This is a genomic window from Streptomyces aurantiaciflavus (assembly GCF_049808595.1).
Taxonomy (GTDB): domain Bacteria; phylum Actinomycetota; class Actinomycetes; order Streptomycetales; family Streptomycetaceae; genus Streptomyces.
The window spans coordinates 144,738-258,586 of the sequence record NZ_JBNCAQ010000010.1; the positions used below are offsets into that span (position 1 = coordinate 144,738).

General features: G+C 71.2%; 96 protein-coding genes, 4 tRNA genes and 2 pseudogenes (2 of these 102 cut by a window edge). 50 read left to right on the plus strand and 52 right to left on the minus strand.

What is annotated here, in order from left to right:
- The 3 genes in view from ACPT94_RS14125 to rplI are tightly spaced (at most 45 nt apart) and all read left to right on the plus strand, a layout consistent with a single transcriptional unit that may run on beyond the window.
- Positions 1-354: the 3' portion of a single-stranded DNA-binding protein gene (locus ACPT94_RS14125; protein ID WP_425245953.1), read on the plus strand. 225 nt of this gene lie to the left of the window's left edge; only the last 354 of its 579 coding nucleotides appear in the window; its start codon lies beyond the left edge, outside the window; the stop codon is at positions 352-354.
- Positions 355-399: 45 nt separating this feature from the next.
- Positions 400-636: a 30S ribosomal protein S18 gene (rpsR, locus tag ACPT94_RS14130; RefSeq protein ID WP_003949403.1), complete on the plus strand. Its 237-nt coding sequence runs from the start codon at positions 400-402 to the stop codon at positions 634-636.
- 18 nt (positions 637-654) lie between these two features.
- On the plus strand, positions 655-1,101 hold the full coding sequence (gene rplI / locus ACPT94_RS14135; RefSeq protein WP_171118437.1) for a 50S ribosomal protein L9: 447 nt from the start codon (positions 655-657) through the stop codon (positions 1,099-1,101).
- 148 nt (positions 1,102-1,249) lie between these two features.
- On the opposite strand, the gene ACPT94_RS14140 is transcribed toward rplI, so the two are convergent.
- Positions 1,250-2,596: an MATE family efflux transporter gene (locus ACPT94_RS14140; protein WP_425245954.1), complete on the minus strand. Its 1,347-nt coding sequence runs from the start codon at positions 2,594-2,596 to the stop codon at positions 1,250-1,252.
- A gap of 450 nt (positions 2,597-3,046) precedes the next feature.
- On the opposite strand from ACPT94_RS14140, the gene dnaB reads away from it, so the two are divergent.
- Both dnaB and ACPT94_RS14150 read left to right on the plus strand, forming a co-directional pair.
- Positions 3,047-4,525 carry a replicative DNA helicase gene (gene dnaB, locus ACPT94_RS14145; RefSeq protein ID WP_360347370.1) on the plus strand — a complete coding sequence of 493 codons (1,479 nt, stop codon included), beginning with the start codon at positions 3,047-3,049 and terminating at the stop codon, positions 4,523-4,525.
- A gap of 58 nt (positions 4,526-4,583) precedes the next feature.
- Complete coding sequence (locus ACPT94_RS14150; protein ID WP_360347372.1) at positions 4,584-5,969, plus strand: serine hydrolase domain-containing protein; 1,386 nt, start codon at positions 4,584-4,586, stop codon at positions 5,967-5,969.
- Between the two features lie 79 nt (positions 5,970-6,048).
- Here the strand turns inward: ACPT94_RS14150 and ACPT94_RS14155 are convergent, their stop codons facing one another.
- Positions 6,049-6,501, minus strand: a complete 453-nt coding sequence (locus tag ACPT94_RS14155; RefSeq protein WP_360347374.1) for a GNAT family N-acetyltransferase — start codon at positions 6,499-6,501, stop codon at positions 6,049-6,051.
- A gap of 9 nt (positions 6,502-6,510) precedes the next feature.
- Positions 6,511-6,975, minus strand: coding sequence for a MarR family winged helix-turn-helix transcriptional regulator (locus tag ACPT94_RS14160; RefSeq protein ID WP_425245955.1), 465 nt, complete (start codon positions 6,973-6,975; stop codon positions 6,511-6,513).
- Positions 6,976-7,119: 144 nt separating this feature from the next.
- Between ACPT94_RS14160 and ACPT94_RS14165 the strand changes: the two genes are divergently transcribed.
- Positions 7,120-8,328, plus strand: a complete 1,209-nt coding sequence (locus tag ACPT94_RS14165; protein WP_425245956.1) for an MFS transporter — start codon at positions 7,120-7,122, stop codon at positions 8,326-8,328.
- A 170-nt stretch (positions 8,329-8,498) separates the two neighbouring features.
- On the opposite strand, the gene ACPT94_RS14170 is transcribed toward ACPT94_RS14165, so the two are convergent.
- Positions 8,499-9,365, minus strand: a complete 867-nt coding sequence (locus ACPT94_RS14170; RefSeq protein ID WP_360347380.1) for a GNAT family N-acetyltransferase — start codon at positions 9,363-9,365, stop codon at positions 8,499-8,501.
- 189 nt (positions 9,366-9,554) lie between these two features.
- Between ACPT94_RS14170 and ACPT94_RS14175 the strand changes: the two genes are divergently transcribed.
- Positions 9,555-10,187 (plus strand): HAD family hydrolase, encoded by a 633-nt coding sequence (locus ACPT94_RS14175; RefSeq protein WP_360347382.1) that lies wholly within the window; start codon positions 9,555-9,557, stop codon positions 10,185-10,187.
- Between the two features lie 403 nt (positions 10,188-10,590).
- The gene (locus ACPT94_RS14180; RefSeq protein ID WP_425245957.1) at positions 10,591-12,141 is read left to right on the plus strand and encodes a globin domain-containing protein; all 1,551 of its coding nucleotides are present in this window, start codon (positions 10,591-10,593) and stop codon (positions 12,139-12,141) included.
- A gap of 16 nt (positions 12,142-12,157) precedes the next feature.
- Here ACPT94_RS14180 and ACPT94_RS14185 read toward each other — a convergent pair whose 3' ends face one another.
- The 5 genes from ACPT94_RS14185 to ACPT94_RS14205 form a co-directional block, all read right to left on the minus strand.
- A complete protein-coding gene (locus ACPT94_RS14185) occupies positions 12,158-12,640 on the minus strand; it encodes an NUDIX domain-containing protein (protein WP_360347386.1) in 483 nt (160 codons plus the stop codon).
- Positions 12,641-12,728: 88 nt separating this feature from the next.
- Positions 12,729-13,634: a LysR family transcriptional regulator gene (locus ACPT94_RS14190; RefSeq protein ID WP_360347388.1), complete on the minus strand. Its 906-nt coding sequence runs from the start codon at positions 13,632-13,634 to the stop codon at positions 12,729-12,731.
- Positions 13,635-13,864: 230 nt separating this feature from the next.
- Positions 13,865-15,022, minus strand: coding sequence for a cystathionine gamma-lyase (locus ACPT94_RS14195; protein ID WP_425245958.1), 1,158 nt, complete (start codon positions 15,020-15,022; stop codon positions 13,865-13,867).
- Complete coding sequence (locus tag ACPT94_RS14200; RefSeq protein WP_360347392.1) at positions 15,019-15,510, minus strand: low molecular weight protein-tyrosine-phosphatase; 492 nt, start codon at positions 15,508-15,510, stop codon at positions 15,019-15,021. Before ACPT94_RS14200 ends, ACPT94_RS14195 begins: the two co-directional genes overlap by 4 nt.
- A gap of 7 nt (positions 15,511-15,517) precedes the next feature.
- Positions 15,518-15,895 (minus strand): phage holin family protein, encoded by a 378-nt coding sequence (locus ACPT94_RS14205; RefSeq protein ID WP_360347394.1) that lies wholly within the window; start codon positions 15,893-15,895, stop codon positions 15,518-15,520.
- Between the two features lie 48 nt (positions 15,896-15,943).
- Between ACPT94_RS14205 and ACPT94_RS14210 the strand changes: the two genes are divergently transcribed.
- The 4 genes from ACPT94_RS14210 (at position 15,944) to ACPT94_RS14225 (ending at position 18,259) form a co-directional block, all read left to right on the plus strand.
- Complete coding sequence (locus ACPT94_RS14210) at positions 15,944-16,261, plus strand: cupin domain-containing protein (protein ID WP_360347396.1); 318 nt, start codon at positions 15,944-15,946, stop codon at positions 16,259-16,261.
- 179 nt (positions 16,262-16,440) lie between these two features.
- Positions 16,441-16,653, plus strand: a complete 213-nt coding sequence (locus ACPT94_RS14215; RefSeq protein WP_360347398.1) for a DUF5326 family protein — start codon at positions 16,441-16,443, stop codon at positions 16,651-16,653.
- Between the two features lie 196 nt (positions 16,654-16,849).
- Entirely contained in the window at positions 16,850-17,713 is an 864-nt protein-coding gene (locus ACPT94_RS14220) for an IclR family transcriptional regulator (RefSeq protein WP_360347400.1), read from the plus strand.
- Positions 17,714-17,812: 99 nt separating this feature from the next.
- Positions 17,813-18,259, plus strand: coding sequence for an SsgA family sporulation/cell division regulator (locus ACPT94_RS14225; protein WP_189931634.1), 447 nt, complete (start codon positions 17,813-17,815; stop codon positions 18,257-18,259).
- A gap of 290 nt (positions 18,260-18,549) precedes the next feature.
- Here the strand turns inward: ACPT94_RS14225 and ACPT94_RS14230 are convergent, their stop codons facing one another.
- A complete protein-coding gene (locus ACPT94_RS14230; RefSeq protein ID WP_425245959.1) occupies positions 18,550-20,298 on the minus strand; it encodes a YibE/F family protein in 1,749 nt (582 codons plus the stop codon).
- A 254-nt stretch (positions 20,299-20,552) separates the two neighbouring features.
- On the opposite strand from ACPT94_RS14230, the gene thiC reads away from it, so the two are divergent.
- From thiC to ACPT94_RS14245, 3 genes are all read left to right on the plus strand, one after another.
- Complete coding sequence (thiC, locus tag ACPT94_RS14235; RefSeq protein WP_425245960.1) at positions 20,553-22,349, plus strand: phosphomethylpyrimidine synthase ThiC; 1,797 nt, start codon at positions 20,553-20,555, stop codon at positions 22,347-22,349.
- Between the two features lie 80 nt (positions 22,350-22,429).
- Positions 22,430-23,860, plus strand: coding sequence for a VWA domain-containing protein (locus ACPT94_RS14240; RefSeq protein ID WP_360348020.1), 1,431 nt, complete (start codon positions 22,430-22,432; stop codon positions 23,858-23,860).
- 60 nt (positions 23,861-23,920) lie between these two features.
- Entirely contained in the window at positions 23,921-25,255 is a 1,335-nt protein-coding gene (locus tag ACPT94_RS14245; RefSeq protein ID WP_425245961.1) for a DUF4241 domain-containing protein, read from the plus strand.
- 124 nt (positions 25,256-25,379) lie between these two features.
- On the opposite strand, the gene ACPT94_RS14250 is transcribed toward ACPT94_RS14245, so the two are convergent.
- The 3 genes from ACPT94_RS14250 to ACPT94_RS14260 form a co-directional block, all read right to left on the minus strand.
- A complete protein-coding gene (locus ACPT94_RS14250) occupies positions 25,380-26,270 on the minus strand; it encodes a hypothetical protein (RefSeq protein ID WP_360348026.1) in 891 nt (296 codons plus the stop codon).
- A gap of 192 nt (positions 26,271-26,462) precedes the next feature.
- The gene (locus ACPT94_RS14255; protein ID WP_360348029.1) at positions 26,463-27,545 is read right to left on the minus strand and encodes a metallophosphoesterase; all 1,083 of its coding nucleotides are present in this window, start codon (positions 27,543-27,545) and stop codon (positions 26,463-26,465) included.
- Positions 27,546-28,067: 522 nt separating this feature from the next.
- Positions 28,068-29,180, minus strand: coding sequence for a LacI family DNA-binding transcriptional regulator (locus ACPT94_RS14260; protein ID WP_425245962.1), 1,113 nt, complete (start codon positions 29,178-29,180; stop codon positions 28,068-28,070).
- A 441-nt stretch (positions 29,181-29,621) separates the two neighbouring features.
- Here ACPT94_RS14260 and hisC point away from each other — a divergent pair, with 441 nt between their 5' ends.
- The 5 genes from hisC (at position 29,622) to ACPT94_RS14285 (ending at position 38,200) form a co-directional block, all read left to right on the plus strand.
- A complete protein-coding gene (hisC, locus tag ACPT94_RS14265; protein WP_360348035.1) occupies positions 29,622-30,701 on the plus strand; it encodes a histidinol-phosphate transaminase in 1,080 nt (359 codons plus the stop codon).
- A 211-nt stretch (positions 30,702-30,912) separates the two neighbouring features.
- Entirely contained in the window at positions 30,913-32,421 is a 1,509-nt protein-coding gene (locus tag ACPT94_RS14270; RefSeq protein ID WP_425245963.1) for a cytochrome ubiquinol oxidase subunit I, read from the plus strand.
- A gap of 20 nt (positions 32,422-32,441) precedes the next feature.
- Positions 32,442-33,446, plus strand: a complete 1,005-nt coding sequence (gene cydB / locus ACPT94_RS14275) for a cytochrome d ubiquinol oxidase subunit II (protein WP_360348041.1) — start codon at positions 32,442-32,444, stop codon at positions 33,444-33,446.
- Between the two features lie 59 nt (positions 33,447-33,505).
- Positions 33,506-36,994, plus strand: coding sequence for a thiol reductant ABC exporter subunit CydD (cydD, locus tag ACPT94_RS14280; RefSeq protein WP_425245964.1), 3,489 nt, complete (start codon positions 33,506-33,508; stop codon positions 36,992-36,994).
- Between the two features lie 141 nt (positions 36,995-37,135).
- Positions 37,136-38,200 carry a M23 family metallopeptidase gene (locus ACPT94_RS14285; RefSeq protein WP_360348047.1) on the plus strand — a complete coding sequence of 355 codons (1,065 nt, stop codon included), beginning with the start codon at positions 37,136-37,138 and terminating at the stop codon, positions 38,198-38,200.
- Here ACPT94_RS14285 and ACPT94_RS14290 read toward each other — a convergent pair.
- The 5 genes from ACPT94_RS14290 to ACPT94_RS14310 all read right to left on the minus strand — a co-directional run bounded on the left by ACPT94_RS14290 (position 38,197) and on the right by ACPT94_RS14310 (position 43,168).
- A complete protein-coding gene (locus tag ACPT94_RS14290; protein ID WP_360348050.1) occupies positions 38,197-39,093 on the minus strand; it encodes a Cof-type HAD-IIB family hydrolase in 897 nt (298 codons plus the stop codon). The two genes, ACPT94_RS14285 and ACPT94_RS14290, sit on opposite strands and share 4 nt — an antisense overlap.
- Before the next feature lie 160 nt (positions 39,094-39,253).
- Positions 39,254-40,156, minus strand: coding sequence for an LLM class flavin-dependent oxidoreductase (locus ACPT94_RS14295; RefSeq protein WP_425245965.1), 903 nt, complete (start codon positions 40,154-40,156; stop codon positions 39,254-39,256).
- 41 nt (positions 40,157-40,197) lie between these two features.
- Positions 40,198-40,641, minus strand: a complete 444-nt coding sequence (locus tag ACPT94_RS14300; protein ID WP_425245966.1) for a hypothetical protein — start codon at positions 40,639-40,641, stop codon at positions 40,198-40,200.
- 32 nt (positions 40,642-40,673) lie between these two features.
- Complete coding sequence (locus tag ACPT94_RS14305; RefSeq protein ID WP_425245967.1) at positions 40,674-41,222, minus strand: RNA 2'-phosphotransferase; 549 nt, start codon at positions 41,220-41,222, stop codon at positions 40,674-40,676.
- A 173-nt stretch (positions 41,223-41,395) separates the two neighbouring features.
- Positions 41,396-43,168: an SDR family oxidoreductase gene (locus ACPT94_RS14310; RefSeq protein WP_425245968.1), complete on the minus strand. Its 1,773-nt coding sequence runs from the start codon at positions 43,166-43,168 to the stop codon at positions 41,396-41,398.
- 449 nt (positions 43,169-43,617) lie between these two features.
- Here ACPT94_RS14310 and ACPT94_RS14315 point away from each other — a divergent pair, with 449 nt between their 5' ends.
- The 6 genes from ACPT94_RS14315 to ACPT94_RS14340 all read left to right on the plus strand — a co-directional run bounded on the left by ACPT94_RS14315 (position 43,618) and on the right by ACPT94_RS14340 (position 47,990).
- The gene (locus ACPT94_RS14315; protein WP_360348175.1) at positions 43,618-44,583 is read left to right on the plus strand and encodes an ABC transporter ATP-binding protein; all 966 of its coding nucleotides are present in this window, start codon (positions 43,618-43,620) and stop codon (positions 44,581-44,583) included.
- Positions 44,573-45,481 (plus strand): ABC transporter permease, encoded by a 909-nt coding sequence (locus tag ACPT94_RS14320; RefSeq protein WP_360348065.1) that lies wholly within the window; start codon positions 44,573-44,575, stop codon positions 45,479-45,481. Before ACPT94_RS14315 ends, ACPT94_RS14320 begins: the two co-directional genes overlap by 11 nt.
- Entirely contained in the window at positions 45,478-46,389 is a 912-nt protein-coding gene (locus tag ACPT94_RS14325; RefSeq protein ID WP_360348068.1) for an ABC transporter ATP-binding protein, read from the plus strand. The genes ACPT94_RS14320 and ACPT94_RS14325 overlap by 4 nt, the downstream gene beginning before the upstream one ends.
- A gap of 10 nt (positions 46,390-46,399) precedes the next feature.
- Complete coding sequence (locus ACPT94_RS14330; protein ID WP_360348071.1) at positions 46,400-47,119, plus strand: ABC transporter permease subunit; 720 nt, start codon at positions 46,400-46,402, stop codon at positions 47,117-47,119.
- A 240-nt stretch (positions 47,120-47,359) separates the two neighbouring features.
- Positions 47,360-47,539 (plus strand): SGM_3592 family protein, encoded by a 180-nt coding sequence (locus tag ACPT94_RS14335; RefSeq protein WP_360348178.1) that lies wholly within the window; start codon positions 47,360-47,362, stop codon positions 47,537-47,539.
- Positions 47,540-47,884: 345 nt separating this feature from the next.
- Positions 47,885-47,990, plus strand: a tRNA-OTHER gene (locus ACPT94_RS14340).
- Positions 47,991-48,305: 315 nt separating this feature from the next.
- Here the strand turns inward: ACPT94_RS14340 and ACPT94_RS14345 are convergent.
- The 9 genes from ACPT94_RS14345 to ACPT94_RS14385 all read right to left on the minus strand — a co-directional run bounded on the left by ACPT94_RS14345 (position 48,306) and on the right by ACPT94_RS14385 (position 58,190).
- Positions 48,306-49,124, minus strand: coding sequence for an HAD family hydrolase (locus tag ACPT94_RS14345; protein WP_360348074.1), 819 nt, complete (start codon positions 49,122-49,124; stop codon positions 48,306-48,308).
- On the minus strand, positions 49,121-50,398 hold the full coding sequence (gene serS / locus ACPT94_RS14350; RefSeq protein WP_360348077.1) for a serine--tRNA ligase: 1,278 nt from the start codon (positions 50,396-50,398) through the stop codon (positions 49,121-49,123). Before serS ends, ACPT94_RS14345 begins: the two co-directional genes overlap by 4 nt.
- 566 nt (positions 50,399-50,964) lie before the next feature.
- A complete protein-coding gene (pheA, locus tag ACPT94_RS14355) occupies positions 50,965-51,897 on the minus strand; it encodes a prephenate dehydratase (RefSeq protein WP_360348080.1) in 933 nt (310 codons plus the stop codon).
- A 95-nt stretch (positions 51,898-51,992) separates the two neighbouring features.
- Positions 51,993-53,276, minus strand: a complete 1,284-nt coding sequence (gene efeB / locus ACPT94_RS14360) for an iron uptake transporter deferrochelatase/peroxidase subunit (protein WP_425245969.1) — start codon at positions 53,274-53,276, stop codon at positions 51,993-51,995.
- Between the two features lie 8 nt (positions 53,277-53,284).
- A complete protein-coding gene (locus ACPT94_RS14365) occupies positions 53,285-55,264 on the minus strand; it encodes a copper resistance CopC/CopD family protein (RefSeq protein ID WP_425245970.1) in 1,980 nt (659 codons plus the stop codon).
- 13 nt (positions 55,265-55,277) lie between these two features.
- Positions 55,278-55,727 (minus strand): copper chaperone PCu(A)C, encoded by a 450-nt coding sequence (locus ACPT94_RS14370; protein ID WP_360348089.1) that lies wholly within the window; start codon positions 55,725-55,727, stop codon positions 55,278-55,280.
- Complete coding sequence (locus ACPT94_RS14375; RefSeq protein WP_360348092.1) at positions 55,724-56,374, minus strand: SCO family protein; 651 nt, start codon at positions 56,372-56,374, stop codon at positions 55,724-55,726. The genes ACPT94_RS14370 and ACPT94_RS14375 overlap by 4 nt, the downstream gene beginning before the upstream one ends.
- A gap of 81 nt (positions 56,375-56,455) precedes the next feature.
- Complete coding sequence (locus ACPT94_RS14380) at positions 56,456-57,202, minus strand: YcnI family copper-binding membrane protein (RefSeq protein WP_360348181.1); 747 nt, start codon at positions 57,200-57,202, stop codon at positions 56,456-56,458.
- A 139-nt stretch (positions 57,203-57,341) separates the two neighbouring features.
- Positions 57,342-58,190, minus strand: coding sequence for a hypothetical protein (locus ACPT94_RS14385; protein WP_425245971.1), 849 nt, complete (start codon positions 58,188-58,190; stop codon positions 57,342-57,344).
- Positions 58,191-58,432: 242 nt separating this feature from the next.
- Here ACPT94_RS14385 and ACPT94_RS14390 point away from each other — a divergent pair, with 242 nt between their 5' ends.
- On the plus strand, positions 58,433-58,885 hold the full coding sequence (locus tag ACPT94_RS14390; RefSeq protein WP_425245972.1) for an ATP-binding protein: 453 nt from the start codon (positions 58,433-58,435) through the stop codon (positions 58,883-58,885).
- A 43-nt stretch (positions 58,886-58,928) separates the two neighbouring features.
- Here the strand turns inward: ACPT94_RS14390 and ACPT94_RS14395 are convergent, their stop codons facing one another.
- Entirely contained in the window at positions 58,929-59,249 is a 321-nt protein-coding gene (locus ACPT94_RS14395; RefSeq protein ID WP_425245973.1) for a hypothetical protein, read from the minus strand.
- Between the two features lie 272 nt (positions 59,250-59,521).
- Here ACPT94_RS14395 and ACPT94_RS14400 point away from each other — a divergent pair, with 272 nt between their 5' ends.
- Positions 59,522-60,829, plus strand: coding sequence for a chloride channel protein (locus ACPT94_RS14400; RefSeq protein ID WP_360348103.1), 1,308 nt, complete (start codon positions 59,522-59,524; stop codon positions 60,827-60,829).
- Here the strand turns inward: ACPT94_RS14400 and ACPT94_RS14405 are convergent.
- From ACPT94_RS14405 to ACPT94_RS14415, 3 genes are all read right to left on the minus strand, one after another.
- Positions 60,777-62,600, minus strand: a complete 1,824-nt coding sequence (locus ACPT94_RS14405; RefSeq protein ID WP_425245974.1) for a glycoside hydrolase family 15 protein — start codon at positions 62,598-62,600, stop codon at positions 60,777-60,779. The genes ACPT94_RS14400 and ACPT94_RS14405 overlap by 53 nt on opposite strands.
- Positions 62,601-63,092: 492 nt before the next feature.
- Entirely contained in the window at positions 63,093-64,430 is a 1,338-nt protein-coding gene (locus ACPT94_RS14410; RefSeq protein ID WP_425245975.1) for a hypothetical protein, read from the minus strand.
- 205 nt (positions 64,431-64,635) lie between these two features.
- A complete protein-coding gene (locus tag ACPT94_RS14415) occupies positions 64,636-65,004 on the minus strand; it encodes a hypothetical protein (protein ID WP_360348112.1) in 369 nt (122 codons plus the stop codon).
- Positions 65,005-65,305: 301 nt separating this feature from the next.
- On the opposite strand from ACPT94_RS14415, the gene ACPT94_RS14420 reads away from it, so the two are divergent.
- Together ACPT94_RS14420 and ACPT94_RS14425 are read left to right on the plus strand one after the other, a co-directional pair.
- The gene (locus ACPT94_RS14420; RefSeq protein WP_425245976.1) at positions 65,306-65,491 is read left to right on the plus strand and encodes a hypothetical protein; all 186 of its coding nucleotides are present in this window, start codon (positions 65,306-65,308) and stop codon (positions 65,489-65,491) included.
- Between the two features lie 9 nt (positions 65,492-65,500).
- Positions 65,501-66,337 (plus strand): triphosphoribosyl-dephospho-CoA synthase, encoded by an 837-nt coding sequence (locus tag ACPT94_RS14425; RefSeq protein WP_360348118.1) that lies wholly within the window; start codon positions 65,501-65,503, stop codon positions 66,335-66,337.
- 365 nt (positions 66,338-66,702) lie between these two features.
- Here ACPT94_RS14425 and ACPT94_RS14430 read toward each other — a convergent pair whose 3' ends face one another.
- From ACPT94_RS14430 to ACPT94_RS14445, 4 genes are all read right to left on the minus strand, one after another.
- Positions 66,703-67,917, minus strand: a complete 1,215-nt coding sequence (locus ACPT94_RS14430) for an MFS transporter (protein ID WP_425245977.1) — start codon at positions 67,915-67,917, stop codon at positions 66,703-66,705.
- A 67-nt stretch (positions 67,918-67,984) separates the two neighbouring features.
- The gene (gene pdxR / locus ACPT94_RS14435; RefSeq protein ID WP_360348121.1) at positions 67,985-69,352 is read right to left on the minus strand and encodes a MocR-like pyridoxine biosynthesis transcription factor PdxR; all 1,368 of its coding nucleotides are present in this window, start codon (positions 69,350-69,352) and stop codon (positions 67,985-67,987) included.
- A gap of 104 nt (positions 69,353-69,456) precedes the next feature.
- A complete protein-coding gene (locus tag ACPT94_RS14440; RefSeq protein ID WP_360348124.1) occupies positions 69,457-70,947 on the minus strand; it encodes an aminopeptidase P family protein in 1,491 nt (496 codons plus the stop codon).
- Between the two features lie 94 nt (positions 70,948-71,041).
- Complete coding sequence (locus ACPT94_RS14445) at positions 71,042-72,547, minus strand: PP2C family protein-serine/threonine phosphatase (RefSeq protein WP_360348184.1); 1,506 nt, start codon at positions 72,545-72,547, stop codon at positions 71,042-71,044.
- 513 nt (positions 72,548-73,060) lie between these two features.
- Between ACPT94_RS14445 and ACPT94_RS14450 the strand changes: the two genes are divergently transcribed.
- Both ACPT94_RS14450 and ACPT94_RS14455 read left to right on the plus strand, forming a co-directional pair.
- Positions 73,061-73,726, plus strand: coding sequence for a bifunctional DNA primase/polymerase (locus tag ACPT94_RS14450; protein WP_425245978.1), 666 nt, complete (start codon positions 73,061-73,063; stop codon positions 73,724-73,726).
- Between the two features lie 55 nt (positions 73,727-73,781).
- The gene (locus tag ACPT94_RS14455; RefSeq protein WP_360348130.1) at positions 73,782-74,390 is read left to right on the plus strand and encodes a hypothetical protein; all 609 of its coding nucleotides are present in this window, start codon (positions 73,782-73,784) and stop codon (positions 74,388-74,390) included.
- 277 nt (positions 74,391-74,667) lie between these two features.
- On the opposite strand, the gene ACPT94_RS14460 is transcribed toward ACPT94_RS14455, so the two are convergent.
- From ACPT94_RS14460 to ACPT94_RS14470, 3 genes are all read right to left on the minus strand, one after another.
- On the minus strand, positions 74,668-75,633 hold the full coding sequence (locus ACPT94_RS14460; protein ID WP_360348133.1) for a DUF5926 family protein: 966 nt from the start codon (positions 75,631-75,633) through the stop codon (positions 74,668-74,670).
- Positions 75,634-75,864: 231 nt separating this feature from the next.
- Positions 75,865-76,416, minus strand: a complete 552-nt coding sequence (locus tag ACPT94_RS14465) for an ATP-binding protein (protein WP_360348136.1) — start codon at positions 76,414-76,416, stop codon at positions 75,865-75,867.
- 328 nt (positions 76,417-76,744) lie between these two features.
- Entirely contained in the window at positions 76,745-77,629 is an 885-nt protein-coding gene (locus ACPT94_RS14470) for a glycerophosphodiester phosphodiesterase (protein ID WP_425245979.1), read from the minus strand.
- Positions 77,630-77,931: 302 nt separating this feature from the next.
- Here ACPT94_RS14470 and ACPT94_RS14475 point away from each other — a divergent pair, with 302 nt between their 5' ends.
- Both ACPT94_RS14475 and ACPT94_RS14480 read left to right on the plus strand, forming a co-directional pair.
- Positions 77,932-79,452: a S1C family serine protease gene (locus ACPT94_RS14475; RefSeq protein ID WP_425245980.1), complete on the plus strand. Its 1,521-nt coding sequence runs from the start codon at positions 77,932-77,934 to the stop codon at positions 79,450-79,452.
- A gap of 125 nt (positions 79,453-79,577) precedes the next feature.
- Positions 79,578-79,664 (plus strand) — tRNA-Ser (locus ACPT94_RS14480).
- A gap of 148 nt (positions 79,665-79,812) precedes the next feature.
- On the opposite strand, the gene ACPT94_RS14485 is transcribed toward ACPT94_RS14480, so the two are convergent.
- From ACPT94_RS14485 to ACPT94_RS14495, 3 genes are all read right to left on the minus strand, one after another.
- The gene (locus ACPT94_RS14485) at positions 79,813-80,151 is read right to left on the minus strand and encodes a YciI family protein (protein ID WP_425245981.1); all 339 of its coding nucleotides are present in this window, start codon (positions 80,149-80,151) and stop codon (positions 79,813-79,815) included.
- A 260-nt stretch (positions 80,152-80,411) separates the two neighbouring features.
- A complete protein-coding gene (locus tag ACPT94_RS14490; RefSeq protein ID WP_425245982.1) occupies positions 80,412-81,290 on the minus strand; it encodes a bifunctional DNA primase/polymerase in 879 nt (292 codons plus the stop codon).
- A gap of 389 nt (positions 81,291-81,679) precedes the next feature.
- Positions 81,680-82,057: a hypothetical protein gene (locus ACPT94_RS14495; RefSeq protein ID WP_425245983.1), complete on the minus strand. Its 378-nt coding sequence runs from the start codon at positions 82,055-82,057 to the stop codon at positions 81,680-81,682.
- 189 nt (positions 82,058-82,246) lie between these two features.
- Here ACPT94_RS14495 and ACPT94_RS14500 point away from each other — a divergent pair, with 189 nt between their 5' ends.
- The 5 genes from ACPT94_RS14500 (at position 82,247) to ACPT94_RS14520 (ending at position 87,312) form a co-directional block, all read left to right on the plus strand.
- Entirely contained in the window at positions 82,247-83,194 is a 948-nt protein-coding gene (locus ACPT94_RS14500) for a bifunctional MaoC family dehydratase N-terminal/OB-fold nucleic acid binding domain-containing protein (protein ID WP_425245984.1), read from the plus strand.
- Complete coding sequence (locus ACPT94_RS14505) at positions 83,191-83,610, plus strand: MaoC/PaaZ C-terminal domain-containing protein (RefSeq protein WP_360348157.1); 420 nt, start codon at positions 83,191-83,193, stop codon at positions 83,608-83,610. Before ACPT94_RS14500 ends, ACPT94_RS14505 begins: the two co-directional genes overlap by 4 nt.
- Positions 83,607-84,773, plus strand: a complete 1,167-nt coding sequence (locus ACPT94_RS14510) for a lipid-transfer protein (protein WP_425245985.1) — start codon at positions 83,607-83,609, stop codon at positions 84,771-84,773. Before ACPT94_RS14505 ends, ACPT94_RS14510 begins: the two co-directional genes overlap by 4 nt.
- 191 nt (positions 84,774-84,964) lie before the next feature.
- The gene (locus ACPT94_RS14515; RefSeq protein WP_360348163.1) at positions 84,965-85,513 is read left to right on the plus strand and encodes a SigE family RNA polymerase sigma factor; all 549 of its coding nucleotides are present in this window, start codon (positions 84,965-84,967) and stop codon (positions 85,511-85,513) included.
- Positions 85,514-85,656: 143 nt separating this feature from the next.
- Positions 85,657-87,312: a long-chain fatty acid--CoA ligase gene (locus tag ACPT94_RS14520; RefSeq protein WP_425245986.1), complete on the plus strand. Its 1,656-nt coding sequence runs from the start codon at positions 85,657-85,659 to the stop codon at positions 87,310-87,312.
- Positions 87,313-87,469: 157 nt separating this feature from the next.
- Here the strand turns inward: ACPT94_RS14520 and ACPT94_RS14525 are convergent, their stop codons facing one another.
- Positions 87,470-88,672 (minus strand): MFS transporter, encoded by a 1,203-nt coding sequence (locus tag ACPT94_RS14525; protein ID WP_425245987.1) that lies wholly within the window; start codon positions 88,670-88,672, stop codon positions 87,470-87,472.
- 131 nt (positions 88,673-88,803) lie between these two features.
- Here ACPT94_RS14525 and ACPT94_RS14530 point away from each other — a divergent pair, with 131 nt between their 5' ends.
- Entirely contained in the window at positions 88,804-89,502 is a 699-nt protein-coding gene (locus ACPT94_RS14530; protein ID WP_360348172.1) for a TetR/AcrR family transcriptional regulator, read from the plus strand.
- Between the two features lie 33 nt (positions 89,503-89,535).
- Here ACPT94_RS14530 and ACPT94_RS14535 read toward each other — a convergent pair whose 3' ends face one another.
- Entirely contained in the window at positions 89,536-94,425 is a 4,890-nt protein-coding gene (locus ACPT94_RS14535; protein ID WP_425245988.1) for a hybrid sensor histidine kinase/response regulator, read from the minus strand.
- 253 nt (positions 94,426-94,678) lie between these two features.
- Positions 94,679-95,024 (minus strand): annotated as a pseudogene (locus ACPT94_RS14540) (SSI family serine proteinase inhibitor); the annotation flags it as partial.
- 185 nt (positions 95,025-95,209) lie between these two features.
- Here ACPT94_RS14540 and ACPT94_RS14545 point away from each other — a divergent pair.
- Both ACPT94_RS14545 and ACPT94_RS14550 read left to right on the plus strand, forming a co-directional pair.
- A tRNA-Ser gene (locus ACPT94_RS14545) sits at positions 95,210-95,300 on the plus strand.
- Between the two features lie 220 nt (positions 95,301-95,520).
- Positions 95,521-95,593: transfer RNA gene (locus tag ACPT94_RS14550), tRNA-Arg, on the plus strand.
- A gap of 339 nt (positions 95,594-95,932) precedes the next feature.
- On the opposite strand, the gene ACPT94_RS14555 is transcribed toward ACPT94_RS14550, so the two are convergent.
- The 4 genes from ACPT94_RS14555 to ACPT94_RS14570 form a co-directional block, all read right to left on the minus strand.
- Positions 95,933-97,261 carry a phosphatase PAP2 family protein gene (locus ACPT94_RS14555; RefSeq protein WP_360343079.1) on the minus strand — a complete coding sequence of 443 codons (1,329 nt, stop codon included), beginning with the start codon at positions 97,259-97,261 and terminating at the stop codon, positions 95,933-95,935.
- 381 nt (positions 97,262-97,642) lie between these two features.
- Positions 97,643-98,365 (minus strand): DinB family protein, encoded by a 723-nt coding sequence (locus ACPT94_RS14560; RefSeq protein ID WP_425245989.1) that lies wholly within the window; start codon positions 98,363-98,365, stop codon positions 97,643-97,645.
- A 213-nt stretch (positions 98,366-98,578) separates the two neighbouring features.
- Positions 98,579-99,109 (minus strand): hypothetical protein, encoded by a 531-nt coding sequence (locus ACPT94_RS14565; RefSeq protein ID WP_360343073.1) that lies wholly within the window; start codon positions 99,107-99,109, stop codon positions 98,579-98,581.
- Positions 99,110-99,149: 40 nt separating this feature from the next.
- Positions 99,150-99,641, minus strand: a complete 492-nt coding sequence (locus ACPT94_RS14570; RefSeq protein WP_425245990.1) for a MarR family winged helix-turn-helix transcriptional regulator — start codon at positions 99,639-99,641, stop codon at positions 99,150-99,152.
- A gap of 115 nt (positions 99,642-99,756) precedes the next feature.
- Between ACPT94_RS14570 and ACPT94_RS14575 the strand changes: the two genes are divergently transcribed.
- The 8 genes from ACPT94_RS14575 (at position 99,757) to ACPT94_RS14610 (ending at position 109,836) form a co-directional block, all read left to right on the plus strand.
- A complete protein-coding gene (locus tag ACPT94_RS14575; RefSeq protein WP_360343067.1) occupies positions 99,757-100,176 on the plus strand; it encodes an HGxxPAAW family protein in 420 nt (139 codons plus the stop codon).
- A complete protein-coding gene (locus tag ACPT94_RS14580; protein WP_425245991.1) occupies positions 100,097-100,984 on the plus strand; it encodes a DUF2797 domain-containing protein in 888 nt (295 codons plus the stop codon). The genes ACPT94_RS14575 and ACPT94_RS14580 overlap by 80 nt, the downstream gene beginning before the upstream one ends.
- Positions 100,985-101,196: 212 nt before the next feature.
- Positions 101,197-101,937, plus strand: coding sequence for a response regulator transcription factor (locus tag ACPT94_RS14585; protein WP_048582309.1), 741 nt, complete (start codon positions 101,197-101,199; stop codon positions 101,935-101,937).
- Positions 101,934-103,532, plus strand: coding sequence for a sensor histidine kinase (locus tag ACPT94_RS14590; protein ID WP_425245992.1), 1,599 nt, complete (start codon positions 101,934-101,936; stop codon positions 103,530-103,532). Before ACPT94_RS14585 ends, ACPT94_RS14590 begins: the two co-directional genes overlap by 4 nt.
- A 14-nt stretch (positions 103,533-103,546) precedes the next feature.
- The gene (locus ACPT94_RS14595) at positions 103,547-105,046 is read left to right on the plus strand and encodes a bifunctional glycosyltransferase family 2/GtrA family protein (RefSeq protein ID WP_360343057.1); all 1,500 of its coding nucleotides are present in this window, start codon (positions 103,547-103,549) and stop codon (positions 105,044-105,046) included.
- A complete protein-coding gene (locus ACPT94_RS14600) occupies positions 105,043-107,286 on the plus strand; it encodes an ArnT family glycosyltransferase (RefSeq protein ID WP_360343054.1) in 2,244 nt (747 codons plus the stop codon). Before ACPT94_RS14595 ends, ACPT94_RS14600 begins: the two co-directional genes overlap by 4 nt.
- A gap of 189 nt (positions 107,287-107,475) precedes the next feature.
- Positions 107,476-108,996 carry an MFS transporter gene (locus tag ACPT94_RS14605; protein WP_425245993.1) on the plus strand — a complete coding sequence of 507 codons (1,521 nt, stop codon included), beginning with the start codon at positions 107,476-107,478 and terminating at the stop codon, positions 108,994-108,996.
- Between the two features lie 81 nt (positions 108,997-109,077).
- The gene (locus tag ACPT94_RS14610; RefSeq protein ID WP_425245994.1) at positions 109,078-109,836 is read left to right on the plus strand and encodes a TetR/AcrR family transcriptional regulator; all 759 of its coding nucleotides are present in this window, start codon (positions 109,078-109,080) and stop codon (positions 109,834-109,836) included.
- A 139-nt stretch (positions 109,837-109,975) separates the two neighbouring features.
- On the opposite strand, the pseudogene ACPT94_RS14615 reads toward ACPT94_RS14610, so the two are convergent.
- The 4 genes and pseudogenes from ACPT94_RS14615 to ACPT94_RS14630 form a co-directional block, all read right to left on the minus strand.
- Positions 109,976-110,089 (minus strand): annotated as a pseudogene (locus ACPT94_RS14615) (PPOX class F420-dependent oxidoreductase); the annotation flags it as partial.
- An 81-nt stretch (positions 110,090-110,170) separates the two neighbouring features.
- A complete protein-coding gene (locus tag ACPT94_RS14620) occupies positions 110,171-110,641 on the minus strand; it encodes a PPOX class F420-dependent oxidoreductase (protein ID WP_360343045.1) in 471 nt (156 codons plus the stop codon).
- Between the two features lie 50 nt (positions 110,642-110,691).
- Complete coding sequence (locus tag ACPT94_RS14625; protein ID WP_360343042.1) at positions 110,692-111,513, minus strand: YceI family protein; 822 nt, start codon at positions 111,511-111,513, stop codon at positions 110,692-110,694.
- A 71-nt stretch (positions 111,514-111,584) separates the two neighbouring features.
- Positions 111,585-113,849, minus strand: the 3' portion of a protein-coding gene (locus ACPT94_RS14630; protein WP_489686582.1) for an MFS transporter. It continues 225 nt past the right edge of the window; only the last 2,265 of its 2,490 coding nucleotides appear in the window; its start codon lies off the right edge, out of view — the gene reads right to left on this strand; it ends in the stop codon at positions 111,585-111,587.

The window sequence follows — 113,849 nt, forward strand, 5'->3', positions numbered from 1 at the left end:
CGCGTCATCGTGCAGGGCCGGCTGAAGCAGCGGTCCTACGAGGACCGTGAGGGTGTCAAGCGCACGGTCTTCGAGCTGGACGTCGAGGAAGTCGGCCCCAGCCTGCGCAACGCCACGGCGAAGGTCACCAAGACCTCCGGCCGCGGTGGCCAGGGCGGTTACAGCGGTGGCGGCCAGGGTGGCGGCGGCTGGGGCGGCGGCTCCGGCGGCGGTCAGCAGGGCGGCGGCGCTCCTGCCGACGACCCGTGGGCGACCGGCGCTCCCGCCGGTGGCAACCAGGGCGGCGGCGGCTGGGGCGGCGGCTCCGGCGGCTCCGGCGGCGGTGGCGGCTACTCGGACGAGCCCCCCTTCTAAGGGCGGGTTCGTACCCCAACTTCTTGATCACACAGGAGAAACACCATGGCGAAGCCGCCTGTGCGCAAGCCGAAGAAGAAGGTCTGCGCTTTCTGCAAGGACAAGGTCACGTACGTGGACTACAAGGACACGAACATGCTGCGGAAGTTCATTTCCGACCGCGGCAAGATCCGTGCCCGCCGCGTGACCGGCAACTGCACGCAGCACCAGCGTGACGTCGCCACGGCCGTCAAGAACAGCCGTGAGATGGCGCTGCTGCCCTACACCTCCACCGCGCGATAAGGGAAGGGTGACCGACACATGAAGATCATCCTCACCCACGAGGTCTCCGGCCTCGGTGCCGCGGGCGACGTCGTCGACGTCAAGGACGGTTACGCTCGCAACTACCTGATCCCGCGGAAGTTCGCGATCCGCTGGACCAAGGGTGGCGAGAAGGACGTCGAGCAGATCCGTCGCGCTCGCAAGATCCACGAGATCCAGACCATCGAGCAGGCCAACCAGGTCAAGGCCCAGCTCGAGGGTGTGAAGGTCCGTCTGGCCGTCCGCTCCGGCGACGCCGGTCGTCTCTTCGGTTCCGTCACCCCGGCCGACATCGCCTCCGCGATCAAGGCTGCCGGTGGCCCCGAGGTCGACAAGCGTCGCATCGAGCTCGGTGCGCCGATCAAGACCCTGGGCGCTCACGAGACGTCCGTGCGTCTGCACCCCGAGGTTGCCGCCAAGGTCAACATCGAGGTCGTCGCGGCCTGATCGCTGCGCTCGGCTTGAAGAGCTGAGAAGGGGCCGCACCTTCAGGGGTGCGGCCCCTTGCGCATGCTCGGGCCGACTTCAGATGAGGCTGTCTGTAGGTGTCGCCGCACCGTTGTTTCACGGGAAACGTCGGTTTCACGTGAAACGGTCAGCGGCTGGCACCGGTGACCACCCACCGGCCGGAGCGGGCACGCAGCCAGAGAGTCAGCATCCGCACCAGCATCATCAGCGTCATCGCCGCCCAGAGCGCGGTGAGTCCACCGCCGAAAGTCGGCACCAACAGGGCCACCGGAGCGAAGACGACTAGGGTGAGCACCATGGCCCACGCGAGGTAGGGGCCGTCGCCCGCGCCCATCAGTACGCCGTCCAGGACGAAGACGATGCCGCAGATCGGCTGGGAGAGCGCCACCACCAAAAGGGCGGGCAGCGCTGCGTCCTTGACCACGTGGTCGCCGGTGAACAGTGGCAGGAAGAGCGGTCGGCTGATCACCACCAGCAGACCTAGCACGATACCCACGGCGATGCCCCACTCCACCATGCGGCGGCAGGCGGCGCGGGCCCCCGGGGCGTCATTGGCGCCGAGATAGCGCCCGATGATGGCCTGCCCTGCGATGGCGATGGCGTCGAGGGCGAAGGCGAGCAGGCTCCACAGGGACAGGACGATCTGGTGAGCCGCGATGTCGGCGTCACCGAGGCGCGCGGCCACAGCGGTGGCGATCATCAGAACGGCCCGAAGGGACAGTGTGCGTACCAGCAGAGGCACACCGGCCTGGGCGGAGTCCCGTATGCCGGCGGCGTCGGGTCGCAACGAGGCGCCGTGGCGGCGGGCACCCCGGACGACCACGGTGAGGTAGGCGGCGGCCATGCCGCACTGGGCGAGGACGGTGCCCCAGGCGGAGCCCGCGATGCTCAGATCCGCGCCGTAGACGAGACCGGCGTTCAGGGCGGCGTTGGCGACGAATCCCGCGACGGCGACGTAGAGCGGTGTCCGAGTGTCCTGAAGACCGCGCAGCACGCCGGTCGCGGCCAGGACGACCAGCATGGCCGGGATGCCGAACGACGAGATGCGCAGATAGGTGGTCGCGTACGGTGCGGCTGTGTCCGACGCGCCGAAGAGCTCCACCAGGGCAGGGGCTGTCGGCAGGACGACGGCGATCACCACGGCACCGAGCAGCAGCGCCAGCCAGATGCCGTCCATTCCCTGACGGATGGCCGCCGGGAGGTCGCCGGCGCCTACGCGGCGGGCGACGGCTGCCGTGGTGGCGTAGGCGAGAAAGACGAAGACGCTGACGGCGGTCGTCAGAAGCGCCGAGGCGACACCGAGGCCGGCGAGTTGTGCGGTACCGAGGTGGCCCACGATGGCGCTGTCGGCCATGACGAAGAGGGGCTCGGCGACGAGTGCTCCGAAGGCCGGTACGGCCAGTGCGACGATCTCGCGATCGTGCTGTCTCCGGGTGGCCTTGGGCATCGCGGGAGCCTGTGTCATGACCACCAATCTAATCGTCCACAGGTAAGTGCCGCAAGGGGTGACTGTCCCTTACTCATCGTCTCATCGCGTGTCCTCTCGCGCACCGTTCGAAGCGATCTTGGCCCGACTGGGGAAGTTTTTCTTCTGCACAGCCGGTGGACGGTAAACATGCAGGTCGGAGGGGCTTCGCGAGAGAGATCGAGGGCTTGTTCACAGGGCTGTCCACCGGGTCGTGCACAGGTTTTGCGGAGTTCTCCACAGCATCGGGGCCGTCGTCCACATGGCCTGTGGATAACCAGATTGGCTGACGCTGCCCGCAGGCCTACGGTTGTCCGACGCCCGCTCCCTGTGTCGGCTGTGAAAACCTCACAAATCCGACAGGCACTAACCGGAGTTGGGCCTCTCAGTTGTCAGTGCCGTGCCGTAGAAATGAGGGGCACGGCGAGGTCCGCGCCGCGGACGGGAGGAGGTGGCTCGGTGAGCATTTCCGAGCCCTTGGACGATCCGTGGGCCGACAGCGGTCCCAGTGATCGTCTGCCCTCCGCCCGGCGGCGCGGCGACGGCGGCCGTGGCCGTGACGACCAGCACGACCGGGGCCGGGACAGCGGCGAATGGGACGGCGGCGGCACGGCCTTCGAGCGGGTGCCGCCGCAGGACCTCGACGCTGAACAGTCCGTTCTCGGCGGCATGCTCCTGTCCAAGGACGCCATCGCCGACGTGGTCGAGATCCTCAAGGGTCATGACTTCTACAAGCCCGCCCACGAGACGATCTTCCAGGCGATCCTCGACGTCTACGCGAAGGGCGAGCCGGCCGACCCCATCACGATCGCCGCCGAGCTGACCAAGCGTGGCGAGATCAACAAGGTGGGCGGCGCATCGTATCTGCATACGCTCGTCCAGACGGTGCCCACGGCTGCGAACGCCGAGTACTACGCGGAGATCGTGCACGAGCGCGCGGTCCTGCGTCGCCTGGTCGAGGCCGGCACTCGCATCACCCAGATGGGATACGCGGGCGACGACGACGTCGACGAGATCGTCAACCGGGCCCAGGCGGAGATCTACGCCGTCACCGAGCAGCGCACCAGCGAGGACTACCTGCCGCTCGGGGACATCATGGAGGGCGCTCTCGACGAGATCGAGGCGATCGGTTCGCGCAGTGGCGAGATGACCGGTGTGCCCACGGGGTTCACCGACCTCGACTCGCTCACCAACGGCCTGCACCCGGGTCAGATGATCGTCATCGCGGCCCGTCCCGCCATGGGCAAGTCCACGCTCGCGCTGGACTTCGCCCGGGCCGCGTCGATCAAGCACAACCTGCCGAGCGTCATCTTCTCTCTCGAAATGGGCCGCAACGAGATCGCGATGCGTCTGTTGTCCGCCGAGGCCCGCGTCGCCCTGCACCACATGCGTTCCGGAACCATGACGGACGAGGACTGGACGCGTCTGGCACGCCGGATGCCCGAGGTGTCGTCCGCGCCGCTCTACATCGACGATTCTCCGAACCTGTCGATGATGGAGATCCGCGCGAAATGCCGTCGGCTCAAGCAGCGCAACGACATCAAGCTCGTGATCATCGACTATCTGCAGCTGATGCAGTCCGGTGGTTCCAAGCGCTCCGAGAGCCGTCAGCAGGAGGTCTCGGACATGTCCCGGAACCTCAAGCTCCTGGCCAAGGAGCTCGAAGTCCCGGTGATCGCGCTTTCGCAGCTCAACCGTGGTCCCGAGCAGCGCACGGACAAGAAGCCGATGGTCTCCGACCTGCGTGAGTCCGGCTCCATCGAGCAGGACGCCGACATGGTGATCCTGCTGCACCGCGAGGACGCGTACGAGAAGGAGTCGCCGCGCGCGGGCGAGGCGGACATCATCGTCGGCAAGCACCGTAACGGCCCGACGGCCACCATCACCGTCGCCTTCCAGGGCCACTACTCGCGCTTCGTGGACATGGCGCAGACCTGACCGGCGCCCTCGGCGAAATGGGCTCGACGGCGACCGTGCGGCCAGGTGGACTGGGCCCATGACGTCATCTCAGGAAGATCTGCTTCCCGCCACACGGCGTGCGTTGCTGCACCGGATCGCCGTGGCTCAGGCCGAAGGGCGGTCCCCCTCGCTCGTCGCCGCGGTCGTACGGGACGGGCGTGCCGTGTGGCACGGGGCGCGGACCTCGGTCGACGGACACGCGCCGGACGAGAACGTGCAGTACCGGATCGGCTCGATCACCAAGACCTTCACCGCCGTTCTCGTGCTGCGGCTGCGCGACGAGGGAGCGCTCGACCTCGAGGACCCGCTGGAGAAGTATCTGCCGGGAACCGGCGCGGGGGAGGCCACGATCGCCCAACTGCTCGCCCATACCGGTGGACTGGCGGCAGAATCGCCCGGTCCGTGGTGGGAGCGGACGCCGGGCTCGCTGCGTCCAGAGTTCACCGACGTTCTCGGCGACCAGCCCGTCCTGCACCCGGCGGGACGCCGATTCCACTACTCCAATCCCGGCTACAGCCTTCTGGGCGGCCTGGTCGAAGAACTGCGCGGAGCTCCGTGGGACGACGTACTACGGCGTGAAGTGCTCGAACCTCTGGGGCTGAACCGCACGAGTATGCGACCAGGGCACCCGCATGCGGGTGGCTGGGCGGTGCATCCGTGGGCCGACGTGATGCTGCCTGAGCCCACCGAGGACTTCGGGAGGATGGCCGCCGCCGGCCAACTCTGGTCGACGGCCGGAGATCTGGCACGGTTCGCCGCCTTCCTGGTCCGTGGGGACGACCGGGTCCTGAGCGCCGAGACCCTGCGGGAGATGCGGACGCCCGCGGCGCCCGCCGAGCTCACCGACCTCGTCGACGGCGGCGCATACGGGCTCGGCCTACGGATCGAGAACCAGGGCGGTCGGCTGTTGGTGGGTCACTCCGGTTCGGTACCGGGCTTCCTGGCGAGTCTCACCCTCAGCGTGGCCGATGACGTCGCCGCGGTGGTGCTCGCCAACTGCACCTCCGGTCCGATGGTGACGCAGGTGGCCGCCGACCTCGTACGCATCGTCGCCGAGGCCGAGCCGCGGATCCCCGAACCCTGGAAGCCGTTGCGGGAGGTCGAGCGCTCCGTTCTCGAGCTGGCGGGCCAGTGGTACTGGGGCACGAATCCTTTCGCGCTGCGTCTCACGGCCGACGGGCTTGTCTCCCTGGGGCCGCTCTCCGGCGGCGGACGGAGTTCGCGGTTCCGGGCGAACGGTGACGGGACCTGGACGGGGCTGGAGGGATACTTCGCCGGAGAGGTCCTGCGGGCCGTACGACGCCCTGATGGCACCGTGGACCACCTGGACCTCGGATCCTTCGTGTTCACGCGTCAGCCGTACGACGAGAGGGCCGCTGTGCCCGGTGGCGTCGACCCGGAGGGATGGCGGGGGATCGGCTGACCACCGTCAAGTGCCTCCGAGCGGAGGAAGCGCCGTGTTTCACGTGAAACACGGCGCTTCTGCTGTGGGTGCCGGGGCCTCAGAGCTGGAGCTTGAAGCCCACGTGTGAGGCCACAAAGCCCAGTCGCTCGTAGAAGCGGTGGGCGTCGGTGCGCGTGTTGTCGGAGGTCAGCTGCACCAACTGGCAGTTCTCCCGCCGGGATTCCTCGATCGCCCACTCGATGAAGCGTGTTCCCAGACCGCTGCCGCGCTCGTCGGCGTGGACGCGTACGCCCTCGATGATGGACCTGGTCGCACCGCGTCGGGACAGGCCGGGGATGATCGTGAGCTGGAGGGTGCCGACGACACGTCCGTCCCGTACGGCGACGACCAGACGCTGGTTCGGGTCGGCGCTGAGCCGTTCCAGCGCGGTCAGATACGGCGTGAGGTCGTCCGGCGACTCGCGCTGGGCACCCAGCGGGTCATCGGCGAGCATCCCGACGATGGCGGGGATGTCCTCGGTGACGGCGGCACGTATTTCAAGATCTCCCATGGGGGCAGCCTAAGCAGCGGCGGGCGCCTTCAGTGACTCCACGACCCGCACCAGTAGGGCCAGTTCCGGGTTCCTGGCGGCCTCGTCGAGGGCCTCGCGCAGTGCCGCGTCATTGGTGGGCCGGGCTTCGCCGAGCAGCTTGAGGCCGGCCTCGGTGACGTTGGTGTAGATGCCGCGGCGGTCGGTGGGGCACAGGTAGCGCTCGAGCAGTCCGCGGTCCTCAAGCCGGGTGACGAGCCGTGTGGTGGCGCTCTGGCTGAGCACGACCGCGTCGGCGACCTGCTTCATCTGCAGATGGCCCCCCTCACCGTCGTGCTGGCGGCTGAGCACGTCGAGGAGGGAGTACTCGCGCACGCTCAGGTCGTGTCCGGCCTGCAGCGCGCGCTCGATGTGGGCCTCGATCCTCCCGTGCAGCAGGGAGAGGGCGCACCAGCCCTGGGCGAGGGCGGTGAGTGCGGGGTCCGTCGCAGTCATGGGCGTCTTCCTCCGTCCCGGGGCGGCTGAAACCAGGATAGAGCAACACTGCAATAGTCGGCGGTTGCAGATAGCCAGCGCCTGCAATTATTGTGGACGCACGCAAAGCGCACATGCAATCGTCTGGGAAGGTGTACCCCCGCCATGCCTCTCGCGCTTCTGGCCCTCGCGATCGGGGCCTTCGGAATCGGAACGACCGAGTTCGTGATCATGGGCTTGCTGCCCGAGGTCGCGGGTGACTTCGGGGTCTCCATCCCCACCGCCGGCTTCCTCGTGACCGGCTACGCACTCGGCGTCATGTTCGGCGCCCCGCTGATGACCGTCCTCGGAACCAAGGTCTCCCGCAAGCGGATGCTCATGCTGCTGATGGGTCTGTTCATCGTCGGCAATCTGCTGTCCGCCCTCGCCCCGGCCTTCGCGGTCATGCTGATCGGTCGCGTGGTCGCCTCCCTCGCCCACGGCGCCTTCTTCGGCATCGGCTCCGTCGTCGCGGCCGACCTGGTCGCTCCGGACAAGAAGGCCGGCGCCATCGCGATGATGTTCACCGGCCTCACCGTCGCCAACGTCGTAGGGGTCCCGCTGGGCACCCTCGTGGGGCAGAGCGTCGGCTGGCGCGTCACTTTCGGCATCGTCGCCTTCCTCGGCGTGGTCGGACTGGTCGGCATCGCCAAGCTCGTCCCCGACGTGCCGCGGCCGGAGGGCGTCCGCCTGCGCCACGAGCTGGCCGCCTTCAAGAACGCGCAGGTCCTGCTCGCCATGGCGATGACCGTCCTCGGCTTCGGCGGCGTCTTCGCGGCCATCACCTACATCGCGCCGATGATGACCCACGTCGCCGGCTTCGCCGACGGCTCCGTCACCTGGCTGCTGGTCCTCTTCGGGCTCGGCATGGTCGGCGGCAACCTCGTCGGCGGCAAGTACGCCGACCGCGCCCTGATGCCGATGCTGTACGTCTCCCTGGGCGCCCTGGCGGTCGTCCTGGCGCTCTTCACCCTCACCGCGCACAACAAGGCCCTCGCGGCCGTCACGATCGCCCTGATCGGCGCCCTGGGCTTCGCGACCGTCCCGCCGCTGCAGAAGCGCGTCCTCGACCAGGCGCACGGCGCCCCGACGCTCGCCTCGGCGGTCAACATCGGCGCCTTCAACCTCGGCAACGCACTGTCCGCCTGGCTCGGCGGCCTCGTCATCGCCGCCGGCCTCGGCTACACGGCCCCCAACTGGGTCGGTGCCGTACTCGCCGCGGCCGCCTTGATCCTCGCGTTCGTCTCGGCCGCGCTGGAGCGCCGCGACAGTGCCCCCAGCGCCGTCGTCGCCGGAGGTGCGCCGGCCGAGCAGCCGGTGGCCGTCCGCCGCTGAGCCATGCCGGTCGGCCGGGCCGTACCGGGCGGAGCGGTCCGCGGTGCGCGTCCGCAGGACCACGGCTGCGCCATGGCCTGCCTTGGCTGCACCCGCCCGACGGCGGTCCTTCACTCAGAACGCCGGTTACCGACGGATCGCGGGAACCGGCGTCGTCATGTCCGAAAGCCTCAGCCGGCCGCGACCGTCAGCGGAGCGAAGCGTCGGCGCCAGTCACCCGGCAGGTCCGCAGTCCCATACGTCATGACGGCGTTGAAGGCGACGGACTTCAGACCCCTCGCCTTCACCCAGGCGAGCAGTTCCTCGTGCCGTACGTCGATGTCGGTGCGCAGGGGCCGGTCGGTGTGGGCGGCGAGGGACGCCAGGAGGGCCTTCGCCGTCTCGGTGTCGCGGGCGATCAGCGGGCCCACCACATGGGTGTCCATGTTGGGCCAGGCGGCCGCGTAGCCGATGATCCGGCCGCCGTCCTCGGCGACCCGTACCTGATCGGCGAAGGCGGGCAGACGGGCGATGATGTGAGTGCGGTCGGCGCCGAACACCTCTTCGTCGAGCCGGAGGATCGTGGCGAGGTCCTCGGCCGTGGCCGCACGGGTGACGACACCGGGCTCCGGTCCTTCAGCGGTGAGGTGCCCGACCACCATCTCGGCCCGGCCGATGACCTTGAATCCCAGCTCCTCGTACAGCGGACGACCGTACGGCGTGGCGTGCAGGGTCAGGGGGGTGGTGCCCATCGCGGAGACGACGTGCCGCATCAGACGACGGCCGATGCCCTGACGGGCGTGCCGTTCGGCGACCAGCACCATGCCGATGGCTCCGAGAGCGGGCCGACCGGGCGGGCCGTACTCGGTGACGACGCAGGCGCTGACAAGACCCCCGTCGGGGTCGTCGATGCCATACCCCTTCCCGGCGGTGAGGAGGAGGCCCCACTTGTGCTCCTCGCGTGGCCACCCCCGGTCCTCGGACAAGTCGGCGCAGGCGGTGAGATCGCGGTGCGTCAGTCGGCGGATGGGGAGAGCGGCGGGGGAAGGAGTCGGCACGCAGGTCAGGCTGTCCGACCGGTGCCTCCGGCGTCCACCTGTTTCCCTGGAGACACTGATGCTTTTGGCCATGCCGTGGTCAACTCCACCCTGTGCCGGCAGACGGGGCGACGTTTCACGTGAAACACGAGCGCCGGCCCTTGGGAACCCCCGCGAGATGCTGTCGGTACCGCTCGTTAGCCTCGGCCCGTGACGAGACTTCATCTCTTCGATCTCGACGGCACGTTGCTGTACGGGACGACAGCGCCGGTCGAGATTTCGCGTCAGCTTGGACTGGAAGCAGAGACGGTCGCATTGGACCGGGCGATCTCGGCAGGACGTATCGGGCCGCCGGAGTACGCGACACAGGTGTACACCCTCTGGGCGCAGCTCACTGACGCACATGTGGCGGCGGCATTCGAGGCGGCTCCCTGGCTGGCGCGCATTCGCGAGGTCTGGGCGGAGATCAGGAGCCGAGGGGAGTACTGCGCGGTGGTATCGCTCTCGCCTTCCTTCTTCGTGGAGCGGCTGACGGGGTGGGGTGCCCACGCCGCCTATGGCTCGCGTTTTCCGGCGGTGCCTTTCACCGAGCCCGTGGACCCGGCGGGAGTACTCAGTGCCGCGGCGAAGGTGCTGATCGCCGACCAGCTGTGCGGGGAGTTCGGGCTGACACGGGACGACTGCGTCGCGTATGGCGATTCCCTCTCGGACAAGGACCTGTTCGGTGTGGTGCCCGTCTCCGTGGCGGTCAATGCGGACAGTCATCTCTCGGGCATCGCGACCCACTCCTATGCGGGGACGGATCTGTGGGATGCCTATGAATTGGTGCGCCACGCCCGGTAATTGAAGGAACCCGCGGTTCGCACCCTGGTCTTCTTCGAGGAGGGAAGGGGGGACTTGTGCCGGGAGCGGCGCCCGGTATGGTCGAGTCCGGTTCGTGTCCGGGGCGAGATGTGCAAGATCCAGTGCACACATTCCGTGCGGGCCGAGACAGGGCAATGCAGCCTAACGGGACGGAGAGATCGAAGACCCGCGATTTCGGTTATGCGGCTGGGGCATCCGCAGTGGGTGGGATGCTGCGGTGAGAGGACTCGGCCCGTGTCGCACTCTCGCCTTACGTCACCGCACGCAGCAGAAATACGGGTGGACCGCGGCCGCACCGGCCGTGGAACGGAACGGAGAACCAAGCCGTCTGCGGGGGAAGCAGGCATCTTCCGAACGTGGAAGTGCGCAGACCGACCGAAAGATGTTCGAGGCGAGGCACACCATGGACGCTCCGACCACCAGGTCGGCCGACGACGGCACGCCCGGCGGCGGGGACGGATGGTTCACGCCGCGCAAGCAGCCGGTATCGGCTGCCGGCAGCGAGCAGGGAACCTCCGAAGGCCGCCGCCTGGCCGCGCTGCGCCCCGTGAGCAGGGGCACGGCGGGCCCCGACGGCGAACCGGCCCAGGACGAGGCCCAGGACCCGGCCTCCCGAATACCCGCGCCTCCCTCCCCGTGGACCGCATCCGCGAGCGATCAGCCCCAGCAGCTCGCGGAGCCCCCGGCCTCCGTTCAGACGCAGGAACCCACAGAGACTGAGACGCCCGCGTCCGCGGAGCCTCGGGCACCTGTCCCGCCACCGGCCCTCACCGAGACCCGCGTACCCGCCCAACGGTCCGCCGCCCCCGCCGGGACCCCCTCCCCGGACGCCGTCCTCGTCCGGCGGACCATGGCCGAGGTGGCCCCCGTGGCCGACAAGGTCACCTCCTACTTCTACGCCCTGCTCTTCGTCCGCCACCCCGATCTGCGTTCGCTCTTTCCGCCCGCGATGGACGCCCAGCGGGACCGGCTGCTCAAGGCCCTGCTCACCGCCGCCGAACACATCGACAACACCCCTGTCCTCGTCGACTACCTGCAGAACCTCGGCCGTGGCCACCGCAAGTACGGCACCAGCGCCGAGCACTACCCGGCCGTCGGCGAATGCCTCATCGGGGCGTTGAGCAAGTACGCCGAGTCCGTGTGGGACGCCGAAACGGAGGCGGCCTGGGTCCGGACGTACACGACGATCTCCCAGGTCATGATCGACGCGGCGGCCGCGGACGAGCTGCGCGCACCGGCCTGGTGGTACGCGGAGGTCGTCTCCCACGACCTGAGAACCGCGGACATCGCCGTCCTCACCCTGCGCCCCGACCAGCCCTACCCCTTCCTCGCCGGGCAGTACGCGAGCATCGAGACGCCGTGGTGGCCGCGGATCTGGCGGCACTACTCCTTTGCCTCAGCGCCCCGCTCCGACGGCCTGCTGACCTTCCATGTGAAGGCGATCCCCGCAGGCTGGGTCTCCAACGCGCTGGTGCACCGCGCCCGGCCCGGCGACGTCGTCCGGCTCGGCCCGCCCGCCGGCTCCATGACTGTCGACCACACCAGTGACAGCGGGTTGCTCTGTCTGGGCGGCGGCACCGGCATAGCTCCCATCAAGGCGCTGGTCGAGGACGTCGCCGAGCACGGCGCCCGCCGCCCGGTCGAGGTGTTCTACGGCGCCCGCAGCGACCACGACCTGTACGACATCGACACGATGCTCAGGCTCCAGCAGTCCCACGCCTGGCTGGAGGTCCGCCCGGTCGTCGATCGCGACGGACTGCTCCAGCTCCCCGACGCCATACGCGCCTTCGGCCCCTGGACCGAGTACGACGCTTATGTCTCCGGCCCGCCCGGCATGATCCGCAGCGGAGTGGACGCCCTCCGCGGCGTCGGCATCCCGGTGGAGCGCATACGCCACGACTCGGTGGAAGAGCTCGTCGCCGCCGGCCACTGACCCGGCGTCCCGAACGTCACCCCAGGTCAGGTGCGTGCATGGCCCGGACACCCTCGATGTTGCCGTCTAGGTAGTGCCGCAGCGAGAGCGGTACGAGGTGGACCGAGGCGATGCCGACGCGGGTGAACGGCACTCTGACGATCTCGTACTCGCCGACGGGCTCGTCGACCTCGGGTCCGTGTCGCAGGGACGGGTCCATGGATTCCAGACGGCAGACGAAGAAGTGCTGCACCTTCACGCCGGTGGCGCCCCCGTCCTCGCCGATGTGCTCGACGGTGTCGACGAAACAGGGCACCACATCGGTGATCTTGGCGCCGAGTTCCTCGTGCACCTCGCGGTGCAGGGCGTCGACGACGGTCGGGTCCTCCGGTTCGACCCCGCCCCCGGGGGTCAACCAGTAGGGATCCAGGCCTGGCTTCGTGCGCTTGATCAGGACCAAGTCGTCGCCGTCCAGCAGAATGGCGCGGGCGGTGCGCTTGACCACAGGTCGGACGGTCATGGGAGAAATGTGGCCCGGCTGGTTCCACGTGAAACATCGCGAAATGTCATCGGACGAGCTCACTGCGTGAGGTCGCGAAGGAGCCTGTTCAGCACCAGTCGGCGGCCGTCCTCAGCAGCCATTCGTGGGCCCGCGCGACATGCGGCATCGCCAGCGTGCCGGTGCGCACCACCAGCACATACGTCCGTAGCGGCGGCACCGCGGGTTCATGCAGTTCGACCACCTCACCGCGCTCCAGGGCGGCCGCGCACAGATAGCGGGGCAATACCGCCAGGCCGGCGCCGGAAATCGCACACGCGAGCACGGCACGCAGATCAGGAACGATGACGGTGCCCGAGGCGGCGGGGCGGGAGTCGAAGACGGACGCCCAGTAGCGGGAGACGAACGGCAGCGACTCGTGGACCTCGACGACAGGGAGGTTCTCCAGAGCGGACGCGCCCTTGCGGCGCAGCTTGTGGGCGCCGATCAGCTCGGCCTGACGCGGGGCGGTGACAAGGACGTGTTCCTCGTCGCACAGCGGTGTGGCGGTGAGCAGGGCACCTCGTGGCCGGGCCGTACTGATCGCCAGGTCGTGGTGTCCGGCGGCCAGCCCTTCCAGGACCTCCTCGGCGGTCCCGAAGGAGGCGCGCAGCGCGAGCCCCTGCCCGTCGTCGCCGGTCAGCTCGGTGAGGGCGGGAAGAGCCCGCTCTGCGGTGAACTCGGGTGGGCCGGCCAGGTGCAGCGTCCGTACGGAGGACTCGTCGTCGAGGCCGGTCTCGGCGATCTCCACCAACGCGTCGAGGTGGGGGGCGGCCTTGTGGGCGAGTTCGTCGCCGATGGTCGTCGGTGTGACGCCGCGGGCCTGGCGCAGGAACAGAGGGCGTCCCAGCTGCCGTTCGAGCGTGCGGATCTGCGAGGTCACGGCCGGCTGGGAGAGGCCCAGCAGGGCGGCGGCGCGGGTGAAGGAACCGGCCCGGTGCACGGTCACGAAGGTGCGCAGCAAGGCGAGATCCATGGAGCGTCCTCCCCCTTCCCCTGCCCTTCTCCCGGCCCCGAGGCAGGGCCCAACTATAAATAAGTCGATAGGTCTCTGTCGCTACTGTGATTGGACACTGACACAGAGTCAACTAGCCTTGTTCGCGCGGTTCTTCGCACGCAGAACCGCGGACGGTCCGAGCCACGAGGGGGGAGGCTCGGACCGTCCGATGTACGTACCGGGACACCGCTGAGGTGTCCGTAAGACAGTCACCGTGCCGATTCCTCCAGCGCACGCAGCACGTCCGTCACCAGGTCCTCGGGATCCTCGGCGCCGACCGACAAGCGGATGAAGCCCTCCGGCACCGCGTCCCCGCCCCAGCGCCCGCGCCGTTCGGCTGTCGATCGCACCCCGCCGAAGCTCGTCGCGTCGTCCACGAGCCGCAGTGCCTCGAGGAAACGCTCGGCACGCGCGCGCGTGGGCAGCGTGAAGGAGACCACGCACCCATAGCGCCGCATCTGCTGCGAGGCGACCTGGTGGGACGGGTCGCCGGGCAGCCCGGGATACCGCAGCCCGGTCACCTCGGGCCTCCCCCGCAGCGCTTCGGCGACGGCCAGGGCACTGGCGTTCTGCCGGTCGACGCGCAACTGCAGCGTGGCGATCGACCGGTGCGCCAGCCAGGCCTCCATGGGCCCCGGAATCGCCCCGACGATCTTGCGCCAGCGCCGTACGGCCGTCATCGCCTCGCCGGAGCGGCCGGTGACACAGCCGAGGAGGACGTCGCCGTGCCCGGTGAGCTGCTTGGTGCCGCTGGCCACCGAGAAGTCGGCGCCGAGCTCCAGCGGGCGCTGCCCGAGCGGCGTCGCGAGGGTGTTGTCGACGGCCACCAGGGCACCACGCGCGTGTGCCGACTCGACGAGCCGCCGGATGTCACACACATCGAGTCCGGGGTTCGACGGCGACTCGATCCACAGCAGTTTCGCGCCGTCGAGGACGCCGAGCTGGGCGTCGTCACCGGTCGGCGCCGTGCGCACCTCGATGCCGTACGCCTCCAGCTGGGCGCGTACGAGGGGCAGCGCCTGGTAGCCGTCACTGGGCAGGACGACGGCGTCCCCGGCGCGCAGCTGGGAGAACAGCACCGACGAGATCGCGGCCATGCCGGAGGCGAACACGAGCGTCTCGACGCCGTCCTGCCCCGGCGCCTCCAACTCGCCGATGGCATGCTCCAGGTGCGTCCAGGTCGGGTTCTCGTCGCGGCCGTAGGTGTACGGACCCGTGGGCTCGCCCGGCAGGTGGAAGTGGGCGGCGAACACCGGACCCGGCAGGTGCGGCTCGTACTTCACCGGGTCGGGAAGGCCCGCCCGGACCGCGCGTGTGCCCTCGCCCGCGCTCGCGGGGAGGCCGTCGCCCTTGGCGGATTCGCTCATGCCACTCGTCCTTCCACGTCCTCACGCACCGCGTCGAGCAGACCGGCGCTCGCCTCCTCCACCATCTCAAGGCACTCCTCGAAGCCGTCCTGGCCCCCGTAGTAGGGGTCGGGCACGTCGAGGTCGTCCTGGGCGGCGGGGTCGTAGGTACGCAGCAGGCGCACCTTCCGGGCGTCCTCGTCGGTGGGGGCGAGGCGGCGCAGGGCCCTGAGGTGGCCGGAGTCCAGGGCGATCACGAGGTCGAGGCGGGCGAACCAGGACCGCTCGAACACACGAGCCGTGTGGGCGACGGCGTAACCATTCTCCTCAAGGACGGAGACGGTGCGCGGGTCGGCGCCCTCGCCCACGTGCCAGTCGCCCGTGCCGGCGCTGTCGACCTCGACCAGCCCCTCGAGGCCGGCTTCCGCCACGCGTGCGCGGAAGACCGACTCGGCCATCGGGGAGCGGCAGATGTTGCCGGTGCAGACGAAGCAGACGCGATAGGTCATCGGGGACTCAGTCCTTGTCGGGCAGGACGACGTTGAGTGCCCAGGAGACGACGGAGATGATCAGACCGCCGAGGACCGCGGTCCAGAAGCCCTCGACGTGGAAGCTCACGTCCAGCACGCCGGCCAGCCAGGACGTGAGCAGCAGCATGAGCGCGTTGACGACCAGCGTGATCAGGCCGAGCGTGAGGATGAAGAGCGGGAAGGTCAGCACCTGCACGATCGGCTTGACCAGAAAGTTGACCAGGCCGAAAAGCAGCGCCACCACGATCAGGGTGCCGATCTTCTTTCCGGTGCTGTCACCGGTCAGAGTGATCTTGTCGAGCAGCCAGACGGCGACCGCCAGGGCACCCGCGTTGGCGATCGTCTTGACTACGAAATTCTTCATGTGTCTGATCGTGGCAGAAGAGATCGGCTACGAGCGTGGACGAGGGCGATGAAGGCATTCCGGCTGGACGAACTGGAGGCGGAGCGAGCCGCCAATGACGGCGCCTACCTGCAGTTTCTGCGGGAGCGGAACATGTCGGTCGGGCTGTACGCGCTGAACGCCGGAGAGCATGATCCACAGAACCCGCACAACCAGGACGAGGTGTACTTCGTCGTGAGCGGGCGGGCCTCCCTCACTGTCGGCCTGGAGACCACCCAGGTGGCGCGCGGCAGCGTCGTGTACGTGCCGGCCGGGGTCGCCCACAAGTTCCATCACATCAGCGAGGACCTGCGGGTCCTGGTCGTGTTCTCGCCACCCGAGGGCTGACCGTCTCCGCCCGGGAGCCGATGTGCCGCCTCAGGGTTCCCTAGGGGATCGGTCAGGGGAGGACAAGGGATGCGAGGCCCCCACCGGCACCCCGGTCGGACCTAGCATCGACGGCAGGACATCGAAAGGATCCGGCCCGTCAGAGGTGCCGGACCACGGACTGGACGAGGACGAGGGCGATGCGAGAGATCTTTGCGGGACTGCCGTGGTGGGTGAAGTGGGTGGCCGTTCCGGTCATCGCCCTGGTGGTGTTCGGCGGCCTGATTGCCAGTGTCGTCGGCTTCGTGATCGGCCTGCTCTTCAAGCTGCTGGTCTTCGTGGCGCTGGTCGGCGGACTGATCTACGTCGTACGGAAGTTCATGTCCAGTTCCTCCTCGCGCGGCGACTGGTGAGCGGTGCGGGGAGCCGTTGATCGGTAACACGAATCGCCGGTTCCCTCGGCCGGGGGAAGTTTCCAGGACAGCCCGTTCACAAGCGGTGGTGGACGGTTAAAGTCCGGAACCCGACGCGGGGACGACCCCGCGAGCGGCGTTTCCCCCTCCCGTGTTTCCCCGCACGGACCGCCCTCTCGCGCTTCGGGAGTGACCTTTGGCCACGGCTGACACCGCCTCAGCGAAACCGTACGCACCCCCCACCCGGCCGTGTTCCACCGCGCCCCCGCACCAACGCCCGCCGAGCGGCGGCGTCCCCGAGCAGCCGCACTCCGCGACGACCCTCATCGGCTCGGTGCAGCGTGCGATGCGCCTGCTGGAAACCGTCGCCGAGCACACATGCGGCGCCCCGGCCAAGCAACTGGCCCGCGAGACCGGCCTCGCGCTCCCCACGGCGTACCACCTGCTGCGCACCCTCGTGCACGAGGGCTATCTCCGCCGGGACAAGGGGCTGTTCTTCCTCGGGGAGGCGGCCGAGCGGCTGGGCAGCAGCGGTGCCGCGCAGAAACGTCGCAGCACGGTCGTCGACATCCTCGCCCATTGGCGTGATGCGATCGGTGTTCCGGTGTACTACGCCGTGTACCGCGACGGTGAGATCGAGGTCATGTGCGTCTCCGACACCCCGGGGAATCCCGCGGTCGAGGAATGGGCCGACTTCCGTGAGACCGGGCACGCGCACGCCATCGGCCAGTGTCTGCTGGCCCAGCTCGACGAGGAGTCCCGCCGCGACCACCTCGACCGCTACCCCGTGCGGTCGATCACCCCTTTCACCGTCCGGGACGACCACACGCTGATGCGGCGGCTGACCCGTGTGCAGCGCATGGAGACGGTCGTCGAACGGCAGGAGTACGCGCTGGGCACGGTGTGCGCGGCGATCCCGATCACGGTGGGCACGACAGCGGCGACCATGGCCCTCTCCCTGCCCGCCCACCAGGCCGACCGGCTGATGTCTGCGGCACAGCAGTTGCAGGACGAGGTCGGACGGATGCTGGGTTCGCTCGCGATCTCTATCAGTATCTGAAAACTCACTCCTTGTGATCAGTTGTGTACGTTCAGCAAGATGCCTGCAGTATCCGGGGTACATTCCCAGCCAGTCGACGGCGAACGACGGGGTAAGGCGATGCGCGAGTCCGTACAGGCAGTACAGGCAGAGGTCATGATGAGCTTTCTCGTCTCCGATGAGCTCTCTTTCCGCATCCCGGTGGAGCTTGGTTACGAGACCTGCGATCCCTATGCCGTACGGCTCACCTTTCACCTGCCCGGAGACGCCCCGGTGACCTGGGCCTTTGGGCGTGAGCTGCTGATCGACGGAGTGGGCAGGCCGTGCGGCGAGGGGGATGTGCGGGTGGCGCCGCTCGACCCCGGCTCATTGGGTGAGGTTCTGATCCGGCTTCAGGTCGGCGGCGACCAGGCCGTGTTCCGCTCCTCGGCGGCTCCGCTCGTGGCCTTCCTCGATCGCACCGACAAGCTGGTGCCGCTGGGGCAGGAGGGCGCGCTGGCCGACTTCGACGCGCATCTGGATGAGGCACTGGACCGGATCCTGGCGGAGGAGCAGAGCGCCGGCTGAAGGGTGCGCCGACGCAATGGTGGCGGAACGCTTCGGCATGGGGAGGGGGATGTGCAGGAACGCTTCTTCGCGGTAGTGGAGTGGCCGCTCACGGGCTGGCAGCGGCCTGTGGAGGAAGAGCGAGTACGTGAGCACCTCGGCCAGGGCCGAGGCGCCTGGCGTGCGGGCCGGTCGTCGACACGGGCCCGCGGGGCGGGGGGCGCCCCCGGGGGGGGGGGCCCCCGGCGGCGGGGGGGGGGGGGGGGGGGGGGGGGGGGGGTGGGCCCCCGGGCCCCCCACGCCAGGTCGCGTCAGCGCTTGCGCCGCCTGCCCCTGCCGCCCCGGGCGGCCTGGGGCACGGGACCCTCCATACCGGACGGCGTCGCCCTCGGTGCCGCGTCCGCAGTGGCCGGCTTGGGCGCCGTCCCGGACTCCGGCCGGTCGGCCGAGACGACCAGGGCCGCGAGAGCCGTGGTCACCGGCACCGACGCGACCAGGCCGATCGAGCCCACCAGCGTGCGCACGATCTCCTCGGCGACCAGTTCGCTGTTGGCGACCGTGCCGACGCTGCTCTGCGCGATCGAGAAGAGCAGCAGCAGTGGCAGCGCCGCGCCGGCGTAGGCGAGGACGAGCGTGTTGACCACGGACGCGATGTGGTCGCGGCCGATCCGGATACCGGCCCGGTACAGCCCGCGCCAGCCCATCGCCGGATTGGCCTCGTGCAGCTCCCAGACCGCCGACGTCTGGGTGACCGTCACGTCGTCGAGCACACCGAGCGAACCGATGATGATGCCGGCGAGCAGCAGACCGCTCATGTCGATGGACGGATACAGGCCGTGGATCAGACCGGTGTTGTCGTCCGTGTTGCCGGTCAGCGCGGCCCAGTCGACGAACCACGAGCCGAGGATGCCGATCAGCAGCAGCGAGATGAGCGTGCCCAGTACCGCGACGGACGTGCGGGCCGAGAGGCCGTGACACAGATAGAGAGCGATCAGCATGATGGCGCTCGCCCCCACCACCGCCACGACCAGCGGATTCGACCCCTGCAGGATCGCGGGCAGGACGAAGAAGTTCAGCACCAGGAAGCTGATGGCCAGGGCGATGAGCGCCATGACACCCCGGAGCCGCCCGACGACCACGACGGCGACAGCGAAGATCCCGGCGAGCAGTCCCATCGGCACACGGCGGTTGACGTCGGTGACCGAGTACTGCAGATCCTTCGGCGCGGAGGGCTCGTAGGCGACCACGACCTTCTCGCCCTCGTGCAACTGCCGTGACTGGTCGGGCTGCACGATCTCCGTGAACGTGCGGCCCTTGTCCTTGCCGGTGTCCACTCGGATCGTGGCCCTCTTGCAGGTGCCGTTCGCCTGCTGCTGGGCGGAGGACCCCTCGGCCGTCGATGTGCCACCGGTCGGGGTGTCGCCCGAGGCGTTCACCGACGAGCAGCTCAGGCTCTCGACCTTCGTGACCGTCGCGTGCTGCGTCTGCCGGTCGAAGCCGACCCCGGTGCGCTCGTGCGACGGGGCACCGCCGGGCCACAGCACGACCAGCCCGGCGAGCACGGCCACGGCGAACGGGATGAGGACAGCGGCGATGACCTTGCGCAGATGCTTGGAGACGGGAGCGGCCGGGCCGTGGCTGTGCGAGTGCCCGTGACCGCCGCCGTGGCCGCCATGACCGCCGGGGGGCCCGTTCGCACCGCTGTCCCCGTCGTCGGCGTGATGGCCGTGGCCGCCGTTGTGGCCACCACCGGGGCCGGGCCGGCCGCCACCGGGACCGTGCTCGCCACCACCGCCACCGGACCCTTGTCCGTACCCACCGGCTGGCTCCTGGCCGCCGCCAGGTCTCGGCGTGCCACCGTATCCAGGGTGACCGCCTCCGTGCCCAGGCCTCTGATCGTGCCCGCTGCTGAAGTCATGGTCGTCGCCAGAGCCGAAGCCCGGACCAAGGCGGGGGCCACGGCCGAGGTCGGGCCGGGGGCCGGGACCGTTGCCGTTTCCGGCGCCCGGTCCGCGGGGCGGTTCGGGTGGTGGGTACGGAGGATGGTGTGTCGTGGTCACCGACCGATCATCGCAAGAACGACAGGGGCCCTCTGTTCACCGCGCCCGAATTGCCGCTAGCGTGGGGGCAACCTTTGCACACGCGGGAGCTCGGAGCACCGGGCTGAGAGGGCGCTGACCTCCGTCTTCGCGATGTTTCACGTGGAACGTCACCTGAACCGAGTGATGTTTCACATGAAACGTCGGCCGACGGTAGCCGCTGCGTCGACCGCTGAACCTGTTACCGGGTAATGCCGGCGTAGGGAGTAGGTCTCATGACCATCAAGGACGCACGCACGCCTGCCTCCACGCAGATCTCCGCGGAGAACCCTGCTGACGGAGAGAGCGGGAAGTCCATCGGCTGGCACAAGGCGTACGTCGAGGGCACACGCCCCGACCTGCGCGTGCCGGTCCGTCAGGTGCACCTCACCAACGGGCAGTCGGTCACGCTGTACGACACCTCGGGCCCATACACCGATCCACTCGTCGAGACCGACGTCCGCAGGGGGCTGCCGCCGCTGCGGGAGAGCTGGATCATCGCCCGCGGCGACACCGAGGAGTACGCGGGCCGGCCCGTTCGTCCCGAGGACGACGGCATCAAGCACACCTCGCCCCGCGGCGGCCTGCGCAACCTCGACGCGGTCTTCCCGGGACGGCCGCGCCTGCCGCGCCGCAGCCGTGACGGCAAGGCGGTCACGCAGCTCGCGTACGCGCGCCGGGGCGAGATCACGCCCGAGATGGAGTACGTGGCCATCCGGGAGAACGTTGCTCCCGAGGTGGTCCGTGAGGAGATCGCGGCAGGTCGGGCGGTCCTGCCCGCGAATGTCAACCACCCGGAGATCGAGCCGATGATCATCGGCAAGCGGTTCCTGGTGAAGGTCAACGCCAACATCGGCAACTCGGCGGTGACCTCCTCCATCGAGGAGGAGGTCGAGAAGATGACCTGGGCGACCCGCTGGGGCGCCGACACGGTCATGGACCTGTCCACCGGCCGCAACATCCACACCACACGCGAGTGGGTGTTGCGCAACTCCCCCGTCCCGATCGGCACGGTCCCGCTCTACCAGGCCCTGGAAAAGGTCGACGGCAAGGCCGAGGAACTGACCTGGGAGATCTACAAGGACACCGTCATCGAACAGGCCGAGCAGGGCGTGGACTACATGACGGTCCATGCCGGTGTCCGCCTGCCGTACGTCCCTCTGACGGCGAACCGCAAGACCGGCATCGTCTCCCGCGGCGGCTCGATCATGGCGGCGTGGTGCCTGGCCCACCACAAGGAATCGTTCCTCTACGAGAACTTCGAGGAACTCTGCGAGATCCTCGCCGCCTACGACGTCACGTACTCGCTGGGCGACGGCCTGCGCCCCGGCTCGATCGCGGACGCCAACGACGAGGCGCAGTTCGCCGAGTTGCGCACGCTCGGGGAACTCAACACGATCGCCAAGCGTTTCAACGTACAGACCATGATCGAGGGCCCGGGCCACGTCCCGATGCACAAGATCAAGGAGAACATCGACCTTCAGCAGGAGATCTGCGATGAAGCCCCGTTCTATACGCTCGGCCCGCTGACGACGGACATCGCGCCGGCGTACGACCACATCACCTCCGGCATCGGTGCCGCGATGATCGCCTGGTGGGGCACGGCCATGCTCTGCTACGTCACGCCCAAGGAACATCTGGGCCTGCCCAACCGTGACGACGTCAAGACCGGCGTCATCACCTACAAGATCGCCGCCCACGCAGCCGACCTCGCCAAGGGGCATCCCGGTGCGCAGGAATGGGACGACGCGCTGTCCGACGCCCGCTTCGAGTTCCGCTGGGAGGACCAGTTCAACCTGGCCCTCGACCCGGACACGGCGCGCGAGTTCCACGACGAGACACTGCCGGCCGAGCCGGCCAAGACCGCTCACTTCTGCTCGATGTGTGGGCCGAAGTTCTGCTCGATGAAGATCTCCCAGGACATCCGCCGTGAGCACGGCGGTAGTCGGGCGGAGATCGAGGAGGGGATGGCGCAGAAGTCGAAGGAGTTCGCGGCCGCGGGTAACCGGGTGTATCTGCCGCTGGCGGACTGAAGCCGACGGGAGTCGGCCACGGCACCCCGGTCACGTCCGAAGACGCTCGCCCGGGTGCCGTGGCTCGGCAGACTGGCTCCATGACAGCGCGATCCATGAGCAAGGGCGCCAATCTGCCGGTCGACGCGTCGGCCGTGCGCGTCGAGATCAGCTGGGCCGAGAGCGTCGGGGGGCCCGATGTCGACGCGTCGGCTCTGTTGTTGACCGCGGCCGGGAAGGTGCGGGACGACCGGGACTTCGTCTTCTACAACCAGCCGCAGCATGCCTCCGACGCCGTGGTCCACCGGGGGAAGCGGAGTGACGCCGGCGTCACGACCGACACCGTCGAGGTGGACCTGCGTTCGCTGGAGGGCGCCATCGCACGGGTGGAGCTGTGCGCGTCGGTGGACGGGGGCACCTTCGGGCAGGTGCGCGGTCTGACGTTGAGGCTGCTGGACTTGGCAGGCCTGGCGGAGTTGGCGCGCTTCGAGATGCAGGGGGAGACGGAGACGGCGTTCATCGGCGGCGAGTTGTACCTGCGTGAGGGGCGGTGGAAGTTCCGTGCGGTCGGCCAGGGGTATGCCTCCGGGCTGGCGGGACTGGCCACCGATTTCGGGATCACCGTGGATGACGAGCCATCCGGAACAGTCGCTTCCACGGCAACGGCTGTCGCTCCGTCGCCCCCGTCCGCTCCGCCGCTCCCGCCCGCCCCGCGGACCCAGCCCGCACCGTCGGCGTCGGCCCCCGCCCAGACGCCTGCAAGCCCTCGCCTGACCAAGGGGGAGGAACGGCTGCCCGTCGACATGCGCAAGCGACTGTCCCTGCGCAAGGAGCAGGTCGCCGTCAGCCTGAGCAAGCGGGGAGCGGCGGGCGTCAGGGCGCGGGTCGTCCTCGTGCTCGACGCCTCCGGATCCATGGCGTTCCTCTACTCGAGGGGCGTGGTGGCGGATGTCGTGGAGCGCATGGCCGCGGTGGCGGCACAGCTCGACGACGACGGCGAGATGCAGGCCTGGACGTTCGCCTCCAACGCCGCCCGCCTGCCCGATCTGAGCCTGGGCGAACTCCCGGAGTGGCTGCGGCTGCACGTTCGGGTGGGGGAGATCGGTCTCTTCCGTCGCAAGAAGCCGAGGAAAGGTTTGGAACCGGGACAGGTCGACATGCGGACGGTCGGCATCCAGAACGAGGAGCAGAAGGCGATCGCCGAGGTCAGAGAGTACGTACGAGAGAACCCGGCGGCCGCCCCGACCCTGGTGCTCTTCTTCTCCGACGGCGGCGTCTACCGCGACAGCGCGATCGAACGGGAGCTGCGTGCCGCGGTGGAGGAGCCGATCTTCTGGCAGTTCGTGGGCCTCGGCCGGTCCCACTACGGGGTGCTGGAGCGCTTCGACACACTGCCTGGCCGCCGCGTCGACAACGTCGGCTTCTTCGCCGTGGACGACATCAGCACGGTCCCGGACCAGGAACTCTACGACCGGCTCCTGTCCGAGTTCCCCTCCTGGATCACGGCTGCCGGACGCGCAGGGATCCTCTGACCCGGGCGGACGCCTCTCCCCGGCAGTCTGCGGCAGGCGTTGTCAGTGGTGGTCGTTACGGTGGAACAGAAGATCGACCGACGGCCTGGCAGCAGGTCGACGACGAGCACGGGGGGCAAGGACATGGCGGGGGACGGCGTCGAAGGAACGGTGCTGGTGTCGTACGCGGTCGGGTGGGACCTGGTCACCCGCGCAGCGCTGGAGCCGCTCACCCGCGCCGAGGCGGAGGCGCGTGACGGCGCAGGCCAGGAGTATGTGAAGGTCCATCGGCTGCCGGGCCGGAGCGAGCCCCTCGAGGTGCATCTGGTGGCCTGGGGCGAGTCCTATGTGGGGGTGTGGGCCTACGACGAACAAGGACGCCGGACAGGGGAGGCGGACTGGCGGCTGCTCGAACCGGAGCGGGTGTTCCTTCGGCATCTCGCGGTATGGCGCTATGAATCCCCACAGCAGGCCGAGTTCGCGCCGGAGGTCGGGCGCACGTACTGGGACCTCCTGCCCGACGGAAAGGGGCGCAAGGTGGTCGAGCGGCCGGGAGGCGGTTCGTTTCACACCCTGGCGGACATTGCCCAGGCCGACCGGTGGCGGAGCAGGGCGGGGTTCGGCGTGCGAGGGGTTGGAGGGCTGCTCTTCCCCGATGCGGGGAACTCGCCTCTGCGTCTGGTGGACGTCTCCCCGGGCGAGCCGGGTGCCCCGGCAACCACGGCGACCGCTTCGGCCCGCTGGCTGCCACCTCGTCCGGGCAGGCAGGCGTACCTGAAGGAGCTGTTCGAGCCGGGTACTCGTTTCGGGACCAGCTTCCAACCGGAGATGACGGTCAGTGACGTCCGGTGGCTCGCGGACCTTCGTCTGCCCAGCGGGAGGCTGGTCGTCGACGATCCCGGCAACACGGGGACCGCCCATGGCCGGGAGCTGTCCGAGCGGTTCCCTCCGGGCACCTACCCGTTGCAGGCCACTGTCGTTGCCTACGAGTACGAGTTCATGGGTGAGCACTGTGCCGTGGAGGAGCCGGTCGCCGTCCGCGTCCTGCTCGGCGAAGAGGCGCCCGTGTCCTGGGAGTTGGCACTCGCCGCAGGTGATGACGTCCGTCTGTTGCGGGACGACGGGATATTCGGCTTCTCCACCGACGGCGCCGCGGGGTCCTTCGCCGACGCCTCCGGCTGGGAGGTACTCGCCGAGCGGGTCCGAAGCTACTACCAGGACAGTGACGGCGATGCCGCGGAGTTCATCGACGACGGTCACCTGCGCACCACCGACGAGGCGACGGGAAGCGACCTGGTCACCTTCTTCACCGGAGGAGACGGTACGTACCCGGTGTGGCTGGGACGTTCGGATTCGGGAGCGCCGGTCTGCGTCGTGGTGCAGAGCGACTACCTCCCCGAACTGCGCCTGCTCTGAGCAGAACAAACCGCGGGAACAGCACCACAAGACACCACAGCACAGCGCCGGGCGTCGACTCCGACCCTGATCCGAGCCGGGCGTACGGCTTGCGCTCCCTTCTGCGGGGGCGCAAGCCGAGGGCCTACTCCGGCTGGTGTTCCGGGCCTCCGAAGTCCGGGCTGGTGTAGTCCGGGCTGCTGAAGCTCGGGCGGGGACCCGCCGAGGGGCCGTCGTCCGGGCTGGTGAAACCCGGACGGTCGTAGCCGATCTTCGGCAGGCGGCCGGTGGGCGCCGGCGGGGTCGGGGCCGGTGCCGGGTGCAGTGCGGCGGCCGTGCCGGGGTCGGCGAGGGCCTCGCGGAGGAACGGCACTATGCCGCGTTCCAGCAGGGCTTCCCGCCAGGCTTCCCTGGCGCGGGCCACTTCCTCGCTCAGTTCGCCGTACGGACCTGCCTCCAGGGAGGGCCGGTTGCGCAGGGCGGTGAGCAGGAGGCCGACGGTGGCGACGAGGATCGCGGCTGCGGCGATGGCCCCGAACGCCCAACCGGCGGTGACCATGGCCTGGGCGAACGACTGCTCGGGGTTGAGCATCCTGAGGACGTAACCGACGAGCAGGAAGATCACCGCGGCGGTTCCGGCGAGAACGGGGGTGAGGACGGCGGCGACGGCGACGGCGCCCGCTCCGGCGGCTTCGGCGGCCTGAGCCGTCTCCCCGATGGTGGCGGCGAGCCCCAGACCGCCCACACCCGGCTCGCCGGAGCCGGATTCGTGGGTGGGTGACGACGGGGTGGACGGCGCCGGGTGGCGCAGTTCCTCGCGGGCCTTCACGTAGTGCTGGTATTCGGTCGCTGCGGCCGCCGTGATGAGTGCGGTGGCGTTGAGCGCCATGGTGCGCAGCTGTTCGGCGTTGAGCCGCCGGCCGACAGCGGTCAGTTCCGGGTGGTGTGGTGCGGAGCGCAGCGCCTCGTCGAGGATCCGCTCGTACTCCTGGCGGTCCTCGCTGTGCAGGTGCTGCGGAACGCTGTTCATGTGCATCCCCCGATGCTCCGTAGGGCTTGGGGCTCGCATGCCAACGAGCCGTCGGGCAGAAACGGAGGGGAGCCTGCTACGGATAAACCGATGGTAGAGCGGCGACGGCATGAGGTAACAGGGGGTTTGCCGAAATTGGCCCCTGGCCTGCGGCGTCGTCGGACGCTCCGGCGCGCGGGACGCCGGATGCGTGAACGATCAGACGGTCAGGGGCAGTTGCTGGACCAGCAGCTTCCCGGCCATCGTCACTCCGCCGTCCATCGCGATGGCCAGCCCGTCGGCGTAGACGTGCGGTCCCTCGACCACGGGTCCGGCGCTGTCCTCGCCTTCCTCGGAGCCGACTTCGCCCAGCAGGTACGGGATCGGGCTGTGGCCGTGAACGATGCGGGTGCCGCCGTACGTATCCAGCAGTGCGCGGACGGCGTCGGCGCCGCCCTCGTCGCGGAAGGAGAAGCGCTTGGTGAACTTGCGGAAGAGATCCCACACCTCGTCCGCGTCGTTGCGGGTGAGCGTCTCGCGGACGGTGTCGTTGACCGCCTCGATCGAGTCGCCGTAGTCGAGGTAGGCGGTGGTGTCGGAGTGGACGAGCAGGTGGCCGTCGACCTCCTCGACGGCGTCGAGACGGGCCATCCACTGCAGGTGATGGTCCTGGAGGCGGTCCATGTCGGACTTCTGGCCGCCGTTGAGCAGCCAGGCCGCCTGGAAGGTGGCGGTGCCCGCGCCGGAGTTGACGGGGGTGTCGCCGAACCGTTTGGCGCCGAGCAGCAGCAGCTCGTGGTTGCCCATCAGGGCCTTGCAGTAGCCGCCGGCCGCGGCGGCCTCGGCGGACAGCCGCATCACGAGGTCGATGACGCCGATGCCGTCCGGGCCGCGGTCGGTGAAGTCGCCGAGGAACCACAGCCGGGCGGTGCCCGCGCACCAGTGGCCGGCCTCGTCGATCAGGCCCTTCTCCTGCAGTGCGGCGACCAGCTCGTCGAGGTAGCCGTGCACGTCGCCGACGACGAACAGCGGGCCGGGTCCGGTCGCGGGCAGCGGAGCTTGGACGGCCGTGGGGTCAACGGTCACCTGGAGGGTGTCCCCCCGGTTGATGACGGGCAGATCGCGCTGGGTGGGCGTGTAACCGTCGGGGTGCTCCAGCGGCTCCTCGAGGGGAGGCGCGGCGTTGCCGGGGTGCGTGCTGTGGACGTACGGACCGGTCTCGTGGACGTACGCGGGCACCCGGAAGTCGCGCACCGTAGCCGTACGCTCCGCCTCGGGTCCCTGACCGGCCCCCTGAGTCATCAGACCCCTCCACCATCGCGCCGCATCTGCACCGCTTCGGACTGCCTGGTCGCGACGGCCCGCGGTGCCGTGCGCCCATCATAGGAATGCGGATCGTGCCGTGTGATGACCCAGGGGTGGTGAATCGGAGCCAGGCTCCCGTTCGCTGCGGCTTTCGCCCCGATTGGGCCAGGCTTCGGCAGCAAGCGCTCACCCCGGGTACACCGTGCTCACACCCTCGCACCACGGGCCTCCGACGCCACGGACGGAACCGAGGGGCGGTCAGCGACCACCTGGCGCGCGAGGAACGCCCGTCCCGACCGCCTCCGGTCGCCATCACCTCCGGGCCGGACCACTCGTACGGGTCCTGCCCGCTGCGGGGAGGAGCCGCGGCGGCACCGGGCGACCCGTACGGCTTTCCAGGGGTGCTGCCGGTGATGACCGAGGGACGCCGGCCGTTGCACGCATGTGCGGCCGCGCGCCACAGACCGGTGCCGCTCTCGGGAAGATCCCCTGGAGGACGGGCCGCCCCTCCTCCTCCCCCTACCTCTCCTCGGGCTCCCGAGGCGGACTCACCGTCGTGCGCTGCGGACGTCGCTGAGACGAGGTACGCACGATCAGTTCGGTCGGTATCACCTGCTCGACGGGCCGTTCCGATTCCACGCCCTCGATGGCGTCGATGAGGAGCTGGACCACCGCCGTGCCGATGCGGCGCGGTTTCAGGGAGAGGGTGGTGATGGGCGGTTCGGTGTTGGCGTACACGGTGGACTCGCTGCAGCACACCAGCAGCAGGTCCTCCGGGACCCGCAGCCCGTAGCGGCGGGCGGCGGCGAGGAGGTCGGTGCCGTTGGGGTCGAACAGCCCGTAGACGGCGTCGGGGCGGTCGGGGCGGGCCAGCAGGCGGTCGGCGGCGACGGCGCCTGCGCACGGGTCGTGTGCGGGGTAGGCCTCGTAGACCGGGTCCTGGCCGACGCGCTCGCACCAGTGCAGGTAGGCGCGGGTCGACAGGTGCGTGTACGTGTCCGTCGAGGTGCCCGTGAGCAGGCCGATACGGCGGGCGCCCGCGTCGGCGAGGTGGTCGAGGATGTCGAGGACGGCGGCCTCGTGGTCGTTGTCGACCCACGCGGTGACGGGGAGCGTGCCGGCCGGGCGGCCGTCGGAGACGACCGGTAATCCCTGACGGACGAGCTCACTGACCACCGGGTCCTGGTCGGAGGGGTCGATGACGACCGTGCCGTCCAGGGCGACGTTCGACCACACGTCGTGGCGCGAGGTCGCGGGGAGGATGACGAGCGCGTAGCCGCGGGCGAGCGCCGCGGAGGTCGCGGCGCGCGCCATCTCGGCGAAGTACGCGAACTCGGTGAAGGTGAAAGGTTCATCCCCGTACGTCGTCACGGTCAGGCCGATGAGGCCCGACTTGCCGGTACGGAGGGTTCTGGCCGCGGCCGAGGGGCGGTAGCCCAGTCGGTCGGCGACCTCGCGGACATGGCGTCGGGTGGCATCGGGGAGCCTGCCCTTGCCGTTGAGGGCGTCGGAGACGGTCGTGATGGAGACTCCGGCGGCGGCGGCCACGTCCCTGATGCCCGCTCGACTCGGCCGGCTGCCTCGGCGTGAGGTTTCCGCGCGGCTCACCTGGTGCTTCCCTGCTGCTGTCATGGCGAGCCGATAGTAGGGCTCATCGGGTGGGGTAGGGCGGACGCATATGCACGCGTTGACAGACACGTTTCTGCATGGTCGCAAGACACCAAATGCCTTGGAAACAAAGGAAGTTGAGGGGTCTGATGCCAGGACGTGGTGTGCGTGCGCGGATGAGCCTGCCAAGGCACCGATGTTTCGAAGAGGTCTCAACTCACCTGCACGAGGGACGCGCGCCACGGCGTGAGCTACCGGCGCACAGATATATGTGCGGCGCGCCCCCCGTTTCATACGCCTTCGTACGGTGATGCGGCTGATGTGTGCCTGAGGCGCATGGCCCGCACGCGATTCGCAGGGGTGGATCTGTCATCAGCAGCACTTCCGCAGCTGTTCGCACCCGCGCCCAATCCTCATAAGGTGAGCAGTAATGGGAAGCCGGTGGTGGTCACGAGGAGGACTGCGGTGAGCGAGACGAGCCCCAAGCTGCGCGCCGAGCTGGAGGGGATCCCCACCTACAAGCCGGGCAAGCCGGCCGCGGCCGGCGGTCCCGTGGCCTACAAGCTGTCCTCCAACGAGAACCCCTACCCGCCCCTGCCCGGCGTGATGGAGACGGTCACAGCCGCCGCCGCGTCCTTCAACCGGTACCCGGACATGGCGTGCACGGGCCTGGTGAACGAGATCTCCGAGCGCTTCGGCGTCCCCGTCTCCCACCTGGCGACCGGCACCGGTTCGGTCGGCGTCGCCCAGCAGCTGATCCAGTCGACGGCGGGACCCGGGGATGAGGTGATCTACGCCTGGCGGTCCTTCGAGGCGTACCCGATCATCACCCAGATCAGCGGTGCGACCTCGGTGCAGGTGCCGCTGACGCCGGGGGACGTGCACGACCTGGACGCGATGGCTGACGCGATCACCGAGCGGACCCGGCTGATCTTCGTCTGCAACCCCAACAACCCCACGGGCACCGTTGTGAAGCGGGCTGAACTGGAGCGGTTCCTGGACCGGGTGCCCGGGGATGTGCTGGTCGTGCTCGACGAGGCCTATCGGGAGTTCATCCGGGACCTCGAGGTGCCGGACGGTGTCGAGCTGTACCGACAGCGGCCGAACGTCTGTGTGCTGCGGACGTTCTCCAAGGCTTACGGCCTTGCCGGGCTGCGGGTCGGCTTCGCGATCGCCCACGAGCCGGTGGCGGCGGCGCTGCGCAAGACGGCGGTGCCGTTCGGAGTGAGCCAGCTCGCGCAGGAAGCGGCGATCGCCTCGCTGCGGGCCGAGGACGAGCTGCTCGGCCGGGTCGGCTCCCTGGTCTGCGAGCGCAAGCGCGTGGTCGAGAGCCTGCGCGAACAGGGGTGGACGGTGCCCGAGACCCAGGCGAACTTCGTGTGGCTGCGGCTGGGCGAGCACACGGTCGCCTTCGCGGCGGCCTGCGAGCAGGCCGGTGTCGTGATCCGGCCGTTCCCGGGTGAGGGCGTGCGCGTCACGGTCGGGGAGACCGAGGCCAACGACATCTTCCTGAAGGCGGCGGAAGGGTTCCGGAAGGAGCTGTAGGGCGGTCAGCTGTCTCAGGTGCCGACTGCAGGGCGCCTTGGTTTCACGTGGAACCAAGGCGCCCTTTCTCTGTCATGGACCCACGTCACCGCAGGTGGGAAGGGGTTAGAGGCGTTGGGGACCCCCGCCCGTCGACCCTCGAACAGCTATGCGTCATAATTGCTTGTGAATGTGAACGCTTTCACAAGCGTGTGAGGTAAGGAGCGGCGACGTGGACCTGGCTTTGGCGCCGGAGACTCTGGCGCGCTGGCAGTTCGGCATCACGACCGTCTACCACTTCCTGTTCGTCCCCCTGACGATCTCGCTGGCCGCACTCACGGCCGGACTGCAGACCGCCTGGGTGCGTACGGAGAAGGAGAAGTACCTCAGGGCGACCAAGTTCTGGGGCAAGCTCTTCTTGATCAACATCGCGATGGGCGTCGTCACCGGCATCGTGCAGGAGTTCCAGTTCGGCATGAACTGGTCGGACTACTCGCGCTTCGTCGGTGATGTCTTCGGCGCCCCGCTCGCTTTCGAAGCACTCATAGCCTTCTTCTTCGAGTCCACCTTCATCGGCCTGTGGATCTTCGGCTGGGACAAGCTCCCCAAGAGGATCCACCTGGCCTGCATCTGGATGGTCTCGATCGGCACGATCCTGTCGGCCTACTTCATCCTCGCGGCCAACTCGTGGATGCAGCACCCGGTCGGCTACCGGATCAACGAGGCGAAGGGGCGGGCCGAGCTCACCGACTTCTGGCTCGTACTGACCCAGAACACCGCGCTCGCCCAGGCCTTCCACACCCTCTCCGCGGCCTTCCTCACCGGCGGCGCCTTCATGGTCGGCATCTCGGCCTTCCATCTGCTGCGCAAGAAGCACATCCGTGAGATGAAGACGTCACTGCGGCTCGGCCTGGTCACCGTCGCCATCGGCGGTCTGCTCACCGCGGTCAGCGGCGACGTCCTCGGCAAGATCATGTACGAGCAGCAGCCCATGAAGATGGCCGCAGCCGAGGCGCTGTGGGACGGTGAGGCACCCGCGCCCTTCTCGGTCTTCGCCTACGGAGACGTCGACAAGGGCCACAACAAGGTCGCCATCGAGATCCCTGGCCTGCTGTCCTTCCTCGCCAAGGACGACTTCACCTCCTACGTCCCCGGCATCAACGACGTCAACAAGGCCGAGCAGGAGAGGTTCGGGCCGGGCGACTACCGGCCCAACATCCCGGTCGCCTACTGGGGCTTCCGCTGGATGATCGGCTTCGGTATGACGTCCTTCGCGATCGGCCTGGCAGGGCTGTGGCTGACCCGCAAGAAGTTCATGCTGCCGCAGCACCTGAGGGTCGGCGACGACGAGCGGCCACACCTGGTCCTGTTCCGGAACAAGGCCCTCAGCCCCAAGCTCACCAAGCTGTACTGGCTCGCGGCGATCTGGACCCTGGGTTTCCCGCTCATCGCCAACTCCTGGGGCTGGATCTTCACCGAGATGGGCCGCCAGCCGTGGGTCGTCTACGGCGTTCTGCAGACCCGCGACGCGGTCTCCCCCGGCGTCTCCCAGGGCGAGATCCTCACCTCGATGATCGTCTTCACGACCCTGTACGCGATCCTCGCCGTCGTCGAGGTCAAGCTGCTGGTGAAGTACGTGAAGGCCGGCCCGCCCGAGCTCACCGAGGCCGACCTCAATCCGCCCACGAAGATCGGCGGCGACTCCCGTGACGCCGACAAGCCGATGGCCTTCTCGTACTAGGCCGAGGGAGCTGCACAGTCATGGAACTGCACGACGTCTGGTTCGTCCTGATCGCCGTCCTGTGGACCGGCTACTTCTTCCTGGAGGGCTTCGACTTCGGGGTCGGTGTCCTCACCAAGCTGCTCGCCCGTAACCGGGCCGAGAAGCGGGTACTCATCAACACCATCGGGCCCGTCTGGGACGGCAACGAGGTGTGGCTGCTCTCGGCGGGCGGCGCGACCTTCGCCGCCTTCCCGGAGTGGTACGCCACGCTGTTCTCCGGCTTCTATCTGCCGCTGCTGCTCATCCTGGTCTGCCTGATCGTGCGGGGCGTCGCCTTCGAGTACCGGGCCAAGCGGCCCGAGGAGAACTGGCAGCGCAACTGGGAACACGCGATCTTCTGGACCTCGCTCCTCCCGGCGTTCCTGTGGGGCGTGGCCTTCGGCAACATCGTCCGGGGCGTGAAGATCGACCAGAACTTCGAGTACGTCGGCAACCTCTGGGACCTGCTCAACCCGTACGCGCTGCTCGGCGGTCTGGTGACCCTGACGCTGTTCACCTTCCACGGTGCGGTGTTCACGGCCCTCAAGACCGTCGGCGACATCCGGGAGCGGGCGCGGAAGCTGGCGTTCAAGGTCGGTCTCGCGACTGCCGGCCTCGCGCTGATCTTCCTGCTGTGGACGCAGGTCGAAGGCGGTGACGGCAAGAGCCTGGTCGCACTGGTCGTGGCGGTCGCCGCCCTGGTCGCGGCGCTCATGGCGAACCAGGCCGGGCGCGAGGGGTGGTCGTTCGCGCTGTCCGGCGTCACCATCGTGGCCGCCGTGGCCATGCTGTTCCTGACGCTCTTCCCGAACGTGATGCCGTCCTCGCTCAACGAGGAGTGGAGCCTCACGGTGACCAACGCCTCGTCCAGCCCCTACACCTTGAAGATCATGACCTGGTGCGCCGTGATCGCCACGCCGATCGTGATGCTCTACCAGGGGTGGACGTACTGGGTGTTCCGCAAGCGGATCGGTACGCAGCACATCGCTGAGGCTGTGCACTGAGTCCGAGTTGGGGCATGTTTCACGTGAAACATGCCCCTTGAGAAGAGGGTGTGTTTCACGTGAAACCGATCGACCCGCGTCTGCTTCGATATGCCCACGCCACCCGCCTCTTCCTGGTGGCGGTCGTCGGTCTGGGTGTCGTCGGAGCAGCGCTGGTCATCGCACAGGCCATGCTCATCGCCGAGGTGGTGGTCGGCGCTTTCCAGCACGGACTGTCGGTCGCCGAACTCCGGACTCCCCTGCTGCTGTTGGTCACCGTGGCGATCGGCCGCGCGCTCGTCGCCTGGCTCACCGAACTCTCCGCACACCGGGCGAGCGCGGCTGTGAAGTCGGAGCTGCGGGGACGGTTGCTGGAGCGGGCCACGGAGCTCGGTCCCGGGTGGCTGAGCGGGCAGCGGACCGGTTCGCTGGTGGCCCTCGCCACGCGGGGCGTGGACGCCCTCGACGGCTACTTCTCCCGCTATCTGCCGCAGTTGGGGCTTGCGGTGGTCGTGCCGGTGGCGGTGCTCGCGCGGATCGTGACCGAGGACTGGGTGTCTGCCGCGATCATCGTCGGCACGCTGCCCCTGATCCCGATCTTCATGGTGCTGATCGGCTGGGCCACGCAGTCGAGGATGGACCGTCAGTGGCGGCTGCTGTCCCGGCTGTCGGGGCACTTCCTGGACGTGGTGGCGGGGCTGCCCACGCTGAAGGTGTTCGGGCGGGCCAAGGCGCAGGCCGAGTCGATCCGGCGGATCACCGGCGAGTACCGGCAGGCGACCATGCGGACCCTGCGGATCGCCTTCATCTCGTCGTTCGCGCTGGAGCTGCTGTCGACGCTCTCGGTGGCCCTGGTCGCCGTGACCATCGGCATGCGGCTCGTCCACGGCGAGATGGACCTCTACATCGGCCTGGTCATCCTCGTGCTCGCGCCGGAGGCGTATCTGCCGCTGCGGCAGGTCGGGACGCAGTACCACGCGGCCGCCGAAGGACTCGCGGCGGCCGAGGAGATCTTCGCGGTGCTGGAGACACCGGTGCCCGCGTCGGGCACGGGCACGGTGCCGGCGGGAGCCGTGGCCTTCGACGGCGTGACGGTCCGCTACCCCGGCCGGTCCGCCGACGCCGTGTCCGACGTGTCCTTCACCGTCGAGCCCGGCGAGACGGTCGCGCTCGTCGGACCGAGCGGTGCGGGCAAGTCGACTCTGCTGAACGCACTGCTGGGGTTCGTGCGGCCCACCGAGGGCCGGATCCGGGTCGGGGGAGTCGATCTCGCCGACGTCGATCCGGAGCAGTGGCGGCCCCGGATCGCGTGGGTGCCGCAGCACCCGCACCTGTACGCCGCGACGATCGCCGAGAACGTACGGCTGGCGCGTCCCGACGCCGATGACGCGGCCGTGCGGCGCGCGCTGGCGGACGCGGGGGCGCTGGAGTTCGTGGACGCGCTGCCCACCGGGGCCGAGACCGTGCTCGGGGAGGACGGAGCCGGACTGTCCGCCGGGCAGCGGCAGCGCCTCGCCCTGGCCCGGGCGTTCCTCGCGGACCGGCCGGTGCTGTTGCTGGACGAGCCGACGGCCGCCCTTGACGGGGAGACCGAGGGCGAGGTCGTGGCGGCCGTGCGGCGGCTCGCGGCCGGCCGGACGGTCCTGCTCGTGGTGCACCGGCCGGCGCTGCTGGCGGTGGCGGACCGGGTGGTGCGGCTGGCGGAAGCCGTAGCCCCCGGGCGCGTCGATGCCGCGCACACGGGTGTTTCCACGCGACGGGAGGAAGCACCCGTCGCCCCCGTCGCGTCCGCGTACGAGCCGCGCCTCACGGTGACCGAGGGCGGTGTCCTCGCCCGGGTCCGTGCCATGGCCGCCGCCCGGCGCGGCCGGCTAGGCCTCGCGCTGCTGCTGGGCAGCCTGGCCCTCGGCAGCGCCGTCGGACTCATGGCCACCTCCGGATGGCTCATCTCCCGGGCCTCTCAGCAGCCACCGGTGCTGTATCTGATGGTGGCCGTGACGGCGACCAGGGCCTTCGGCATCGGGCGGGCCGTGTTTCGGTACGCCGAGCGGCTCGTGTCCCACGACGCGGTGCTGCGGATGCTCGCCGACACCCGGGTCGCCGTCTACCGGCGGCTGGAACGGCTGGCGCCCGCCGGACTGCGCACGACCCGCCGGGGCGACCTGCTGACACGGCTCGTCGCCGACGTCGACGCCCTGCAGGACTACTGGCTGCGCTGGCTGCTGCCCGCCGGTGCCGCCGTCGTCGTCTCGGCCGGTTCCGTCGCGTTCACGGCGTGGCTGCTGCCCGAGGCAGGGGCCGTCCTCGCGGCGGGGCTGCTCGCGGCCGGGGTGGGTGTTCCCCTGGTCACCGGTGCCGTGGCGCGCCGGGCCGAACGCCGGCTCGCCCCCGCCCGGGGCGTGCTCGCCACCCGCGTGGCCGACCTGCTCACCGGTACCGCCGAACTGACCGTCGCCGGGGCCCTGCCCGCCCGTACCGCGGACGTGCGGGCGGCCGACTCCGTCCTCACACGGATCGCCTCGCGGGCCGCCACCGCCACCGCGCTCGGGGACGGACTGACCGCGCTCGTCTCCGGGCTGACCGTCGCGGCCGCCGCCCTCGTGGGCGCGCAGGCCGTCGGTGACGGTCGGCTGAGCGGCGTGACGATGGCCGTCGTCGTCCTCACTCCGCTGGCCGCATTCGAGGCCGTTCTGGGGCTGCCGCTGGCCGTCCAGTACCGCCAGCGGGTGCGCAGGAGCGCGGAGCGGGTGTACGAGGTCCTGGACGCCCCCGAGCCCGTGGGTGAGCCCGAGCGGCCCCGGCAGGCGCCCGCGTCGCCGTTCCCACTCGTCGTCAAGGGACTGGCCGCCCGGCACGCCGGGCAGGACCGCGACGCGCTCGCCGGGGTGGACCTCACGTTGACGCAAGGGCGCCGGACCGCCGTCGTGGGGCCCTCCGGCTCCGGCAAGACGACCCTCGCGCAGGTGCTGCTGCGGTTCCTGGACGCGGGCGCGGGCTCGTACACGCTCGGCGGGGTGGACGCGTACGCCCTGGACGGCGACGACGTACGGCGGCTCGTCGGGCTGTGCGCGCAGGACGCGCACCTCTTCGACAGTTCGGTCCGCGAGAACCTGCTGCTCGCGAAGAAGGACGCGACCGAGGAGGAGCTGCGTGACGCGCTGGCCCGGGCCCGGCTGCTGGAGTGGGCCGACGGGCTGCCCGGCGGGCTCGACACGCTCGTCGGAGAGCACGGGGCCCGGCTGTCCGGAGGCCAGCGGCAGCGGCTCGCGTTGGCCCGCGCGCTCCTCGCCGACTTCCCCGTCCTGATCCTCGACGAGCCCGCCGAGCACCTCGATCTGCCGACCGCCGACGCACTCACCGCGGACCTGCTGACCGCCACCGAGGGCCGTACGACGCTCCTCATCACCCACCGGCTGGCCGGGTTGGAGGCGGTCGACGAGGTGGTCGTGCTGGACGACGGGCGGGTCGTGCAACGCGGCGCGTACGCCGACCTGGCCGCCGGTGAGGGGCCGTTGCGGCGGATGGTCGAGCGGGAGGCGGCTGCGGAGGCGCTGATGGGGGCGCGGTGACCCACGCCTCCACGGTGGTGTGACAGGTGCCGTACTGGCGGCCGGCCATGTGGGCCCGCGCTGGGCCGTTCGGGCGGCCGGTCCCCCAGGCGTACGACGTGAACAGGACCGGCGGCGGGCGGTCAGGACACGATCACTGACATGTGCTCACCTCGCCGCCGCTCCCTGCTCGTTCCGGCCCTGTTGTGCGCGGCCGCGGTGCTCGCGGCAGGGCCCGCCACCGCCGACGGCGAGCTCGGTGGGGACGGCTCCGGCACCGGTGCCGGGATCAGCGCGCGGGTGGCCCGGCTGTACGAGGACGCGGCATCGGCGACACAGCGGTACGAGGCGGCGCGGCGCGCGGCGCAGGCACAGCGGGTCGAGGCCCAGCGGCTGGAGAAACTCCTCGGCCGCCAACGGCAGGAGCTCGCCGTGCTCCGTGACGACCTGGGACGTATCGCGCGCGCCCAGTACCGCAGCGGGGGCGGGTTGTCGGGCGCCGCGCGGCTGGTGCTGGCCCGTGACCCCGACGAGTTGATGCGCGGCCGGCGTGTCTTCTCCCGGGCGAACCAGGCTGTCGACAACGCCATCGGCAAGAGCCGCCGGGTGGCGGCACGACTGGCCGCCGATGAGACGAAGGCCACCGAGGCCCGGAAGGCGCTGGAGCGGCGCAACGCCGAACTCGCCGTGCTGAAGAAGGGCATCGCGCAGAAGCTGGAACAGGCGCGGCGGCAGTTGCAGGGGCAGGCGGACGCCTCGGTCGCCGCCGGGTCGTGCCGGGGCGCCGTGCGGCTGGATCAGCCACCGGTGCGGCTCGCCCGGGAGTGGGTGGTGCCCGTCGAGGGCTACATCCTGTCCGCGAGCTTCGGCAGCGGCGGTGCCCGCTGGGTGAACCGGCACACCGGGCAGGACTTCGCGGTGCCGATCGGGACGCCCGTGCGGGCGGTCGGCGCGGGCCGCGTGGTGCGGGTGGCGTGCGGAGGCGCGTTCGGCATCGAGATCGTGCTCCGGCACGCCGACGGCTACTACACGCAGTACGCCCACCTCGCGGCCGTCACCGTCGATCAGCACCAGAACGTCACCGCGGGGCAGTGGATCGGGCAGTCGGGCACCAGCGGCAACTCGACGGGGCCGCACCTGCACTTCGAGGTGCGGGTCACGCCGGGGACGGGGTCGGCGGTGGATCCGGTGCCGTGGCTGAAGGCCCGTGGGGTGCCCGTCGGTTAGGCGGACAGGCCCTGGTCCGAGGACTTGGACCGCTCGGCGACCAACTGCTCGACGACGACGGCGACTCCGTCCTCGTTGTTGGCGACGGTCTGACCGGAGGCCGCCGCGACCACGTCCGGGTGCGCGTTGCCCATCGCGTACGACCGGCCCGCCCAGGTGAGCATCTCGACGTCGTTCGGCATGTCCCCGAACGCGACGACCTCCTCATGGGAGATGCCCCGCTCGGCGCAGCACAGGGCGAGCGTGCTGGCCTTGGAGACACCAGGGCCGCTGATCTCCAGCAGGGCGCTGGGGCTGGACCGGGTGACGTCGGCGCGGTCGCCGATGGCCAGTCGGGCGAGGGTGAGGAAGGCGTCGGGGTCGAGCGTGGGGTGGAACGCGAGGATCTTCAGCACCGGCTCGTCGGCCCCGGGGGCGTCCGCTGCCAGCAACTCCTCGGCCGGGGCGAGGGAGTCGGGGATCTCCATGTGCATCTTGGGATACTCCGGCTCCTGGTAGAAGCCGTACGTCTGCTCGATGGCGTACATGGTCCCGGGGGCTGCCTCGCGCAGCAGCCGTACGGCGTCCAGCGCGTTCTCCCGGGGCAGTTCGCGCACCTTCACGAACCGGTGGGCACCGGGGCCGCCGTGCAGATCGACCACGGCGGCGCCGTTGCCGCAGATCGCCAGGCCGTGCCCGTGGACGTGGTCGCTGACGACGTCCATCCAGCGGGCCGGGCGGCCGGTGACGAAGAACACCTCGATCCCCGCCTCCTCGGCGGCGGCGAGAGCCGCGACCGTGCGCGGGGACACCGACTTGTCGTCGCGCAGCAGAGTGCCGTCGAGGTCGGTGGCGATCAGCCGGGGCGGGATGGCGGCGGCCGGGGTCTCGGGCTGTCGAGTCGCTGAGGTCACCGGGCCATTCTCCCGTATCCGCCCGTACGGCTGTGCGAGAGCCCGCGCGGGCGGCTGACTGCCGAGGTCGGCGCACATGACGCGGACGGCCGACTGCCCGAGTCGGAGCAGCGGAGGCGGTCGGCCCCCGAGGCCGGCTCGCACCGACTGCAGCCGACGGTCAGCTCAGCTGGCCCCGTGCTTCCATGGCGATCTGCTCGAACACCTTCTCGTCCGCGGCGAAGTTGGAGTCCGGGATCGGCCAGTGGATCACGATGTCCGTGAAGCCGAGCTCCTGGTGCCGTCCCGCGAAGTCGACGAAGGCGTCCAGGGATTCCAGCGGGCGGCCGCGGTCCGGGGTGAACCCGGTGAGGAGGATCTTGTCGAGCGCGTGCCCGTCCCGTCCGAGGGCCACGCAGGCGTCCATGAGCCTGTCGATCTGGCCGCGCAGGGCCTCCACCGACTGCTCGGGCGTGCCGTTCTCGTACAGCCTGGGGTCGCCTGTGGTCACCCAGGCCTGCCCGTGGCGAGCCGCGAGCTTCAGACCGCGCGGGCCGGTCGCGGCGACGGCGAAGGGCAGCCGGGGGCGCTGGACGCAGCCCGGGATGTTGCGCGCCTCGTGGGCCGCGTAGAAGTCGCCCTCGTACGAGACCGAGTCCGCGGTGAGCAGCCGGTCGAGCAGGGGCACGAACTCGGCGAAGCGGTCGGCCCGCTCGCGCGGGGTCCATGGCTCCTGGCCGAGGGCGGTGGCGTCGAAGCCGGTGCCGCCCGCGCCGATGCCGAGGGTGACACGGCCGCCGGAGATGTCGTCCAGCGAGATCAGTTCCTTGGCGAGGGTCACCGGGTGGCGGAAGTTGGGCGAGGTCACCAGCGTGCCCAGACGCAGGCGGTCGGTGACGGACGCGGCGGCGGTCAGCGTCGGGATCGCGCCGAACCAGGGGCCGTCACGGAAGCTGCGCCAGGACAGGTGGTCGTAGGTGTACGCGGTGTGGAAGCCGAGCTGCTCGGCCCGGGTCCATGCCGAGCGGCCGCCCTCGTTCCAGCGGCGGTACGGGAGGATCACAGTGCTCAGGCGCAGACTCATGGCATCGAGCGTATGCGGCGACCGTGTTTCACGTGAAACGGTCACCGTGCGCGACCGGCGAGCCACGGGCTGAGGGTGATCGAGATGAACTCCTTGTGCACCCGATCCCCCGGCAACGGCACCATCAGGAACTCGCTCGGCGGAAAGCGTCGGGCCTTCACCCAGGCGTGGCCGTCGTACAGGGCGCGGAGGAAGGCGGGGACGTCGTCGCGGGCGACGTCGGGGCACTCCACACCGTCGACCGTGATCAGCGCGTCGTCGTCCGGGTACAGCCGCACGCTCACATGAGGCCGGCCACCGAGCTCGACGTAGGCCTCGTGAGGCAGGGAGCCGTCCGGGTCGGTGGTGACGCCGACGCCCGCGGTGGTGCGGCGGGAGGTCTGGTCGGCGCCGATGTCATGGGTGATCTCGATGGCGAGTCCGTACTCGGTGGCGATCGCGCGCAGAGCGGTGACGGCGGCCTCGGTGGTGGGGAGATGGTCCATACCTGTGATCCTTCCCGCCCGCGGCGCTCGTGTCAGCGGGACTCCGGAAACCGCAGGTACTGCGGGGGAACGGCTTTCGTCAGCCACACCCCGTTCGCGCTGACGTGGAAGACGTGGCCGTCGCGGTGCATGGCCCCCGCGTCCACGGAGAGGACCACCGGCCGGCCACGACGGGCGCCGACCCGGGTCGCCGTCTCGCGGTCGGGCGAGAGATGCACGTCGTGCCGGTTCATGGGCCGCAGCCCCTCGACCCGGATCGCGTCCAGGGAGCGGGCCACGGTCCCGTGGTAGAGGTACGGCGGTGGGGTCGCCGGGGGCAGGCCGAGGTCCACCTCGATGCTGTGGCCCTGGCTGGCGCGGATGCGGGTGCCCTCGATCGCGAAGCGTTTCTTGTCGTTGGCGGCCACCACGTGGTCCAGCTCGTCCCGGCTGATGGGGAAGCCGTGGGTCGTGGCAGCCGCGATCAGTGTGTCGATCTCGACCCAGCCACCCTCGTCGAGGGTGAGGCCGATGCGCTCGGGCTGGTGGCGCAGATGTTTCGAGAGGTACTTCGACACCTTCACGGTGCGTCTTTCGTCCATCCGCTCAGCATGACGGGAGAGACGTGGATCACGCATTTTGTTTTGCGCCCGAGGTTTGATCCACAACCAACTGGAGTTATCCACAAGCAAATTGGCGATTCTGTGGACAACGAGCCCTGGCGCTAGGGGGTTTCGCCAAGGTCACCTGGCGCACGATCACTTGGCCAACTGACCTACAGGGGCGGCTTCACACGCGCCAACCGCCTCAACACCCCGGGCGCGAACCGGGACAGGGCATACGCTCCTCGCGCCTCCGGTGTCACGGGCACCATCGCCTCGTTGCGCGCCACCGCGCGCAGAACCGCTTGCGCGACCTTCTCCGGTGGGTAGTTGCGCAGCGCGTACGCGCGCGTGGACCGCTGCCGGCGACGCCTCTCCTCCTCCGCGTCGACCCCGACAAACCTCGCCCTGGACGTGATGCCGGTGTTCACCAGACCGGGACAGATCGCCGTAACGCCGATGTCCCGGCCCGCCAGTTCGGCGCGCAGGCTCTCGCTGAGCATCAGGACCGCAGCCTTGGAGGTGCTGTAGGCGGGCAACACCCCGATGGGCTGAAAGGCGGCAGCAGAAGCGATGTTGACGATGTGGCCGCCCTGGCCACGGTCGATCATCTGCCGGCCGAAGAGACGGCACCCGTGGATGACGCCCCACAGGTTGACGTCCAGGACCTTGCGCCAGTCCTCGGGCGTGGTGTCGAAGAACGAGCCCGCCAGCCCTGTGCCCGCATTGTTCACCAGCACGTCCACGACGCCGAGTTCGGCCTGGACCTTCGACGCGAGCTTCTCCATCGCCTGCTCGTCGGAGACGTCCGCAGTCTCCGGCCAGGCCTGTGGCGCGCCGGTCAGCAGGCACATCTCGGCGGTGCGGGCCGCGCTCTCCGCGTCCAGATCGACGGCGATCACCCGTGCACCGGCTTCCGCGAACGCGCACGCCGTGGCCCGCCCGATGCCGCTGCCCGCCCCGGTGACCAACACGAGCTGTCCACCGAAGCGTTGAGCGTACGGGCCGGTGGCTTTCGGTGTCGCCGCCGCCTCCTTCTCGCCGTCGCCTTCGGCCTCCACCGAGGTGACGAACTCCCCGATCCACGCCGACAGCTGGTCGGGGCGGGTACGCGGCACCCAGTGCTTCGCCGCGAGCGTCCGCCGCGTCAACCGCGGGACCCACCGCTCCAGTTCGTCGTACAGCCGTTCCGAGAGATACGCGTCGCCCAGAGGCGTGATGAGCTGCACGGGTACGTGCGCGTGTGCGTCCGGGCGTGGGCGGCGCAGCCGGGCCCGTACGTTGTCGCGATACAACCAGGCGCCGTTCGCCGCGTCGTTGGGGAGCGACGGCGTCGGGTAGCTGCCGGTAGGGACCTTCTCCAGCCGCCGCAGGATGCCCGGCCAGCGCTTGCCCAGCGGGCCACGCCAGGCGAGTTCGGGCAGGGCCGGCGTGTGCAGCACGTACACGTACCAGGACTTGGCGCCCTGGCCGAGGAGTTGGCCGACCCGGCGCGGAGTCGGCCGCCTCAGACGGCGGTTGATCCAGTGGCCGAAGTGGTCGAGGGACGGGCCGGACATCGAGGTGAACGAGGCGATCCTGCCTCGGGTCCGCTCGACCGTGACGAACTCCCAGGCCTGCACCGATCCCCAGTCGTGCCCCACCAGGTGCACCGCCCGGCCGGGGCTGACCGCGTCCACGACCGCCAGGAAGTCGTCCGTCAGCTTCTCCAGGGTGAACCCGCCCCGCAGCGGCTCGGGCGCGGTGGAAGCACCATGGCCCCGCACGTCGTACAGCACCACGTGGAAGCGGTCGGCCAGCCGGGACGCGACCTCGGACCACACCTCCTTGCTGTCCGGATAGCCGTGCACCAGGACGACCGTCGGCCGCTCGGCGTCCCCCAACTCGGCGACGCACAGCTCGATCCCGCCGGTCCGCACCCGGCGTTCGCGCGCACCCTCCAGCATCGGCACTTCCCCTCCGCCTTCCCATTCCGTCCCGCGCCGCCCGTGCGGCACGTCGTCGTCCGGCCGAAGGCGGGCCCTTCGACAACCGCGCGCACCCGGTCCGCAACCGGGCCGCCACCGCCTCGAGGCACTCTTGGGCGAGACGCCGCCTCCGCGGGAATCCCCCGCGCAGCAGAAGCGTTCACGCGTCTGCGCCGTCGTCATGCCTTCCCGTCCCGGCCGGGTGTCCCGGTCCGCGCTGACTGCGGTACGTGTCTGTGACGGACCTCGCCGAATCTGGCAGCTGTTAGAGGAAGCGTCAATAGGGCCTGGACCCAGCCGTGGATGGCGGCCCGTAACTCTCAAGCAGGGGATCCCCTACGGGCCCGTACATCTGAGGTCTGAGCCGAAGACGGCTCTGAGGTCTGACGATTTCCGTGGCGTGCGTCACTATCTTCGAAGACGTGACTGTGATCGCGACCGAAAGCCTGAGCAAGCGGTTCCCCCGGGTGACCGCTCTCGACCGGCTGTCCGTGGACGTCGGGCCCGGTGTGACCGGACTCGTCGGCGCCAACGGAGCCGGCAAGTCCACGCTCATCAAGATCCTTCTGGGTCTCTCGCCCGCCACGGAGGGCCGCGCCGAGGTGCTCGGCCTCGACGTCGCCACCAAGGGCGCCGCCATCCGCGAGCGCGTCGGCTACATGCCGGAGCACGACTGCCTGCCGCCCGACGTCTCCGCCACCGAGTTCGTCGTGCACATGGCCCGTATGTCCGGCCTGCCGCCGGCGGCCGCCCGCGAGCGCACCGCCGACACACTGCGCCACGTCGGCCTGTACGAGGAGCGCTACCGCCCCATCGGCGGCTACTCGACCGGCATGAAGCAGCGCGTGAAGCTGGCCCAGGCCCTCGTCCACGACCCGCAGCTGGTCTTCCTGGACGAGCCGACCAACGGCCTTGACCCGGTCGGCCGCGACGAGATGCTGGGCCTGATCCGCCGCATCCACACCGACTTCGGCATCTCCGTCCTGGTCACCTCCCACCTGCTGGGCGAACTGGAGCGCACCTGCGACCACGTCGTCGTCATCGACGGCGGCAAGCTCCTGCGCTCCAGCTCCACCACCGACTTCACCCAGACCACGACCACCCTCGCCATCGAGGTCACCGACACCGACGAGCACCCCGACGGCACCCGCGCGGTGCGCGAGGCGCTCCACACGCGCGGGGTGGACGTCCTCGACGCCGACAGCGGCCTTCCGGGCGCCGGCCACATCCTGCTGCTGACCGCGCAGGGCGAGGAGACGTACGACCTGGTGCGGGACGTGGTCGCCGATCTCGGTCTCGGCCTGGTCCGCATGGAGCAGCGCCGACACCACATCTCGGAGGTCTTCAAGGACAGCGACGAGCAGCGGAAGGAGGCGGTCGGCCATGGCAGTTGAGCACCCCGTAGCACGACCCTCGGGTGACCAGACCCGCATCCACAACATCGGCTATCGCAGCTACGACGGCCCGCGCCTGGGCCGTGCCTACGCCCGCCGCTCCCTCTACTCGCAGTCCCTGCGCGGCGCCTACGGCCTCGGCCGCTCGGTGAAGTCCAAGGTGCTGCCCATGCTGCTGTTCGTGGTGATGTGCGTGCCCGCGGCCATCATGGTCGCCGTCGCGGTCGCCACGAAAGCCGGCGAACTGCCCGTCGACTACACCGAATACGCGATCTTCTTCCAGGCCGTCATCAGCCTGTACGTAGCCTCCCAGGCGCCCCAGTCCGTCTCGCGCGACCTGCGCTTCAAGACCGTGCCGCTGTACTTCTCGCGGCCGATCGAGACCGCCGACTACGTCCGCGCCAAGTTCGCCGCGCTCGCCTCGGCGATGTTCATCCTCACCGCCGCACCCCTGCTGGTGCTCTATGTGGGCGCCCTGCTGGCCAAGCTCGACTTCACCGACCAGACCAAGGGGTTCGCCCAGGGACTCGTCTCCGTGGCCCTGCTCTCCCTGCTCTTCGCCGGCCTCGGCCTCGTCATCGCCGCGGTCACCCCGCGCCGCGGCTTCGGCATCGCGGCCGTCATCGCCGTCCTGACCATCTCCTACGGCGCGGTCTCCACGCTCCAGGCCATCGCCGACGCCCAGGGCAGCACCAGCGCGGTCCCGTGGATAGGCCTCTTCTCGCCGATCACTCTCATCGACGGGGTGCAGTCGGCCTTCCTGGGCGCCGCCTCCGCCTTCCCGGGCGGGGTCGGCCCGTCCCACGGGGAGGGCGTGGTCTACGTCCTCGTCGCCCTGGGTCTGATCGCCGCGAGCTACGGCCTCCTGATGCGCCGCTACAAGAAGGTGGGACTGTGACCACGCTCTCCCTCGACCATGTCTCCCGCTGGTTCGGCAACGTGGTCGCCGTCAACGACATCACCATGACCATCGGCCCCGGCGTCACCGGCCTGCTCGGCCCCAACGGCGCCGGAAAGTCCACCCTCATCAACATGATGGGCGGCTTCCTCGCCCCGTCCACCGGCACCGTCACCCTCGACGGCCGGCAGGTCTGGCGCAACGAGGCCATCTACAAGCACATCGGCATCGTCCCCGAGCGCGAGGCGATGTACGACTTCCTCACCGGCCGCGAGTTCGTCGTCGCCAACGCCGAGCTGCACGGCCTGGGCGCCAAGGCCGCGCAGAAGGCGCTGGCCACGGTCGAGATGGAGTACGCGCAGGACCGCAAGATCGCCACGTACTCCAAGGGCATGCGCCAGCGCGTGAAGATGGCGAGCGCCCTCGTCCACGACCCTTCACTGCTGCTGCTCGACGAGCCCTTCAACGGCATGGACCCGCGCCAGCGCATGCAGCTGATGGACCTGCTGCGGCGCATGGGCGACGAGGGCCGCACGGTGCTGTTCTCGTCGCACATCCTCGAAGAGGTCGAGCAGCTCGCCTGGCACATCGAGGTCGTCGTCGCCGGACGCCATGCGGCCAGCGGTGACTTCCGCAAGATCCGCCGCCTGATGACCGACCGCCCGCACCGCTACCTGGTGCGCTCCAGCGACGACCGTGCCCTCGCGGCCGCGCTGATCGCCGACCCGTCGACGTCCGGCATCGAAGTCGACCTGGCGGAGGGCGCGTTGCGCGTCCAGGCCGTCGACTTCGGCCGCTTCACGGCCTTGCTGCCGAGAGTGGCGCGTGACCACGGCATCCGCCTGCTCACGGTCTCGCCGTCCGACGAGTCCCTCGAGTCCGTCTTCTCGTACCTGGTCGCGGCGTAGGAGGCCGAAGATGTACGACCCCACAGTCGCCCGACTCACGTACCGGGCCCTGCTCGGCCGCCGCCGGGCCCTCATTCTCGGCGCACTGCCGCTGCTGCTGATCGCGATCTCCCTGGTCGTGCGCGCCCTGGCCGGCGCCGACGACCAGACGGCGTCCGACCTGCTGGGCGGGCTCGCGCTCGCCACCATGGTGCCGATCATCGGCGTCGTCGCCGGCACGGGCGCGATCGGCCCGGAGATCGACGACGGATCGGTGGTGTACCTGCTGTCCAAGCCGCTGAAGCGGCCGACGATCATCTTCACCAAGCTCATCGTCGCGATAGCCGTCACGATGGTGTTCTCCGCGCTGCCCACCCTGATCGCCGGCTTCATCCTCAACGGCAACGGCCAGCAGATCGCCGTCGCCTACACGGTGGCCGCGCTGGTCTCCTCCATCGCCTACGCCGCGCTCTTCCTGCTGCTGGGCACGGTGTCGCGGCACGCGGTCGTCTTCGGCCTCGTCTACGCCCTTGTCTGGGAGGCCCTGTTCGGATCCCTGGTGCCGGGCGCGCGCACGCTCAGCGTCCAGCAGTGGTCGCTGGCCGTCGCCCACAAGGTCGCCGGCGGGGACATGGTCACCTCGGACGTCGGACTGACCACGGCGACCGTCCTGTTGGTCGCGGTGACCGTGCTGGCCACCTGGTACGCGGGACAGAAGCTGCGGGCGCTGACGCTGGCGGGCGAGGAGTAGACGCCGGCGGAGGGTTCTTGACAGGGGCTTCACCCCTGTCCGGGCACACTGGGCGAACGGATACGGCCGCGAGGACGGCAGGAGGTCGGGATGGCTGACGAGGCGGCGCAGTTCGGTGGTCGTGAGCGCGACGGCCGCGGGCGGTCCGGGGAGGAGACGCCGGACCGGACCACGGGCGGGGCGTCCGATTGGACTTCGGACCGGACTTCGGACGGGACCTCGGACGGGACTTGGGACGACCTGGTCCTCGACGAGGACTTCGTACGGGCCGCCGAGACTTCCGAGCCGTCCGCCCGCGCCCGGATGCTCGCCGCCCGCTGGCGCAACGAGGAGCCCGAGCCGCAGCCGTGGCGCTCGGACGAGCCCCCGGCGGGCTGGTTCTTCAGTAAGGCGCGCCGGCGCAGGTGGCGCCGCCGGTAGGCGCCGTACGGCGTCGACCCGGCTCGGCTTCGGTCGTCTTCCCCCGCCCGGCCGACCCTCCCGGGCGAACCCCGCCACTCACACACACGTTTTATTCGGTGGCGTCCAACTCGTCCGGAAGGCACAGTTGTCGTGTCCGCAGCGCCGGGACAAAACCGGCGTCACGTACTGGGAGAGGAGCGGGGCGATTGTCCATGCACGGCAGTACGTCCAGCTCCCGTCAGGGCAGCCCGCGGCGGGCTCCGGAGTAGTTACCCACTCCGTCCGAGTCCGCCCCGCACGGGGAGCTGCCCGGGGCGGCCGCTTCGAGCACGCGATGTCGCTCTCGCGTGAGGCCGCCCACCCGGAGGATTGGCCGAGTGGTAAGGCACCGGCTTGCGCTGTGTCCCATCAGGAGCAAGTCGTGGTCGGGCCTGGAAAGCCCGCGCACGTTCGATCCGTGCATCCTCCGCGGAACGTTGTCACTGGGACTGGGCCGGTTTCTTGACTGGGGGTATGGCGAGAAGGGCCCGGGGTGCTGAGAGGTTGGGGTGGTTGTTCGGGTGCGGCGGCGGTGGGGCGGATCACGCCCACGCGGCGGAGCCGCGGATCGGTACCATCCCGCGCCCCTGATCGCCTGCGGCGATCGTTGCGCTCCGGAGCCCGGAGCCCGGAGCCCGGAGCCCGGAGCCCGGAGCCCGGAGCCCGGAGCCCGGAGCCCGGAGCCCGGAGCCCGGAGCCCGGAGCCCGGAGCCCGGAGCCCGTCAGCCCGGAGCCCGTCAGCCCGTCAGCCCAGCAACCTCTCCAACACCACCGCGATGCCGTCGTCCTCGTTCGAGGTCGTCACCTCGTCGGCCACCGCCTGCAGTTCGGGGTGGGCGTTGGCCATGGCCACGCCCCTGGCTGACCAGGCGAACATCGGGATGTCGTTGGGCATGTCGCCGAAGGCGATCGTGTCGGCGGCCTTCAGGCCCATGCGGCGGGCGGCGAGGGACAGGCCCGTGGCCTTGGACAGGCCGAGGGGGAGGAGCTCCACTATGCCCTCGCCGGCCATCGCGACGCTGACGAAGCCGCCCGCGGCCTGGCGGGCCGCCTCGGCCAGCTCGTCGTCCGAGAGGTCCGGGTGCTGTATGTAGATCTTGTTCAGCGGGGCCGTCCAGAGGTCCGACGCGTCCGTGAACGGTGTCACCGGAAGCTTCCCGGTGACACCGTAACCGGGGCCGACCAGTATCTCGCCCTCCAGCCCGTCCCGGCTCGCCGCCAGGTACAGCGGGCCGACCTCCGCCTCGATCTTGGCGAGTGCCAGGCCGGCCAGCTGCCGGTCCAGCGTCACCGCCGTCAGCAGGCGGTGCGCGCCGGCGTCGTAGACCTGGGAGCCCTGGCCGCAGACCGCGAGGCCGTCGTAGCCGAGGTCGTCGAGGATGTGCCGGGTCCAGGGGGCCGAGCGGCCGGTCACGACGATGTGGGCCGCCCCCGCCGCGGTGGCCGCGGCGAGGGCGTCACGGGTACGCCGCGAGATCGACTCGTCGGAGCGCAGCAGCGTGCCGTCGAGGTCGGTCGCGATCAGTCGGTACGGGAAACCCGTGGCGGGAGCGGTCTCGCTCACTTGGCCACCGGCTCCAGGACCTCTCGGCCGCCGAGATACGGACGCAGCACCTCGGGCACGCGCACGGAGCCGTCGGCCTGCTGGTGGTTCTCCAGGATCGCCACGATGGTGCGCGGAACGGCGCACAGCGTGCCGTTGAGCGTGGCCAGCGGGCGGACCTGCTTGCCCTCGCGGACGCGGATCTGCAGGCGGCGGGACTGGAACTCGGTGCAGTCCGAGGTCGAGGTCAGCTCGCGGTACTTGCCCTGGGTCGGGATCCACGCCTCGCAGTCGAACTTGCGGGCGGCCGACGAGCCCAGGTCACCGGTGGCGACGTCGATCACGCGGAACGGCAGCTCCAGCGAGGTCAGCCACTGCTTCTCCCACTCCAGCAGGCGCTGGTGCTCGGCCTGCGAGTCCTCGGGAGTGACGTACGTGAACATCTCGACCTTGTCGAACTGGTGCACGCGGAAGATGCCCCGGGTGTCCTTGCCGTGCGAGCCGGCCTCGCGGCGGAAGCAGGGCGAGAAACCGGCGTAGCGCAGCGGCAGCCGCTCGGCGTCGATGATCTCGTCCATGTGGTACGCGGCGAGGGGGACCTCGGAGGTGCCGACGAGGTAGAGGTCGTCCTTGTCGAGGTGGTAGACGTCCTGGGCCGCCTGGCCGAGGAAGCCGGTGCCCGCCATGGACTGGGGGCGCACCAGCGCCGGGGTCAGCATCGGTGTGAAGCCGGCCGCCGTGGCCTGCGCGATCGCGGCGTTCACGAGCGCCAGCTCCAGGAGGGCGCCCACACCCGTCAGGAAGTAGAAGCGCGAGCCCGAGACCTTCGCACCGCGTTCGACGTCGATCGCGCCGAGGAGCTGGCCGAGCTCCAGGTGGTCCTTGGGCTCGAAACCCTCGGCGGAGAAGTCGCGGATCTCGCCGTGGGTCTCCAGCGTGACGAAGTCCTCCTCGCCGCCGACGGGCACGTCGGGGTGGACGAGGTTGCCGAGCTGGAGGACCAGCTCCTGAGTCTCGTTGTCCGCCGCGTCGCGCTCGGCCTCGGCCGCCTTGACGTCGGCCTTGAGCTGTTCGGCGCGCTTGAGGAGCTCGGCCTTCTCGTCCGCGGAGGCCTTGGGGATGAGCTTGCCGAGCTGCTTCTGCTCGGCGCGCAGCTCGTCGAAACGGACGCCGGACGACCTGCGCCGCTCGTCGGCAGACAGGAGAGCGTCGACGAGTGCGACGTCCTCTCCACGGGCGCGCTGGGACGCGCGCACACGGTCGGGGTCCTCACGGAGCAGGCGAAGGTCAATCACGTGCTCAAGGCTACCGGTGCGGGATGACGGCCCACGACTCACTATTGAGGAACACGCCTTGCGTAACGTTATGAGGCGATTGCGTTGACTCGATTTCTCTGTTCGGCGCGGGACTTCGAGGTCGCGTTGTCCACAGGAATCCACACTCTCGGGGAGTTATCCACAGGCTGTGCGAAAGATCTGTGGACATCGGAATGGATCATTCCGAGCGCAGCTCACACGACGTGCAATTCCTTGGTCAAACCCTGTACACACCCACTTTCGGGTGGAAAGAGGTAGCCCCAACGGGTTGATCGAAGGAAGCGGGTGGACGAAGGGCGATCTCCGCGGCGAAAGTCGTGCTTGCCCGCCGAGGAGCGATTTGTCGACTCGATGGCACTTCGTTGTCGACTTGTCCCCAGGTCGAGAAGCCGCCCTGTGGATAACGCCTGTGGATAACGAAGATATGCAGATCCGACCGGCCGCAAGGCGGCTTCCGTCTGCCCGGAACAGGTCGACGTCTGCCCGGAACAGGCCGACGTCTGCCCGCGGCCGGCCTCCGTCAGCCCGACCGGACCTCCGGCTGCCTAGAACCGGCCGTCCTGGCAGCGCGCCACCCAGTCCGCCGCCGCCACGAACTCCCCGTCGGAGGTCCCGGCCGACGGGGCCGGCACATCCGCCGCCGTCACGTCCGCGCGCGGGTACGACCCGAGGAAACGCACATCGTGGCAGATCCGCTTCAGCCCCATGAGCGCCTCGGCCATGCGGCGGTCGGTGATGTGGCCGGCGGCGTCGATGCAGAAGCAGTAGTTGCCGATGCCGGCGCCGGTCGGCCGGGACTGCAGCACCATGAGGTTGATGCCACGGGTCGCGAACTCGCCCAGCAGATCGCGCAGCCCGCCCGGGTGGTCGTCGCGCTGCCACAGCACCACGGACGTCTTGTCGGCACCGGTCGGCGCCGCTGGCCGGGCCGGGCGGCCCACCAGCACGAACCGCGTCTGCGCGTTCTCCGCGTCGTGGATCTCGGTCTCCAGGGCCTCGAGGCCGTACCGGGCGGCCGCGAACTCGCCCGCGAAGGCGGCGTCGTAGCGGCCTTCCTGGACCAGGCGGGCGGCGTCGGCGTTCGAGGCGGCCGACTCCCAGACGGCGTCCGGCAGGTTCGCCTTCAGCCAGTTGCGCACCTGCGGCTGCGCGGCCGGATGCGCGGAGACCGTCTTGATGTCCGACAGCTCGGTGCCGGGCCGGACCAGCAGCGCGAAGGTGATCGACAGCAGCACCTCGCGGTAGATCATCAGCGGCGCGCCCGCGACCAGCTCGTCGAGGGTGGTGGTGATCCCGCCCTCGACGGAGTTCTCGATCGGCACGAACGCCGCCTCGGCCTCACCGGTCCGCACCGCGTCCAGCGCGGACTGCACGGACACGTACGGGATCAGCTGCCTGGTGGCGGTTTCGGGAAGCGTGCGCAGGGCGACCTCCGTGAAGGTGCCCTCCGGGCCGAGGTAGGCGTAGCTCGCTGGCATGACCTCACCCTAATGGCCCTTGCCAAACCCCAGCGCACACATCTCACGCCGAACCCTCAGGGGAGTGAACCTGCGTGACCCGAGCCCGGCGTGTCTCACCCCTCCAGCAACCGCTGCCCCACGTACTCCCCCTCCGCCGCCCCGCCCGGCACCGCGAACAGCCCGCTCGTCTCGTGGCGGATGTACTTCGACAGCGCGTCCCCGCGGTCCAGCTTGCGTTGCACGGTGACGAAGCCGCGCAGCGGATCCGCCTGCCAGCAGATGAACAGCAGCCCCGCGTCCGGCACCCCGTCCGCGTCGATGCCGTCGTGGTACGAGAACGGCCGCCGCAGCATCGCCGCCCCCCCGTTCTGGTCGGGGCGGGTGATCCGGGCGTGAGCGTTGAGCGGGACGACCAGATCGCCGTTGGCGTCGGTCTTCTCCAGGTCCATCTCGGTCGTCTCGGTGCCTCCGGACAGGGGCGCCCCGTCGGACTTGCGGCGCCCGATGACCTGCTCCTGGGCCTTGACCGACAGCTGCTCCCAGTCGTCGAGGAGCATGCGGATACGGCGTACGACGGCGTAGGAGCCGTGGGCCATCCAGGCAGGGTCGTTCGAACCGGACGCCGGCACGAAGATCCGCTTCTCGAAGTCGGCGTCGGTCGGCTTGGGATTGCGGGTGCCGTCCATCTGGCCCATGAGGTTGCGAGCCGTCATGGGATGGGCGGTGGCGCCCGGAGTGCGGTTGAAGCCGTTCATCTGCCAGCGCACGCGAGCGGCGCTGCCCGCGTCCTTCTGGATCGCGCGCAGGGCGTGGAAGGCGACCAGGGCGTCGTTCGCGCCGATCTGCACCCACAGGTCGCCGTTGCTGCGCGACTTGTCCAGTTGGTCGGAGGAGAAGTCGGGCAGCGGGTCCAGGGCGATCGGGCGCTGCTTCTCCAGGCCGGTGCGGGCGAAGAAGCTGTGGCCGAAGCCGAAGGTGATCGTCAGCGAGGAAGGACCGGCGTCCCGGGCCACGTCGGTGTCGTCGTGCGGGGCGGCCTCGCCCGCCATCAGCCGCCGGGCCGTCTCCGACCAGCGGCGCAGCAGTGCGGCGGCCTCCTTGCGGCCCGCGCCGGCCGCCAGGTCGAAGGCGATGAGGTGGCCGCGGGCCTGGAGGCCCTGGGTGATGCCGGGCTGATGTTTCACGTGGAACATCGCCCGCTCGGATCCGATCGTGGACAGGGGCGTCGCCTGCGCGGGCGCGGCGGCATAGCCGGTGGCCCCGCCCGCGGCGCCGAGCACGAGCCCGGTGGCCCCGGCGGTGCCGAGCAGCTTGCGCCGGCTCAGGGCCGGTGCGGGGGCCTCGGGGGACTGGGGCTTCTCCGGGGTCGGGGTCTCCGGAAGGGTCTGGTCGGGCATGGTGCGGTTCAGCCGATCTGCGCGTTCTTGGAGACGGTCACCTGGTCGATGTCGGAGGTCCGTACGGTCACGGCGATCTTCCATTCGCCGGCCACCGGGATCTGCACTCCGTTCGCCGACCAGTGGCCGGTGGTGATGTGGTCGGGGGTCACGGACAGCGGCCCGATCTTCTGGGCTTCGAGGGTGAAGGCGACCTTCACCTCGGGGACGTCGAAGGCGCGGCCGTTGGGCCGGGTGACATAGACGTGCATCTCGTTGGCGCCGGCCCGCGCGGGGTCGAGGTCCACGCTGACCACGCCCTTGCCGTCGGTGCCGCCGGTGTCGAAGGACATGTCGAGGGTCAGGGCCCCCGAGGCGTCCGCCGCGGACGACGACGAGGCCGCCGTGGCCGCCTTGGCATCCAGTTCCGTGCGGCCGGGCTCGGTGGACGTCAGCACGGTGGTCACGGCGAGCAGCACGACGGCGACGCCGGCCTCGGCGAGCACCGAGCGGCGCAGGCCGAAGCGGTTCGGGTCGGCTTCGCGCCGCTGCTTCTGCCGCGCGGCCTCGACGGCGGCCCGCTGCCGGGCGAGCTGTGTGGCCCGCTCGGTGTCTCCGGTGCCGGAATCCGCTCCGGCCCCACCGGAGGACGCCTTGACGGCAGCGGGCTCCTTGACCGCGGCGGTGGTCTCCGCAGCGGTCGCCTTCTCCTCGCTCGGCGCCGCCGACGCCGTATCGGCCGACGCGGTATCGGCCGTCGTGTCCGCAGCCGTCGTGTCCGCAGCCGTCGTGGCGAGCCGGGTCGTCCATCGCCGGGAGATCCAGGCGATGCCGACGAGCAGCGCGACCAGTCCGATCTTGACGAGCAGGAGCTGTCCGTAGCGGGTGTCGGTGAAGGCCGACCAGGAGCCGAGCTGGCGCCACGACTGGTAGACGCCGGTCGCGACCAGGGCGAGGACACTGCCGAAGGCGACTTGCGAGAACCGGCGGACGGCCGGGGCCTCGACCGGGGTCCGCGCCCGGTACAGCGCCACGAGGAGGGCGCTCAGCCCGCCCAGCCACGCGGCGACGGCCAGCAGATGGACGACGTCCACCGGCATCGCGATGCCCGGCTGCAGCCCGGTCGAGGCGTGCTCGGCCATCGACCAGCTCGCCGCGAGCCCGGCCGCCACGACCGTGCCGCCGATGGCGAGTCCGAACGTCAGGTCCCGTTTCTCCTCGTCCTCGCGTTTGTCATAGGCGCCGAAGAGGACGGCGATGAACAGCGCGGCCGCGGCGAGCAGCAGCAGCCGGGAGACGAGCGCGGCGCCCGTCTTCGTCTGCAGGACCTGCCCGAGCAGATCGAGGTCGAAGACGTCACCGATCTTGCCGGAGCCGGTGTAGGAGCCGCGCAGGAGCAGCAGGAACAGGGTGGCCGCGGTGAGCGCGAGCCAGCCGGAGACGACGAGCCGCTGCACGGCCCGCTCGCCGCTGCCGCGCTGCCAGCAGGCCAGGACGAAGGCGCCGCCGCCGACCATGACGATGAACCCGGCGTACGACACATACCGCCCGAAGCCGTACAGTCCGCCGACGACTCCGCCGCCGGCCTGCTGCGCGGAGACCGAGACGCTGGTCTTGGACGGGGAGCCGATGGAGAACGTGTAGGCGCCGGCGACGGGATGGCTGTCGGCGGACACCACCTGGTAGGTCACCGTGTACGTGCCGTCGGGCAGCCCCGAGTGCAGCTGCACGGCGTAGGTGGTGCCGCTGACGTTGGAGGGCTTGCCGGTGTCGACGCGGGTGCCCTTGGGATCGAGGACGCGCAGCGCGTCGTCGGTCGTCGAGACCTGCTCGGAGAAGGTCAGCGACACCTGGGTGGGCGCCTTGTCGACCACCGCCCCCTGAGCGGGGTCGCTGCCGGTCAGCGCGGCGTGCGCGGAGGCCGGCCCGGCGCCGGCGAGGAGTGCGCCGGTGACGGCCAGGAACAGCAGCACCAGCATCCGGACTCTGGGAGCGATGGTCTGGGTCAAGGCGGTGCCTCTCTCAGTGCCCGGTCTGTGGGGTGTAGGTGGCGGATTTCACCGGCATCTCGACCACGACGGTTCCGGACTCGGCGAAGTGCAGTTCCACGGTCACCTTCTCGCCCTGCATCGGCTTGTGCTTCAGCTTCTCGAACATCAGGTGGTTCCCTCCGCTGGCGAGCACGAGCCGGCCGTGGGCGGGGACGTCGAGGGAGTCGGCCTCCTCCATCGTCCCGCCGACGGTCTGGTGGACGGTGACGCTGCCCGCGACATCGCTGGTCACGGAGGTCAACTCGTCCTTCGTCCCGCCCTTGTTGCTGACTGTCAGGAAGCCGGCCGCCATGTCGTCGGAGACCGGCTGCGGCATGTAGACGGAGCTCACGGACAGTTCGGCGGCCGAGTCGTCGGAGCCGCAGCCCGCGAGGACCAGGACCCCGGTCAGGGCGGTGGCGCAGACGGCGAACCGCCTCACGGGTTCTGCCCCTTGACGATCTTGGGGAGGTCCTTGGCGTACTGGTCGACCGTGACGCCCTCGCCGTAGAGAAGGTAACCGCCGTTCGTCTTCGGGGAGAAGGCGATGACCTGGGTGCCGTGCGTCGAGACCATCTTGCCGTTCTTGTCCTTGTGCGGCGGCTCGATGGAGATGCCCACGGTGCGTGCGGCGGTCTGGATGGTCGTGAAGTCTCCGGTCAGGCCCACCACCTGCGAGTCGATGCCGTTCAGCCAGGCGCCGAGCGCGGCCGGGGTGTCGCGGGCCGGGTCGGTGGTGACGAACACGACACGCAGCGCGTCCTGCTCCGCCTTGGGCAGCTGCTTCTTCGCGACGGCGATGTTGTTCATCGTCAGCGGGCAGACGTCCGGGCAGTGGGTGTAGCCGAAGTACAGCAGCGTCGGGTGCCCGGCGGTCTCCTTGCGGAGGTCGTACTTCTTGCCCTGGGTGTCGGTCAGGACGAGGTTCGGCTTGGTGAAGGGCTGGTCGAGTACGGTCGCGGCCTGCTTCGAGCTGTCCTCGGAGACGGCGGCGACGGGGCTGGAGTCGCTGTCGCCGCTGCCGCAGGCGGAGAGGGTGAGGGTGGCCGCGGCGAGCAGCGCGGCCGCGGCGAACGTCTTCTTACGCATGGAGATATGTCCCATATGTGATTCATTCCGGTGCGCATCGGGGCCACTGACGGCCCCGGTGCGCACCGCGTACGGGTGAGGTCAGGAGGCGTCGGCCCGGCGTCGGCCGGCGAGCACGCCGTACCCGACGCCGGCGGCGCCGACGACGATGCCGACGATGCCGAGGACACGGGCGGTGGTGTCGCTGCCGCCGGAGGAGTCGGAGGCCTCGGTCGTCGCGGCGGCGGCCTTGGCGTCGTCGGACTCGTCGGAGGCGTCCTCGGCGGACGAGCCGTGGGAGTGGCCGTCCTCGGAGGCGTCGGCCAGCGCGAGCACCGGGGCCGGGTTCTCGGGCTCCTCGCCGCCCTTCTCCTGCACCTCGATCCAGCGCACGACCTCCTTGTTGGAGTACGTCTGGATCGCCTTGAAGACGACCTGGTCGGCCTTCTCGGGCAGCACGCCCATGGAGACCGGGAACTGCTGGAGGAAGCCGGGCTCGATGCCCTTGCCCTCGGCGGTCCACGTGACCTTGGAGACGGCCTCGGAGATCTGCCGCCCGTGCACCTCCAGCGGCTTGGCGAGCTTGCTCTTGGTGACGTCGATCTTCCAGCCGGGGATCGGCTGCGGCAGCACCGAGGAGAGCGGGGTGTCGGTCGGGAAGTTGATCTCCAGCTTGGTGGTCGAGGCGTTGTCGCGCTCGTTCGGGACGCGGAAGTTCACCACCGCGTAGCCGCCCTTGGCGGCCGTGCCCTCCGGCTGCACGGTGACGTGCGCGAAGGCGGGCGCGGACAGGACGAGGACGGCGGAGCCGGCGACGGCAGCGGCGGCGGCGAGACGGGAGGCCTTCAGGACAGGCTTCATGACAGCGAGCACTCCACTCTGAGTGAGTCCGACGGTGAGGAGGCGTGAGCGCGGGAAACGCGCGCACACGCGCGTGCCGCACGACGGCGGCCGTCCCCCCGTGTGGTGGAGTGCTGGTCGCGTCGCGTCAGGCAGCGAGAACGAGTGCGGCGGCGGTCGGCGGACCGCGCCTGATCACCGTGTGCCGGAGTGCGCGAGCCGGCGGCCGGGGGCGCGCGAGCGGGGCGGTGCGCGGGGTGCGCGAGCCCCACTCGGGCGCCGCGGGCAGCCCCGCGAGCAGGGCACGCACCAGCGCGAGCGCCCCGCGCAGGGAGCGCACGCACGCGCCCTCGGCGACGCCGTGCGCCGACAGGCGCATCAGGCGCAGCAGGGCCACGTCACCGCGCCGCAGCAGCCAGCCGGCGGCGACGGCCGCGAGGACATGGCCGAGCAGCATCGGCAGGGACGGCAGCAGCGACACCGACGAGCCGACGCCGGACAGGGCGTCGGCGGGATGGTGCATGGCCTCCATGCCCCCGGCGCCGGCCACGCCGTCGCCGGCGCCGGCGCCGGGGTCGTAGACCCGTGCGTCGATGAGGATCCGCTGCGCCTGGGCGGGACTGATCGCCGCCGCCGTGGTTCCGCAGAGCAGTCGTGCGGCCCGCTCGACCAGCGCGGCGTCGGAGACAGTCGTGGCCGTCGAGGTCACGGCCGCCGTGCCGTGCTGTCCGAGCCCGAACAGCGTGTGCAGCACGGTCTGTCCGACGGCGAGCAGTGCCGCGATGCCCGGCAGCGACCGTTCGCGCCCGGCGAGCGGCACCACGACCGCGAGGACGCCCAGGAATCCGGCGCCCAGCGTCCACAGCGGAACCGAGGCGCAGGAGGCCATGGTGTGACCGGCCCCGGCCAGCACGACGCAGACCGCGGAGAACACCGCGGCCCGCAACAACCGGAGAGAACCTCCGGAGCGCGCCGTGCGCTGGTGGGGGTCAGTCATGGCGGGCTCATCATCGCACTGCCCCGACGACGTCCACACAGCAGGTCCACAACATCCCTGACGATGCGGAAGATCACCCTCTGGTGTGACTGATACGACTGGTGCCGTTGAATCCCCCCATACACCGATTCGGCCTGCCGCGCATCCCCCATATGGGAGGCATCACGCGGAAAGCACGCTTACTTACGGTCCGGGGCGGCAATACGTATCGGTATGTCGAGCCGCGGCCAGGAGGCTGGAGCATGAGCATCTGGTGGTCACTCCATCTGCGGCGTGAGGCCGCGAGCGTGCCGCTCGCCCGGCGCCTGCTGCTCGGCACGATGGAGACGGCGGGCGTCGACCCGGACGTCTCCTACGATCTGTCCGTCGCCCTGAGCGAGGCCTGTGCCAACGCCGTCGAGTACGGCGGGGACACCGCGCACGGCGACTGTTCGGAGGCGTACCGCGTCACCGCCTACCTCGACGGCGAGAAGTGCCGTATCGAGGTCGCCGACTCCGGCCCCGGCTTCACCGGCGAACGCACCAGCCGCCCGGCCCCCGTCCACACCGACGCCGAGGCGGGCCGCGGTCTGTTCCTCATTCAGGAGCTCGCCGACCACGTCCACATCGGCAACAAGCCGGGGCGGACGGGTGCGGTGGTGAGCTTCGACAAGATCCTCAAGTGGCGCAAGGACGCACCGCTGATGGCGGTGTAGCGCTCAGGGGCGTGCTCAGGGGCGGGGCCGGTCGCGGCGGGACTCAGGCTTCTTCCAGGGCGTTGCCGAACTCGCGCAGCAGGCGGCCGTGATGGCTGTGGGCGAGTTGGTGCCCGATCGACAGCACGAGCGCCACGGGCCATTCGATGATCTCCAGCGCGGCCAGTACGCCGACGCCCGCGAGAAACGCCAGCTGGTCGGGCGGCGGCAGCTCGAGACGCCGGCCGAGTACGTCGAGGGCCACGGCGTTGTGCGCGACGGCGCGGTCGGCTGCCGCGGCGGCCTTGCCGGATGCCGCCCCCGCTTGCGGAGCCTCGGACTCGCGGAGGCCGGTGTCCTGTGCGCTGACGGTTGATGCGGTCATGGTTGCCACCCGTTCCACCGGCCGGTCGTAGACGCGTCACCGGAGTGCTATGGCAGGGTTTCCTACTGTTTGTGTCCACCCTATCCAGGGCGTGGGGACAGCGCAGCGGCAGCCGCCGGGCACCTTTGCGTCGCCCGCCGTGCCGTCCGCCGCGCCGTCCGCGCCCCGCGCCGGGTTCAGCACCTCAGGAGGACGCCATCGCCGGGACGAAGCCGGAAGCGGACGCGTCCGCGCCGGGGAACCAGCCCCAGGAGGCCGAGCAGCTGCGGAACATGCTGCGCCGGCCCGAGTACCGCAGGACGCTGGTGTTCTGCGGACTGGTCGGCATCCCGGTCTCGCTGATCGGGTTCTGGTTCCTCGTGGCGATCCACGAGCTGGCGGAGCTGGTGTGGACGGACTGGCCCAGGGATCTGGGCCTGCGGCAGGCCCCCTGGTGGTGGAGCTTCCCCCTGCTGCTCGTGGCGGGTGTGATCGTCGGCCTGGTGGTCACACGGCTGCCCGGGCGGGGCGGTCACATCCCGGCGGGCGGCCTGCACCCGGGCGGTACCACACGCGACGCGCTGCCCGGTGTCGTCCTCGCCGCCCTGGCCGGCCTGCCGCTCGGCGCCGTGCTGGGCCCGGAGGCGCCCCTGATCGCCCTGGGCGGCGGACTCGCCCTGCTGTTCGCGAGTCTCGTACGGGCGCCGCGGACCGAGGCGGGCACGGCGTTGCTAGGCGCCGCCGGTGCCGCCGCGGCCATCTCGGCGCTCTTCGGGAACCCGCTGGTGGGAGCGGTGCTGCTGATGGAGGTGGTCGGGGTGGGCGGGCCGCGGCTCTTCGCGGTGATGCTGCCCGCCCTGCTGTCCAGCGGAGTCGGGGCGGTGGTGTTCACCGGGTTCGGCCGCTGGACCGGCCTGCAGACCGGGAGTCTGCACATCGGGCTGCCGAAGGCGCCGCGGCTCGACGCCGGGGACGTGCTGTGGGTGCTGCTGATGGCGCCCGCCATCGCGCTGCTCATCCACTGCGTCTTCGCGGGCGGGCGGCTCACCGCCGGCTTCGTCGCGTCGCGGACGGTACGGAACACCACCCTGTGCGCGCTCGGGGCGGCGGCCTGCATCGCCCTCTACACGGTCGCCACCGGCCGTTCGCCGTCCGAGGTCGCCCTGTCCGGGCAGGCCACCCTCGGACAGCTGGCCTCCGATCCGCATGCCTGGTCGGTGGGCGCCCTCGTCGCGGTGCTGGTGTTCAAGGCCCTCGCGTACACGCTCTGCCTGGGCAGTCTGCGCGGCGGTCCCGTCTTCCCCGCGCTGTTCCTGGGCGGGGCGGTCGGCGCGCTGCTGGCGCCGCTGCCCGGCTTCGGCCTGGTGCCGGCCATGGCGGCCGGGATGGCGGCGTCGGCGGCCGCGGCCCTGCGGCTGCCCGTCAGCAGCGTGGTGCTGGTCGTCCTCGTGCTGGGCAACGTGGAGACGGTTCCGGTGGTGGTGCTGGCGGCGGTCGTGTCCTTCGTCCTCACCGAACTGCTGCCGCAGGGCCCGCGGATCCCCGAGTTCAGCGAGCGGCCGACCGGTCGAGCGCCTCGTCGAGCGTCGTCGCGGCCATGATGAGCGACAGATGGGTGAACGCCTGCGGGAAGTTGCCCAGTTGCTCGCCGCTGGGGCCGATCTCCTCGGCGAACAGCCCGACATGGTTGGCGTACGTGTGCATCTTCTCGAAGGTGTAGCGGGCCTGCGGGAGGCGGCCGGCCCGTGCCAGGGCGTCGACGTACAGGAACGTGCAGAGGCTGAACGTGCCCTCCGAGCCGCGCAGTCCGTCGGGGGAGGCCGCGGGGTCGTAGCGGTAGACCAGGCTGTCGGAGACGAGGCGGTGGTCCATGGCGTCCAGGGTGGACAGCCAGCCCGGGCTGCGCGGGGCGATGAAACCCACGCGAGGCGCGAGCAGGAGCGAGGCGTCCAGGACGTCGGCACCGTAGTGCTGGACCAGCGCCTGCTCCTTCTGGCTCCAGCCGCGCTCCATGACCTCCTCCAGGATCGCGTCGCGGGCCCGCGTCCAGCGCTGTGTGTCGGCCGGCCGGCTGAACTTCTCGGCGAGTTTCAGGCAGTTGTCGAAGGCGGCCCAGCACATCACGCGGCTGTAGGTGAAGTCCTCGCGTCCGCCGCGGGTCTCCCAGATGCCCTCGTCCGGCCGGTCCCAGTGGTCCGCGAGCCAGTCCACCAGCCGCGTGAGCCCCTTCCAGCCGTGGTAGCCCACCTGCTGGCCGATCTCCTCGGCACTCTCGGACATGGCGTACAGGGCCTCGCCGTAGATGTCGAGCTGCAGCTGGTCGGCGGCGGCGTTGCCGGCCCGCACCGGACCGGACCCGCGGTAGCCCTCGAAGTGGCCGAGGATCTCCTCCGTCAGATGCGGGTCGCCGTCGACCCGGTACATGATCTGCAGCGGTTCCCCGTCCGCGCCCGCGCGGTCCCGCAGCCGCTCTCCGAGCCAGTGGGTGAACTGTTCGGCCTCCTCGACGAATCCCAGGTCGAGCAGCGCCCGCACCGACAGCGAGCCGTCCCGCACCCAGGTGTAGCGGTAGTCCCAGTTGCGCTCGCCGCCGACCTGCTCGGGCAGACCCATCGTCGCCGCGGCGACCGGGGCGCCGGTCGGGGCGTAGGTGAGCAGTTTCAGGGTGATGGCGGAGCGGTTCACCATGTCCGGCCAGCGGCCGCGGTACCGGCAGGTGCGCACCCAGCGCTGCCAGAAGTCGATGTTGTCCCATATTTCCTCGGTGATCGTGTCCACGGTCGGCGGCGGCGGTGGTGCACCGTCCGGCCCGCACACGGTGAACACGGCGGCGGCCGACCGACCCGCGTCCAGCGTGACCGAGCCGCGGGCGTCCCGGCCGTCCCGCTCCAGCGGGAAGGTGGTCTGCAGGTACCCGGTCGCCCCCGGAGCCCGGAAGGTCGCGGTCCGGTCGGTCAGTTCGAGGGCGTGGTCGGCCCGGGCGTAGTCGAAGCGCGGGCGGCACTCCAGGGCGAAGCGCACGGTGCCGCGTACCGTCCGTACGACGCGTACCACCGTGTGCCGGTCGGACGGCGTCCGTGACGTGATGACCGGCATGTGGTCGATGACCTCACCGACCCCGTCGGGAGACATGAAGCGGGTCACGACGCCGGCCGTGTCGGGATAGTAGAGCTGTCGGCGTGTCACGTCGGAGGAGGTGGGCGCGAACCGGAAGTGGCCGCCGCCGTCGTGGTCCAGCAGGGACGCGAAGACGCTCGGGGAGTCGAAGCGCGGTGCCGCGAACCAGTCGATCACCCCTTCGGAGGTCACCAGCGCGGCGGTCTGCAGATCCCCGATCAGTCCGTGGTCGGCGATGGGTGGGTAGCGTTCCATGGCAGTCTCCTTCAGGCCGCTGCGGCGGTCACCCGTCCCGGCCGGACGGCGTCGACCAGGGCCCGGTGGTGCTTCTCGACCTCCGGGGTGCGTGCCGCACGCCGTGCCCGGTGGGGTTGCGGGACCTGCTCGTCGCGGTCGCTCCACGACGGCGTCGTACGGCTCCCTCGACACGGCCGTCGGCGCCGGATCGGCGTGCCGCATGCGCCAACGGCCCACCGTCGCCGAGCTGTTGGCCGGATCCCGGGACTGCCGGTCGTCGGCGGTGCTGCCGGGTGAAGTGGTCGGCTGCTGTCCGTCAACCAACGTATCGCCGCAGGTCGCACCCGGCGACTCGGGCGTACCCGGGCGCCGCGCCACCGCGGTTCGCGTGCGGCGACCGCGCCGGCGGCGATGCCGGTCGAGGCTGCGGTGGAACGCCCTCGGTCCGGACAAGGGCTACCGCTCCGGCTGAGGGCGAGGCGCGCCGTACCCCGCCGAACTGGCGAGACGTCAGGACGCGGGCGCGTCCAGGAACTCGCGGATCGCGAAGGCCGCCAGCACGATCACCGCCGTCCAGATCACGACCATCGTGGTCGGATAGCTCCAGGTGAACAGGACGATCGCGGCCACCGCCAGGATCAGCGCGCCGATCCACCGCTTGAAGCGGTGCACGAACCGGCCCACCGCGCCCAGCCGCAGCCCCGCCGAGGCGGCCACGTCCCGTCCCGCGCCGATGCCCCTGCGACAGAAGCTGCGGGTGAACACGGCGACTCGGGACGGGCCGACGAGGAAGGCCCCGAGAGCCGTCACCAGGGCCAGCGCTCCGACGGCCCGCAGGCTGGAGCGCAGGAACCTCACCAGCGCGTCGTAGACGTCGCCCGCGGCGTCCGAGTTCGTCCCCGGCGGCAGATGGTCCAGGTACACCGCGCGGAAGACGGCGAGACACACCCCCAGTACGACCATGGCGGCGAACACCCCGAGCGCGGCCCCGATCAGCGCCCGCCGGCGATGGGACGCCAGGAACACGCCCGCGGCGGCGATCAGCACCGCGACGATCGGCAGCCAGTTGCCGATGATCTGCAGGACCCGCAGATACGACTTGATCTCGCCGACGTCCTTCCCCTCGATCACCACGAAGTCGGTGTGGACCTCCGGGATCTTCGCCGCCGCCCCGAACCCCGCATCGACCAGCCGGTCCTTCACCTGGGCCACGATCGGTCCCACGTCGATGGCGACCTGGTCGTTCTTCAAGGTCACCACGCTGTCCGACGTGCCCGTCAGTGCCTTGTCCACGGCGTTGTGGGCCCGGCGGTTGGCGTTCGTCCAGGCCTTCTCGAAGGCGCTGCTGGAGACCACCCGCATCACGGTGGTGCTCACCAGCTCCTTCAGACCGCTGGTGATGGGACCGCTCAGGTCGCCGATGAGACTCGCCACCCTGGGCGGCACACCCTCCTGCGACGCCGCCTTGCTGAGCTCCGCGACCAGGGCGTCCACGTCGATCTGCTGGAGCACCACGTCGGTGACCCGGTTCGTGACCGCCTCCTGCACGTCGGGATCGGAGGCCAGCGGCGCCACGGTCGCGACATAGCGGTCGGTGTCCCGGATGATGCTGTTCGCCCAGACGGCGACCACCGCGAGCAGCGCCAGCACGGACGCCAGGATGATCAGCAGGACCGAACCCAGCGCCCGGAGCCAGTGCCTGGGCGCGTGCCGGGCGCCCTCCAACTCGTTCACCCGGCGCCGCAGCTCGTCGAGTTCGCCGCCGTGCTGCCGCGAGGCACGCTGATCGCCGGAAGGAGCCGCCGGCCGGCGCTCCGGCTCGGGTGGGGGCGTGTCGCTGCTCGTCATGCCTTCGAGGAGATCCCGGCCAGGGCCGCCGAGCGAGATGGGAGGGGCCGACGGGGTGACACCCCGCACCGGGTGCGACGACCGGTGTCCGGTGATGCAATGGCATCAGAGGCCACCCGAGCACCAGAGGGCCCACGAGCGCCAGAGGTGACGCCGTGAGCGAGCTGTTCGACGAGTCCGCGTCCTGAGCATGCCTGCCCCGCACTCAGCTGCCGCCGCCGATGACGCGGTAGCTCCGCCACGGGGACTGGCCCGGGGTGTAGGCGACGGACAGCTGCGTGCCCAGATAGAAGCTCTCGCCGCCGACCCGGCCGCTCTGGTCCTCACCGGCCGATGTCAGCACGCAGCGCTCGTTGGCGTAGAGCCGGATGTCGTCGACCGTGTGGTTGGTCACGCGATGCGCACCGCCCGGCAGTCGATGGCACCTGTCGTCGGCCGGGCTCTGGATCACCACCTCCTTCTTGCCCGGCGTGGTGTAGACGATCGTGCCCGTGGCGGAGCCCGAGCAGCCCGCGGCGGCGAGCAGGAGGACGACGGCTCCGGCCCGGCGGCCGGTGGGGCGACGACAGATCATGGCGACGAGTCCTCGTCTGTGCGGGGGCCGGCGGGAGGTGTGCGGCCTCTTCGGCTCACGCTGCCGTGACCACCGGTCCCCGTCATCTGATGCGGGACCAGTCGGCTGAATCCCGGACGGACCTGCACGCCACGCGACCACCGTCCGGCCGGGCCTGTCACCCGGCCGGGCCACGGGGTGGGACGGCCGGGCGGCACCCGGGGTGACGGCCACCGGCGTGTTTCAGCCTTCTCAGCACTCACAGCCGGCTCTCAGCGTTGACCCATGGCCCTGACGGGTGGCATTCCTACGTTCCGTGTCCATGACGGGAACCCACAAAGACAGGACCATCACCCGGCGCCGCGCCCTCCCGGTGACCGGCGGCAGCGGCGGAGCCGGTGGCGGCAGCGGTGACGGCGAGAGCGGCACGCCCCTCAACGGTGCGCCGAGCGGTGCCCCGACCGGCGCCCCGCCGAGCGACGCCCCGTCGGCGTCGGCGTCCTCCTGAGGTACGGCGATGACGAGCCGCGAGGACGACGAGACGCTCGCGCAGGCCGCCGTGGCCGCGCTGACCGGACAACTGGCCCTGGCCCCCAAACCCGGGCTGCCCGACCCGCGTGACCTCGCCGCCCGCGCCACCCGCGTGGACCACCGCGCCCTGCGCTGGTCGGCCAAGGCGCTCGCGCCCGGCCTCGCGGCGATGGCCGCCGCCGCCCGCCGCACCGGCGAACCCACGCCCCGGCTCCGCGCGGAGCTGGGCGCGATCGGCCGGTCCACCGAGCACTCGGTGGGCCTGGCCGGCGGCGGGCACCGCGGTGCGCTGTGGACGCTCGGGCTGCTGGTCGCGGCGGCCGCCCTCGACCCCCGCGCGCGGGGCGCCGAGGTCACCGCCACCGCCAAACGGATCGCCGCCCACGCCGACCGTGGCGCCCCGCGACGCCCGTCCCGCGGCTCGACGGTCTCGGCGAGGTACGGCGCGGCCGGCGCCCGCGGCGAGGCCCGGGCCGGCTTCCCGCACGTCCGCCGGGCCCTGGACGCCCTCGCCGCCGCCCGCACCGCCGGCGCCACCGAGCCCCAGGCCCGCCTCGACGCCCTCCTCACCGTCATGTCCACCCTCCAGGACACCGAACTCCTCCACACCGCGGGCCCGGCCGGCCTGCGCCACGTCCAGGCAGGCGCCCGCGCGGTCCTGGAAGCGGGCGGCACATCGACCAGGGCAGGCCGCGAGGCCCTCGCCTCCCTCGACACGGACCTCCACACCCGCGCCTGGAGCCCCCGCGGAAGCGCGGGCCTCCTGGCAGGCGCGCTGTTCGTGGATTCCCTGCCGGTCCTCGCCCACGCGGGTGCCGCCTGATCGACGCGGCAGGCCGGCAGGGAGGCCGCGGCAGGCCGGCAGAGAGGCCGCGGCCCGGTGCCCTGTCGGCCGCCCTGGGCGCCGGTCGGCACGCGCGGGAGCCTGTGGTGTGTTGGGGCGTGGGGGAGCCCGGGTTCGCGGCGGGCGCGCACCTCGTGGATCCGCCGTGGATCACCGGGCCGCGCGGAAGCCCCCGCGGTCCTGGAGGCGGGCCCTACGACGACGACGGCGCGCCGCCAGGCCAGGTCGGCCCCCCGCGTCGCCCTCCACGCGCGCGGCACGGCCCCCGGCGTCGCCGTCCACGCGCGCGGCACGGCCCCCGGCGTCGCCGTCCACGCGCGCGTCGCACCGCGGCGCAGTGCCGTTCAGCTCGCCCCGACAGGCTGCGCCACCTCCTCGTCCACTCGCCCTCGGGCCGCCCACCGTGTCGCCGGACCCAGCGCGTAGGACGCCGTCACCGTCATCGCGCCCAGGAGCAGCCAGCCCGGTGTGCCCCACTCCACCAGGAGCCAGGTCAGGAGCAGGGGGCCCAGGGTGCGGGCGACCGTGACGCCTGTGCCGAAGAAGCCCTGGTACTCGCCGACGCGGTCGGCCGGGGCCAGGTCGAAGGACAGCTGCCAGGAGCCGGCCGACTGCCCCATCTCCGCCGCGACCTGCAGCACCGCCCCCAGCACCAGGACGCCCGCCGCCACCCAGGGGGAGGCGCCCGCGGACAGCGCGAACGCGGCGCACGCGGCGCACATCACCCACCCCGCGCGGCGCAGTGCGCGCACGGCACTCGCCGGCCCCGTGACCCCGCGCGCGGCCCGCACCTGGAAGACCGTCACGGCGGCGGTGTTGAGCACGAACAGTGCGGAGACCAGCCACGCCGGCGCCCCGGTCCGCGACGTGATCCACAGCGGCAGGACGAGGCTGAGCAGCGGCAGCCGCAGCAGGAGAACGGTGTTGAGCAGCGCGACGAGCGCGTACGGCCGGTCCCGCAGGACGCCTGGGCCGCCCCGGGGACGCACCCGCGCCGGTGCCACCCGGGGCAGCCCGAGGAGCAGCAGCGCGCACAGCAGGAAGCTCACCGAGTCCACCACGAACACCGTGAGATACGCCGCCGGGGTCCCGGCGTGCAGCGCGAGCCCGCCGAGCCCGGCCCCCAACGCCAGTCCGGCGTTGAGCGTCGCCTGCAACCGTGCCAGCAGCCCGGTCCGCTCCCCGGCGGGCGCCAGCCCGGCCAGCAGCGCCTGCCGTGCCGCCGCGAGCCCCGACTGCCCGGCCGCGTAGGCGCACGCGACCAGGACGAACGGCACGAACCCGCGCACGAGCGTGAACGACGCCACCGCGAGCCCGGTCGTCAGCGCCAGCAGCACCGCCGTACCGCGCGGCCCCCGCCGGTCCGCGAGCCGCCCGAGCGGGACTCCGGCCAGCGAGCCGACCGCCCACCCCAGGGTCAGCCCGAGCCCCACGCGCGCGGGAGCGAGACCGGCGACCTGGGTGAAGTACAGGGCCGACGTCGTGTAGTACGCGCCGTCGCCGACCGAGTTGCTCAACTGGGCCAGGGCGAGGAGCCGCTGCGGGGGCGTCTTCGTCATGTCCATGAGGCTAGAGAGGGAGTGGGCCTCCCGACAGCACCAATCACCCGCCACCTCAGTGGCCCAATCAGCCCCCGTCCAGCACCTTCGCCAGCACCTCCAGCGCCTCCGGATACACCCGCTCCCGGGGCGTCCCGTAGCCCACCACGAGCCCTTGCGGGCGCCCCGCGCCGGGCGCGTGCCAGTGCTCGCCGAGCCGGCCGACCGCCAGGCCCTCGGCCTCCGCGCGCGCCAGCACCTCCTCCTCGTCGCCGACCTCCACCAGCGCGTGCAGCCCGGCCGCGATCCCGCGCACGCCCCGGCGCGCGCCCAGCCGGTCCACCAGCAGGTCCCGGCGGCGCCGGTACCGCAGCCGGCACGCGCGCACATGACGGTCGTAGGCGTGGCTGTCGATCAGTTCGGTGAGCGCGAGCTGGCCGATGGACTCGGTGTGGTGGTCGCTGTGCAGCTTGGCGTCGGCCACCGCGTCGACCAGATGCGGCGGCAGCACCATCCAGCCGAGCCGCAGCGCGGGCCCGAGCGTCTTGGAGGCGGTGCCCAGATAGACGACCTCCCCCGGCGCCATCCCCTGGAGCGCGCCGACGGGCTGCCGGTCGTAGCGGAACTCCCCGTCGTAGTCGTCCTCGACGATCAGCCCGCCACGCGCGCGTGCCCAGTCCGTCAGCGCCCGCCGCCGCTCCGGGTGCAGCGTCACGCCGGTCGGGTACTGGTGCGCGGGTGTGACCACCACGGCCCCGACGTCCCCCAGCTCCTGTGCGCGCAGCCCCCGCTCGTCGACCGGCACCGGCACCACCTCCCCGCCGCCCCGCCGTACGACCTCCCGGTGGAACGGCAGCCCGGGATCCTCCATGCCCACCCGCGCGCCGTCCAGCACGCGCGTGAGCAGCGCGAGCCCCTGCACGTACCCGGAGGTGATCACGATCCGCTCGGGCGGCGCGATGACCCCCCGCGCACGCCCCAGATACTCCGACAGCGCCGTCCGCAGTTCCACGCGCCCCCGCGGATCCCCGTAGTCGTACGCCAACGAGGGCGCCGTGGCGATGGCGCGGCGCAGCGCCCGCAGCCAGGCCGCCGCCGGGAACGCCCCGACGTCGGGGCTGCCGGGCCGCAGGTCGAAACGCGGCTCACGCGCGCGTGCGGCGGCCTCCGGGGGTTCCGCTGCGACGGAGGGCAGCGAGGCGACCCGGGTGCCCGAGCCCTGCCGGGCCGTCAGGTACCCCTCGGCGACGAGCTGGTCGTACGCGGCCTTCACGGTGTTGCGCGAGATCCCCACCTCGGCCGCGAGCCGCCGGGTGGCCGGCAACCGGGTCCCGGGCGCCAGCCGGCCGTCCCGCACGGCGTCCCGCAGGGCCCGCTCGAGCCCGGCCCGCCGCCCCTCGCCGCCGTCGGGCTCCAGGTGCAGATCGACTCCGACGCCGGACCAGAAGTCGTCCACGCAGTCCCTCCCCCAGGTACGTGATCCGTAGGTACGTGCTCCGTGCGCGATCCGGGCACGGCGATGGCCGGGCACCTCACCGGTACCCGGCCATCGACTCCGTATCAGCCCTTGAGCGAGGCCATCCAGGACTCGACCTCGTCCGACCGCCGCGGCAGTCCGTCGGACAGGTTCCGGTTCCCGTCCTCGGTCACCAGGATGTCGTCCTCGATCCGCACGCCGATCCCCCGGTACTCCTCCGGCACGGTCAGGTCGTCGGCCTGGAAGTACAGTCCGGGCTCGACCGTGAGCACCATCCCCGGCTCCAGCGTCCCGTCGACGTACGCCTCCACTCGCGCGGCGGCGCAGTCGTGGACGTCCATGCCGAGCATGTGCCCGGTGCCGTGCAGCGTCCAGCGCCGCTGCAGACCGAGCTCCAGGACCCGCTCCACGGGCCCCTCGACGAGCCCCCACTCCACGAGCCGCTCGGCCAGCACCCGCTGGGCCGCGTCATGGAAGTCCCGGTACTTCGCGCCGGGCCGCACCGCCGCGATCCCGGCCTCCTGGGCGTCGTACACGGCGTCGTAGATCTTCTTCTGGAGCTCGCTGAACCGCCCGTTGATCGGCAGCGTCCGCGTGACGTCGGCGGTGTAGTACGTGTGCGTCTCGACGCCCGCGTCGAGCAGCAGCAGCTCACCCGGGCGCACGGGCCCGTCGTTGCGCACCCAGTGCAGCGTGCAGGCGTGCGGCCCGGCCGCGGCGATCGTGCCGTAGCCGACGTCGTTGCCCTCCACGCGCGCGCGGAGGAAGAACGTGCCCTCGATGTACCGCTCCGAGGTGGCCTCGGCCTTGTCGAGGACGCGGACGACGTCCTCGAAGCCGCGCACGGTCGAGTCGACCGCCTTCTGCAGCTCGCCGATCTCGAAGTCGTCCTTGACCAGCCGCGCCTCGGAGAGGAAGACCCGCAGCTCCTCGTCCCGCTCGGCGGTGACCTTGTCGGTCAGCGCGGCCTCGATGCCGGCGTCGTATCCGCGCACGACCCGTACCGGGCCGGTCGCCTCCCGCAGCTTGTCGGCCAGCTCGCGCACGTCCGCGGCGGGGATGCCGTACAGCTGCTCCGCCTCGGTGAGGGAGTGGCGGCGGCCGACCCACAGCTCGCCCTGGCCGGAGAGCCAGAACTCGCCGTTCTCCCGGTCGGAGCGCGGCAGCAGGTAGATCGTCGCGGCATGGCCGTCACCCTCGGGCTCCAGCACGAGGACGCCGTCCTCGGTCTGGTTGCCGGTGAGGTAGGCGTACTCGACGGACGCGCGGAAGGCGTACTCGGTGTCGTTCGAGCGCGTCTTCAGGTTGCCCGCCGGGACCACCAGGCGCTCGCCGGGGAAGCGCGCGGAGAGCGCGGCCCGGCGGGCGGCGGTCTCGGCGGCCTGGGCGATCGGCTGCAGGTCGTGCAGCTCCGTGTCGGCCCAGCCGGACTTCATGTTCTCGGCGAGCTCGTCGGACACGCCCGGGTACAGGCCGTTCTTGCGCTGCTCGATCGGCTCTTCTTCAGCGGTCTCCGGCCCCGCTGCGGTAGCAGCAAAATCAACAGAGTCCGGGAGCTCTTCCGCCACGGTCATCCTCCTAGGTACGGCACTGGACCCCGTCCATCGTACGGTCGTACAGAAGGGGGCCCAGGGCCGAAGGACCACTTACCGCCGCCTGAACGCCCGGCTACTCGAAACGGGCCGCCAGCAGCACCACGTCCTCCGTGCCGCCCGACGCGTCCTGCTCCTGCGGCAGCATCGTCCGCAGCACATGGTCGGCGATCGCGGCGGGGTCCTGCCGCAGCGCCCGGGGCACGCCGGCGGCGGCCGCCTGCAACCGGGCGAAGGCGCGGTCGACGCGGTCGCCGGTGCGGTGCAGCAGCCCGTCGGTGTAGAGCAGGACCGTCTCGCCGGGCTCCGTCTCCAGCTCCACGCTCGGCGCCTCCCAGCAGGCGAGCATGCCCAGCGGCGCGGACACCGAGGTCTCGACGAACTCCGTGCGCCGCGCGCCGACCAGCAGCGGCGGGCAGTGGCCGGCACCGGCCAGGGTGATCTTGCGCAGCTCGGGCTCGCAGTAGGCGAACAGGGCGGTGGCGGAGCGGGCGGGCTCGGTCAGCCGCAGCAGCAGCTCCAGGTCGGAGAGGACGGCGACGGGGTCCTCCCCCTCCATCACGGCGTACGCCCGCAGGGAGGCGCGCAGCCGGCCCATCGCGGCGACCGCGCTCGGTCCGGAGCCGGTGACCGAGCCGACGGCGAGCCCCAGGGCCGCGTCCGGCAGCGGCAGCGCGTCGTACCAGTCGCCGCCCCCGTGCGGACCGGTGCGGTGCCGGGCGGCGAGCTGGACACCGGCCGTCCTCGGCAGGCGGGAGGGCAGCAGTTCCTCGGCCATCGTCGTCATGCACGCGCGTGTGCGCTCGACGTCGAGGAGGCGGGCGAGGTGTTCGGCGGCGTAGCGGACGTACAGGCCGACCAGGTGGCGCTGGCGTTCGACCGGCTCGGCGGGCTCGTCGTAGAGCCAGACGGCGGCGCCCAGACGGCCCGCGCCCTCGCCGGCGAGCGGCAGGGCGTAGCTGGCGGCGTAGCCGAGGCGGGCGGCGACCTCGCGGTGGCGGGGGTCGAGGCCGTCCTCGGCGAACAGGTCGGGCTGGGCGATCGCGCGGTCCCCGCCGGGCAGTCCGTCGAGGATGCGGCCGTACGACAGGGAGCTGCGCGGGACGGTCTCGATGTGACCGAGATCGGCGCGGCCGAGACCGAGGCCGATGGTGGTGTCCGGTCCGAGTCCGTCGGCGGGCTCCAGGACGACGAGACCGCGCCGGGCGCCGACGAGGGCGGCTCCGGCGCGCAGCAGTTCCTGGAGGGCGTCGGCAAGGGTGGCCGTCCGGGCCAGGCGTTCGGTGAGTTCGTGCAGGGTGGTGAGGTCGGAGACCCAGCCGGCGAGACGGTCCTGGAGGAGGGCTCCCGCGGCGGGGGGGACCGGTGGGGCGGCCGGGGCGGCGGGCGCGGGCGCGACAGTGTGTGCGGGCGAGGGAACCGTTGAATCGATTCCAGCCACTTTCGGAGGGTGAGGGGCGTTCATGGCGTCCGGCTCTCGGACCGGTGCATAGTGCGCAAAAGCATCGCAAACCCCCATGTCATTCTGCGCCGCTAGCAGTGTCTCCACATGTACACGCACTCGTGAGGGGATGTCCAGCATTGTCCTGCGGGTATCGCTGGTGTCCGTGGGGCCAGTGGGGTTGTCGCGCACGTTGCTTCGGCTCCCTTGCCAAACAGCAAAGTTGGCTTAAAACTGCCTCGGGTAACGGGTGATTGCGGTCGACTGGGCTTGCTCCACGGAGCGTCACAGCGGTCGTGATGGGTACGTACTCGGTAAGGACCAGGGGTCGTCGGGAGCCACCCGGAACCTGGTGACCGGCCCGGGCGTCTTAGCCACCGATGACCGTGCCCCATCCTCCCGTGGCGGCGGCGGAGAGAAATACGCGCACGGCGGAAACGCCATACTTCGCCACCCCACGCCATGCCCATGCTCGAGGTGGGCGCAGTATGGACGGAGTGGCCGCGGAAGCAGCCAACGATCGAACCCCAGGGGTTCCCCTTGTCTGCGACAGGGGTGTGATGCGCCAACAGGTACGCACAGTGAAGTGATCGACACATGGTGTGATGTGACCCACGGTGTTGCCAGCGGTGCAACGGAAAGGAACGAGCGCTCATGCGCGAGATCCTCGGAAGGCGACGCAGGCTCCTGTCCCAGCGCAGCGACGGGGGGCCTGAGTTGATCGACGCGGCCCTGACCTTCGCGACGGAATGGCAGTGGCCCGTACTCCCGGGCGTGACAGCGGACCCGCAGGCGTGTTCCCGCTGCGGCTGCCCCGACCCGGAGTGCTCGGTGCCCGGCGCTCATCCCTTCGACCCCGGCCTTCTCGCGGCCACCGCCGACCCGCGCATGGTGCGCTGGTGGTGGACCAACCGGCCGACGGCCCCCATCGTCCTGGCCACCGGAGGCAAGGCGCCCTGCGCGGTCAGCCTGCCCGCCCTCGCGGCCTCCCGCGCGCTCGTGGCGCTGGACCGGCAGGGCATGCGTCTCGGTCCGGTCGTCGCCTCGCCCACCCGGTGGGCGATCCTCGTCCGGCCGTACTCCATGGAGCAGTTGGGCGAGCTGCTCTACGCCAAGGACTTCGTGCCCGGCTCCCTGCGGTTCCACGGCGAGGGCGGTTATCTCGCCCTGCCTCCGTCGGAGACCGGCCAGGGGGAGATCCGCTGGGAGCGGGCTCCGCTGCCCGGTTCGGCCGCGCCCTGGGTGCCCGACGTGGAGGCCGTGGTGGACGCGGTCGTGGACGCCCTCACCCGGACGGGCGTGAGCGCACCCGAGTTGTAAGGGTGTCGGGCGCAAGCCGGGCGGTGTGCCGGTTTCGCCCCTTATCTTCCGGTCCATGCAGCGACACTCCGCGGACCACGGCACCCGATGGCGACTTCACGGCGGGCCAGGCCCCCGATGGGCCGGCCTCCTCGCCCTCGGGGGCGCCGTGGTGGCCGCGATCGTACTGCCTCTGGTCATGGTGTCCGCCGGGTTCCTCGGCGGCGAAGGGCGCGCGACGGCGGGGTCCGCCGTGCGGACGCTGTTCGCGGGCGATGACGGTACGGACGCCAAGGCGCCCTCCGCCGAACCCTCCCGTTCCCCGCTGCGGCTCGGCCTCGCCACCGCCGCCCGCTGCGGTCCCGAACTCGCCTCCCCCGACGGCGTCGAGGCCCAGACCTGTGTCCTGACGCAGGGCGAGGAGACCTGGGCGCGCACCTACTACCGCAACGCCACCGGCCGCGCCCTGGACGCCGTGCTGAGCCTCATGGGGCCAGACGGGCGCACGGTGCGGATGCGCTGCGCGGTGGGCGCCGACGACGAGCCCGGCGTCTGTGAGACGTCCCGTGAGTCCGGCCGGGGCGAGCCGGCCGCGTACACGGCGGTCGCGGAGTTCACCTGGGCGGGCGGCGAGGGACAGCTTTTGCGCTCCGGGAGCAACTCCACGGCGAATACCGGCAGTTGACGTCCGACGCCCAAGCGTGAACGGAGCCCGGCATGGAAAGACCCGGTTGCTGGCGACGGGGGATGCACCAGCAACCGGGCTACTGGAACGGTAACAAGAGATCGGCTCCAAGCAAATTCGATCTCCGGTCCCCATGGGCTTTCCGGACACCGGAAGACGCCCGCTTCTGACGCCGACTCACCTTCTGCCGACGGGAGTTGTGAGCGGCGTCACGCCTCCCGCCGGTATCAGGGTGCTGACCGGCCGGTCAGTGGGGCCGGGGTCCGGACCTGTGGCGTCAGCTGAGCGTCACCTGTCGGTTGGTGAGGCCGCCGCGGGCCCGTCGCTCCTCGGCGGTGAGCGGTTCGTCCGAGGCCAGGGCGGCGGCGAGACGCTCGGCGAACTCGGCGGCCGGCTTCTCCACGTCCTCCGCGGAGACCTCGCTCGGCAGGTCCCAGACCGGCACCGTCAGGCCGTGCGCCCGGAAGGAGCCCACCAGCCGGGTGCCCTCGCCCAGGCTCGAACGGCCCGCCGCGTGCAGTCGCGCGAGGGCGTCCAGAAGCTGCTCCTCCGGGTGCGGCATGACCCAGCGCAGGTGGTTCTTCTCCGGCGTCTCGCACCAGTACGCCGAGTCCACGCCGGTCAGCTTCACGGTCGGGATCGCCGCCGCGTTGGCCCGCTCCAGGGAGGCGGCCACCTCCGGCGTGGCGTTCTCCGGGTCCGGCACCCAGAACTCGAAGCCGCTGTGCACAACTGGCTCGAAGGCGCCTTCGGGGTCGAGCAGATCCTGCATCCGCGGACCGTCGGCCGGGGCGCGACGGCCCTGGACCGGCGTGCCGGGCTGCGCCTCCAGGGCGCGCTGGAGGGTGTCGGCGAGATCGCGGCTGATGTCGCCCGACGCCGTGTCGTTCTGCAGACCGAGCAGGACCGAACCGTCGTCGCGGCGCAGGGCCGGCCAGGCCATCGGCAGGACCGTGGCGAGCGTGACCGAGGGGACACCCTCGGGCAGGCCGTCCCTGAGCGTCAGCTCGACCGTGGCCGCCGGGACCAGCTCGCGCAGCGCCACCCAGTCGCACTCACCGGGCAGGCCCTCGAAGGGGCGGTGCACCAGCTCGGTCACGGCGTGCGCGGCGGCCCGGCCGTGACAGGCCTTGTAGCGGCGGCCGCTGCCGCAGGGGCAGGGCTCCCGGGCACCCACGACGGGGATCTGTCCCTCGGTGGGCTGCGGCCGCTTGGCCTTCGTCTGGGGTCGCTTCTTGGCCATCTGGGTGTCTCCCGGGTACGGCTCGTCTGGTACGGGCGGGAGCCTAGCCGTTCGCACGGGCAGTCACGGGAACCTGTGGACAACGGACGGGCATGTGGACGACGGAAGGACCAGGAAGGGGGAGGGAAGGGAGACGGAAGGGGACGGGCGCGGACCACCACGTCACTCCCGGCCCTCACTCCCGGGGCCTCACTCCCGGGGCCTCAGTCAAGGGTCCCCGCTCCGGGTCCTCTAGTCCAGGTCGTCGAACGCGTCCGCGAAGTCCATGCCGGGGATCGACGACACCGGCGGGGCGCCGACCCGGGAGGCGAAGTCGTCGCGCCGGCTCGCGGCGTCGGGGTCGTACACGTCCTCGTGGACGACGACCCACACCGTGACCTCGCCGCGGGCGTCGTCCCGCACACCCCAGTCGTCGGCGAGCGCCGTGATGATGTTGAGTCCGCGGCCGCCGTGCGCGGTGACCGAGGGTGTGGCCGGGGCCGGGCGGGTCGGGCCGCCGCCGTCGGTCACCTCGACGACCAGCCGGCCACCGGGGTCGACGCGCCACGCCGCCCGTACGTCGCCGTCCCCGGCGAGGGCGTCGCCCAGGGGCCGGCCGTGCTTGCACGCGTTGCTCAGAAGTTCCGACAGGATCAGTACGGCATCGTCGATGACCGCTTCCGAGACCCCGCCGCTGCGCAGCTGATCGCGCATGCGGTGTCTCGCCTTCCCCACGCCCGCAGGGCCATGGGGTACGGCCATGCTCGACGACGCGGGCACCTCCTGTGCCACCACCAACGCCACCCCCGAGACCTCCTTCGCCCCACGCCACGGTGTGGATGCCCCATTGGCCTGTACCGGAAACCGGCCAATCCATGTGCCGTGACGCACTCACAGCGAGCGAATACGGAGCGAACGCGCCGGAGCACTCCCCGTGAGGGAACCGCTTTCGTGTGGCTGGATTTCTTCGGTATGGCTGGGAATGGAGGATGCGGCAGGGAAAACGGTGTGGTCAAGGGGTATGGATGGGGCTTGTGGGACTTCTGTGACTTCCTGTGGCGCGAAGGGGCACTTTTCGGGCGGATCGGCGGCTCAGCGGCTCGGCAGCTCAGCGACTCAGCAGCTCAGCGACTCAGCGGCCCAGTCGGCGCAGCACCGCGCGCGGGCGGTTGGTGATGATGGCGTCGATCCCCAGCTCGACACAGAGGTCCACGTCCTCCGGTTCGTTCACGGTCCACACATGCACCCGGTGGCCGGCCTGCCGCAGCCGCTCCACATAGGCGGGGTGGTTGCGCACGATCCGGATCGACGGACCCGCGATGCCCACACCCGCGGGCAGCCGTCCGTCGCGCAGCCGGGGCGAGACGAACTGCATCAGATAGACCGTCGGCAGCGTCGGCGCGGCGGCACGCACGCGATGCAGCGAACGCGCCGAGAAGCTCATGATGCGCACCGGGGACTCGGCGGCGGTGGCCGGCGCGTCCACGCCGAACCGCTTCAGGAGCAGCAGCAGCCGCTCCTCGACCTGCCCCGCCCAGCGCGTGGGGTGCTTGGTCTCGATGGCCAGTTCCACCCGGCGCCCCGCGTCGGCGACCAGTTCCAGCAGCCGTTCCAGGGTCAGCACGGAGGTGTGGTCGTGGTCCTCGGGGCGCACGACCCAGTCGGGCTCCTCCACGCGCGTGCTCCAGGACCCCGGTGTCCCGGGGGTCTCCAGCGGCTCCCGCCCCTCCCTGCCCTCCCGCCCGTCCCGCGCCTTCCAGGAGCCGAAGTCCAGCGCCGCGAGGTCGGCGAGCTCGAGGGCGGAGACGGCTCCACGGCCGTTGGACGTACGGTTGACGCGGCGGTCGTGCACGCAGACGAGATGGCCGTCCGCGGTCAGCCGTACATCGCACTCGAGGGCGTCCGCCCCGTCCTCGATGGCCTTCCGGTACGCGGCCAGGGTGTGCTCGGGGGCGTCCTCGGAGGCCCCGCGGTGGGCGACGACTTGAATGGGGTGCTGTTGCCGTGCGTGGGTCACCGCGTCATGGTGCCACCGAGGCGGGGTACGCGTCCGGCCGGAGGGATGTACGGACGTCGCGGACCGGCCGTCTGAGAACCTTCTGAGATGTTTCGGGGAATGCCCGAATTGAATAAAAAATCCCTTATAAAGAATGGCCATGGACCCACAGCCACCGCTTATGGTGCTCTGACGGCCCGTGGGAAAAGCTGAGACGTACAAAAAGCACATGCACAGCTGCAGCGCGCCGGGTCGACGACAAGCGTGAACGAGCGTGACCTAGTGCGACCGAGGACAACAGCCGTGGATCGAGGAGAAGAGCTGTGAGCACCGAGAACGAGGGCACCAACGAGGGCACCGCGGTTCCCCCGGCCCCGTCCGCACCCCCCGTGCCGGTGGAATCTCCCTCGGCCTCCCCGCAGTCGCAGGCACAGCCCCAGGCCCCGGCCCAGACGCAGGCACAGCCGCCCGCGCCCGACGCCGGCGCGCCCACCACCCCGCTCCCGGCGACGCCCCCGGCCCCCGCGCACGCCACGGGCGGCGCGCCCGAGGGCCACTGGCCGCCGCCCACCGCCCCCCAGGGCGGCGTCCCGCACGGCACCACCGCGCCCGAGGGCCACTGGCCCCCGCCCCCGCCGGCCACCCCGACGTACGCCGACGGCTTCGGTGGCCACTCCGGAGGTGAACCGCCCGCCTGGGGCGCCGCCTACCAGCAGCCCACGCCCCCCAAGCCCCGCCGCGGCGGACTCGTCGCCGCGCTCCTGGTGGCCGCGCTGGTCGCCGGTGGCCTGGGCGGCGGCCTCGGCTACACCCTGGCCAAGAACGACGACACGGGCTCCACCACCGTCTCCGCCTCCGACAGCGGCGGCTCCGTCAAGCGCGACCCGGGCACCGTCGCCGGGGTCGCCGCCAAGGCGCTGCCCAGCACCGTCACCATCGAGGCCGAGTCCAGCAACGGCGAGGGCGGCACCGGCACCGGCTTCGTCTTCGACACCCAGGGCCACATCGTCACCAACAACCACGTCGTCGCGGACGCGGTCGACAGCGGCAAGGTCACGGCCACCTTCCCGAACGGCAAGAAGTACGACGCCGAGGTCGTCGGTCACGCCCAGGGCTACGACGTCGCGGTCATCAAGCTCAAGAACGCCCCCTCGGACCTCAAGCCCCTCACCCTCGGCGACTCCGACAAGGTCGCGGTCGGCGACTCGACGATCGCGATCGGCGCCCCCTTCGGCCTGTCCAACACGGTCACGACCGGCATCATCAGCGCGAAGAACCGCCCGGTGGCGTCGTCCGACGGCACCGGCAGCAACTCCTCCTACATGAGCGCCCTGCAGACGGACGCCTCGATCAACCCGGGCAACTCCGGCGGCCCGCTGCTGGACGCGCAGGGCAACGTCATCGGCATCAACTCCGCGATCCAGTCCACCGGCAGCGGCGGCCTGGGCGGCACCAGCCAGTCCGGCTCGATCGGTCTCGGCTTCGCCATCCCGATCAACCAGGCCAAGTACGTCGCCCAGCAGCTCATCAAGACCGGCCAGCCGGTGTACGCCAAGATCGGCGCCTCCGTCTCCCTGGCGGACTCCACGGGCGGCGCGAAGATCACCGACCAGGGCCAGGGCGGCGCCGCCGCGGTCGAGTCGGGCGGCCCCGCCGACAAGGCCGGACTCAAGTCCGGCGACGTCATCACCAAGCTCGACGACACGGTGATCGACAGCGGCCCCACCCTCATCGGCGAGATCTGGACCCACCAGCCCGGCGACAAGGTCACCATCACCTACGAACGCGACGGCAAGACCCACACCGTCGACCTCACCCTCGGCTCCCGCAAGGGCGACAGCTGACCTCGTCGTCCAGCAACCCACCGACCCACGCGCGCGTACCTCCCCGGTTCAGCCACAACTGACACCCACGCGCGCGTGCCCACCCGTTACTCTTGTCCCCGCGCCGCCGATCACCAGCGGCGCGGGGAGGCGTGCCCGAGCGGCCGAAGGGAACGGTCTTGAAAACCGTCGTGGCAGCGATGTCACCGTGGGTTCAAATCCCACCGCCTCCGCGCGATGAGCAGTAAAAGCGGCCCCTGACCAGGTCATTTGGTCAGGGGCCGCCGTATTGCGAGGTGCCCGCCCGGCACCCTTGTTCACCGCGGTTCCCCGGCGGGTCGGGCACGGACGGGGCACGACCTTCTGGTCCGGATCGGTGGCTCAGCTCTCCGGGTCGTACAAGATCTCGCGCACCTCCTGTGCGCACCGGCACGCCTCGGCGAGCTTCGCAGCCCACATCAGCGCGTCCTCGCGCGACGGGACCTCGATGATCGAGAAGCCGCCGACGACCGCCTTGGTCTCGGGGAACGGTCCGTCCGTGACCGTGCCGTCGGTGGCCACGATGCTCGCCTGCTGACGCTCCACTCCCGCGCCGAAGATCCAGACACCTGCGTCCTTGGCCTCCCGGACCACCCGGCGGGATGCCTCGCCGACCGCCGGGAAGTCCTCCTCGGGGAAGTTCATCGATCCGTCGTCGAACGAGATCAGGTACCGCGCCATCGTGTTCGCCTCCTTGTTCAGCGACCATCCGGCCGCCTCGTCGCCGCTCCCCTTCAGACGGACCGCGTGTCAGCTTCTCATCGGTCGTCTCGCCCCGCTTCGACGAGAGGTCGGCGGAGCGACCTCGGCCGGGAGCCGCTTCGGCGCGAGTGATCATGGCCCCTTGAGTCCCCGGCGGGGGAACGGGCTGTGGCTGAGGGCCGTAGCCGTGGGCCGTGGGCAGCGTGCCTACGGCCCGTTCCTTGTGCGGGGTCCGGGGCTCAGGGGCGGTGGCCGGTCATCCGCGCCGCCGACGCCAGTGTCGACCGCGCCTCACGCGCCGTCAGCCCCGTCCGTACGGCCGCGTCGACCAGGGCGTCGGCCAGTTCCGGCCCGATTCCGTCCTCGTACGCCCGGCAGGCCGCCCAGAACAGTCGGGTGTTGCGCTGGCCCTCGTGGGCGGCGAGGACGAACTGGATCAGGCCGCGGCCGTGGGCGCCGGCTGTCGCGGGGGGCGTGAGGTGGGGTGTGCGGGGTGGGGGGAGCAGAAGGCGGAGGAGGGCGCGGGGGCAGGGGGCGGGGGCGAGGTGGGCGCTGCCGGGGGCCGTTGCGTACACGCCGTGGTCGGTGCGGGAGCCGGGGCCCACCAGGTAACCGCCGGCGCCGCGGATGTCGATGCCGGGGGCGAGGCGGCCGGCCGAGTTGGGGACGACGACGTCGGGTGGGCCGGTGAGCCAGAGGTGGCGGCCGCCGGAGGGGGTGAGGACGACGACGGTGGGCGGGATCGTGAACAGGTGACGCAGGGCCAGTTCGCGCAGGGCGGTCGAGGAGTCGGCGCCGGACTTGGTGTCCAGGTCGACGCCGATCAGGTGGTGCGGGGGCAGACCACAGGCGATGCCGTAGCCGGTGGCCCAGGGGGCGGCGGCGAAGAGCTCGCGGATGCGTGCCGGGTCGGTGGAGGCGTCGTAGACACCGTGGCCGGGGCGGCCGCACTCGCCGTGGCAGGGCGGGGCGGTGGGGTCGTCGCGGTGGGGGGAGCGCAGGGCTGGGAGCTTCGTCCGGGACAGGGGGATGACGGCCAGGCCGCGTTCGGCGGCCGACAGGGCGTGGGCGAGGGCCAGCGTGGTGGCCTGCCGGGGATACCGGTCGGTGGTGGCCATGGGTTCATTTTCGTACACACGTTCGAAAAAGGGAAGGGGGTGGGCGGTCTCCGGCAAAGGAAGAGGTCGGCGGCTTCCGGCAAGGGAAGGGGTCGGCGGCCTCCGGCAAGGGAAGGGGTCGGTGGCCTCGGGCCGTCGCCCCCCTCTGCGCTGCATCCGGATCCCGATCTGCGGCCGGGCCCGCTCCGGCGTCGGCGTCCGGCCGCCGCTCGGCCCCGGCGCGCCGCTGGGCGACGGCTCGCCGGTCCGGCCCCGCGGTCGTCGCCGGGATCGCCCTGCTCGTCGGCGGCTGCCGGCAGGCGTGAGCACGCGGGCGGCGCCGCCGGACGCGGTGGCGGGACGGCGGCCGTGCCGCTCGACGGCGTCGAACGGAAAGCCCCTTGGGGCGGTCAGCGGGTGGCGGCGGCCGTCGGCTGTGAGGCGCGCGCCACGACGAGGAGGGACAGTCCGCAGGCCGCCACGAGCAGCCACCCCGGATGCGAGGCGGCGGCGAGGCCGGTGGGGCCGGCGCCCGTGACCAGGCCTCCGGCGACGGCGCCACCGACCGCCGCACCGACCTGGCGCGCGGTGGAGGTGATCGCCCCTGCCACGCCGGCCCGGGACGGCGGCAGGCCGCTGACCGCGGTGTTGGTGAGGGGGGCGTTGGCGAAGCCGAACCCGATGCCGATCAGCAGGTGGGCGAGGAGGATCAGCGGCACGCTCGTGTCCTGGCCGAGGCCGACCAGGCACAGACCGCCGGCCCCGGTGAACCCGCCCGCGAGCATCACGCGGGCGCCGGCGGGTCGCGGCGCCGCCGGACGGAACCGACCGTGGTCGATACGCGCGGCAGCCGTGTGCGCGGGCCCGTCCCGGTGACCTTGACAGTCACCGGTATCTGACGGACAGTCAGAAACCGTTCCCCGGACAGTCGGAAACCGTCCGTCCCCCGCCTACGGGCCTGCGAAAGGAGTACGGCCGTGGACGATGTGGCCGTGGCCGAGACCGCCGTGGACGACGCGTGGGCGGCACGCCTGAAGGCCTACGAGGGCCGGCCGGCCGCCGTCGCCGGCGTCGGCAGGGACCCGGTCAACGCGCCCATGATCCGGCACTGGTGCGAGGCGATGGGCGACACCAACCCGGCGTACACCGGACCCGACGCCATCGCACCGCCCACCATGCTCCAGGCGTGGACGATGGGCGGCCTCGGCGGCCACACGAGCCGCACGCGGGCCTACGAGGAGCTCCTCGCCCTGCTCGACGAGGCGGGCTGCACCGCCGTTGTCGCCACCGACTGCGAGCAGGAGTACGTCCGTCCCCTGCGGCCCGGCGACGAGGTCGCCTTCGACTCGGTGATCGAGTCGGTGTCGGGGCGCAAGACGACCAAGCTGGGCACCGGGTACTTCGTCACGACCCGGACGGACGTGCGCGTGGACGGCGAGCTGGCCGGCACCCACCGCTTCCGCATCCTCAAGTACGCGCCCGCGCACCGGAAACCGAAGGAGCGCCGCCCCCGCCCGGTGATCAACCGTGACAACGCCGGCTTCTGGGAGGGCGTCCGCGAGCACCGTCTCCTCATCCAGCGCTGCACCGCCTGCGCCACGCTCCGCTTCCCCTGGCTGCCCGGCTGCAACACCTGCGGCGCACAGGAGTGGGACACGGTCGAGGCGAGCGGCGAGGGCGCCGTCTTCTCGTACGTCGTGATGCACCACCCGCCCTTCCCCGCCTTCACCGCGTCCGATCACGCCGCCGGCACGGCGGGCCCCTACGCGGTCGCGCTGATCGAACTCGCCGAGGGCGTGCGGATCGTGAGCAACGTCGTCGGGGTGCCGTACGACAAGGTCCGCGTCGGGATGCCGGTGCGGCTCGAATTCCGGCGGTACGACGAGGAGTTGGTGCTGCCGGTCTTCCAGGGGGTCGCGGCGTGAGAGCCGGGGAGGAGCTGCGGCCGCTGGAGGTCCCCGTCACCCGGACCCTGATCGTCGCCGGCGCCCTCGCCTCGCGCGACTACCAGGACGTGCACCACGACCCGGAGGCCGCCCGCGCGAAGGGCTCCCCGGACGTCTTCATGAACATCCTCACCACCAACGGCCTGGTCGGCCGCTACATCACCGACCACTTCGGACCGACGGCGGTGCTCCGGAAGGTCGCCATCCGGCTCGGCGCCCCCAACCACCCCGGCGACACGATGGTGCTGCGGGGCACGGTCGAGAAGGTGGACGGGGACACGGCGGTCGTACGGGTCCTCGGGGAGAACGGCAGGGGGCGGCACGTCACCGGCACGGTCACGGTCACCGTCCCGGAAGGGGAGCGGGACGCGACGATGGCCGGGGGTGAGGGATGAGCGTGCGGGCGCGGGACTCCCTGGGCGGGCGCGCGGCGATCGCCGGGATCGGGGCGACGGAGTTCTCCAAGGACTCGGGGCGCAGTGAGCTGAGGCTGGCGGTGGAGGCGGTGCGGGCGGCTCTGGACGACGCCGGACTGCGGCCCGGGGACGTGGACGGGCTGGTGACGTTCACCATGGACACCAGCCCGGAGATCACCGTGGCCCAGGCCTGCGGCATGGGCGAGCTGTCCTTCTTCTCCCGCGTCCACTACGGCGGCGGCGCGGCCTGCGCCACCGTCCAGCAGGCGGCGCTCGCCGTCGCCACCGGAGTGGCCGAGGTCGTCGTCTGCTACCGCGCCTTCAACGAGCGCTCGGGGCGACGATTCGGCTCGGGCGTGCGGCACCGGGAACCCTCGGCCGAGGGGACCGCGCTCGGCTGGACCCTCCCCTACGGGCTGCTCACCCCGGCCTCCTGGGTGGCGATGGCGGCGCAGCGGTACCTGTACGCGTACGGGCTGACCCCACAGGCGTTCGGGCCCGTGGCCGTCACGGCACGCCGGCACGCGGCGACCAACCCGGCGGCGTACTTCCACGGCCGGCCGATCACCCTCGCCGACCACGCGTCCTCCCGCTGGATCGCCGAGCCGCTGCGGCTGCTGGACTGCTGCCAGGAGACGGACGGCGGTCAGGCGCTGGTCGTCACCTCGGTGGAGCGCGCCCGCGACCTGCCGCACCCACCGGCCGTCATCGCCGCGGCCGCCCAGGGCGCCGGACGGGCCCAGGAGCAGATGACCAGCTTCTACCGCGACGACCTCACCGGCCTGCCCGAGATGGGCGTGGTCGCCCGCCAGCTGTGGCGGACCTCCGGACTCGCCCCCGCCGACATCGACGTGGGGATCCTGTACGACCACTTCACCCCTTTCGTACTGATGCAACTAGAGGAGTTCGGCTTCTGCCCACCCGGCGAGGCCGCCGCCTACGTGGCCGAGGACCGCCTCCCCCTCAACACCCACGGCGGCCAGCTCGGCGAGGCCTACCTCCATGGCATGAACGGCATCGCGGAGGCCGTACGGCAGCTGCGGGGCACGTCCGTGAACCAGGTGCCGGGCGCGGCCCGGACACTGGTGACGGCGGGGACCGGGGTGCCGACGTCGGGGCTGGTGCTGGTGACCGACGGCTGAGCTGTGGCCCCTTTCCCCTCGTCCGCTCCTACTACGGGCGTTCGACCCCCAGGGGTGATCCCGCAGTAGGCGCCGCCCCCTCGTCCACCTTCAGGAGGTGGAGCCAGTACCACCCCTACAACCTGAGTCGGACTCCGCTTCGGCACCTGCGGCCGATCCGCCGCACAAGGGTCCGCTCCTAGCGTGGAGCCATGACCACACCCGTCTGCACCCGCGCTTCGAACGGCATGACGCGGCCTTACCCGTACCCGTCCTTCACGTCGTACGTCAGGGCCCGTCAGCCGGTGCTGCTGCGCACCGCCCGGTCGCTGACCGCGAACCCGAGCGACGCGGAGGACCTGCTGCAGACCGCGCTCACCAAGACGTACGTCGCGTGGGAGCGGATCGAGGACCACCGGGCGCTCGACGGCTATGTCCGCCGGGCCCTGCTGAACACACGCACCTCGCAGTGGCGCAAGCGCAAGGTGGACGAGTTCGCCTGCGACGAGCTGCCCGAGCCGGAGCCGCAGCCCGGCGGCGAGGACCCGGCCGAGCAGCAGGCGCTGCACGACGCGATGTGGCGGGCGATCATGAGACTGCCCGCCCGGCAGCGCGCGATGGTCGTCCTCAGGTACTACGAGGACCTGAGCGAGGTGCAGACGGCGGAGGTCCTCGGCGTCTCGGTCGGCACGGTCAAGTCGGCGGTGTCCCGGGCCCTCGGCAAGCTCCGCGAGGACCCTGAGCTGGACGTTGTTCGATAGCGCGCCCAAGTGGGGATTTGACGTGCGCTTTAAAGTGACCTGATCGATCATCGCTCCCTAGTGACATACCGCGCGGTATGTGAGCAGAATCAGCGCAACCGTTACCACCGCGTAGGCAATGTCGCCGCACCTGGGAGGACGCCGTGCTGAGCACCATGCAGGACGTACCGCTGCTGATCTCGAGGATCCTGACCCACGGGTCCACGATCCACGGCACATCGCAGGTGACCACCTGGACCGGCGAGGGCGCACCGCACCGCCGCTCCTACGCCGAGATCGGCACCCGCGCGGCCCAGCTCGCGCACGCCCTGCGCGACGACCTCGGGGTCACGGGCGACGACCGGGTCGCCACCCTCATGTGGAACAACGCCGAGCACGTCGAGGCCTACTTCGCGATCCCCTCCATGGGCGCGGTCCTGCACACCCTCAACCTGCGCCTGCCCCCCGAGCAACTGGCCTGGATCGTCAACCACGCGGCCGACAAGGTCGTCATCGCCAACGGCTCGCTGCTGCCGCTGCTGGCCCCGCTGCTCCCGCACCTGAAGACGGTCGAGCACGTGGTCGTCTCCGGCCCCGGCGACCGCTCCCTCCTCGCGAACGCGACCGCCCAGGTCCACGAGTACGAGTACCTCGTCGACGGAAAGCCCACCGCCTACGACTGGCCCGAGCTGGACGAACGCCAGGCCGCCGCCATGTGCTACACCTCCGGCACCACCGGCGACCCCAAGGGTGTGATCTACAGCCACCGCTCCATCTACCTGCACTCCATGCAGGTCAACATGGCCCAGTCGATGGGCCTGACCGACCGGGACACCTCCCTGGTCGTCGTGCCCCAGTTCCACGTCAACGCCTGGGGTCTGCCCCACGCCACCTTCATGACCGGCGTGAACCTGCTGATGCCGGACCGCTTCCTGCAGCCCGCGCCCCTCGCCGAGATGATCGAGAGCGAGAGGCCGACCCACGCCGCCGCCGTCCCCACCATCTGGCAGGGCCTGCTCGCCGAGCTCACCGCCAAGCCGCGGGACGTCGCCTCCCTCACGCAGGTGACCATCGGCGGCTCGGCCTGTCCCCCCTCCCTGATGGAGGCGTTCGATCAGCTGGGCATGCGGGTCTGCCACGCCTGGGGCATGACGGAGACCTCCCCGCTCGGCACCATCGCCCGCCCGCCGGCCCATGTCGTCGGCACGGACGCCGAGTTCGGCTACCGCCTCACCCAGGGCCGCTTCCCGGCCGGCGTCGAGGCCCGCCTCACCGGCCCCGGTGGCGAACGCCTCCCCTGGGACGGCGAGTCCGCGGGCGAGCTGGAGGTCCGCGGCCCCTGGATCGCCGGCGCCTACTACAACGGCCCCGACGGCGAACCCCTGCGCCCCGCCGACAAGTTCAGCGAGGACGGCTGGCTGAAGACGGGCGACGTCGGCACCATCTCCGCCGACGGCTTCCTCACCCTCACCGACCGCGCCAAGGACGTCATCAAGTCCGGCGGCGAGTGGATCTCCTCGGTGGAGCTGGAGAACGCCCTGATGTCCCACCCGGACGTCACCGAGGCGGCCGTGGTCGCCGTCCCCGACGACAAGTGGGGCGAGCGCCCGCTGGCCACGGTCGTCCTCAAGGAGGGCTCCACCGCCGACTTCGAGACCCTGCGCGCCTTCCTCGCCGACGAGGGCAGGATCGCCAAGTGGCAGCTCCCCGAGCGCTGGACGATCATCGAGTCGGTCCCGAAGACCAGCGTGGGCAAGTTCGACAAGAAGGTGCTGCGCAGGCAGTACGCGCAGGGCGAGCTGGACGTCACGCAGCTCTGACGAACGCCGGACGCCGGGCAGCCCACCCCGACCCACGGGGCCCTGCCCGGCGCACGCCGGCTTCGGCGCCGTACGGCTTCACGGTCGTACGACCTGCGTTCCTACGGCGTCACGGTCGTCCGGCGTCACGGTCGTCCGGCGTCACGGTCGTACATGCTCACCGCCGTACCGCCGTGGTCACCCATCCCAGCGTCAGCCACAGCCCCGCCACCGCGACGACCCCTCCCCAGCCCCAGTGGCTGAAGGCGAGGCCTGCCAGGGCCGAGGCGGTGGCGCCGCCGGCGAAGCCCGCGACGACGTAGGCGCTGTTGGCGGTGGCCGGGGCGGAGGTGGTGGTCAGGGCGAGGGTCTGGTTGGCGACGTGGGAGGCGACCAGGGCCGCGTGGATGACGACCGCGGCCACGAACAGCGCCGGCATCACCTGCCCGCCCAGCCAGAACAGCGGTACGGAGACGGCCGCGAGCAGATAGGCGTGGCGGACGACCTTGGCGGCGCCGAAGCGGTCGACGAGGCCGCCGGCGAGGGGCGCGACCGCGCTGGCCGCGAGGCCGAAGAGACCGAACAGTCCGGCGGTCGCGGTGGACAGGTCGTAGGGGCGCCCGGTCAGCAGCAGGGCCAGTGAGGTCCACAGGGCGCTCCAGGCGCCGTACATCCCCGCCTGCCGCAGGCACGCCCGCCACAGGTCGGGCGAGTGGCGCACCAGGCCCGGCATCGCGCGCAGCCCCGAGAAGAGCCCGCCGTCGCGGGGGCGGCGGCGTTCGGCGGGCAGGGCGGCCGCGGTCAGCAGACCGAGCGCCGCCGTGAGGACGGCCGCGCCGACGAACACCGCCCGCCAGCCGAAGGCCTGCCCGGCGAGTCCGCCCAGGACGCGGGCGGCGACGACGCCGGTGAACAGACCGGCGATGACGGCGGCGACATGGCGGGCGCGGCGGTCGGCGGGGGCGCGCTCGGCGACCAGCGGCACGAGCAGTTGGGGGACGACGGTCGCGGCCGAGGCGACGAGCACGGCGGCCGCGAGCGCGGCGGTGTCGGCGGCCACGGCCCCGGCGGCCAGCGCGGCCGTGGTGACCAGGGACAGGCCGGCGACCAGCGGGCGCCGGTTCACGCGGTCGCCGAGCGGTGCGAAGAAGAGCAGGCCGGCCGCGTAGCCGAACTGGGCGACCGAGGCGATCCAGGCCACGGCCGACGGCGCGGAGCCGAAGTCGTGGGCGATGAGGGGGAGCAGTGGGGCCGCGACGTAGATGTTGGCGGCGGTGACGGCGGTGCAGAGGGCGATCAGGGGGAGAAGCAGACGGGTGGTGCGGGCCGGGGGCCGCCGGATGTCTGCGGTGGGCTGCCGGGCGGTGACTGCGGACGGCATGGGGGAGACGCTCCTTCGAGCCGACTCTAGCAACTAACTGGTTGGTTGGAACGGTGGCGTCAACAGTGTGGAGCGCCTGCCGATTCCCGTCAACCAACCAGTTGGTTACCGCATCTCGCTACCATGCCCTCATGGCAACAACCAGGACGCCGGGCACGCGGGGCACACCGGGCACGACCGGGACGGCGGGCACGACCGGGACGGCGGGCACGACCGGGACGGCGGGGGGGACGGGGACCACCGGGACGAGGAAGGCGCCCCGTGACCCCGAGGCCACCAAAGCGCGCATCTTCGACGCGGCCGTCGCCGAGTTCGCCCGCTACGGCGTCGCGGGCGCCCGCATCGACCGCATAGCCGCCGAGGCCAAGGCCAACAAGCAGCTCATCTACGCCTACTTCGGCAACAAGGCGGAGCTGTTCACCAGGGTCCTGGAGAAGTCCATGCTCCACCTGGCCGAGGCCGTCCCCGTCGTCGCGGACGACATCGAGGGCTGGATCGACCGCGTGATGGACTACCACGCCGCCCATCCCGAAGTGCTGCGCCTGCTCTTCTGGGAGGGCCTGGAGTACGGCACCACCGAACTCCCCGACGAGACCGAGCGTCAGGAGCACTACCGCCAGAAGGTCGCCGCCCTCCAGGACGGTCAGGACCGTGGCGTCGTCAGTGACGCGATCCCGGCCCGCGACCTGCTCTTCCTGCTGATCGCGCTGGCCAACTGGTCCGCCGTCGTCCCCCAGATGCGGCGCATCCTGGTGGGCGGCGAGGACGCCGACCGCGAACGCCTGCGCGCCTCCGTGAAGGAGGCGGCCCGCAGGCTGATCGCGCAGTAGACGCCAGGAAGCAGAGGCGCGGGAACGTAGGGGCTAGTTCGTCCCGATCCGGGCGAGCAGATCCACGATCCGCGACTGCACCTCGGCGCTCGTGGACCGCTCCGCGAGGAACAGCACCGTCTCGCCGGAGGCCAGCCGCGGCAGGTCGGCCTGGTCGACGGCGGCGGTGTAGACGACCAGCGGGGTGCGGTTGAGCTGCTGGTTCGCGCGCAGCCAGTCGATGATCCCGGCCCGGCCCCGGTGCACCTGCAACAGGTCCATCACGACCAGGTTCGGCCGCAGCTGCGAGGCCAGCGTGACCGCGTCCGCGTCGCTCGCCGCCCGCGCCACCTGCATCCCGCGCCGCTCCAGCGTCGCGGTCAGCGCCAGCGCGATCTCCGCGTGCTCCTCGATCAGCAGCACCCGCGGCGGATGCTGCTCACTGTCCCGCGGCGCGAGCGCCTTCAGCAGAACGGCGGGATCGGCACCGTACGCCGCCTCGCGCGTCGCCTGTCCGAGCCCGGCCGTGACCAGCACCGGCACCTCGGCGGCCACCGCCGCCTGCCGCAGCGACTGCAGCGCGGTCCGGGTGATCGGCCCGGTCAGCGGGTCCACGAACAGCGCGGCCGGGAACGCGGCGATCTGCGCGTCCACCTCCTCGCGCGAGTGCACGATCACCGGCCGGTACCCGCGATCGCTGAGCGCCTGCTGCGTGGACACGTCCGGCGCGGGCCACACCAGCAGCCGGCGGGGGTTGTCCAAGGGCTCCGGCGGCAGCTCGTCGTCCATCGGCTGCGGCCGCGGCGGATCCGCCACCTCGACGGCCCCACCCGGCCCGTCGAGCGGCTCCGGCCCCTCGGCGGCGTTCTCGTCCGGCGCCCCTATGGCGTACGACCGCCCGACCCCCTCGGTCCCGGGCGCGACCCGAGCCTGCCCGCCCGACGACTGCCCGGGCAGCGGCTGCCCCGCGAGAGAGGGATGCGGGGGAAGCGGGGCAGCGGGCTGCGGCACGGGGGCCGCCGGAGCCTGCGGTACGGGAGCCTGCGGTACGGCGGGCCGCTCGGCCGTCGGATGCGGACGGGCCGTCTGCTCCGGCCGCTCGGCGGCGTCCGGTCGCGTACCCAGCTTGCGTCGCCGCCCGGAACCACCGGGCGCGTGCGGCGCGGGGGTGGCGGTGGACGGCGCGGCCTGCTGCACCTGGGCGGCCTGGCGGGTGAAGGGCACCCCCTGACCCAGGGTCCGCACGCTGATCGCCCGGCTCTGCGTGGAGTTGGCGTCCACGGGCGCGGGGGCGGCCTCCGCCGGCAGCGGCTGTGCCACTCGCGGCTGAGCGGTGGCTTCCGGGGGCAGCGGCGTGCCCGTCCCCGGGGTGGGCGTCGGAGGGGCGTGGGTGGAGGCCGCCTCGGCGGGGAGGGGTTGAGGCTGGGCAGGAGTGGGCTGGGAGGTGGCCTCGGCGGTCTGCGGGGCCTGAAGTCCTTGCGGGCTCTGCGGTGCTTGAGGGGCCTGAGGTGCCTGTGGGGCTTGGGCGGGCACGCCGACCTGTCCGGAGGCGTTCGGCAGAGGGCCGCCCGGCGCCGCCGGCTGACCGGGGAGTGCCTGGTCGGGGGTCGGCTGACCGGGAGCGGGCTGTCCCGGGACCGGCTGGGCCGCGACGGGCTGCCCCGCGGCCGGCTGACCGGCGGCCGGCTGACCGGGAAGCGCCTGCGCGGGCAAGGGCTGTCCGGGCAACGGCTGAGCCGGAAGCGGCCGACCCGGCCCGGACTGCGCCGGCACGGGCGATACGGGGCCGGGCTGCCCGGCGACGGACTGGGCAGGCACGGCCTGCCCACCCTGACCCGCGCCGCCCTGAACGGCGGCGGCCACCTCACCCGGCTGCTGCGCTGCCGCCCCCAGCTGGGGCGCCGCGATCGGCTGCTGCCCCTGCGGAGGCACCACCACCGCATGCCCCGGCTGCTGAGGTACCGCCCGCCCCGGCACGGGCACTGCCTGCCCCGGCACGGGCACTGCCTGCCCCGGCACGGGCACCGCTTGCCCCGGCACGGGCACTGCCTGTCCGGCGCCGCCCTGACCCTGTGCCTGAGCCGGAATGCCCCCCGGAGGAACCGGAGAAGCCACCCCGGCCACCCCGGCCGCCTCGGCCGTCGGCTGGGCCACCGCCCGGCGACGACGCCCCGTCGGCGCGCTCGTCGGATGCGGCTGCGGCGGCGTGTGGTCGTCGGCCTGGTCGTGCGGGACGGCGTCATGCCGGCCGTGGTCGATCGACGCGTCCTCGGACGCACCCTGAACGGGCACCTGCGCCTGCGCGGGAACGGGAGCCTGCCCGGCCCCGGGCGCCTGTGCCTGCCCCGGCACAGGCACGGGAACCGGCTGCCCCGGAACCTGAGCCTGCCCGGCCACCGGCACCTGTCCCGGAACCTGCTCTCCCGAAACCGGAGGAATCCCGGACCCCTGCTGCCCCGGAACCGGAGAACCCCCCGGCCCCTGCTGCCCCGGCACCGGCAGCCCCGCGGCCGGAACCTGGCCCACCGCCTGCGCCTCGGCGACCCCGTCCGTCCCGTCGGACGCCCGGTCCGCCTCGGCCGGCGGCAGCGCGAACACCGTACGGGGCCCCGCCTCCTGCGCGGCGGCACGTTCCGTCGCCGCGGCCAGGGCACGCCGACGACGTCCCGTCGGCTGCGCATCCTCCGCGGGAACCGTTCCGTCACCCGCGGGCAGGGCGGCCGGCAGGGCCTGCGGTTCGTCGGCGGCCCGCCGGGCCCGCCGTCCGCCGGGGGCGGGCACGCCCTGCGGCGGAACGGTGCCGCCGAGTCCCGTACCCGACGCGGCGGTTCCCGCCGCGTGCTCGGCCGCCGTGACGACGGCACCTTCGGCCACCCCCGCCTCGGGGCTCGCCTCGGCATCCGCACCGGCCTGCTCGGCCGACCGTCCGCGCCGCCGCCCGGTCCCGCCGCCGGCGGCCTCCGCGTCGTCGGCCGAAGCCGGGACCGGTGCTTCCTCGGCGGCCGGGGCACGCCTACGACGCCGTCCGGTCGGAGCCGCGGCCTCCGCCTCGGCGCCCCCGGCGACACCCGCGCCCGGAACCTCGCTCTCCAGGAACGCGTCCACGGAGGACCGCCGGGCCCGCCGCCGTCCCGCACCGGAGCCCTGCTCGGCGGCGCCCGCGTCACCCTCCGCCGCCGGGGCCCCGGGGGCCTCCGTCGCCTGAGAGGCCTCACCCTCCGAACCGGCGGGCAGGGCGAACGCGGAGCCGACACCGGCGACCGGAGCAGCGGCGACAGCGCCGGCCCCACCGCCCAACGGCACCTCGAGGACGTAGGCGCTGCCGCTCATCCCCGGCACTTCGTGCGTCTGCAGCACGCCCCCGTGCGCCCGCACGATCCCGCGCACGATCGGCTCGTGCACCGGGTCGCCCCCGGCGTACGGCCCGCGCACCTCGATCCGGACGACCTCACCGCGCTGGGCGGCGGCCACGACGACGGTGTTGTCCATGTAACCGCCCGCCGAGACGGGCGCGTTGCCGGTGGCGTCGACGCCGGCGACGTCCGCCACGAGATGGGCGAGCGCGGTCGCGAGGAGACGCGCGTCGACCTCGGCCTCGATGGGCGGCGCGTGCACGGCGAACTGCACACGTCCCGGCCCGACGAGCTCGACGGCCCCGTCGACACCCGCGGCGACGACGGCGTCGAGCATCACCTTCGTACGGCTGATGTCCTCGATGCCGGTGTCGAGGCGCTGGTAGCCGAGGACGTTGTCGATGAGGGTGGTGATGCGCGCGTAGCCCGCCGACAGATGATGAAGCACCTGGTTGGCCTCGGGCCACAGCTGCCCGGCGTCGTCGGCGGCGAGCGCGGACAGCTCACGGCGCAGCTCGTCCAGCGGACCGCGCAGCGACCGCCCGAGCAGCGTCAGCAACTGCTCGTGCCGGGCGGCGAGGGCCTCGTACCGGTCCTTCTCCCGCTCCCCCAGCGCGGCGTAGCGCTCCTCGCCGGCGGCCAGCTCCTCCGCGTGCCGCTCGCGCAGCTCCTCCAGCTCGGTGACGTGCTGCTGGCGCAGCGCGGTGAGATCGGAGGCGTGCTCCTCGGAGAGCCGCTCCAGCTCCTCCGCGTGCCTCTTCTCGAGGGTGTCCTTCTCCTCGGCGAGGGCGTCGAAGGGCCGCCGGTCGGTGAAGGTCATCACCGCGCCGACGAGCTGGTCGCCGTCGCGCACGGGCGCCGTCGTCAGATCGACGGAGACCCTGTCCCCGCTCTTCGACCACAGCACCTGCCCCCGCACCCGGTGCTTGCGCCCGGACCGCAGGGTGTCGGCGAGGGGCGACTCGTCGTACGGGAAGGGGGCGCCGTCGGCACGCGAGTGCAGCACGAGCGTGTGCAGCTCCTTGCCGCCGAGATCACTGGCCCGATAGCCCAGTATCTGAGCGGCGGCGGGGTTGACGAGCACGATCCGCCCGTCGGTGTCGGTCCCCACGACCCCCTCGGCCGCGGCCCGCAGGATCATCTCGGTCTGCCGCTGCGAACGCGCCAGCTCGGCCTCGGTGTCGACGGTCCCCGACAGATCGCGTACGACGAGCATGAGCAGCTCGTCGTTGGCGTAGCCGTAGCTGTCGTAGGCCTGCTGCCCGTTCTCCAGATTCGCGCTGGTGACCTCGACGGGGAACTCGGACCCGTCCGTGCGCCGGGCGATCATCCGTGTCGGTTTGGTCCGCCCGCGCGGATCGATGTGGTCGGGCCGCCGCATGGACCCGGGGATGAGCTTGGAGTCGAAGTGCGGGAGCAGATCCAGCAGTCCCCGCCCGACGAGCGCGGTCCCGGGCGCCTCGAAGGCTTCCAACGCGATCGTGTTCGCGTTCACGACGGTCCCATTGGCGTTGACCAGCACCAACGCGTCGGGAAGCGCGTCGAGTATGGCTGCGAGGCGAGCAGCGCCTCGGGATGGCCTGCTGCTCACGAGTCGCTTCCTCCCTGTTACCGCACCTTGCCGACCGCTCGGGCCATCTTGCCAACCGTCCCGCAGCGTGTCACGCGAGGGAGTCTAAGGGCTGGGGCAACGCTCGCGGCGCCGGATGAGAGGGAGCTCGCACGACGAAGTGACCCAGAACGTGTGACCGCCTGCTCAGGCTTCGCGGGACCTTTGCGTCACGTTTACGGGACGGGCGCTTTTGCCACGGCGAACGGAACCCGGGCAACCGCCCTCGCCCTCGTCACCGACCGGGACCGGCCGGCCCCGGATCCGGCAGCAGCGGCACGAACCGGTCCCACCGAGCGATCCCGCACCCGTCGCGGCGGTCGTACGTCGCGTCGACGGACCGCCCGGCCCACCATCCCGTGACATGCGCGGTGGCCGGCCCCCCGTACCGCGGACTGCACACGCTCCCCTCCGGCGCCGGCGCGAAGGCGTCCTTCCCCCACCGCGTGTTCCGGTCCACCGCCCGACAGGCTCCCGACGTCCGGGTGACTCCCGCCCCCCGGATGGCAGTACACCTCGAACGTCCCGTCCATCCCGGCCCCCGCCCCCCGGACGGTGACGGTGAGGTGATCACGTGCGGGGACGGGCCACGCTACGACGTCCTCGGCGCCCCCTGGCCCGGCCTACGCGACACCGGGCCGGTCGGCCCATAAGGCCTTTGCCCTGCGACCCGCCTGCCTAGTACCGTGGACGTCGATTGGTGACACCACGCTCGACTGTGTCATCATCTGCACGCACCACTCGCACACACGCGAGCGGCTGTGCTGGAGGCGTCGCCTAGTCCGGTCTATGGCGCCGCACTGCTAATGCGGTTTGGGCCTTAAAGCCCATCGAGGGTTCAAATCCCTCCGCCTCCGCCCCACCTGAAGCCCCGGTCCCCGCGACCGGGGCTTCGTCGTGGTTCCCACCCGTTGCCTCCGGAACCCCTCCGGAACCCCCCTTCGGGGAGTTTTCGCAGGTCACAAGGGGTGTGCGAATCGGATTTCACATGACGGCGGCAGTCATGTAATGTTCTTCCTGTCGCCGCGAGCGGGCCGGAAGGGCCGGGAGCGGAAGACAAAAACAGAAGAAAGACAAGCACTCGTAGCTTAACGGATAGAGCATCTGACTACGGATCAGAAGGTTGCAGGTTCGAATCCTGCCGAGTGCACACAGACCAGAGGCCCCGGAGAGATCCGGGGCCTCTGGCGTTTCTGGGGAGTACGGCAGCGAAGTGCAGCAACGCCTGGTCGGCTTCTCGTTACGGCGGATGGGTGATGATCAACCACGCCGTGCAGTCCCCACGGCACGTCGCCTCGGTCACCATGGTCGAACCAGTGGGGTCCTGGCCCGCTTCCGGCCGACCTTCCTGCTGGGGGCGATCGCCGCGGTGGTCAGCGGTTCGCAGGGCTGTCGGCGCCGCTGGTTCGGCAGGCTGGTCGGGGACACCGGCGAGGGGCCCGGGGCGACCGAGGCGATGACGCGGGTGTCCGCCGAACGTGCCTGTGGTTCAGGCTGCTTCGGGTTGTGGTTCCGGTTGTCGCGTCGGTGGGGCCTTCGGTTCCCACAGGGTGGTGGTTCGTACGTAGCCGTGGATCACTGAGGTCATCGCCAGAATGAGGAGGGGTCCGGACACCCATGGGTGTTCGGCCATCTCCACGGACAGATAGCGGTATGACACCAAGAGCGCGGTGAAGACCGTCGTGCCGTAAACGACCAGCTGGATTCCTGATCGGTCCCAGCCGCGGTCGAGCGTCCGCAGAGCTGCCTCGATCGTGAGCGCGAACACCACGCCGGCGACGAGATCCGCGCCGTAGTGGTAGCCGAATCCCAGCGTTGCGCTGAGCGTGGCGATCAGCCAGAACGTGCCTGCGAAGCGCAGGACGCGTGGGCCCTTCCGGGAATGGACGAAGATCGCGGTAGCCCACGCCGTGTGCAGACTGGGCATGCAGTTGCGCGGGGTGATCTGGTCGAACGGTATGGGGTGCGGGGCACTGATCGGCGTCGGCGTGGCCGGCCACAGGTTGGCCACCGCCCACTGCGCGGTGGGCGGTGTTTCCGGCCACAGGTTGGCCGACGCCCAGTGCTCGTTGCCGGCGCCGTAGGCGTAGAGCGGTCCGACCACCGGGAAGATCATGTAGATGGCGGGCCCGAGGAGGCCGATCACAAGGAAGGTGCGCACCAGGTGATGGCGCGGGAAGCGGCGCTCGACCGCCACGTTGCGCAGCTGGTACAGCGCGACGACGACCGCGGCCACCGCGAGCTGGGCGTAGACGTAGTTGAGAGCATGCGCGCCGACCGTGCCGGTGGCGGTGAGGATCCGGCCCGCCAGCCAGGACGGATTGCCCAGCGCGTGATCGGCGGTCGCCACATACTGGTCGAGCACCGACGGGCGGGTCTTCGACGTGATCAGCAGCCAGGTGTCGCCGGTCTTGCGGCCGGCCACCAGCAGCAAACCCAGCCCGGCGCCCTTCAGCATCAGGACACGGTCCCGGCCGGTGCGGCGCGTGACAGCGATGACCGCACAGCCCAATATCACCCACAGAGCGCCGTTGCCGAAGGGGTGGCCGTGGGTGATCCTGGCGCCGACCGCCCACCGCACCAGCAGGAACGCGACGTCGATGCCGATCGCGGCACCGGCCGCGATGAACCGTTCCCGCCGGGTGAGCACCACCATCGTCAACGCCATACCGGCGTACAGCGCGAACCCGGATTTGGGCGGGAAAACCAGCTCGCGCGCCTGGCTGGTGATCGGCCCCTGCAGGCCGTAGTGACGCGCGACGATCTCCAGCGTGATGAGGAATCCGAGGGTCGCCGTACCCGCCGTGGCCCAGAGCATCGCCCGTGACGGGCGCCTCTCGGAGAATGCAATTGTGCCGTTTTTTCGCGAAAGTATCCGCGATGTTCTAGGTATCAACTATTTGGCCGATTTGTTGGATGTGGCTTAGGCAGGTCACTCATCGCGCTGGATGGCATGGTTTTCCGGTGCAGGGTGGACGATGGGGGCGTTCGTCGCGAGTTCGAACATGCTAACGGAGCGGTGCGGTTGCGTTCGCTGGTCAGTGGTAGTGCCAGGGACGGTCATTCGGGCCGGCCGTCCGGCAGTGCCTCACCGCGGCTCGGGCGACGACGGCGGCGACAGCGCCTGCGACCCGGTAGCGGTGCCTTTCCAGAACAGAACCACCGGGCCGGCCCTGCGCCCGTGCCGAGAAAGAAGCCTCTATGACCCGGAAGCGGTGAGGCGGGCCTGCCACAGGTCACGGAGCAAAGCGATCTCGGCCATGTGGTGGATGAACTCGAGGTTGGACCCCCACAGCACCGAGACGAACGGGTCGTCAGGGGCGGAGCCGTACGGGTACTGCGAGAAGCCGACCGTGTCGAGCTGCTCCTCGGTGACGGTGGCGACGCTGTCGCGCCAGCGGTCGATCACCGCCCAGAACCGCTCGAGTGCCAGCGCGGCGGAGGGGGTGAAGTCGGCCATCAGCTTCGGGTCCTGCCGCCGTTCGCCGAAGGTCCACTCCCATTCGCCCGCGAACTCGTAGTGCAGGTGTCCCAGCCGCCACGCGATGGTCGTGATCGGCGTCTCGTCGGGCTCCGGCTCGCCGGTGTGGGCGAGGACCTGCTCGACCCGCTCGACGCTCACGCTCCAGTCCTCGGCGATCTTCTCCACGGTCATGCCGTCGGCGGCCTGCCGGGCGACCTCGGCGTACTCGCTGGCCGGGATGTCCGGGGCGCCCAAGTCGAGCACCCACTCGCCCGGTCCGAACGCCCGGGGCGTCGTCGCCTCGCCCCGGGGCCGGATCGACCAGCAGCCGGGCGCCGGCTCCCAGAGGTACTCCTCGTCGCTGAGCCCCGTCAGCCGCACCTGGGCCATCTCCCTGGCCTTGTCGAACTGGTCGAGCAGTAAGCCCAAACGGTCGGTCCGCATGCCCTCCGGCTCCATGCCGGCCCCCTTCACGGTCGCGTCTCGCGCCACGCTGCGCTGCGGACCGAGGCTAACGGCCGGCCTCATGGGGGCGCGACGGATTTCCCCGCCCACGGAGCGGGCCACGCCGACGTCGGCTGACGCGCCGTGCGGTGGGCGCGGCGGCAGCTGAGGTTTCGAGGGGGAACCGTCGACGTCAGGGCAACGGCCTCGGCTGCCCGACTTCGGCCGCTACCAGCCGAACTCCGGCGGACCGACGACCTCCGCACCCACCCGCGCCGCCAGCCACGCCGCCCGCGCGTCCTCTCCGGGGCGGGCGTGGATGAAGACCGTGTGGTCGGGCGTCCACTCCTCGCAGTGGATGTCGTGGCTGTGGCACGCGATCTCCAGCTCGGCGTACTTGTACTCCTCGTACTCCAGGCCGAGTTCGGGCACGGCCGGCCACTTCATGTCGTGCCAGAGGATGTAGCAGCTCGTGATGTCCGCCCAGGCCCGGAGGTTCTCGCGGGACCGCTCCGAGGCGTCGGCGGCCAGGTGCAGGCTCGCCGGGAGAGTGGCTCCGTCCCGGCCGTACGGCTGGACCGACGCCGCGGGGTGAGTCTGCGTCAGGCGACGCAGTTCGTCGTCGGTGTTGGCCCAGGCGTGCAGGTGGCAGCCCTCGGCGTCGTACCAGGTGGCCACCTTCAGCAGGGCGGTCGCGAGGTTCCAGGCCTCGTTCAGGTCCGTGGTGTGCAGGACGGGCCACGCACGTGTGTTCCCCATGGGCGGCATCCTGCCAACGGGGGGCGCGTGGCGCTCGGCATTAATCGCTCGCCTCGTCCTGGCCGCGGAGTTCCTCGCGGTAGGCGTTCGCCAGCGCCGTCGCGCGCGTGAACCAGTCCGTGAGGACGGCGATCTCGTCGGGGGAGTAGTCGGCGAAGAGGGTGTGGAGGCGGGCGTAGTACGGCTCGTACAGGGCGTACGCGCGGGCCACGGCGTCGGGCTGCGCGGCCACGCGGACTCGGCGGCGGTCCTGGGGGTCGGGGCGGCGGGTGACGTAGCCGGCGCGTTCCAGACGGTTGAGGATGCCGGTCACCGCGCCCGTCGTGACGTGGACGCGGGTGGCGAGGTCGCCCGCGGTGAGGAGGTTCTCGCCGGCCTGGAGGACGTAGGCGAAGCAGGTGAGGTCGGTGACGTTCAGGCCCAGGCGCTGGGCCATCTCCTGCTGGCCGACCAGGTGGGCCGCGATGAGGTTGTCCATCGCCGAGAGCGCTTGGGCGGGGGTGGCGGCGGGACGGGGTGGCTGGGCTGTCATCGCGGGGGCTGCTCCCTCTCCGTTTCGTTCTTGCTGGGTCCCTTGTTATCCGCTTTCCCTTTCTCTTACCTTGTAAGAGGTTAAGGTCCTCAACCTCTTAGATCGTGAGGGTTTCATGTCGCTGTACGACGAAGGGCACACGATCGCCGGCTGGACCGGCGTCGCCATCGTGACCGTCGGGGGCTCCGTGGCGGGGGTGGGCGTGTGCGCCGGCTCCGGGGCTCTCGTGGCGGTGGGGCTGGTGATCGTGGGCGTGAGCGCGCTGGTCACCTGGGCGTTGCACCTGGCCGGGTGGGGCAAGCCGCCCGGGGTGCGGCCGCGGGCGGAGTGGAGCATGCGGGTGCGGGACGTGCATGCGCGGGGCGGGCATCCGGGGTGCCTGGGGTGCCGGCTCGCGGGGCGGGGGCGGCGCAGCGAGGGGGCGTTGTCAGTGGCGGGGTCTAGCGTGGTGGGTGATGGCACAGGCGTGGAAGTGCGCGGGGCTGCGGTGGTCGGAGCGGGGGCCCGTGCTGATGTGGGACGGGGGGCGTCGTAGCCCGCTGTTGTGGGGGAAGCGGGTGGCCTTCGGGGTCGCGGAAGGGGGAGTGCGGGGGTGCGTGGGTGCTCGGGGGTATCCGTGTCCGGTGCGGGCGGTCGTGCCGGCGAGGAGTACGGGCGCTCGGTGCGAGGAGTGTGCGCGGCTGGACCGGGCGCACTCCGTCGCCGCCGACGGGATCGCCGACGATCCGCGGCCGTACCGCGTCTATCTGGCGTGGTTCGGGCCGGGCCTGGTCAAGGTCGGGATCACGGCGGTCGAGCGGGGGTCGGCCCGGCTGCTGGAGCAGGGGGCCGTCTGCTTCAGCTGGCTCGGGGCCGGGCCGTTGATGGCCGCTCGGCGCACCGAGGAGCTCCTGCGGGCCGCTCTGCGCGTGCCCGACCGGATCTCGTACGCCGAGAAGCGGGCGGTGCGGGCGGAGTTGCCGGACGCGGAGGAGGAACGGACGGGTGAGATAAGGGAACTGCACGCCCTCGCCGTGGAACTGGCCGGCTGGCCGGAGTCGCTGACCCGTGAGCCCTTCCGACCGGTCGATCACGTGGGGGTGTTCGGGCTGGCCGGGGCGCCCGCCGCCGTGGGGGAGGTGAGCGAACTCGTCTCGGGTGGCGCGCTCAGCGGGGAGTTGGTGGCGGCCGCCGGGCCCGATCTGCATCTGGCCGTGGAAGAGCAGAAGGTCGTCGTGCTCGACACGCGGTTGATGCGAGGGTGGGAGCTGCTGCCGGTGGCGGCCGCCGGAGGCGGTGGGGAAGTCCGCCTGCCCGTACGGGATTTCAGGAAAACGCGGCGCTCCCAGGAGGGGCTGTTCTGACGGCGGCGCGGGCCGGTCCGGTGACAGCGTTCCCAAAGGTTCCGCATGGGAGAAGCAGTACCTCGGGCTGATCGTCCCGGGCCTGGAAACAGTGCATACCCAGGCACTTCCCCCACTTCCCGGGCCTTGTCTTGGAGGTTCCTGTGCGTTTCTCAGGAAAATCACAGACAGCCGAAAGGGTGCTCTCAGAGGGCACCGACAGGGTGTCTTCCATGACCACGACCTCGCCCCAGGGGCGCACCGAACTGCTGAGGCCGGACGGGAGCCCCGTCCGAGTGCTTGTGGTGGACGACGAGCTGTCGATCACCGAACTGCTGTCCATGGCCCTCCGTTACGAGGGCTGGCAGATCCGCAGCGCGGGAGACGGCACGGGTGCCGTCCAGACCGCGCGGGAGTTCCGGCCCGACGCCGTCGTCCTGGACATGATGCTGCCGGACATGGACGGGCTGACCGTCCTCGGGCGGCTGCGGCGGGACCTGCCGGACGTTCCGGTGCTGTTCCTGACCGCCAAGGACGCGGTGGAGGACCGGATCGCGGGCCTGACCGCCGGCGGGGACGACTACGTCACCAAGCCGTTCAGCCTGGAAGAGGTCGTCGCCCGGCTGCGTGGGCTCATCCGGCGGTCCGGCGCCGCCGACCGCCGCTCCGACTCCGTGCTCGTCGTCGGGGACCTCACGCTCGACGAGGACAGTCACGAGGTCTCGCGCGCCGGGGAGAACATCCACCTCACCGCCACCGAGTTCGAGCTGCTGCGCTTCCTGATGCGCAACCCGCGGCGCGTGCTCAGCAAGGCCCAGATACTCGACCGCGTGTGGTCGTACGACTTCGGCGGGCAGGCCAATGTGGTCGAGCTCTACATCTCGTATCTGCGCCGCAAGATCGACGCCGGTCGGGAGCCGATGATCCACACCCGGCGCGGCGCCGGCTACCTCATCAAGCCCGCGGCCTCATGAGCGGACGACGACGGCCGCGTCCGCAGAAGCGACGAGGGGGACAGCCGCGCACCCTGCGGACGCGGCTCGTCGTCGCGTGCGTGGTGCTGATCGCCGTCGTGTGCGCGGTGATCGGTACGGTGACGACGCTGGCGCTGCGGTCGCATCTGTACGAGCAGTTGAACGAGAAGGTCAACGACGCCGGCAAGCGCCTGTCGGGACCCATGAAACCCGGAGGCGGCAACGACTCGGCGTCGACGGACAGGATCACAGGCTTCGTCCAGGGCCCGGCGCAGCCCAAGACCATCGCCGCCGAGGTCGGAGCCGACGGCACGGTCACCCGGGCGGTCATCGCCGAGGAGGCCCCCAACGAGAAGGGCCCGTTCCAGCGGAACTCGGCCGTCAGCCTCACCGACGAGCAGAAGGCCGCCCTCGCCGAGGTGCCGACCAGGGGCATGCACACCGTCGACATCCCCGGCCTCGGCGAGTACCGCGTGCAGTACGTCCCCGGACAGGACGGAGGCGCCTACTACGTCGCCCTGCCCACCGAGTCGGTCAACACCACCATCAGCACCCTCATTCTTGTCGAGGTGAGCGTCACCGGTGCCGGACTGGTCGCCGCCGCCATCGCGGGCTCCGTCCTCATCGGCGTGGCCACCCGACCCCTCCGCAAGGTGGCCGCCACCGCCACCCGGGTCTCCGAACTCCCCCTGCACACCGGCGAGGTCAACCTCAGCGAGCGGGTCCCGGAGTCCGAGACCGACCCGCACACCGAGGTCGGGCAGGTCGGCGCCGCCCTGAACCGGATGCTCGACCACGTCCACGGGGCCCTGCACGCCCGGCAGCAGAGCGAGACGCGGGTACGGCAGTTCGTCGCCGACGCCAGTCACGAGCTCAGAACTCCCCTCGCGTCCATCCGCGGGTACGCCGAGCTGACCCGGCGCGGCCGGGAGCAGGTCGGGCCCGACACCCGGCACGCGCTGGGCCGTATCGAGTCCGAGGCCGGCCGTATGACGCTCCTCGTGGAGGACCTGCTCCTGCTCGCCCGGCTCGACGCGGGCCGGCCGTTGCAGTTCGAGCAGACCGACCTCGTGCCGCTGGTCGTGGACACGATCAGCGATGCCCGCGCGGCCGGGCGGGACCACGTCTGGCGGCTCGAGCTGCCCGACGAGCCCGCGCTCGTGTCGGCGGACGCGGCACGGCTGCAGCAGGTCCTGGTGAACCTGCTGGCCAACGCCCGTACGCACACCCCGCCCGGCACGACCGTCACCGCCCGCGTGCAGCGGCGCGGCCCATGGCTGTGCGTGGACGTCCAGGACAACGGCCAGGGCATTCCGCCCGACCTGCTCCCGCATGTCTTCGAACGGTTCGCCCGCGGTGACTCCGCGCGCTCCCGCTCCACCGGGTCGACCGGCCTGGGCCTCGCCATCGTGCAGGCCGTGGCGACCGCGCACGGCGGTGCCGTGACCGTCGACAGCGTGCCCGGGCAGACCGTCTTCACCGTGCACCTGCCCGCGCTCGGCCCCGCCGTGCCCCACCCCGCGCCCGAAACCAACTGGCAACTGGACTCACAGGACCAGCACAGGGCCAGCACATGGGTGCAACAGGGCGCCTGACCAAAGTCGTTGACATGCGAACCGACTCTTCTCCCGGCACCCTGCCGGCGCGGGAGCACCTCCCGGCCGCCACAGCCGGTACGCCTGTCCTGGACGTAGTGATCCCCGTCTACAACGAGGAGAAGGACCTCCAGCCGTGCGTCCTGAGACTGCACGACCACCTCAAGCGGACGTTCCCGTACCCGTTCCGCATCACGATCGCGGACAACGCGTCGACGGACACCACGCCCGACGTGGCCCGGCTGCTTCAGACGCGGATCTCCGAGGTGAGGTCCTTCCGGCTGGAGCAGAAGGGCCGCGGCCGTGCGCTGCGGACCGTCTGGTCCGCCTCGGACGCCCCGATCCTCGCGTACATGGACGTGGACCTGTCCACCGACCTCAACGCGCTGCTGCCGCTGGTGGCACCGCTGATCTCCGGCCACTCCGACCTGGCGATCGGCTCCCGCCTGGCCCGTAGCTCCCGGGTGGTGCGCGGCGCCAAGCGGGAGTTCATCTCCCGCTCGTACAACCTGATCCTGCGCGGCTCGCTCCAGGCCCGCTTCTCGGACGCCCAGTGCGGCTTCAAGGCGATCCGCCGTGACGTCGCACAAGTTCTGCTCCCGCTGGTGGAAGACACGGGCTGGTTCTTCGACACTGAGATGCTGGTGCTCGCCGAACGTGCCGGTCTCCGTATCCACGAGGTTCCGGTCGACTGGGTCGATGACCCGAACTCCACGGTGCACATCGTGAAGACGGCGACCGACGACCTGAAGGGGGTGTGGCGCGTAGGGAAGGCGCTGGCCACCGGTTCGCTTCCGCTGGACCGGCTGACCAGGCCGTTCGGCGACGACCCCCGCGACCGCGAGATCATGGACGTACCCAAGGGACTGGCCCGTCAGCTCGTCGGCTTCTGTGTCGTCGGCGGTCTGTCGACCCTCTTCTACCTGCTGCTCTACAGCGGCTTCCGGCAGTTCTCCGGCTCCCAGGTGGCCAACGCGCTCGCCCTGCTGGTCTCGGCGATCGCCAACACGGCCGCCAACCGCCGGCTCACCTTCGGGGTGCGCGGCAGCAGCGGCGCCGTCCGCCATCAGGCGCAGGGCCTGGTCGTCTTCGGCATCGGCCTCGCGCTGACCAGCGGCTCGCTCGTCGCCCTGAACGCGGCGACGTCCGCCCCCGGGCACTACACCGAGCTGGCCGTCCTCATCGCCGCCAACCTCGCGGCGACGGTCCTGCGCTTCCTGCTCTTCCGCGCATGGGTGTTCCCGGACCGGCGGGGGGACGAGGAGCAGCCGACGCCGGCCGCCTCCCCCCACCCGTCCTCGGCGACGTACGGCACGGGCGCCCCGCTGCCGCGGCGGCGGATCGTCCACCCGCAGCACCCCACCACCGCGCACGACACGACGAGCTACGACACCACGGCCTACGACACCACCCAGTTCCGCGCCGGCGAAGCCGCGGACGGCACCTGGGGGGACGCCACGATGCGGCTGCAGCCGGTGCGCCCCCACGACACCGACCCGGGGGACGCCCGATGACCACCCATCTCGACCGGACGGCCACCTGGGGCCCGCCGGAGACGGTCACGCCCGTGCGGGAACCGGGCGTCCCGGCCCCCGGGTCGGGTGAGCCGAAGCAGCCCTACGCGCGCAGACTGTGGCGCGGCCGCCCCGAGGACCCCCGCTGGGCACGCCCGGCCTTCCTCGGCCTGCTCCTCGCCACCTTCCTCCTCTACCTCTACGACCTCAGCGCCTCCGGCTACGCCAACTCCTTCTACTCGGCGGCGGTCCAGGCCGGCAGCGAGTCCTGGAAGGCCTTCTTCTTCGGCTCGCTGGACGCGGCCAACGCCATCACCGTCGACAAGCCGCCGGCCTCGCTGTGGCCGATGGCGCTGTCGGTGCGGATCTTCGGCCTGAGCTCGTGGGCGATCCTCGTCCCCGAGGTGCTGATGGCCGTCGGTACGGTCGCCGTCGTCCACGCGGCCGTACGCCGCCGCTTCAGTCCCGCGGCCGGTCTGATCGCGGGCGCGGTGCTCGCGCTCACCCCCGTGGCCGCGCTGATGTTCCGGTTCAACAACCCGGACGCGATGCTGGCGCTGCTGATGACGGTGGCCTGCTACTTCGTGATCCGCGCCCTGGAGGACGGCCGTACGAAGTGGCTGGTGTGGGCCGCGGTCGCGATCGGCTTCGCGTTCCTCGCCAAGACCCTGCAGGCCTTCCTGATCCTGCCGCCGCTGGCGATCGTGTACGCGGTCTGCGCTCCGGTGCCGGTGCGCAGGCGCCTCGGGCAACTGGCCCTGGCGACGGTCGCGCTGGTCGTCTCCGGCGGCTGGTGGGTCGCGATCGTCGAGCTGTGGCCCGCCTCCTCCCGCCCGTACATCGGCGGCTCGCAGAACAACTCCTTCCTGGAGCTGACCTTCGGCTACAACGGTCTCGGCCGTATCAACGGCGAGGAGACCGGCAGCGTCGGCGGTGGCGGCGGAAACGGCGGCGGCACCTGGGGCGAGACCGGCTGGGACCGTCTGTTCAGCTCGAACATCGGCGGCCAGATCGCCTGGCTGATCCCGGCCGCGCTGATCCTGCTCGTCGCGGGCCTGGTGGCCACCCTCCCCCACTCTCGACTTCGCTCGAGCGGGGAGACCCCCATGTCCCGGCGGACCTCGGTCACCCGCGGATCCTTCCTGGTGTGGGGCGGCGCGCTGCTGATCACCATGGTGGTCTTCAGCTACATGCAGGGCATCTTCCACGAGTACTACACCGTGGCCCTCGCCCCCTACATCGCGCCGCTGATCGGCATGGGCGCGGCCACGCTGTGGGAGCTGCGGACCAAGGCGTGGGCGTCGCTCACCCTGGCGGGCGCGACGACGGCCACCGCGGTCTGGGGGTACGTCCTCCTCAACCGCTCCTCCGACTACCTGCCGTGGCTGAAGTGGTTCGTCCTGGTCGGCGGTCTCGCCGCCGCACTCGGTCTGGTCTTCGTGGCCAGGCTGGGCCGTCAGCTGGCCCTCGGTGTGGCCGGGCTGGGCCTGGCCGCGGCGCTGGCCGGCCCGACGGCGTACACCCTCACCACGCTGAACGAGGGCCACACCGGTTCGATCGTCACCGCCGGCCCGGCGGTCGCGGGCGGTCGCGGTGGCCCGGGCGGCGGCGGTCCCGGCGGCGGCCGTGGCGGCTTCCCCGGCGGGGGCCAGAACCAGCAGGGCCAGCAGAACGGCCGGCAAGGCAACGGCTTCCCCGGCGGCGGCAACGGCGGCTTCGGGGGCGGAATGCCCGGTCAGCAGGGGCAGCAGAACCAGCAGAACGGCAACGGCGGCACACAGGGCCAGGGCCAGAACCAGCAGGGCAACGGCGCCCCGGGCGGCCAGACCAACGGCGACGGCGGCCGTATGGGCGGCGGTGGCATGGGTGGCCTGCTCAACGGCGCCAGCGTCACCTCCGAGGCCAAGAAGCTCCTGGAGACCGACTCGGACCAGTACACCTGGGTCGCGGCGGCCATCGGCGCCCAGAACGCGGCGAGCTACCAACTGGCCACCGGCGAGCCGGTGATGGCGATCGGCGGCTTCAACGGCACCGACCCGTCCCCGACGCTGGCCCAGTTCAAGCAGTACGTGGCCGACGGAAAGATCCACTACTTCGTCAGCGGCGGCTCCGGCGGCGGCATGGGCGGCAGCGGCAACGGCACGTCCGCGCAGATCACCGCGTGGGTCGAAGCCAACTTCAAGCAGGTCACGGTCGGTTCGGCCACCTTCTACGACCTCACGCAGAAGGCGAGCGGCTGAGACGTAGGACGACGGTTCGCTGAGGAAGGGCGGTGGCCCGGGGTGTCCAGCCCCGGGCCACCGCCTTTTCACGTACGGCCGCTTTCCGGTGTGGCCGCTCTCCCCGGTGTGGCCGCCTCGGTGCGGCCGCCTCCGTACGGCCGGAATAGCTGTTGTACGCCGTATGGGAGCTGTTCTACGGTGTACAGCATGTCCGCTCCCTCGACCTCCTCCACTCCCTCGGCCCGCCCACCCCACGAGCCTCACGAAGGCCACCCCCAGCGCTGGCTGATCCTCGGCGTGATCTGCCTCGCGCAGCTCACGGTGCTGCTCGACAACACCGTGCTCAACGTGGCGATCCCCTCGCTGACCCGCGAGATGGACGCGGCCACCTCCGACGTCCAGTGGATGATCAACGCCTACTCGCTGGTCCAGTCCGGCCTGCTGCTCACCGCGGGCAGCGCCGCCGACCGCTACGGCCGTAAGAAGATGCTGGCCACGGGCCTGGCCCTGTTCGGTGTGGGCTCGCTGGCCGCCGGACTGGCGGAGTCCACCGGCCAGTTGATCGCCGCGCGGGCCGGCATGGGCGTCGGCGGTGCGCTGCTGATGACCACCACCCTGGCCGTGGCGATGCAGATCTTCACGTCCGAGGAGCAGCCGAAGGCGATCGGCATCTGGGCCGCCGTCAACTCCCTCGGCTTCGCGACCGGTCCGCTGATCGGCGGATTCATGCTGAACCACTTCTGGTGGGGCGCGATCTTCCTGATCAACCTGCCGGTCGCGGCGCTGGGCCTGATCGCGGTCGTCGCGCTGGTCCCGGAGTCGAAGAACCCCCAGGGCGACCGCCCCGACCTGCTCGGCGCCCTGCTCTCCACGATCGGCATGGCCTCCTTGGTGTACGCGATCATCTCCGGCCCCGAACACGGCTGGACGTCGAGCCGGGTGCTGGTCACGGGGGCCGTCGCGCTCGTCGTCCTGGCCCTGTTCGCCTACTGGGAGAGCCGGATCCCGTACCCCATGCTCGACATGCGCTTCTTCCGAAACCGTCGGTTCACCGGCGCGGTGGCCGGTGCCGTGCTGATCACCTTCGGCATGGGCGGCTCGCTGTTCCTGCTCACCCAGCACATGCAGTTCGTCCTCGGCTACGGCCCCCTGGAAGCCGGCCTGCGGACGGCTCCCCTGGCCCTGGTCATCGTGGCGCTGAACTTCTCCGGCGTGGCGGCGAAGTGGACGACGAAGCTGGGCACGCCGGTGGCCATCCTGATCGGCATGGCGGTGATGTCGGGCGGCCTGGTGTCGATCGCGACGCTCGGCTCCGGCGGCTACACCGGGATGCTGCTGGGCCTGGTGCTGATTGGGGTGGGCGCCGCGGTCGCCAGCCCCGCCATGGCGCACGCCATCATGAGCGCGATTCCCCGGGAGCGGGCGGGAGTCGGCGCCGGGATCAACGGCACGTTGGCGGAGTTCGGCACCGGGCTGGGGGTCGCGGTGCTCGGCGCCGTGCTCAACTCCCGGTTCGCGGCGCTGGTCCCGGTGGCGGCGAGTTCCCTGCCGGCGGCGCTCGCGTCCGCCGACTCCGAGAGCGAGAAGAGGAGTGTCACGGAGGCGTTCTCCTCCGGGTTGGAGACCAGCCAACTGGTGGGGGCGGCGGCTGTGCTGCTGGGCGGAGTGGTGGCGGCGGGGCTGCTGCGCAGGGCCGAGAAGGAGGACCCGAGGGTTCTGCCCGCCTGAGGAGGAGCAGTCCCGCGCCCCTGAACGGGCGAGCTGCCGCTTAGCATCCTTGTAAGGGACCGGAATCTCGGAAGGTGCGCCATGGTGAAGGCTGCCAAGGAGGCCACGCGGACCAGCGTCTGGCTGGAGGGCAAGACGCGCCGCGGGCGGGGCGGCGGGCAGCCTTCCGGGCTCGACCGGGAGCGGATCACCGAGGTCACCGTGCGGCTGCTCGACGCCGAGGGGCTGGACAAGTTCTCCATGCGGCGGCTGGCGGCCGAGCTGAACGTGACGGCGATGTCCGTCTACTGGTACGTCGACACCAAGGACGAACTGCTCGAACTCGCCCTCGACGCGGTCTACGGCGGGCTGGAGCTGCCCGATCCGCAGGCCGAGGGCGAGGACTGGCGCGAGCAGCTGCGCGCACTGGCCACGGCGTACCGCTCGCTGCTGGTGCGCCACCGCTGGCTGTCGCCGCTGGCAGGGCGGTTTCTCAACATCGGCCCGAACTCGCTGGCCTTCTCCCGCACCGTCCAGCAGGTCATCCGCCGCACCGGGCTGCCCGCGCACCGCATCACGAGCGCCATCTCGGCGGTCTTCCAGTTCGTGTACGGCTACGGCACGATCGAGGGCCACTTCTTCGGCCGGGCCGCGGACACGGGCATGACCCCGGACGAGTACTTCCAGCACGCCATGACCACGGTGACCGAGGCCCCGCAGGCCGCCGAGGTCGTCGAGGAGTCCAAGGACATCATGGCGGCCCGTGGCGGAGACACGGTCGCCGAGATGCTGGACCGCGACTTCACCTACGCCCTGGACCTGCTGGTGGCGGGCATCGAGGCGATGGTGGAACGGGGCTGAGGGCCCCTGCCGACGAGGCCGGGGGCACCGCAGCGACGAGGCCGAGGGCAACGTACCGGGGGGCGCGGGGAACTGCGCGACCAGCCACGACGAACCCGCAGTCGCCGGACATCCCTCACCCGCGCCTGAACAGGCGCGCCTACTCCGGCGGAGCCACCCGCGCGGGGAAGCCCCCGGTGGCGACCGGGCCCCACCTCTGCGGTGTGACCCGGATGATCGACTTGCCCTGCTTGAGCATCGCCGCCCGGGCCTCTTTCTTTGGCGCCCCTCGCACTGCTTCGCAGGCTTCGGGACGCTGCGCCGGACTCCGTCCGTCGGTGGGGGTGGGCCGGGGTCAGTCCTGCGGGGCGAGCCTGGCCGGGAAGCCCCCGGTGGCGACCGGGCCCCACCTCTGCGGTGTGACCCGGATGATCGACTTGCCCTGCTTGAGCATCGCCGCCCGGTACTCGTCCCAGTCCGGATGCTCGCCCGCGATGTTGCGGTAGTACTCGACCAGCGGTTCGACGGAGTCGGGGGCGTCGATGACCTCGGCGGTGCCGTCGATCTGGACCCAGGGGCCGTTCCACTCGTCGCTCAGGACGATGACACTGACCCGCTCGTCCCGCTTGGCGTTGCGCGTCTTGGCGCGATCGGGGTACGTGGAGACGACGATCCGGCCCGAGTCGTCGACGCCGCAGGTCAGCGGTGAACCCTGGGGGCTGCCGTCGGCGCGCCGGGTGAGGAGGATCGCGCGGTGGCGGGGGCGTACGAAGTCCAGCAGCTCGTCGAGGGTGACGGAGGTGTTGGTCGCGATGTTCGGTGCCATGGGGTTCAGCGTAGGCGCAGCAGGGGCCTTCGGGGCTGACCCTGCCGGTCCTACGCCTGGGGCAGCGACTCCCCCTGCACCGCCTGGACGTCCAGCTCCACCTTCAGCGTCGTACCGATGGCGGCGATGCCCGCCTGGACGACCTGGTTGTAGTTCATGGCGAAGTCCTCGCGGTGGAGGTCCGCCGTCGCGCGGAAGGCGGCGCGGGTGCCGCCCCACGGGTCGGCGCCGGTGCCGAGGTAGGCGAGGTCCAGGTCGACGGGGCGGACGACACCGCGCAGGCTCAGGTCGCCGTGGACCGTCCAGCGGTCCGGGCCGGCGGCCGTCAGCCCGGTCGAGCGGTAGGTGATCTCGGGATACGTCTCGACGTCCAGGAAGTCCGCGGAGCGCAGGTGGGTGTCGCGCATGCCGTTGCCGGTGTCGATGGAGGCGGCCCGGATCACCGCCTCCACGCGGGACTTGGTGACGTCGTCCGGGGCGATCTCGACGCTCGCCGAGAACTCGGTGAACCGGCCGCGCACGCTGGAGATGCCCAGGTGCTGGGCGACCGCGCCGACCGTGGAGTGCGCCGGGTCGACGGTCCACGGGCCGGGCGGGGGCAGTTCGGTGCCGCCCTGCCGGGCCAGCGTCACCGTGCCGACCTCCGCGCGGCGGCTCGCGGTGACGAGCGCGCTGGAGGCGACGGGCGCGTATCCGACGGCGGTGACGATGACCGTGTACGCCCCCGGCGCCAGCGCCGTCGCGTCCCGGACGACGCCCTCCTCGTCGGCCTCGGCGCGCAGCACCTGCGTGCCCGTCATGTCGGTGACCGTGACGACCGCGTGCGACACGGCCCATCCGTCACGGGTGCGGATCCTGGCGGTCAGTCCCATCTCAGGCAACTCCTCGGAAGGGCACCGGCCCGTGGCGAGGGGACCCCGCCACGGGCCGGTGCCGTGTCGTCCTACTCGCCGGGGTGGGCGAGCTCGATGTCGTGGCCGTCGACGCCGGTGCCGCCGACGGTCAGCGCGGTGGCCACCGGCGGGTAGCCGGTCGCGATGACCGTGTACTCGCCGCCGTCGAGATCGGTGAAGGCGTACGCCCCGTCCGCGCCGGTCGTGGCCGTGCCGACGACGTTGCCCGCCGCGTCCACCAGCGTCACCCGCGCGTCGGCCAGCGGCCCGTACGGCGCCCGGACGACGCCCTGGACCTGCGCCCCCGCGTCGAGGACGACCTCCGTACGGGTCACCCCGGTCACGCCGATCTCGACGGGCAGCGCCCGCGGCCGGAACCCGGCGGTGTTCACCGCGACGGTCACGGCACCCGGCACCAGCTCCGTGAAGGAGAACTCGCCCTGCTCACCGGTGGTCCCGGTGGCCAGCAGATCACCGCGCACATCGGTCACGATCACCATCGCGTCCTTGACCGGCTCCGCCGACTCCGCCGCCCGCACGACACCGGCGAGCCCGCTGGTCCCGCTGAGCAGGATGTCGTACGCGACCGGCTCGCCGCCCACGACGACCGTGGACGCCTGCGGCTGGAACCCGTCCGCGGAGGCGATCAGGACGTACGAACCCGTGCCCGGCGCGTCCAGCGCGTAGGAGCCGTCGGCCTGGGCGACCGACCGGCCGAGCTGGCGGCCCGCGAGGGAGATCAGGGTGACGGCGGCCTGCGGGACGGGCGCGCTCTCGGCGCCGCGGACGAAGCCGCGGACCGGGATGCCGCCGTTGCCGCTCTCACCGGAGGGCGTGGCCACCGTGGCGACGGCCGCGAGCCGCTGCGTGCCCTCGGGGCCGGCCTCGGTGGTGGAGTCGGCGGTCGAGGCGGCGAGGGCCCAGCTCGGGACCTTCTCCTCGCGCGTCCCGGCGGCGGCCGGAGCCTCGGCCGCCGTCGCTGCCGGGGCCTGCTCCGGGTTCTCCTCCGCGGTGGACGCCGTCTCCGCCTGGGCCAGCGCGCCCTTCGTCCGCAGCGGGACCTCCTTGATGAACAGCGTGATCAGGAAGGCGAGCAGGGCCAGGCCGGAGGCGATCAGGAAGACGTCGGCGATGCCGTGCCCGTACGCGCTCTCCATGACCGTGCGCAGCGGCGCGGGCAGCTTGTCCATGTCCGGGATCTCGCCGGTGGAGCTGGAGCCGGACGCCAGCGAGGCGTACTTGGGGCCGAGGTCGGCTATGCCGTCCTTGGCGTAGTCGGTGATCCGGTTGGCCATGACGGCACCCAGCGCCGAGACGCCCATCGCGCCACCGAGGGAGCGGAAGAAGGTGACCGTGGAACTGGCCGAGCCGAGGTCCTTCGGGTCGACCTGGTTCTGCGTGGACAGCACCAGGTTCTGCATCATCATGCCGATGCCGAGGCCCAGCAGCGCCATGAAGACCGCGGTCTTCCAGTAGTCCGTGTCGTAGCGGATGGTGCCGAGCAGTCCGAGGCCCGCCGTGATGAGCACGCCACCGCTGACCAGCCAGGCCTTCCACTTTCCGGTGCGGGTGATGAACTGCCCGGAGACGGTGGAGGAGACGAACAGACCGCCGATCATCGGGATCGTCAGGATGCCGGACATGGTCGGGGACTCGTCCCGGGCCAGCTGGAAGTACTGGGCGAAGAAGACCGTCCCGGAGAACATCGCGACGCCCACGAACATCGAGGCGATCGACGACAGGGTGATGGTGCGGTTGCGGAACAGCCGCAGCGGGATGATCGGCTCCTTGGCCTTCGACTCGACGAGCACGAAGATCAGCGCGAGCACGAACGACCCGGCGATCATCGTGTACGTCTGCCACGACAGCCAGTCGTACTTGTCGCCGGCGAAGGTGACCCAGACCAGCAGCAGCGAGACCGCCGCCGAGATGAAGAACGCGCCCGCCCAGTCGACCTTCACGTCCCGCTTCACGACCGGCAGGTGCAGGGTCTTCTGCAGCACGATCAGCGCGATGACGGCGAAGGGCACGCCCACGTAGAAGCACCAGCGCCAGCCGAGCCAGCTGGTGTCGGTGATGACACCGCCGAGCAGCGGACCGCCGACGGTCGCGACCGCGAACGTCGCGCCGAGGTAGCCGGAGTAACGTCCGCGCTCACGCGGGGAGATCATCGCGGCCATCACGATCTGCGCGAGGGCGGACAGACCGCCGACGCCGATGCCCTGGACCACGCGGCAGGCGATCAGCATGCCCGCGTTCTGCGACAGACCGGCGGCCATCGAGCCCAGCACATAGACGACCAGGGCGATCTGGAC

Excerpts from the sequence above, each read along its gene's own strand:
- ACPT94_RS14165 (WP_425245956.1), top strand. The coding sequence starts at position 7,120 with ATGCCTCTCGCGCTTCTGGCCCTCGCGATCGGGGCCTTCGGAATCGGA.
- ACPT94_RS14250 (WP_360348026.1), bottom strand. The coding sequence starts at position 26,270 with ATGCACATGAACAGCGTTCCGCAGCACCTGCACAGCGAGGACCGCCAG.
- ACPT94_RS14180 (WP_425245957.1), top strand. The coding sequence starts at position 10,591 with ATGTTCGAGGCGAGGCACACCATGGACGCTCCGACCACCAGGTCGGCC.
- cydB (WP_360348041.1), top strand. The coding sequence starts at position 32,442 with ATGGAACTGCACGACGTCTGGTTCGTCCTGATCGCCGTCCTGTGGACC.
- ACPT94_RS14405 (WP_425245974.1), bottom strand. The coding sequence starts at position 62,600 with ATGGAACGCTACCCACCCATCGCCGACCACGGACTGATCGGGGATCTG.
- ACPT94_RS14190 (WP_360347388.1), bottom strand. The coding sequence starts at position 13,634 with ATGGATCTCGCCTTGCTGCGCACCTTCGTGACCGTGCACCGGGCCGGT.
- ACPT94_RS14385 (WP_425245971.1), bottom strand. The coding sequence starts at position 58,190 with ATGACTGACCCCCACCAGCGCACGGCGCGCTCCGGAGGTTCTCTCCGG.
- ACPT94_RS14425 (WP_360348118.1), top strand. The coding sequence starts at position 65,501 with ATGACGAGCCGCGAGGACGACGAGACGCTCGCGCAGGCCGCCGTGGCC.
- ACPT94_RS14575 (WP_360343067.1), top strand. The coding sequence starts at position 99,757 with ATGTCGCTGTACGACGAAGGGCACACGATCGCCGGCTGGACCGGCGTC.
- ACPT94_RS14525 (WP_425245987.1), bottom strand. The coding sequence starts at position 88,672 with ATGCCGTCCGCAGTCACCGCCCGGCAGCCCACCGCAGACATCCGGCGG.
- ACPT94_RS14585 (WP_048582309.1), top strand. The coding sequence starts at position 101,197 with ATGACCACGACCTCGCCCCAGGGGCGCACCGAACTGCTGAGGCCGGAC.
- ACPT94_RS14560 (WP_425245989.1), bottom strand. The coding sequence starts at position 98,365 with ATGGAGCCGGAGGGCATGCGGACCGACCGTTTGGGCTTACTGCTCGAC.
- ACPT94_RS14430 (WP_425245977.1), bottom strand. The coding sequence starts at position 67,917 with ATGACGAAGACGCCCCCGCAGCGGCTCCTCGCCCTGGCCCAGTTGAGC.
- ACPT94_RS14440 (WP_360348124.1), bottom strand. The coding sequence starts at position 70,947 with ATGACCGTGGCGGAAGAGCTCCCGGACTCTGTTGATTTTGCTGCTACC.
- ACPT94_RS14240 (WP_360348020.1), top strand. The coding sequence starts at position 22,430 with ATGACAGCGCGATCCATGAGCAAGGGCGCCAATCTGCCGGTCGACGCG.
- ACPT94_RS14510 (WP_425245985.1), top strand. The coding sequence starts at position 83,607 with ATGAGCGTGCGGGCGCGGGACTCCCTGGGCGGGCGCGCGGCGATCGCC.
- ACPT94_RS14225 (WP_189931634.1), top strand. The coding sequence starts at position 17,813 with ATGCGCGAGTCCGTACAGGCAGTACAGGCAGAGGTCATGATGAGCTTT.
- ACPT94_RS14565 (WP_360343073.1), bottom strand. The coding sequence starts at position 99,109 with ATGGGGAACACACGTGCGTGGCCCGTCCTGCACACCACGGACCTGAAC.
- ACPT94_RS14320 (WP_360348065.1), top strand. The coding sequence starts at position 44,573 with ATGGCAGTTGAGCACCCCGTAGCACGACCCTCGGGTGACCAGACCCGC.
- ACPT94_RS14600 (WP_360343054.1), top strand. The coding sequence starts at position 105,043 with ATGACCACCCATCTCGACCGGACGGCCACCTGGGGCCCGCCGGAGACG.
- ACPT94_RS14455 (WP_360348130.1), top strand. The coding sequence starts at position 73,782 with ATGCAGCGACACTCCGCGGACCACGGCACCCGATGGCGACTTCACGGC.
- ACPT94_RS14300 (WP_425245966.1), bottom strand. The coding sequence starts at position 40,641 with ATGGACCATCTCCCCACCACCGAGGCCGCCGTCACCGCTCTGCGCGCG.
- rplI (WP_171118437.1), top strand. The coding sequence starts at position 655 with ATGAAGATCATCCTCACCCACGAGGTCTCCGGCCTCGGTGCCGCGGGC.
- ACPT94_RS14295 (WP_425245965.1), bottom strand. The coding sequence starts at position 40,156 with ATGAGTCTGCGCCTGAGCACTGTGATCCTCCCGTACCGCCGCTGGAAC.
- ACPT94_RS14390 (WP_425245972.1), top strand. The coding sequence starts at position 58,433 with ATGAGCATCTGGTGGTCACTCCATCTGCGGCGTGAGGCCGCGAGCGTG.
- ACPT94_RS14610 (WP_425245994.1), top strand. The coding sequence starts at position 109,078 with ATGGTGAAGGCTGCCAAGGAGGCCACGCGGACCAGCGTCTGGCTGGAG.
- ACPT94_RS14460 (WP_360348133.1), bottom strand. The coding sequence starts at position 75,633 with ATGGCCAAGAAGCGACCCCAGACGAAGGCCAAGCGGCCGCAGCCCACC.
- ACPT94_RS14620 (WP_360343045.1), bottom strand. The coding sequence starts at position 110,641 with ATGGCACCGAACATCGCGACCAACACCTCCGTCACCCTCGACGAGCTG.
- ACPT94_RS14400 (WP_360348103.1), top strand. The coding sequence starts at position 59,522 with ATGCTGCGCCGGCCCGAGTACCGCAGGACGCTGGTGTTCTGCGGACTG.
- pheA (WP_360348080.1), bottom strand. The coding sequence starts at position 51,897 with ATGCCAGCGAGCTACGCCTACCTCGGCCCGGAGGGCACCTTCACGGAG.
- ACPT94_RS14285 (WP_360348047.1), top strand. The coding sequence starts at position 37,136 with ATGTGCTCACCTCGCCGCCGCTCCCTGCTCGTTCCGGCCCTGTTGTGC.
- ACPT94_RS14210 (WP_360347396.1), top strand. The coding sequence starts at position 15,944 with ATGAAGGCATTCCGGCTGGACGAACTGGAGGCGGAGCGAGCCGCCAAT.
- ACPT94_RS14150 (WP_360347372.1), top strand. The coding sequence starts at position 4,584 with ATGACGTCATCTCAGGAAGATCTGCTTCCCGCCACACGGCGTGCGTTG.
- ACPT94_RS14605 (WP_425245993.1), top strand. The coding sequence starts at position 107,476 with ATGTCCGCTCCCTCGACCTCCTCCACTCCCTCGGCCCGCCCACCCCAC.
- thiC (WP_425245960.1), top strand. The coding sequence starts at position 20,553 with ATGACCATCAAGGACGCACGCACGCCTGCCTCCACGCAGATCTCCGCG.
- ACPT94_RS14155 (WP_360347374.1), bottom strand. The coding sequence starts at position 6,501 with ATGGGAGATCTTGAAATACGTGCCGCCGTCACCGAGGACATCCCCGCC.
- ACPT94_RS14395 (WP_425245973.1), bottom strand. The coding sequence starts at position 59,249 with ATGACCGCATCAACCGTCAGCGCACAGGACACCGGCCTCCGCGAGTCC.
- ACPT94_RS14580 (WP_425245991.1), top strand. The coding sequence starts at position 100,097 with ATGGCACAGGCGTGGAAGTGCGCGGGGCTGCGGTGGTCGGAGCGGGGG.
- ACPT94_RS14260 (WP_425245962.1), bottom strand. The coding sequence starts at position 29,180 with ATGACAGCAGCAGGGAAGCACCAGGTGAGCCGCGCGGAAACCTCACGC.
- ACPT94_RS14330 (WP_360348071.1), top strand. The coding sequence starts at position 46,400 with ATGTACGACCCCACAGTCGCCCGACTCACGTACCGGGCCCTGCTCGGC.
- ACPT94_RS14625 (WP_360343042.1), bottom strand. The coding sequence starts at position 111,513 with ATGGGACTGACCGCCAGGATCCGCACCCGTGACGGATGGGCCGTGTCG.
- rpsR (WP_003949403.1), top strand. The coding sequence starts at position 400 with ATGGCGAAGCCGCCTGTGCGCAAGCCGAAGAAGAAGGTCTGCGCTTTC.
- ACPT94_RS14410 (WP_425245975.1), bottom strand. The coding sequence starts at position 64,430 with ATGACGAGCAGCGACACGCCCCCACCCGAGCCGGAGCGCCGGCCGGCG.
- ACPT94_RS14305 (WP_425245967.1), bottom strand. The coding sequence starts at position 41,222 with ATGGACGAAAGACGCACCGTGAAGGTGTCGAAGTACCTCTCGAAACAT.
- ACPT94_RS14195 (WP_425245958.1), bottom strand. The coding sequence starts at position 15,022 with ATGAGCGAATCCGCCAAGGGCGACGGCCTCCCCGCGAGCGCGGGCGAG.
- ACPT94_RS14215 (WP_360347398.1), top strand. The coding sequence starts at position 16,441 with ATGCGAGAGATCTTTGCGGGACTGCCGTGGTGGGTGAAGTGGGTGGCC.
- ACPT94_RS14255 (WP_360348029.1), bottom strand. The coding sequence starts at position 27,545 with ATGACTCAGGGGGCCGGTCAGGGACCCGAGGCGGAGCGTACGGCTACG.
- ACPT94_RS14200 (WP_360347392.1), bottom strand. The coding sequence starts at position 15,510 with ATGACCTATCGCGTCTGCTTCGTCTGCACCGGCAACATCTGCCGCTCC.
- ACPT94_RS14515 (WP_360348163.1), top strand. The coding sequence starts at position 84,965 with ATGACCACACCCGTCTGCACCCGCGCTTCGAACGGCATGACGCGGCCT.
- ACPT94_RS14450 (WP_425245978.1), top strand. The coding sequence starts at position 73,061 with ATGCGCGAGATCCTCGGAAGGCGACGCAGGCTCCTGTCCCAGCGCAGC.
- ACPT94_RS14310 (WP_425245968.1), bottom strand. The coding sequence starts at position 43,168 with ATGCTGGAGGGTGCGCGCGAACGCCGGGTGCGGACCGGCGGGATCGAG.
- ACPT94_RS14595 (WP_360343057.1), top strand. The coding sequence starts at position 103,547 with ATGCGAACCGACTCTTCTCCCGGCACCCTGCCGGCGCGGGAGCACCTC.
- ACPT94_RS14415 (WP_360348112.1), bottom strand. The coding sequence starts at position 65,004 with ATGATCTGTCGTCGCCCCACCGGCCGCCGGGCCGGAGCCGTCGTCCTC.
- ACPT94_RS14590 (WP_425245992.1), top strand. The coding sequence starts at position 101,934 with ATGAGCGGACGACGACGGCCGCGTCCGCAGAAGCGACGAGGGGGACAG.
- ACPT94_RS14490 (WP_425245982.1), bottom strand. The coding sequence starts at position 81,290 with ATGGCCACCACCGACCGGTATCCCCGGCAGGCCACCACGCTGGCCCTC.
- ACPT94_RS14205 (WP_360347394.1), bottom strand. The coding sequence starts at position 15,895 with ATGAAGAATTTCGTAGTCAAGACGATCGCCAACGCGGGTGCCCTGGCG.
- ACPT94_RS14420 (WP_425245976.1), top strand. The coding sequence starts at position 65,306 with ATGACGGGAACCCACAAAGACAGGACCATCACCCGGCGCCGCGCCCTC.
- ACPT94_RS14445 (WP_360348184.1), bottom strand. The coding sequence starts at position 72,547 with ATGCTGGACATCCCCTCACGAGTGCGTGTACATGTGGAGACACTGCTA.
- ACPT94_RS14570 (WP_425245990.1), bottom strand. The coding sequence starts at position 99,641 with ATGACAGCCCAGCCACCCCGTCCCGCCGCCACCCCCGCCCAAGCGCTC.
- ACPT94_RS14375 (WP_360348092.1), bottom strand. The coding sequence starts at position 56,374 with ATGCGTAAGAAGACGTTCGCCGCGGCCGCGCTGCTCGCCGCGGCCACC.
- ACPT94_RS14485 (WP_425245981.1), bottom strand. The coding sequence starts at position 80,151 with ATGGCGCGGTACCTGATCTCGTTCGACGACGGATCGATGAACTTCCCC.
- ACPT94_RS14185 (WP_360347386.1), bottom strand. The coding sequence starts at position 12,640 with ATGACCGTCCGACCTGTGGTCAAGCGCACCGCCCGCGCCATTCTGCTG.
- ACPT94_RS14530 (WP_360348172.1), top strand. The coding sequence starts at position 88,804 with ATGGCAACAACCAGGACGCCGGGCACGCGGGGCACACCGGGCACGACC.
- ACPT94_RS14555 (WP_360343079.1), bottom strand. The coding sequence starts at position 97,261 with ATGCTCTGGGCCACGGCGGGTACGGCGACCCTCGGATTCCTCATCACG.
- efeB (WP_425245969.1), bottom strand. The coding sequence starts at position 53,276 with ATGCCCGACCAGACCCTTCCGGAGACCCCGACCCCGGAGAAGCCCCAG.
- ACPT94_RS14160 (WP_425245955.1), bottom strand. The coding sequence starts at position 6,975 with ATGACTGCGACGGACCCCGCACTCACCGCCCTCGCCCAGGGCTGGTGC.